Here is a 98,070-nt window from a genome sequence, read left to right on the forward strand (position 1 = left end):
CCTCTGCCAGCAAACCACCCATGACGGCATGAACCACAATTTTGGGCAGGCTGCCGTTCTCAAATCGAATGGTCTGGTCACCGGCAAACTTGAAGCCCGTGGCCATGGCGATGCTGCCTGCCTGGCCGACTAGAGCATTGCCCAGGTTGTCGCTGAAGCTGCCGCCATTGATGGCCGTAGATATTCCGCTCGAAACAAGCGAGTGCGCACCAGCCCGAATGAGCGTATCTGAGGCGTTCGCCCATGTGAGTACGTTGCGCGGGTTGCTGGAAACCGGAATGAGGGTGCCATCGGCAGCCTTCACGAATCCGCCCGCTTGACCGCTTTGTTCTACGCCGAACCAGTGAGTGTCTACGTATTCAAATGAACCTGCCGTCAGTGAGGAGACTGCTGCATTCTTCAGACTGTCTTTGCTTAGTGTTTCCTTGAGCGCTGCTGCGAGATCACCTTGGTTGTTGATCGTACTGACCGCACCGGTTGTTGCCAGGCTTGTTGCTGCGCCTAGCTGAAAGCCCGTGAGACCGAATCCTGCCGGGCCCATTGCGGCGGCCATCAGGATAGCTACAGCCAGTTGTGCTCCAACACCCAAACCGGAATTGTCGTACTTGAAGCTAGAGTGAATTTCCTCCACCTGGCGCCAGTCGATACCACCCCTGGCTTCCACTTCTTTCAACCATGCCAGTTTCGGATCAGCCTTCACCATGGCGTCGATGGACTGACTGACAGTCCTTTGGTCGATCTTTTTTATATCGACCTTGATGCCGTCTACCGCATTGATTATCAGGTTTCCGTTGGCCACCATCTGCGTCTGGCGCAGCGTCTCATCCGTCTGCCCCTTGCCCTTGGCACTGGTCCACGCCAGGTCGCCCTTACTCTTTTCGTGACTCTCCTGATGCATGTCCTTGACGGCTTCGAACGTCACCGCACCGCCGCTTTCTATTGTGAGGTCGCGGCCTGACTCCAGGGCGGCGCCCTGGTACAACTGGTCACCGCCGCTCACCAGGGTCAGGTCACCCCCGCTGGTGACCACGCTGCCCACCGCCTTAACATCGGTGACTTCGTCACGCTGGGTCTTCTTGCTGCCCCAGTTGCCTTTCTTGTTCATGTCGTACAGCGAGTACTCGCTGTCGTTGGCGGCCAGTAGCTGCAGGGTATTGCCGGCGGAGATGTAGGCCTCGCCGCCCGCCGTGGCCTTGCTGGCAACCATCAGCAGGTTGTCGCCGGCCTCGATGCTGAGCGAGCCGCCGGCAGTCAGTTCGGCCGCCTGCTGGCGCACGCTGTCGTGCTGTTTCTCGGTTTTGGTGTTGCCTTTTTTGCCTTTGGAATAGGCATGGTCTTCGTCTGCCGCAGCAGCGATGAACACGTCGCGCCCAGCCTCCAGGGCGATGTCGCGACGTGCCTCGATCTCGCTGGCGATGACCGACAGGTCTTGCCCGGCCGAGGCACTGAAGCTGCCGCCAGCCTGCACTTGGCTGACGTACTGGGTGGTGGTGCTGTCGTAGCCGCTGACGCGGCGACGCTGGTACTCGTGGCTGTCGGTGACTTGCTGGCTGGCGATATAGAGGTCGCGCTCGGCGCTCAGCGCAATGTTGCCGCCGGCGGTGGCCACGCCACCGACAAAGCCGATGTCGCGACCGGCCGAGAGGGTCAGGTCGTTGGCAGCCTCGATGCGCGCCGCATTGTTGACGATGTTCTGCACCACGTGCTCGCCGCCGACACGATCGTCCAGGCGGGTGACGCTGCGCTCGTTGATGACATCGCCGGTCAGGGCCAACAGGCTCACGTCGCGGCCCTTGAGGATGCCGCCGGCGCTGTTGCGGATGGAATCGGTGGCCAGCAGGTCGAGGCGCTGGCCGGCTTCCATCAGGCCGCTGTTGTCGATGTTGCCGGCGGTGACGGAAAGGTTGTTGCTGGCGCGCAGGGTGCCGACGTTGTTCAGCTCGCCGCCGCTGATCAGGCTGACATCGCGCCCCTGGATCAACGCGCCGTTGGGCGCCAGGCGTCCTTCGGACTGGGCCAGGTAGAGCACCGGGGCCAGCACCTGCTCGCCGTTGACCTCGATGGTTTCCATCCACACGATGTCGTGGGTGAGGGCGGCCACCTGCTCGGCACTCAGCGACACGCCTACGCTCAGGCTCAGCGCATCCTTGCTGGCAATGGCGTTGTCCATCAGGTAGCGGAACATCGCCTCGTCGCTGTCCAGCCCGGCGATCAAGCGCTGCCCGGTGCGCTCCACTACCGCTTCGCGGATCAGGCGCTGTTCGTACAGGCCGTCGCCCAGGCGCTTCTTGGTGGCGTCGGGGTCGATGTCGAGGCTGCCCAGCAGGTAGTCGGAACTGAGGAATTTCTTCAGGTCGGTGAGCACCGGGTTGGTTTCCACCAGGTACTTGTGCGGCTGGCTGGCAGTTGCCGGGGTTGGCACGCCCTGTACCAGCTTCACGCCTGCCGGCAGGCCGTCCAGGCCCGTACCGGTTTGCCCGGCAACGCTGGCAGCCTGTGCGTCAGGGCCTGCCCAGTGACCCTGGCCGGCGTTGCCGGTGGCAGTGTTGGCCAGGCTGCCCAGCGTGCCGGCTTGCCCGTGCTGAGTCAGGTCGGCACCTGCGGCCAGTGCACCGCTGGCCTGGGCTGTCTGGCCGGTCTGCCCGCTAAGGCGGAACAGGCCATGCTCGCCCTGCGGCAGGCTGAAGCTTGGCAGCGTGACCGGGTTGACCTGGCGCTGTGCCAGGTCGGGCGGCAACTGCGAGGTAATGGCACGTACCGAGGTTTGCGCGGTGGCCTTGTCGGCATTGGCACCGCGTTGGCCGATGCTGCCGACCCCGCTGGCATTGGCGCGCACCACACTGTTGTCGATGCGCTCGGTGGCGTTGATGGTGACGGCGCCCGCAGCCTGGATGACGGCAGGGGAGACCACGGCGCCAGCGATGGGCGTGCGGTTGTCGCTCAACCTGTATACGCCTTTGCCGGGGTAGCCGCCGGCGGCCAGGAATTGGTCCAGGGTTTCCATGCCGGGTACGCCGGACTGGTTGAACGCGTTCTTCTTTTGCATGAAGCCGGAATAGTGCGACCGGTTACGGCTGTAGAAACTGCCGTTCAAGTTGCGCTGCTCGCCACCGCTCACGCCAATGTTGTTGAGTACGGCAGTGTCGATGCTGATGTTGCGGGCGGCAGAGACGCTGCTGTAGCGGTTGCTGAACTCGTTGCCGCTGAACGTCAGGCTGCCACCTGTGGTGATCGATGCGGCCTGGCTGTCCTGGTCGATGACATCGTGGGAGATCTCGACGGCGGTGAACTGGAACTCGCAGCCCTTGCCCTTGCAATGGTCGTCGGCATAGGTGTTGATGCTCCCCGATACCCGTTCGGTCCGGACCGTGAGCTTGTCCTTGCGATTGATCAGGCTGTCGGCCAGCAGGCTCATGTTGCCGGCGCTTTCCAGGCTGCCGGAAATGTTCTCCACGTGCGTGGCACGGGTACCTCGGTCATCACGGGCGATGCTCAGCCCGCCGAGGCTGTACAGGTCGGCATAGGTGTTGGTGAAGGTGCCTACCCGCAGCGTCATATCGTTGCCGCTGAAGATCAGCCCGCGGTCGTTGCGCAGGGTGTCGGCATTGATGCGCAAGGCCGTGGCGCTGCCCAGGGTGGCGTAGTTGTCGAGCGTGCCGGCCGTGGCGGTCAGATTGCCCGCCGAGGTGATCCGCCCGCGGTTGGTCAAGGTGTTGGTGGCGCTCACCACGCTGGTGGCGCCCCCGGTAAGGGTGCTGGTGCTGGCAAGGTCGATGCTGGCCGCGTTCAGGGTCAGGTTGCCCAGGCTGGTGGTGCGCCCGGTGCCGTTGTAGGTGCCGGTGAGGTCGAGCCGCAAACTGCCGTCGCTGGCCAGCAGGCCGTCGTTGCGCCAATTGACCCCCTTGCCGGTGAAACTCTGCGCCGCCAGCAGCTTGCCGCTCGCGGTCTGGGTGAACTGGCCGATGTCCAGGTTCAGGCGCGCGGCCTGTAATACGCTGCTGTTGGTCCAGTTGGCGGCCTTGATGTCGAGCAGGCCGTTGGTGTACAGCAGGCCGCCCGCACGCATCACCTTGTCGGCGGCCAGGCCGAAGTTGCCGCTACCGGTGTGCAGCAACTGCCCGCTGTTGTTGCTCAGGCCGGCGACTTGCAGGTCCAGGTGCTGGTTGGCGGTTTCCAGCAGGCCAGCGTTGTTGTTGAACGTCTCGCGGGTGCTGATCAGGGTGGTGTCGCTGCGCCCCAGCGCGCGCAGGCTGCCATTGGCGTTGTTCAGCGTCTGGCTGCGCAGGGCCAGGTCAGCCTCGCTCTCGAGCTGGCCCAGTTGGTTGTCGAGCAGGCCCGACAGGTCGAAGTCGATGCGCCCGGCACCCACCTTGCCGGCCTGGTTGAGGAACTGCCCGGCGTTCACACCCAGCCATCCTGCGGCATACAGCCCGCCGCCCTGGTTGTCGAATGTGGCGGTGGCGATGCGGTTGTCGCCGGACAAGGCAGAGATGAAACCCTTGCGGTTTTGCAGGCCGTCGCGGGCCTCGAGGTCCAGCGTCTGGGCCTGGAGGGTGCCAGCATTGTTGTCGAGCAGGCCGCTGACCAGCGTGAGCCGGCCCTGGCTGCTATTGAGCATGCCGCCGGCGCTGTTGTTCAGGTGGGTGCTGTGGATATCGAGGTTGCCGGCCACGCTGTCCACGCGCCCGCCCTGATTGCGCAGGTCGTCGCCCAGGCGCAGCAGGATATTGCCCTGGGCCTTGAGGCTCGCCGCCTGGTTGTCGAGGGCCTGGGCCTGGATGTCGAGGCTGCCGCGTTCGCTGAATACCAGGCCGTCCTGCTGGTTGAGCAGGTCGCCCTTCAGACGTAATACCAGGTTCTGCTGGCTGGCCAGTGTGCCGCCAGCGCTGTTGTTCAGGCTGTCGGCGTCGATGCGCAGCAAGGCCTGGCTGACCAGCCTGCCGCCGCGATTGTCGAGGTTGGCGCTGTTTAGCAGCAGGTCGCCGCCACTGGCCAGGCGTGCGCCCTGGGTGTTGAGCAGCGCGCCGAGCAGGGTGACGCGCAGTGCGCCCTGGCTGGTCACCTGGCCGTTCTGGTTGTTCAGCTGCTTGCCGTCGATTTCCAGGCGCTGGCCATTGAGCTGGCCGCCGCTGTTGTCGATCACGCTGCTGGTACGGTTCAGGCTCAGGGTTTGGGTGGCCGCGATCAGGCCACCCTGGCTGTTGTCGAGCCGGCCGTCGATGCTCAGGGTCACATCGGCTTCGCCGGCGATGATGCCGTGTCGGTTATCCAGGCGCGTGGCAGTGATCTGCTGCCTGCCAAGGCTGACCAGTGCGCCCTGGTCGCGGTTGTCCAGGGTGTCTTCAAGGTGCACGTCGAGGCGGCCATGTTGGCTGGAGAGGGTGCCGGCGCCGCGGTTGTCCAGCGTAGTGCCCCTGACCTCAAGGCCCTGCAGGCCCGAGACAAGCCCCGCGTTGCTGTTGTCGATGCTGGTGGCCTCGACCTGCAATGTGCCCGCGCTGATGAGGCGGCCCTTGTGCTGGTTGTCGAGTTGCGTGGCGAGCAGGCTGAATGCCTGCTCGCTGGATATCTCACCGCCATTGCTGTTGTCGACCAGCCCCAGGCGCTCGAAGGTCAGCGGGCCGCGGGCGTGAATCAGCCCGCCATGGTTGTCCAGCGTGCCGCCTTGCAGGTTCAGGTGCACGGCCTGTTCGCCGATCAGGCGGCCTTGCTGCTGGATCAGTCGCTGTACGCTCAGGCGCAGGTCGCCCTTGGCCGAGAGTTCGCCGTGCGGGCCATTGTCCAGGTGGCGGGCAGTGATCGTGAGGTTGGCGTCACTGCTGATGCGGCCACCGGGCAGGGCGTTGGCGTAGGCGCCGTTGCGCAGGTCGGTGCTGTTCAACAGCAAGGCTTTGGCGCTGGTGATGGCGCCGCTGCGGTTATCCAGCGTAGTGCTGTCGATGCGTGCATCGCCCTGGCTGATCAACTGGCCGCCCTGGCTGTTGTCCAGGGTGCCGGTGTCGATGTGCAAGCCCAGGTTGGCGGATACCAGCCCCTGGTCGCTGTTGTCGAAAACGCCGCTGTTCAGGCGCAGATTGCCGCCTGCCGACAGGGTGCCCTGATGCTGGTTGGCCAGCAGCCCTTCGAGGGTCAGCCCGATGTCGCCACGGCTGGCCAGGGTGCCGCCATGGGTGTTGCTCAGGCTGCCGGCTTCGATATCCAGCCCGGCGCCCGCCGACAGTACGCCGTTGCGGCTGTTGTCCAGGGCGTTGGCGATGCGCAGGATGAGGCTGTCGGCGCTGATCAGGCGCCCGCCCTGGTTGTCCAGGCGATCGGTGTGCAGGCTGTAGCCGAGGTCACTGGATATCTCGCCACCGGCGCTGTTGTCCAGCGCGCCGATCTGGCGCAGCAGTAGTTGGCCGGGGCTGGCGATCACGCCCTTGTCGCGGTTGATCAGTGTGCCGCCCTGCAGGTCCAGGCTGATGCCGGTTGCGCTGAACAGGTAGCCGCCATCGCGCTGGTCCAGCCCGCTGAGGGTGGCCTCGATCTTGCCCCTGGAAGTGATGCGGCCCTGTTCGCCGTTGTACAACTGGGCGCCATGCAGGGTGATGCCGGTGTCGCTGCCGATGCGGCCCTTGTCGCGGTTGTCGAGCCCGCCACTGCGCAGCTCGAGTGCGCCCACCGCGCTGATTGCGCCGCCATGACGGTTGTCCAGGTTCGCGCTGCGGATCGACAACGCGGCGTCGGTCACCAGGGTCCCGCCCTGGTTGTTCAGGGCGCCGTGGCTGACCACATTCAAGGTATCGATGGCCGATACCAGGCCCTTGTTGTGGTTGTCCAACTGAGCTGCACTCAGGCTCAGGCGGCCCTCGCTGACCAGCTCGCCGCCCACGCTGTTGTCCAGCGTGCCGCTGAGTTCGATATCGACCGAAGCCAGGCTGCTGACCCGGCCGGCATCGCTGTTGAGCAACTCGGCGCCGCGCAGTACTACCCCATCGCGTCCAGCCAGCAGGCCCTTGCTCTGGTTGAGCAGACGCTGCACGGTGAGGGTCAGGCCGCTGTCGCCGATGACCTTGCCGCTGGTGTTGTCCAGTTGCCCGGTAGCTGTGATGCCCACCGTGCCGATGCTCGACACCACACCTTGCTGGTTGAGCAGGTCGTGGGTGGTGATAGTCACCGCATCGTTGCCGACGATCTGCCCGGCGCGCTGGTTGTCGATGTGCTTGGCGTCGAGGGTCACGCGGCCCTGGCCGAGCAGCTTGCCGGCGTCATGGTTGCGCAGCGTGCCCACGTCAACGACCAGGTCGGCCTGGGTGCTGGCTTTGCCGCCGCCACTGTTGTCGAGGGTGTCGCCGACCACCGTCAGTCCCTGATCGGCAACCAGTACACCGCCTCGATTGTCCAGCCGCTCACCCGAAAGCGTCAGTGTGGCCTTGCTCGACAGCAGGCCGCTGCCACTGTTGTTCAGTTGGCCGGCCGTGACCTGCAGCGCGCCTTCGCTCACCACGTTGCCCTGGTTGCGGTTGTCCAGCAGGCCGCTGATGCGGGTGTTCAGCGTGCCCTGACTGAGCAGGGCGCCCTTGTTGCTGTTGTTCAGGCCAAGGCCCTGGATGTCCAGGTGCTGACTGGCCGAGATCAGGCCCAGGCGGTTGTCGATGGCAGCGCTGGCGATCAGCAGCACGTCGCCTCCAAGCAGTTTGCCGCCCTGGTTGTTCACGCTGGCGCTGCGCACTTCGTTGCGTGCGCCGGAAACCTCGCCGGCCTGGTTGTTCAGCGCGTGGCTTTGAATCACCACCTGCCGGTTGCTGGCCAGCAATCCTGCGTTGCTGTTGTCCAGCTGCGGTGCGTCAATGGCCAGGCTGTCGAGGCCGATCACTCGACCACCCTGGTTGTTCAGGCCGGAGTTGGCCTGCACCACGGTGCTGCGCTGGCTATGCAGCAGGCCCTTGTCGCGGTTGTCCAGCGTGTCGGCCTTGAGCGTGAGGGTGTGGCTGGCCAGTACCTGGCCCTGGCGGTTGTCCAGCTTGCCGGCGGTCACCGTGGTGGTAGCGCCCTTCAGGCTGCCACCCTGGTTGTCCAGGTTGGCGCGGGCGGTCACTTCGAGTTGGCGGCTGGCAACCACGCTGGCGCTGTTGCGCAGGTCCTGGCTGGCCAGGTGCAGGTCGCCGCGGTTGTTGCGGGTGTTGTTGGCTTCGACACCGGCTTCGATCACGCCGCGGTTGTCGATCTGCCTGGCTGCCACGTCGATGCGTTCGCGAGCAGCCAGGCTTTGCCGGTTGACCAGTTGCTCGGCGCTGCGAATCTCGGCGTTGCGCGCTGCGTAGGTCTTGCCCTCGAGCTCCACCTGGTGGGCGGCGATTTTCAGGTCGCGCCCGGCGGTGACATTGCCCAGGCTCAGCTTGCCGTTCACGTCGATCTGCACGTCACTGGCGGTGGAGGCCATGTTGCCGGCCAGTTTCACCCCCACGCCCTTTTCGGTGCCCACCAGGCGGATGGCGCCGGCGTACATGCCACCCAGTGCGGAACTGTCGATGGCCAGCAAGGGTTTGCCGCTGCCGTCGTCCGCCCGTGGCGTGACCTGCAGGCTGTCGGCCTTGACGTCGTTGCGTCCGGTGACGATGTTCAGTTGCTGGGCGTGCAACGTGGCGTTGAGCTTGGCGCTGCGGGTGATCAGGTCGAACTGTTCGACATTGCTGGCATTGAGCCCGGCGCCTTCGAGCGCGATGTCGCCGCCATCGACCTGAAAGCGGTCCAGGCGTTCGCCGTCCATGATCGGTTTGCCGGTGGTCAGCGTGGCGCGCGGGGTATTGATGAAGCCGCAACCGTTGCAGGTGATGCCGTGGGGGTTGGCCACGATCACCCGCGCAGCGGAGCCGGCCACTTCGGTGTAGCCCGCCAGGGTGCTGCGGTTGCCCCCGGTCACCTGGTTGAGGATGACCTTGGCCGCCTGGCCCTTGAGGTTGGGGTTGCCCACGATGATGCCGCCGAGCTGGGTGCTCTGGGTCTTGTTGGTGGCATTGTTGAGGATCAGCCCCTGCTTGCCGACGTTGTAGTCGCGAAAGGTGTTGCTCGACAGCCCGCTGCCGTTGGGGCGGGCGATGTTGACGATGGGCACCCCGTTGCCGGCTGCGCCCACCGTGGTGCCGGCCTTGGCCGCCGCATCCACGGTAACCTGCGCGGCGGTGGCGACGATCGGGTTGAGGAACATGACCCCGGCAACGATCAGGGCCAGGTACTGGTTCAACGGGCTGCGGGCGTCCATGTCAAAACTCCGGAAAATCGGTGCCCCTCCATCAGGGCACGTTAATCGGCTGGGGGGCCGGTCAGAAGAACGCGTCCATGCGCACGTAGATCGGGTGTTCACGACGTTCGAGGCTGTCGGGCCGCTGCAACGAGCGGGCAAAACTGACGCTGGCGGCGAAGTACTGCCCGCGCAGGTTCAGTTCCACGGCGTTGCCGCTAAGGCGGCCATGGGTGTCGGGGTTGTTGTGGTCGCCCTTTATCACGCCCACGTCGTAGGCCAGTGCCGCGCCGTACTCCTGCACGAAGGGCTGCAAGGGCGCCCAGCTCACCGGGCGACGCCAGCGCAACTGGTTGCGCCAGTAGCCGCCGCTGTTGCCGGTGAGTGTCTGCTGCTTGAACCCGCGTACCGAGTTGAGCCCGCCCACGCTGATGCGCTGCGGGCTGTAGAGCGGGTCTTCGCTGCGCTGGCCGGTGGCCAGGCTGTCGAAGCTGAAGGCTTCGCCCCACAGGGTGAACGGCTGCAGGTAGCTCAGGGTCAGGCTGTATTTGTTGTAGCGGGCAACCGGTTCGGTGCCGTGCGGGTCGCCCGCGCCCTGGGCGTCGAAGGCGCCGATGCCTTGCTGCCAGCCGGCGTCGAGGTTGAGGAAGGCGGTGCCGATGCGCCGCCCATGGTTCACGCCCAGCTGGCTTTCGCTCAGGCGCGTGCTCGACACGTCGATCAGGCTGTCGTCCAGGTAGTTGTTGGTACGCAGGTGGCTGATGCCGAGGTTGACCGCCGTCTTGCTCAGGGCATCGCGGTGTATCACGCGCTCGACGCGCAGTTGGTGCATCTGGCTGTCGCCATCGAGCTTGAAGGGAAAGCCGCTGGAATCGTCGCGGGTACGGTAGTAGCTCTGGTTGTAGCTGTAGGTGAAGGTCCACCAGCCCCATGGCACGCTGTAGTTCAGGTACTGGCTGTCGGAGTGGCGCCAGTGGTCGCTGACCGCGTCCTGATTGGCCCTCAGGCTGAACTGATCGGCCAGGCCCAGTGGGCTGTCCCAGTCCAGGCCCAGGCCCATCTGCTGTTCACCGCTGCTGCGGTCGCCGTCATTGTTGCGCGTGGCCGACACGCGCCAGGGCTTGTCGCGTTGCCCCTGCAACTGCACCCGGCTGCTGCCCACCTCGTCGCCCGGCACCAGTTCCAGTTGCGCCTGGCGCGAGGGCAGGCGGGTCAGCTGGTCGACCAGTTGCTCCAGTTCGCGCAGGTTCAGTACCTCGCCGGTGGTGCCGGGGAAGGCCATGGCCAGCTCGCGCGGGCTGGCCAGGCTGGAGCTGTCCAGGCCGTCCAGGCGCCCTTCGACGACAGTGATCTGCAGGGTGCCGGAGGAAAGGTCCTGCTGGGGCAGGTAGGCGCGGGTAGTGATGTAGCCACGGTTGAGGTAGTGATCGGTGACCACCTTGAGCAGCGCATTGAGCTGGCCGACACCCAGGCACTGGCCTTCGTAGGGTTCGAGCAGACGGCGCTGCTCGCGCTCGCCCAGGTGCTCGGCGCCCTCGAGCACTATGTGACGGATGGTAAAGCAACGGGTGTCTTCAGGTGTGCTGGCTGGCACCTGGGGCGCAGCCCTGCCTGGGAGGCTTTGCAGCTCCTGCAGGCGTTTGCGCTGTTCTTGCAGCAGCCGCTCCTGGCGGTCGCGGATCAGGTCGCGGTCGCCTGGGGTTTGCAGCGGGTCGGCCGAGGCGAAAAACGGCAGCAGCGCCAGGCCGAAAGCCAGGCGACGGAAGAGGTAGAGCATGAGGGTGATCCATCACTCGTTATGCAAAAAGAACGTCTGTTTCCTACAAACGCGGCGCAGGATACTGCAAAAAAGCGTCGAAGTGATGGCTAATTGACGTCATTTTTGTAACGGGTGTAGGAGGTTTCCGGTTGCCGTGCATGGGCTGAACAGCGTCGAATTTGCAGGGCGGAGGCGTGAACTCGGTTCTGACCGGTGCGCGTGATGAACATCCTGTTTGTTTGGGGGGGCCGCCGGCTTCGCACTTTTCGGGTTTACCGTGGCAGCCAGTAGACTACAGTTTGTCCCGAGGGAATTTTTATCGCAGCTCGCGTTCCAAGCCTGGCAGGGAACCGCCGTCGGTCCGCTGCATACACGAATTCTGTAGGAGCTTGTCCATGTTCACCATGCGTCGTCTGATTATCGTCGCTACTGCTGCTGCCCTGATGACTGGCTGCGCCAGTCAGAACCCCTATGACAACCAGGGCCAGGCGCAAGGCTCCACCGGGATGAGCAAGACCGCCAAGTACGGCGGCCTGGGCGCATTGGCCGGTGCCGTTGCCGGTGCCGCCATCGACCACAACAACCGTGGCAAGGGTGCGTTGATCGGCGCCGCCGCGGTGGGCGCCGCCGCCGCCGGCTACGGCTACTACGCCGACCGCCAGGAAGCGGCACTGCGCGAGAGCATGGCCAACACCGGTGTCGAAGTGCAGCGTCAAGGCGACCAGATCAAGCTGATCATGCCGGGCAACATCACCTTCGCCACCGACTCGGCGAGCATTGCACCAAGCTTCTACGCGCCGCTGAACAACCTGGCCAACTCGTTCAAGCAGTTCAACCAGAACACCATCGAAGTGGTCGGTTTCACCGACAGCACCGGCAGTCGCCAGCACAACATGGACCTGTCGCAGCGTCGTGCACAGGCCGTGAGCACCTACCTGACCTCCCAGGGCGTCGACCCTTCGCGCGTGAGTGCGCGTGGCCTGGGCCCGGACCAGCCGATCGCGAGCAACGCCGATGCCAACGGGCGTGCGCAGAACCGTCGGGTGGAGGTGAACCTCAAGCCGATTCCTGGGCAGCAGTACCAGTAATTCTTTTCGCCAGCAATGCTGGCTCCTACAGGGGGCTCACGCCGTTGTAGGAGCCGGCCTTGCCGGCGAAGGGCTCACTGCTGGCGCATCCGCTCCAGCCGTTCATCCTTCTCTTCCCACAACCGGTTGATCCACTGCTGGAACGCCAGCCTGTAGGCTTCATCCTGGTCGTAGCTGCGTCCCAGGAATTCCTTGGGAATCGCCAGCGCCTCGAACGTCACCTCCACCCGCGCCACGCGCCCGCACAGCAGGTCCCAGAAGCCCGGTGTGCCCTGCGGGTAATGGATCGTCACGTTGATGATCGACTCCAGTTGCTCGCCCATCGCATCCAGCACGAAGGCAATGCCGCCCGCCTTGGGTTTGAGCAGGTGCCGGAACGGCGAACCCTGTTCGGCATGCTTGGCGGGGGTGAAACGCGTGCCTTCGGCAAAGTTGAAGATCGCCGTGGGCTTGCCACGGAACCTGGCGCAGGTACGGCGCGTGGTCTGCAGGTCCTTGCCCTGTTTTTCTGGGTGCTTGGCCAGGTAGGCCTTGCTGTAGCGCTTCATGAACGGAAAGCCCAGCGCCCACCAGGCCAGGCCGATCACCGGCACCCAGATCAGCACCTGCTTGAGGAAGAACTTGAGCGGTCGGATGCGTCGGTTGAGCACGTATTGCAGCACCATGATGTCCACCCAGCTCTGGTGGTTGCTGGTCACCAGGTAGCTGTGCTGGTAGTCCAGCCCGGCCAGCCCCTCGATGTCCCAGCGGGTGCGCCCGACCAGGTTCATCCAGCCCTTGTTGTTGCTGATCCAGGCTTCGTGGATGTGCCGCATCAGTTCGTCGGTGACGCGCTGCGCGGCGGCAAAGGGCAGGCACAGCTTGAACAGGCTGACGATGAACAGCGGTGTGCAGCACAGGATGGTGTTGGCGGCCAGCAGCAGCGAGCCGATGACTCCGCGCACGGGCGCGGGCAGAAAAGCGAGCATGGTCAGTTATCCAGCGAGCGGTTGGCCTGAATCGCGGTCAGGGCAATGGTGTAGACGATGTCGTCGACCTGGGCGCCACGCGGCAGGTCGTTGACCGGCTTGCGCAGGCCCTGCAGCATCGGCCCCAGGCTCACGCAATCGGCGCTGCGCTGCACGGCCTTGTGGGTGGTGTTGCCGGTGTTCAGGTCGGGGAACACGAACACCGTTGCGCGTCCGGCCACCTTGCTGTTGGGCGCCAGCTGGCGGGCGATGTCCTGGTTGGCGGCGGCGTCGTACTGCAACGGCCCATCGATCTGCAGGCCACGCTGGGTTTCCTGGGCCAGCAGGGTGGCCTCGCGCACCTTCTCGACCTCTTCGCCGCTGGCCGAATCGCCACTGGAATAGCTGATCATCGCCACCCGCGGGGTAATGCCGAAGGCTTCGGCCGAATCGGCGCTTTGCAGGGCAATTTCGGCCAGCTCGCCGGCAGTGGGGTGCGGGTTCATCACGCAGTCGCCATACACCAGCACCTGCTCGGGGAACAGCATGAAGAACACCGACGACACCAGGCTGCAGCCGGGGGCGGTCTTGATCAGTTGCAGGGCCGGGCGGATGGTGTTGGCGGTGGAGTGCACCAGGCCCGAGACCAGGCCGTCGACCTCGTCCAGGGCCAGCATCATGGTGCCGATCACCACCGGATCTTCTAGCTGCTGCTCGGCCATCGGCGCGTTAAGGCTCTTGCTCTTGCGCAGGCTGACCATAGGCTCGACGTAGCGCTCGCGGATCAGGTCCGGGTCCAGAATCTCCAGCCCCTCGGGCAGGCTGATGCCCTGGGCGCGGGCCACTGCCTGTACGTCCTCGGGCCTGGCCAGCAGCACGCAGCGGGCGATGCCACGGGCCTGGCAGATGGCGGCGGCCTGCACGGTCATCGGCTCGGCGCCTTCGGGCAGCACGATGCGCTTGTTGGCCTGCTGGGCACGCTGGATCAGCTGGTAGCGGAACACCGCAGGCGACAGGCGCATCTCGCGCGGGGTGCCGCAGCGCTGGTTGAGCCAGTCGGCGTCCAGGTGGCTGGCCACGAAGTCGGTGATGATCTCCGCACGCTCGCGGTCGTCCACCGGGATTTCCTTGTTCAACTGGTTCAGCTGGTTGGCGGTGTCGTAGGAGCCGGTACTCACCGACAGCACCGGCAGGCCGGCCAGCAGGGCGCCCTGGCACAGTTCGAGGATGCGCGGGTCGGGCTTGCTGTCGCTGGTCAGCAGCAGGCCGGCCAGTGGCACACCGTTGATCGCCGCCAGGCTGACGGCCAGGATGATGTCGTCGCGATCACCCGGGGTCACCACCAGCGTGCCGGGCTTGAGCAGCGGCACGGTGTTGGCCACGGTGCGGGCGCAGATGATGATCTTGTTCATGCGCCGGGTTTCGTAGTCGCCGGCGTTGAGTACCTGGGCACCGAGCAGCTCGGCCACGTCGCGGGTGCGCGGGTCGTTGAGCCCGGCCTGGAACGGGATGCAGCCCAGCAGGCGGAACTCGCCGCTGCGCAGCAGGGGCGAATGCTCCTGCAGGCGGCTGGCGAAGGTGTCCATCGGTTCGTCGCTGCGCACCTTGTTGAGGATCACGCCCAGCACCTTGGGGTCGCGCGGGCCGCCGAACAGCTGGGCCTGCAGCTCGACACGGCCCGACAGCTCGGCCAGCACGTCGTTTTCCGGCGCCGACACCAGGATCACCTCGGCGTCCAGGCTCTTGGCCAGGTGCAGGTTGACCCGTGCCGCGTAGCTGGCATGGCGGGTCGGCACCATGCCCTCGACCACCAGCACGTCCTTGCCGATGCAGGCCTGCTGGTACAGGGTGATGATCTCTTCGAGCAGTTCGTCCAGCTGGCCATCGCCGAGCATGCGTTCCACATGCGCCAGGCTCAGCGGTTGCGGCGGCTTGAGGCCGTGGGTGCGGGCGACCAGTTCGGTGGAGCGTTCCGGGCCGGTGTCGCCGGGGTGGGGCTGGGCGATCGGCTTGAAGAAGCCGACCTTGAGTCCGGCGCGTTCCAGTGTGCGCACCAGGCCCAGGCTGATGGAGGTCAGGCCGACACCAAAGTCGGTCGGCGCGATGAAAAATGTCTGCATGCGAGCTTCTCGAAGTGAGCTGTTGCAAAAGAATCAATTGCCAAGGGTAGCGCTATCGACCCCCTGAGCGCACCAGCCGCAGGCAAATGGCTGGCCGATTCGTTGCTGGCGCAGGTCTGCGTCCAGCACCCAGCCACGCGACTGCCACGGCGGTTCGTGGCGCAGGTGCTGGGTATGCCCGCACGACAGTTCGACCACCCAGTGGCCATGCTCGTCCTGATGAAAACCCAGCACCCGGCTGGGAAAAGCGGCTTCCCGTTTGTCCGGGTTGCGTTCGCTTTCAGGCGATGCGTTGGTTACACTTGTTCGTTCTACATTCTTATGCAAAAGGTCTCGCCCCATGCCGATCGCCGCCAACAAGGCTGTCTCCATCGACTATACCCTGACCAACGACGCTGGTGAGGTCATCGATAGCTCCAACGGCGGCGCGCCGCTGGTTTACCTGCACGGTGCAGGCAACATCATTCCGGGCCTGGAAAAAGCCCTGGAAGGCAAGGATACCGGCGCCGAGCTGGACGTTGCCATCGAGCCGGAAGACGCCTACGGCGAATACCTGGCCGAACTGGTCAGCACCCTGAACCGCAGCATGTTCGAAGGTGTCGACGAGCTGGAAGTGGGCATGCAGTTCCACGCGTCCGCGCCTGATGGCCAGATGCAGATCGTGACCATCCGTGACCTGGACGGCGACGACGTGACCGTCGACGGCAACCACCCACTGGCTGGCCAGCGCCTGAACTTCAAGGTCAAGGTCGTTGCCGTGCGTGATGCCAGCGAAGAAGAAATCGCCCATGGTCACGTGCATGGCGAAGGTGGCCATCAGCACTGATTTCTGCGCTAAGCTCAGAAGGTCGCTAAGGCGCCCGGGCAAGTCTGTCGTGTTCTCCCAGGAGGCAGACGGCTTGGCCGGGCGCTTTTTTAGTGGGCAGCATTTGTTGCGCCAGCCGGGACCGATGCCGGTAACTGGCCGGGAACTGGAAAGGGGAGTACGTCATGAGTGCATTTCACGACCTGAAATTGCAGGCGCTGGATGGCCAGGAGTTGCCATTGTCGCCGTTCAAGGGGCAGGTGGTGCTGGTGGTCAATGTCGCCTCCAAATGTGGCCTGACCCCGCAATATGCGGCGCTGGAGAATCTCTACCAGCATTACAAGGACAAGGGCTTCAGCGTGCTGGGCCTGCCGTGCAACCAGTTTGCCGGGCAGGAGCCGGGCAGCGAGCAGGAGATCGCCCAGTTCTGCAGCCTGAACTACGGGGTGAGTTTCCCGCTGGGCAGCAAGCTGGAGGTCAACGGCCCGGAGCGGCATCAGCTGTACCGCCTGCTGGCCGGTGAAGGCGCCGAGTTCCCGGGGGATATCACCTGGAACTTCGAGAAGTTTCTGGTAGGCAAGGACGGCCGCGTGCTGGCGCGCTTTGCGCCGCGTACTGCGCCGGATGATGCCACGGTGGTGCAGGCTATCGAGAAAGCCTTGGCCTGACGTGCCCCTTCGCCGGCAAGGCCGGCTCCTGCAATGGATGCACCGTCGTATGCAGGAGCCGGCCTTGCCGGCGAAAAATCCACCCCGATCACCGCTATCAATAGTACTGGGGTCAGCGACAATCCCGCCCTATGCTCAGGCGCCATCCCTTTCCCAGGAGCGCCGAATGCCTGCTCAAGCCCTGTTCACCCCCTTCAAGCTGGGCGCCCTCGAGCTGCCGACCCGTGTGGTCATGGCACCGATGACCCGAACCTTCTGCCCCGGCGGTGTGCCTCATGCGCAGGTGGTCGAGTATTACCGCCGCCGCGCCGCTGCCGATGTCGGCCTGATCATCACCGAAGGCACTACCGTCGACCACCCGGCCGCCAACGGTTACCCCAACGTGCCGCGCTTTCATGGTGAAGATGCCCTGGCGGGCTGGAAGAAGGTCGTCGATGCCGTACACGCCGAAGGCGGCAGGATCGTGCCGCAACTGTGGCACGTGGGCAGCGTGCGCCGCCTGGGTACCGAGCCGGACGCCAGCGTGCCGGGTTACGGCCCCAGCGAAAAACTCAAGGATGGCCAGGTGGTGGTGCACGGCATGAGTCATGCCGACATCCGCGACGTGATCGAGGCGTTCGCCCAGGCTGCCCGCGATGCCAAGGCCATCGGCATGGATGGCGTCGAGATCCACGGCGCACACGGCTACCTGATCGACCAGTTCTTCTGGGCTGCGAGCAACCAGCGCAGCGATGAGTACGGCGGCGACCTGGCCGGCCGCTCGCGCTTTGCCATCGAGCTGGTGCAGGCGGTACGCGCCGCCGTAGGCCCGGACTTTCCGATCATCCTGCGCTTCTCGCAATGGAAGCAGCAGGACTACAGCGCCCGCCTGGTCGACAACGCCGAGGCGCTGGGCGAGTTCCTGCGCCCGCTGGCCGACGCCGGCGTGGATATCTTCCACTGCTCCACGCGCCGCTTCTGGGAGCCTGAGTTCGAAGGCTCGGACCTGAACCTGGCTGGCTGGACCCGCCTGCTCACCGGCAAGCCCACCATCACCGTGGGCAGCGTGGGCCTGGATGGGGAGTTTCTGCAGTTCATGGTCGACACCGACAAGGTGGCGCAACCGGCCAGCCTGGAGAAACTGCTGCAGCGCCTGGGCGACCAGGAGTTCGACCTGGTGGCCGTAGGGCGTGCCTTGCTGGTGGATGCCCAGTGGGCGGCCAAGGTGCGTGAGGGGCGCGAGCAGGACATCCTGCCGTTCAGCCGCGAGGCGCTGACGAGCCTGGCTTGACCAGCAGCGCCGCATCGACGCGGCGCTGAGACGGTGCCGGTGCCTGTTCGCAGGCGCCGCGCAGGTGCGCCTCGAACTGTTCGACGATGGCCGGCCAGCCCTGGCGGCTGGCATGCTGGCGGGCATTGAGGCGCACCCGGCGCAAGGTCTCGCTGTCTTCCAGCAGCCAGCTGGCGGCATCGATGAAGGCCTCTGCATCCCCCGGCATGGCCAGTGCGCCACTGTGCCCATGACGAATGTGCTGGGCTGCTGCGGCCTCGTCGTAGGCCACCACCCCAAGGCCGGAGGCCAGCGCCTCCAGCACCACGTTGCCGAAGGTTTCGGTCAGGCTCGGGAACAGGAAGATATCCCCCGAGGCGTAGTGTTCGGCCAGGCATTCGCCGCGCTGTACCCCGCAGAACACGGCACCTGGCAACTGCTGCTCGAGTGCGCCGCGCTGCGGGCCGTCCCCCACCACGATCAGGCGCAGGTTGCGCAGGGGGTAGGCCTTGCGCAGGGCGTCCAGGCACTGGCCGAGCAGGCCCAGGTTCTTCTCGGTGGCCAGGCGCCCCACATGCAGCAGGGCGATGTCGTCGGGCCCAAGGCCCCACTGGTCGCGCAAGCTCTGGCGGCGCCGGGCCGGGTTGAACAGGTTGCTGTCGACCCCGCGCGACAGCAGGGTCAGGCGTTCGAAGCCGCGCCGCTGCAGCTCCAGGCGCTGGCTGACGCTGGGCACCAGGGTGCTGTGGCAGCGATGGTGGAAGCCGCGCAGGTAACGGGTGACCAGCCGCGTGAGCAGGCCGAAGCCGTACTGGCCGGAGTACTGCTGGAAGTTGGTATGAAAGCCGCTGACCACCGCGATGCCCAGGCGCCGCGCCGCCCGCAGTGCACTCAGGCCCAGTGGCCCCTCGGTGGCGATGTACAGCACGTCCGGGCGGTCGCGGCGCCAGCGGCGCAGCAGCTTGTGCATCGACACCTGCCCCCATTGCAGGCCGGGGTAGCCGGGCAGGGGCCAGCCACGGCACAACAGCAGGTCGGCCTGCGCAGGGCCGGCGGCATCGCCGGCCTGGCGCGGGCGCACCAGCTCCACCCGGTGGCCGCGCAGGCGCAGGCCTTCGTGCAGGCGGCCAAGGGTGTTGGCCACGCCATTGATTTCGGGTGGGAAGGTTTCGCTGACAAGGGTGATGTGCAGGGCGGCGGGACTGGTCATGGGAGGATTTTCCGAGGTGCCGATTGCGCCCGGATGACAGCAAAATGACGGATACATGACGCCCGATCATTGGCGCTTTTGCGCTGTGAAAATAAGCTTGGCCAGCGCCTCAAGAATGCCGCATCGCCAGCCGATGAAGATGCATTCGAATGAGGCTTTCGCTCCAGGAGCGGTGATGTTCAACAGCAAACTGAAACAAGAAAATGCCAGGCTGCGCGAAGAGCTGATGACCATGGAGCAGGTCAAGTGCAGCCTGGACAGCGAGATGCTGGTGCTGCAACTGGACCCCCAGGGCCGTATCGAAGCGGTCAACGGCAACTTCGAGAAAGAGATGCGCTACAGCAGCCAGCAGCTGCTGGGCCGCAACATCGAAGAGATCGTGCCGGCGCATGTGAAGCCGCTGGATTTCTACCAGCGCATGAGGCAGGCGATCAACCGCGGCGAGCACCTCAACGGCGCGTTTCGCCTGCTGCGCGGCAACGGCGAGGAAGCCTGGCTGCGCTCGATCCTGCAGCCGGTCAAGGGCAGTGACGGGCGCCTGCGCTACTTCACCCTGCACTCCAGCGACCTGACCCGCACCATCGAGACGTCACGCGAGCACGAGAGCCTGATCAAGGCCCTGATGCGCTCCACGGCAGTGATCGAGTTCAACCTCAACGGCGAGGTGCTGGCTGCCAACGACCGCTTCCTCAAGACCATGGGCTATTCCCTGGAGCAGGTGCGCGGCAAGCACCACCGCATGTTCTGCGAGCCGGAAGAGTACAACTCGGCGCATTACCAGCAGTTCTGGGAAAAACTGCGCCGTGGCGAGTTCGTGGCCGAGCGCTTCAAGCGCATCGATGCCCATGGCCGCGTGGTCTGGCTGGAGGCGTCGTACAACCCGATCATCGACGCCCATGACGTGCTGTACAAGGTGGTCAAGTTCGCCACCGTGATCACCGACCAGGTCAACCAGGAAGCGGCGGTGGCCCACGCCGCCGACATCGCCTACACCACGTCCCTGGACACCGACTCCAGTGCACGTCGCGCCACCGAGGTGGTGACTCAGACGGTCGAGGTCATGCGTGGCCTGGAGACGTACATGCAGCAGGCCGCCGACGGCATCGAGGCGCTGGACAAGCAGTCCCAGGTGATCGGTTCGATCATCAAGACCATCAGCGACATTGCCGGGCAGACCAACCTGCTGGCGCTCAATGCGGCCATCGAAGCCGCGCGTGCCGGCGAGCAGGGCCGGGGTTTTGCGGTGGTGGCCGACGAGGTGCGGCAACTGGCCTCGCGCACCAGCACCGCCACCGAGGAAATCGCCCGGGTGGTGCAGCAGAACGCCCAGTTGGCCAAGGCGGCGGTCGACATCATCGACAACAGCAAGCGCCAGGCCGAAGAGGGCCTGTCGCTGGCCGGGCAGACCGGTACGGTGATCGTCGAGATTCAGGACGGGGCGCAGAAGGTGGTGGACGCGGTCGGCCAGTTCTCCAACCAGCTGGCGCCCTGACGGCGCGGTGGCGGCGGCCTTGCACCGTCGCCACCGTCGCCCCGGCAACCGTCAGCCGCGTTCGCGTACCCAGAACAGCGTGGCACCGGCGATGGCGGCAGGCATCATCACGATGTTCACGAACGGGATCAGCAGCACCAGGTACACCGAGCCGCCAAAGCCCAGGCTCTGCCAGCGCTTGGCGCGCAGCCAGGCGAGCATGTCCTGCCAGCTCATCTTGTTGTTGTCTGCCGGGTAGTCGATGTACTGGATGGCCATCATCCAGACACCGAACAGCAGCCACAGCGGTGCGGCCACGATGTTGACCACCGGGATCCACGACAGGATGAACAGCGCCAGGGCGCGCGGCACGAAGTAGCCCAGCTTGCGCAGTTCGCGGCTCAGGGTGCGCGGCACCATGGCGGCCAGTTCGCCCCAGCTGAAGGCCGGGAACGGGTCGGTGCCACGTACCACCACCTCGACCTTTTCGGCCAGAAAACCGTTGAACGGTGCCGCGATGATGTTGGCCAGCATGGTGAAGGTGAAGAACACCATCAGCACCACCAGCACCACGAATAGCGGCCACAGCACATAGTTGAGAAAGCTCAGCCAGCCCGGCAGGGTCGGGATCAGCGAGTCCACCCACAGGCTGAACTGGTGACCGGCAAAATAGATCAGGCCCACGAACAGCAGCAGGTTGACCGCCAGCGGCAGCAGTACGAACAGGCGCAGGCCCGGGCTCAGGACCAGTTTCAGGCCCTCGCGCAGGTATTGGGGGCCAGACAGGACAGGGGCTTGCATAAAAGGCTCCGAGCGGTGGTAAACGCGCCGACCTTACCGAGTTTGACGCCTGGGCGAAAGCGCGGCGAAATGCGCGCAACCCCCGGTAACAAAACCCTGTCGATCATTTATAGGCAAAGCGGCCGGTGCTCGGCAGGTGAATAGAGGTCGTCTATAAGGTGGATTGTCTAAGGATATTTCCTTAATCTCTGCCTCCTCGTTACAGTCGCACCAATTTCACGGTTTCCAGAACCTGCGGCCAATAGCCTTCCCCAAGTGCTTCGCGGGTTCTTTTTTATTCCAGCCGGAGCCCCCGGCGTCATGTGGCTGGCTCGCCAGCTCGACAGGAGCGTTTCATGTCTGAAGTTCGTCATTCGCGAGTGATCATTCTCGGTTCCGGCCCTGCCGGTTACAGCGCCGCCGTGTACGCGGCCCGTGCCAACCTCAAGCCGCTGCTGATCACCGGCATGCAGGCTGGCGGCCAGCTGACCACCACCACCGAAGTCGACAACTGGCCGGGCGATGCACATGGCCTGACCGGCCCTGCGCTGATGCAGCGCATGCAGGAGCATGCCGAGCGTTTCGAGACCGAAGTGGTGTTCGACCACATCAACGCCGTGGACCTGGCCAACAAGCCGTTCACCCTCAAGGGCGACAGCGCCACCTACACCTGCGACGCACTGATCATCGCCACCGGCGCCAGCGCGCGCTACCTGGGCCTGCCGTCGGAAGAGGCGTTCATGGGCAAGGGCGTTTCGGCCTGCGCGACCTGTGACGGGTTCTTCTACCGCAACAAGCCGGTGGCCGTGGTCGGTGGTGGCAACACTGCCGTCGAGGAAGCCCTGTACCTGGCCAACATCGCCAGCAAGGTGACCCTGGTGCACCGCCGCGAGACCTTCCGCGCCGAGAAGATCCTGATCGACAAGCTGCACGCCCGCGTGGCCGAAGGCAAGATCGAGCTCAAGCTCAACGCCACCCTGGACGAAGTGCTGGGCGACAACATGGGTGTGACCGGTGCGCGCCTGAAGAACAACGACGGCAGCTTCGATGAAGTGAAGGTCGACGGCGTGTTCATCGCCATCGGTCACACCCCCAACACCTCGCTGTTCGAAGGCCAGCTGGCGCTCAAGGATGGCTACATGGTGGTCAACGGCGGGCGTGACGGCAATGCCACCGCCACCAGCATCGAGGGCGTATTCGCCGCCGGCGACGTGGCCGACCACGTGTATCGCCAGGCAATCACCTCGGCCGGTGCCGGCTGCATGGCGGCACTGGATGTCGAGCGTTACCTGGACGGCCTGCAGAACGCTTCGTTCTGATTGGCCCCTTCGCCGGCAAGGCCGGCTCCTACAGGTTCATGCACAACCCTGTAGGAGCCGGCCTTGCCGGCGATGTTTCTTACAGGCTCAGGCGCATCGACAGGTCCACTGCCTTCACATCCTTGGTCATTGCCCCGATCGAGATGTAGTCCACCCCCGTCTCGGCAATTGCGCGCAACGTGCTTTCGCTGATCCCGCCGCTGGCTTCCAGCTTGGCCTTGCCGGCATTGAGGCGCACCGCCTCGCGCATTTCGTCCAGGTTCAGCTCGTCGAGCATGACGATGTCGGCCCCGGCCTCCAGCGCCTGCTGCAGTTCATCCAGGCTCTCCACCTCGATTTCCACCGGCTTGCCCGGCGCAATGCGGCGCGCCGCAGCGATCGCTTCGGCAATCCCGCCGCTGGCGGCAATGTGGTTTTCCTTGATCAGAAACGCGTCGTACAGGCCGATGCGATGATTGTGGCAGCCGCCGCAGGTCACTGCGTACTTCTGCGCCAGGCGCAGGCCCGGCAGGGTCTTGCGCGTATCCAGCAGCTTGACCTGGGTATCGGTCACCAGGTCGGCCAGGTGCCGCGCATGGGTGGCCACCCCCGACAGCAGCTGCAAAAAGTTCAGCGCGCTGCGCTCGCCGGTCAGCAGCGAGCGGGCCGGCCCTTTCAGGTGGAACAGTGCCTGATTGGCCGTGGCCCGGTCGCCGTCCTTGACCTGCCAGTGCACCGCCACCCGCGGGTCGAGCTGACGAAACACCGCGTCCACCCAGGCCGTGCCGCTGATCACGCAGTCGTCGCGGGTAATGATGGTGGCCTTGGCCAGGCGCTCGGCAGGAATCAGCTGGGCGGTGATGTCGCCGCTGCCGACATCCTCGAGCAACGCACGGCGCACGTTGGCTTCGATTTCGGCGGTCAGGTCGGCGAGGCGTAGATTCGGCATGGTGGGCTCCACAAGCTAGGTGGCCGCGATTATAGGGCAGCCCGGGGCGGGCGTGCAGCAATCCGCCTTTGGTCGCAGCAAATGAGCATTTGCGCCCCATGGCGGTCTATCCACAGGCTGGCCGAAACGTACTGCACAGTTCGCTGGCAGGCCGCGCGTTTTTGCCAGATAATGCGCGCCTTGTAATTGGCGTCATGACTTTGACAGCCATTCAATCCACTTCGTAGCCAACCCAGCAAGGAGACCGGGATGCCCAATGACGGGAAGGTGGTGCCGTTCAAGGCGGCCACCGATCAGGCGTCACGCACGCCGTTCGCTCGTCTGCCGGTCATCCTGCTGCAAGTGCGCGACAAGGCAGCGCAGCACCTGCGCCAGGCGCTGCAGGGGCTGTTCGACAACGCCGACGACACGCTCTTCGAAATGGCCGACACGGCCTCCGACAACCATGACCGCAGCCTGTTCTTCGAAGCGATGCGCGACCTGCGCCTCAAGCGCAAGAGCATCGAGCGTGCCTTCCTCGACCTGTTCTATGACGCCTTCATCGATATTGCCGGCAACGACCCGACAGCGCCGTTGGCGCGCCGTGGCTACGACAGGCAGGCGCTGATGGCCGACGATGCGCGTGAGCGGGCCCAGGCTGTGGAGACGATGGTGGCCCGCGTGGCCACGCGTGACGGCTTCGCCCTCGGCCAGCTGACCCTGCGCATGAACAGCCTGATCAGCCAGCGCCTGGACGATCGCGCCAACCCGCTGGGGCCGGCGCTGCTGTGCGAGTACTTTCTGCAGGCCGGGCGCAGCCTGGGCGTGGGCATCAAGGTCAAGCTGATACTGCTCAAGCTGTTCGAGCGTTACGTGCTGTGCGACGTCGGCCAGTTGTACGGCGAAGCCAACCAGCTGTTGAGCGCCACCGGGATCCTGCCCGACCTCAAGAGCGCGCCGGGCTGGCGCACCCCGGCGGCCGAACCGGCGCACCCGGCCGGCGATCCGGAGGTCAAGCCAGCCCCGCTGATGGCCGATGCCGGGGCGCAGGCCGCCTTCGCCTCGCTGCAGGTGCTGTTGTCCCCGGTGCGCGGTCGGGTGGCCCCGCGCCTGGAGCCCTATGACCGGGTGCAGCCGATCAGCAGGCAGGATCTGCTGCGCCTGCTCTCGCACCTGCAGCAGTTCGTGCCGGCAGCGGGGGAGGTGCAGGACTTCGACCTGCGCCACCAGCTGGAGCAGCTGCTGACCCGGGCCAGCGTGCAAAGCGGCAAGTACCGCAGGGTCGAGGTGATCGATGAGGATGTGATCAACCTGATCGCCATGCTCTTCGACTTCATCCTCGGCGATCGCAACCTGCCGCATTCGCTGCGCCAGTTGATCGCACGCCTGCAGATCCCGATGCTCAAGGTGGCGCTGCTCGACAAGAGCTTCTTCAGCCGCGCCACCCACCCGGCGCGCCGCCTGCTCGACGAGATTGCCGCAGTGGCGATGGGCTGGGGCGCGCGTGATGACGTGCAGCGCGACGAGCTGTACCTGCGGGTCGAGGCCATCGTGCAGCGCCTGCTCACCGATTTTGCCGACGACCCGCAGATCTTCGCCGAGCTGCTGGCCGAGTTCCTTGCCTTCAGTGCCGATGAGCGCCGCCGTACCGAGTTGCTCGAACAGCGCACCCGCGATGCCGAAGAGGGCCGGGCACGCACCGTGCTGGCGCGCCAGCAGGTTGAAAGCGAACTCAACCTGCGCCTGCTCGGCAAGTGCCTGCCGCAAGGCGTGGTACGGGTGATCGAGCAGGCCTGGAGCCAGGTGCTGCTGCTGGCCTGCCTCAAGCATGGGCGGGGTTCGACCCAGTGGCAGGACGCGCTGGCCAACATGGACCTGTTGCTCTGGAGCGTCGAGTCACACACAGGCGACGACCGTGCACGGCTGCTGGAGCAGGTGCCGGGCCTGCTCAAGGCCCTGCGCGAGGGGTTGACCCGGGTTGCCTACGATCCCTTTGCCACCAGCGAGTTCTTCGCCCAGCTCGAAGCGCTGCACCTGCAGGCTGTGGAAGGGGCAGGGCACCCCGGCCAGGCGCGTATTGAGCGGGTGCTGGTGCGTGATCGGATCGTGCTGCTGGGGCCGGAGTCGGTGGCGGCGGGCGGGCTGTGCTCCAGCCTGCCCGACGACGACCCGGCGCTGCACCAGGTGCGCGACCTGCGCCCGGGGGCCTGGATCGAGCTGCGCGATGAGGATGACGAGCCGGTGCGCGGCAAGCTGATCGCGATCATCGACAGCACCCACACCTATGTGTTCGTCGACCGTACCGGGCGCAAGCTGCGCGAATGGTCGCAGCAGGGGCTTGCCGGGGCGTTGAGCCAGGGCCAGGTACGCCTGCTCGATGCCACCCAGCTGTTCGAACGTGCACTGGGTTCGGTGGTCAGCCAACTGCGTCAGCGCCAACCCTGAGCGCCCGCACTTTTTAACGATACAACCGTCGATTCCTCGGGGCATACTGCGCCAGAGCCCTCATGCTTCAGGATCTTCTATGCAACTTGACCACGCTACTGGCTGGGTCGCTGGCGTCACCCATTGCCCTTCCCCCAACTTCAACGCGCGCCCCGAGGGCGAAGCCATCAGCCTGCTGGTGATCCACAACATCAGCCTGCCGCCCGGACAGTTCGGCACCGGCAAGGTGCAGGCGTTCTTCCAGAACCGCCTGCCCATCGCCGAGCATGCGTTTTTCGAGCAGATCAAGGACCTGCGTGTATCGGCGCACTTTCTGATCGAGCGTGACGGCAGGGTCACCCAGTTCGTCTCGTGCCTGGACCGGGCCTGGCATGCCGGGGTATCGCGCTTCGAGGGCCGCGAGGGCTGCAACGACTTTTCCGTGGGCATCGAACTCGAAGGCACCGATCAGACGCCGTTCACAGACGCCCAGTACACTGCCCTGCAACACTTGACCCTGCAACTGCAGGCTGCCTGGCCCATCGCGGGGCGAATCCGCGGCCACAGCGACATTGCGCCGGGGCGCAAGACCGACCCGGGGCCGGCGTTCGACTGGGAACGCTATCGCGCCAGCCTGCACGTCAACGAGGACAGATCATGAGTTTTCTGGTGTTACTGCTGGTGCTGTGGGTCGAGAAGTTCTCGGCGCTGCGCCAGCGCCTGCAACGCGACGGCTTCTTTCTCACCGAACTGGCCCGCCTGGAGCGCAGGCCCAAGGCCGACCCCTGGTGGGTGCTGGGCATTCTGGTGCTGTTGCCGGTGGTGGTACTGGCGCTGCTGCTGCACGTGCTCGACCCGGTCGCCTATGGCCTGCTGGCCCTGCCGGTGCACCTGCTGGTGCTGATCTACAGCCTGGGCCGGGGCGATGTGAAGGCGGCGCTGGGGCCGTTTCGCGATGCCTGGCGACGCGGCGATGAACAGGCGGCCGTGCACGTGGCCGAGCGCGACCTGGGGGTGACGGCCGACGACAGCCAGGGCCTGATCCAGAAGGTGCAGGGGCACCTGCTGTGGCAGGCCTACCAGAGCTTCTTTGCGGTGATCTTCTGGTATGTGCTGCTGGGCCCGGCTGCAGCGCTGGCTTACCGGCTGCTGGCGCTGACGGGCGAGCGGGCCGGCAACCCGGCGGTACAGGAACGCGCCCGGCAGTTGCGCCACGCCTTCGACTGGGCGCCGGTGCGGGTACTGGCCGCCAGTTTTGCACTGGTGGGCAACTTTGTGGCGGTCAGCCGCATGATGCTGCACGAACTGCTCAACTGGCACATCGGTGCGCCGCGCCTGGTGGAGCAGGCGGGCACGGCAGCGGCGGAGATTCCCGCCGACGTCGAGGCCGGCCCGCAAGGCCTGACCGGGCTCGACAGCCTGTGGGAACTGCTGCTGCGTGCCGCCGTGCTCTGGTACGCGGGCTTTGCCCTGTGGACCGTGCTCGGCTGACTCACAACGTGTAAACGGGCTGCCGCAACGGCGGCTCGTTCCTACAGGCCGCCGCTACTGGTGGTTAACCTTAAGTTACAAAACTTCCCTTCGATATGCGCTATACAGAGGCTGCTGACGATCGCCAGTGGCCTAGTGCTATTGCGCAGAAAACAATAAGAAATCGAAAGGAGACGACCCTTGAAGCGCCTCTTGTATCCGGCAATCGCATTGATGAACCGGCTGAGCTTCGGCATGAAGTTCAGCCTGATCAGCGTGCTGTTCTTTCTGCCCATGCTGGTCACCAATTTCTATCTGGTGCGCGACGCCTATGCCAAGTTCCACGCCACCCGTGTGGAGCTGCACAGCCTCGGCCTGCTGAGCGAGAGCCTGGCCGTGCGCGGTGATCTGGAGAGCCTGGGCAACCTGGTGCAGATCAACGCGGTGCTGGGGCAGTCCGGCAAGGCCGACGACCTGGAGGCGCGCATCGATGCGCTGGAACAGCAGGTGGCAAAGCGCGTGGCCGCGCTGGCCCCGATGACCGAGGACCCGGCCCAGGTGCAGGCCTTCACCGCCCGGCGCGACGAGTTGCTGGCAGGGCTCGAGGCGGCGCGGGCCGACTCCTCGCTGCAGACCCGTGCAGCCCTGTACGACGCCCTGCTGGCGCAGGCGCAGCTGCTTGGCAAGCTGGTGGTCAGCCAGTCGGGCCTTGGCCAGGACAGCGATGCCGGCGTGCGCCAGATGGGCGAGCTGCTGACCACGGTCACCGCCCAGGTCACCCAGACCCTGGGTGAAGGCCGCGCAATCGGGGCTTACTCGCTGGGCCAGGGGTTTCTCAACTCATCGGCCAGTACCCGTTTCGAAGAACTGCTCAAAAGCCTCGACAAGCTGTCGGCCGACTACGCCATTCGCCTGCAGGACGCCCTGGGCGACGAGCCGCGGCTGGCCAGCCAGGCCGCCAGCAGCCAGGCGTCGCTCAAGCAGGCCAGCGAGCTGCTCGAAGACCAGGTGGTGATGGCCGATACCCTCGACGCGCCGTGGCCGGCGTTCTACCAGCAGGTCAGCGGCCTGATCGAGCAGACCTACCTGCTCAATGGCGCCACCCTGCAGGTGCTCGAACAGCAGTTGCAGGCGCGCCTGGGCGACTACCGCCAGCACATGGTGCTGCTGGTGCTGGCCCTGGCGGCGGTGTTCATGCTGATCGGCTACCTGTATGGCGGCTTCTATGCCTCCACCCGCAGCACCCTGCGTACCCTGGGCAAGGTGATGGACAAGGTGGCCGGGGGCGACATGACGGTGACCTTCCAGGCCCGCAGTCGCGACGAGCTGGGCGAGCTGGGCGAGGTGTTCAACACCACGGTGCGGCGCATCCATGACCTGATCGAGCGGGTCGGGCAGACGGTGGCCGAGGTGGAACACCAGGCCGAGCAGGTGCATGCGGTATCGGCGCGCAGCAACCAGGCGGTGAGCGGCCAGCGCGGGCAGATCGAGCAGGTGGCCACGGCCATGAACCAGATGTCGGCCACTGCCCAGGAAGTGGCGCGCAGCGCTGCGGCAGCCGTGAACAGCGCCCACGGGGTCAACCGCGAGACGGTCAGCGGGCGCGAGCTGGTGGAGTCGCAGCAGGGCAGCATTGCCGGGCTGGCGGCCGAAATCGACCAGTCGGTGGGGGTGATCAACCAGCTGGTCAGCGACAGCCAGCAGATCAGCCAGGTGCTGGAGGTGATCAAGAGCATCGCCGGGCAGACCAACCTGCTGGCGCTCAACGCCGCCATCGAGGCGGCGCGGGCCGGGGAGCAGGGGCGTGGCTTCGCGGTGGTGGCCGACGAGGTACGCACGCTGGCCAAGCGCACGCAGCAGTCGACCGAGGAAATCGACCAGATGATCTCACGCCTGCAGGGCGGGGTGGAGGCGGCGGTGCGGGCGATGGACAGCAGTCACCAGATGGCGGCGGGCACCGTGGGGCAGTCGCAGCAGGTGCAGCAGGCGCTGGTCAACATTCTGGGGGCGATGGGCAGCATCGTGGAGCAGAACCAGCAGATTGCGGCGGCGGTGGAGCAGCAGACGGCGGTGGCGCATGACATCGACCTGAACATCGTGCAGATCAATCGCGCGGCCGAGCACACCACCGAGGGCGCGCACCAGACCGAAGATGCGAGCCGGCAGCTGTCGGCGCAGGTGATGGAGTTGAAGCAGTTGATCGGGGCGTTCAGGGTCTGAGCGAGGGCTGGGCCCTTCGCCGGCAAGGCGCAGGGGCGGTATTACCAGCCAAACAGCTCGCAGGCATTGCGCGTGCTGGCCTCGGCCAGCACCTGGGGCGCAACTCCCATCACCTCAGCCAGTGCCACGGCAATCTGCGGCAGGTGCACAGGGCTGTTGCGCACCCCGGCGTACATCGCCGGGGCCATGTCCGGCGAGTCGGTCTCCAGCACCACGCCGTCCAGCCCCAGGCGCGGCAGCACCTTGCGCAGGCGCAGCGCCTGGGGCCAGGTGGCCGCCCCGCCCAGCCCCAGCCTGAACCCGAGGCGGCGGTACTCGCGGGCCTCCTCGTAGCTGCCGGCAAACGCATGCACGATGCCGCCACGCGCCAGCTTGAAGCGCTTGAGCCGGGCGATCACGTCGGCATGGCTGCGCCGTACATGCAGCAGCGCCGGCAGGTCGAAGTCCACCGCCAGCTGCAACTGGGCCTCGAACAGCGCCTGCTGGCGCTCGCGGTCCAGCTCGGCCACGTAGTAGTCCAGGCCGAACTCGCCCACCGCGCACAGCTGCCGGTCGCCACGCAGGCGGCTCAGCCAGTCGCCCAGCGCCAGCAGGTGTTCCGGGCGATGCTGTTCCAGGTACACCGGGTGCAGGCCGAACGCCGCATACAGCTGCGGATCGCTCTTGACCAGCTCCCATACCCGCTGCCAGTTGTCCTGGTACACCCCCAGCACCACCATGCGCTCGACCCCGGCGCGGCGCGCCTGCCCCAGCACTTCGCTGCGGTCGGCATCGAAGTCGGGAAAGTCCAGGTGGGTGTGGGTGTCTACCAGGCGCATGGTCAGGCCTTGAAGAGGCGTTGCTTGAAGGTGCGCGCCACCGCGTGCACACCCGGCGTGTAGTGCTGCTTCTCCACCGCCTCCAGCGCCAGGCGCAAGGCGGTTTCGGCCATCAGGCCGTGCTGCTGGGCCATGGCGTTGACCGGCAGGGGCAGGAAGTCCAGCAACTGGTTGTCACCGAAGGTGCCCAGGTGCAGGCTGCGCGATGCTGGCGGGCGGGTCTGCAGCACATCGAACACGCCTTGCAGCAGCACATAGGAGGTGGTCACCAGCGCGTCGGGCAGGCGCCCCAGGTCGGCCAGCAGCTCGCTCATCAGGCGGCGCCCGCACTCGCGGCTGAAGGCTTCGCCCTGGTGCTGGCTGGCCCGTCCGTCGAAGCCTTGCAGGGCCTGGTCGAAGCCACGTGCGCGAGCGCGGCTGACGCTCAGCTCAGGGCGTGCGCCAATCAGTGCGATATGCGCCGGGGCGCTGTCGAGCAGGCTGCGGGTCAGGTGCAGGCTGGCATGCTCGTCGTCGCTGACCACCGAGCAGAACTGCGCCGGGTCCAGGCTGCGGTCGATGCCGATGATCGGCAGGCCGTTGGCCTGCAGCGTGCGGTAACTGTCGTCGTCTTCGGGCAGGCAACTGGCGACGAACAGGGCGTCGCAGCGCCGTGCGCGAAACAGCTGCTGCAACTGGCGCTCGCTGTCGGGCTGGTCGTCGCTGCTGGCGATCAGCAGCTGGTAGCCCTGGGCCCTTGCGCCTTGCTCCAGTTGCTTGGCGATGCGCGCATAGCTGGGGTTTTCCAGGTCTGGCAGGATGAAGCCAAGGGTGCGCGTGTGACGGCTGCGCAGCCCGGCCGCCTGCGGGTTGGGCGTGAAGCCATGGGCCTCGACCACCGCACGCACACGCTCTACCGTGCTGCTGCTGATGCGTTGCTGTTCGGCCTTGCCATTGATGACATAACTGGCAGTGGTAACGGACACACCGGCCAGACGGGCGATATCGCTGAGTTTCACCGAATTTTCCTTGTTATTACCGGGGTTGGCTGCAGAGCCTGACCGGGTATTGTCGCCGATTGCGAAGCATCGGCGCAGACGACCATTGTCGCAATTGTCCGACAAAATGGGGCTTTCATTGTTCGCAGGTTATCGAGTAACGTGCACGCTATTCTAGGTTAAACGATTCAGCAGGCGATTTTTCTGCCGTGGCCTTCGCCTGCGCCCGGCCCTGCGACGTGTCGGGTGCTGCTAAATTCACAACAATACCTCGGCGCCGGCCCGGCGCTGCAAAGGAGAGGTTCATGCTCGAGCTCACCATAGAGCAGATTTCCATGGGCCAGTCGGCCGTGGACAAGACCGCCGCGCTGCAGCTGCTGGCCGAGCGCCTGGTGGCCGACGGGCTGGTGGCCGAGGGCTACCTGGCCGGGCTGCAGGCGCGTGAAGCGCAGGGCTCGACCTTTCTCGGCCAGGGCATCGCCATCCCCCACGGTACCCCGCAGACCCGCGAGCTGGTGCATGCCACCGGCGTGCGCCTGTTGCAGTTCCCCGAGGGCGTGGACTGGGGTGACGGGCAGATCGTGTACCTGGCCATCGGCATCGCCGCGCGCTCCGACGAGCACCTGCGCCTGCTGCAATTGCTCACCCGCGCGCTGGGCGAGACCGACCTGGCCCAGGCGCTGCGCCGGGCCGGCAGCGCCGAGGCGTTGCTCAAGCTGCTGCAGGGTGCGCCGCAGGAGCTGGCACTGGATGCACAGATGATCGGCCTGGGTGTGCCCGCCGAGGATTTCGAAGAGCTGGTATGGCGTGGCGCCCGCCTGCTGCGCCGCGCCGATTGCGCCGGCAATGGCTTTGCCGCCGTGCTGCAGCAGGTCGAGGCGCTGCCCCTGGGCGATGGCCTGTGGTGGCTGCACAGCGAGCAGACCGTGCGCAAGCCGGGCCTGGCGTTCGTCACCCCGCAGCAGCCGCTGCGCTACCTGGGCCAGCCGCTCAACGGCCTGTTCTGCCTGGCCAGCCTGGGCGCGGCGCACCAGGCCCTGCTCGAACGCTTGTGTACCCTGCTGATCGAAGGTCGGGCGCAGGAGCTGTTTCGCGCTACCAGCAGCCGTGCGGTGCTGGAGGTGCTGGGCGGCGAGCTGCCGGCCGACTGGCCCAGCGTTCGCGTCGGCCTGGCCAATGCCCACGGCCTGCATGCGCGCCCGGCCAAGGAGCTGGCGCAACTTGCCAAGGCGTTCGAGGGCGAGGTGCGCGTGCGCGTGGTCGACAGCGGCGAGGCCGCCGTGTCGGTCAAGAGCCTGAGCAAGTTGTTGAGCCTGGGCGCACGCCGTGGCCAGGTACTGGAGTTCATCGCCGAGCCGAGCGTGGCCGACAGCGCGCTGCCGGCGTTGCTGGCGGCGGTGCAGGCCGGCCTGGGCGAAGCGGTCGAGGCGCTGGCACCGGTGAGCGAGGTAGCGGCGCCCCAGGTGCTCGAGCCGACGCTGAGCGCGCCGCTGCCGGGCACGCAGGTCCAGGGCGTGGCTGCATCGCCGGGCATCGCCTGCGGCCCGGCGCATGTGCAGGTGCTGCGCCATTTCGACTACCCGCTGCGGGGCGAGTCGCCGGTGATCGAGCGCGACCGCCTGCAACGTGCCCTGGCCGCGGTGGCCAGTGAGCTCGAAGCGCTGATCCGGCGCAGCCCGGCCAAGGCCATCCGCGAGATCTTCGTCACTCACCAGGAAATGCTCAGCGACCCGGGGCTGGGCGATGAAGTCGAGCTGCGCCTGCTCCAGGGCGAAAGCGCCCCAGCGGCCTGGATGACCGTGATCGAGGCCGCAGCGCGGCAGCAGGAGGCCTTGCACGACGCCTTGCTGGCCGAACGCGCCGCCGACCTGCGCGACGTGGGCCGCCGTGTGCTGGCCACCCTGTGCGGGGCCGCCGAGGTGGCGGAGCCGCAACAGCCCTATGTGCTGGTGATGGACGAAGTAGGCCCGTCCGATGTGGCGCGCCTCGATCCGGCGCGGGTGGCCGGGATTCTCACCGCACGGGGTGGCGCCACCGCGCACAGCGCGATCGTGGCGCGGGCATTGGGCATCCCGGCGGTGGTGGGGGCCGGCGCGGCGGTGCTGCTGATCGCCGCCGGCACCGAGCTGTTGCTGGACGGCCAGCGTGGGCGCCTGACCGTGGCCCCGGCGGCGGACGAGCTGCAGCGCGCCCTGGCCGAGCGCGAGCAGCGCGAACAGCGCCTGCAGGCGGCCCGGGCGCGTCGCCTGGAACCTGCCGTGACCCGCGACGGGCATGCCGTGGAAGTGTTCGCCAACATCGGTGAAAGCGCGGGTATCGAACAGGTGATCGACCTGGGCGCGGAAGGCATCGGCCTGCTGCGCACCGAGCTGATCTTCATGGCCCATCCACAGGTGCCCGACGAGGCCACCCAGGAAGCCGAGTACCGCCGTGTGCTCGACGGCCTGCAGGGCCGGCCGCTGGTGGTGCGCACCCTGGATGTGGGCGGCGACAAGCCGTTGCCCTACTGGCCCATCGCCAAGGAGGAAAACCCGTTTCTGGGGGTACGCGGCATTCGCCTGACCCTGCAACGGCCGCAGGTCATGGAAAGCCAGTTGCGCGCCCTGTTGCGCGCGGCGGGCGAGCGACCGCTGCGCATCATGTTCCCGATGGTCGGGCAGGTGGAGGAGTGGCGCCAGGCCCGAGCAATGGTCGAGCGCCTGCGCCGGGAGATACCGGTCGGCGACCTGCAGGTGGGCATCATGATCGAGGTACCTTCGGCCGCGCTGCTGGCACCGGTGCTGGCGCCGGAGGTGGACTTCTTCAGCGTCGGCACCAACGACCTGACCCAGTACACCCTGGCCATCGACCGCGGCCACCCGAGCCTGTCGGCCCAGGCCGATGGCCTGCACCCGGCGGTGCTGCAGCTGATCGACATCACCGTGCGCGCCGCGCATGCCCACGGCAAGTGGGTGGGCATCTGCGGTGAACTGGCCGCCGACCCCCAGGCGGTGGCGGTGCTGGTGGGGCTGGGCGTGGATGAACTGAGCGTGGCGGCGCGCAGCATTGCCGAGGTCAAGGCGGTGGTGCGCGAACTGAATTTTGAACAGGCCCGGCAACTGGCGCGTGATGCGCTGGTGCAGGGCAGTGCCGCCGATGTGCGCGCACGGGTGGAGATGCATTGATGGCACGGATACTCACACTGACCCTCAACCCGGCGCTGGACCTTACCGTCAGCCTCGCCACCCTGCAGCCCGGCGCGGTCAACCGCAGCCACGCGCAGCACAGCCACGCGGCGGGCAAGGGCCTGAACGTGGCGCAGGTGCTGGCCGACCTGGGGCATTCGGTGACGGTGGGCGGCTTCCTGGGCCAGGACAACCTGCAGCCCTTCGAGGCCCTGATGGCCCGTCGCGGCTTTGCCGATTGCTTCGTGCGGGTGCCCGGCGAAACCCGCAACAACCTCAAGCTGGTGGAGGGCGATGGCCGGGTCACCGATATCAACGGCGTGGGCCCGCAGGTCGACGAACACGCCCAGGGCGAGCTGCTGGCGCGCCTGCAGCACCTGGCCAGCGGGCATGACGCGGTGGTGGTGGCCGGCAGCCTGCCGCCGGGTGTGAGCCCGCAGTGGCTGCAGATGCTGCTGGCGTGGTTCAAGTCGCTGGGCCTGAAGGTGATCCTGGACAGCAGTGGTGCGGCCTTGATCGCCGGGCTCAAGAGCGCGCCGTGGCTGGTCAAGCCCAATACCGACGAACTGGCCGAAGCGCTGGGCCGCCCGCTGCACAGCATTGCCGAGCAGCAGGCCGCTGCCCGCCAGTTGATCGACCAGGGCGTCGAGCATGTGGTGGTGTCCCAGGGCGAGCAGGGGGTGATCTGGTTCCGGCGCGACGGCGCCCTGCAGGCGCTGCCGCCCCAGGTGGTGGTGGCCAGCACGGTGGGCGCGGGCGATTCGTTGCTGGCCGGCATGCTGCACGGCCTGCTCAATGCCGAGCCTGCCGCGCAGACCTTGCGCCGCGCCACCGCGATTGCCGCCCAGGCCGTGACCCAGATCGGCTTCGGCATCGGCGACCGCGTGCAACTGGCGCAGCTCGAAGATGCCGTCCGGGTGCAGATTCCCCACGCTCGACAAGAGGGTGAACAATGAAGATCGCCATCGTCACCGCCTGCCCCAACGGCCAGGTGTCCAGCCTGCTCAGCGCGCGCCTGCTGGATGCGGCCGCGCAGCGCCAGGGCTGGAGCACCAGTGTCGAGGTGCACGACCCCGACCATCCCGAGCGCCAGCTTTCGCCGGCAGTGATCGCCGCCGCCGACTGGGTGCTGGTGATCAGCACCGGCCCGTTCGACCTGCAGCGCTTTGCCGGCAAGCGCCTGTTCCAGAGCACCCCGGCCCAGGCCCTGCAGGATGTGGAGAGCTTTCTGCGCCTGGCCGCCGAACAGGCCCAGGTGCACCAGCCCGAAGCCATGGCGCCTGCGCCGGCCGCAGCGGGGGCGGTGAAGAAGATCGTTGCGGTCACTGCCTGCCCCACCGGGGTGGCGCACACCTTCATGGCCGCCGAAGCCTTGCAGCAGGCGGCGCGGCAACTGGGTTATCAACTGGCCGTCGAAACCCAGGGCTCGGTGGGGGCACGCACCCCGCTGAGCGCCGCGGCCATCGCCGAAGCCGACGTGGTACTGCTGGCCGCCGATATCGAAGTGCCCACCGAGCGCTTCGCCGGCAAGCGCATCTACCGCTGTGGCACCGGCGTGGCCCTCAAGCAGGCCCAGGCCACCTTGAACAAGGCGCTGGCCGAAGGTCGCGAAGAGCGTGCCGCCGGCAGCGCCGGCACCGCACCTGCACGCAGTGAAAGGGCTGGGGTGTACAAGCACCTGCTGACCGGGGTGTCGTTCATGTTGCCGATGGTGGTGGCAGGCGGGTTGCTGATCGCCCTGGCATACATGTTCGGGCTCGATGCCTACAAGGAGCCGGGCACCCTGGCCGCCGCCCTGCGCCAGATCGGCGAAGACGCCGCATTCAAGCTGATGGTGCCGCTGCTGGCCGGCTACATCGCTTATTCGATTGCCGACCGCCCGGGCCTGGCGCCGGGCATGATCGGCGGGCTGCTCGCCAGTTCGCTGGGCGCCGGCTTCATCGGCGGCATCGTCGCAGGCTTCGTGGCCGGCTACGCGGCCAAGGCGATCAGCCACTGGGTCCGCCTGCCCAGCAGCCTGGAGAGTCTCAAGCCGATCCTGATCATCCCGCTGCTGGCCAGCCTGTTCACCGGCCTGGTGATGATCTACGTGGTGGGCAAGCCGGTGGCCGGCATGCTCGATGGCCTGACGCATTTTCTCGACAGCATGGGCACTGCCAACGCGGTGCTGCTGGGCATACTGCTCGGCGCCATGATGTGCGTGGACCTGGGCGGGCCGGTGAACAAGGCCGCCTATGCCTTCTCGGTGGGCCTGCTGGCCAACCAGAGCATGGCGCCGATGGCCGCGACCATGGCCGCCGGCATGGTGCCGCCGATCGGCCTGGGCATCGCCACCTTCCTGGCGCGACGCAAGTTCGCCCAGAGCGAGCGCGAGGCCGGCAAGGCGGCGCTGGTGCTGGGCATGTGCTTCATTTCGGAGGGGGCGATCCCGTTCGCGGCCAAGGACCCGCTGCGGGTGATCCCCGCCAGCGTGGTCGGCGGTGCACTGGCCGGCGCGCTGTCGATGTATTTCGGTTGCAAGCTGATGTCGCCCCACGGCGGGCTGTTCGTGATGCTGATTCCGAACGCGATCAACCACGCCCTGCTGTACCTGCTGGCCATCGCCGCCGGCAGCCTGCTGACCGCTGTGGTGTACGCGGTGCTCAAGCGCAGGGACGTGGCCGAGCTGGCACTGGAGCCGGCCAAGGCCTGATCAGGGGCGTGGGCGCGGGTGCTTCTTGCGCAGCGGTTCGAGCAGGTCGGCCAGGCCGTTGTGGTCGACCTCGTGCATCAGCGCCAGCAGCCCGCCCAGTTCGCCCTTGGGAAAGCCCTGGCGGGCGAACCAGTTGAGGTAGTGGCCGGGCAGGTCGGCGATCAGCCGGCCCTGGTACTTGCCATAGGGCATTTCGCGGGTGACCAGCAGTTCGAGTGTCTCGGGAGTCATGGGCTCGGCGCAGCAGTGCAGGAAAGGCCCGACAATACATGCAATCTGCACGAGACCAAAGGTCCGTTCATGCAAAACGCTGCTTGGGGAAGGTTCAAAATTTTTATAAGTTGTTGATTTTAAAAGATTTAATTTTTACAGAAAAGCTGGCATGAACACTGCTCCTGTACTACGCAACCACCCTCATGCAAAGGAGCACTGTCATGACCAACGTGAACAAAGACGTTATTTCGGTTCTGAACAACCTCATCGAGTACAGCAAGGATGGCGAGAAGGGCTTCAAGACTTCTGCCGAGGATGCCAAGAACCCGGACCTGAAGGCGTTCTTCCTGCAGCGTGAAGGCGAATGCCGTAGCGCCGCCGCAGATCTGCAGCAGCACGTGCGTTCCCTGGGCGGCGACCCGGAAACCACCACCAGCCTCAGCGGTGACATGCACCGCGCCTGGGTCAACCTCAAGTCTTCGCTGACCAGCAACGACGACAAGGCGGTGCTGGAAGAAGTGGAGCGCGGTGAAGACCACGCCCTCAAAGCCTACAAGGATGCCCTGGAAAAACTGGCCAAGCTGAATGTACCGGCAAGTGACCCGGCATATGCCCTGGTCGAGCGCCAGTACCATGGCGTGCAGCGCAACCATGACCAGGTCAAGGTGCTGCGCGACGCGGCCCGCGCACGTTCCTAACCGGCGTACACCTCTACCCGGTTGCGCCCGTTGCGCTTGGCGCAATACAGCGCATCGTCCGCACAGCCCAGCAAGGTCGAAAGATCCTGCTGGGCTTCTGGCGTCTGCAGGCCCACGCCAATGCTGACGGTCACCGGGTGCTGGTCGTCGCCGAACGGCGGCAATGCCTCGACGCTGCTGCGGATACGTTCGGCCAGGGTCAGCACGCCGTTGAGGTCGGTCTCGGGCACGATCACCAGAAATTCCTCCCCGCCATATCGCGCGGCCAGGTCCGCCGGGCGGCGAATGCTGTGCGCGATCGTCGTCGCCACCTGGCGTAGCGCTTCGTCTCCGCCCTGGTGACCGTGGCGTTCATTGAACGCCTTGAAGTGGTCCACATCCACCATCAGTACCGCCAGCGGGCGCTGGCTGCGCTGGGCACGTGCCCATTCGCGGCGCAGTACCTGGTCGAGCTGACGACGGTTGGCCAGCCCCGTGAGGCTGTCGGTGGCTGCCAGTTCGGCCAGGCCCTGCTCGGCGCTGTGGCGCCTGCGCAATTCGCGCCCCAGCAGCAACGACAGCCAGAGGATGCCGATGCACAACAGGCCGGTAGCGATACTGACCACCAGTGCGGTGCGCCGCCACGAGCCATAGACCTCGTCGGTGGACAAGGCCACCACCACCAGCAGCGGCAGGTCGTCCACCCGTGAAAAGGTGTACAGGCGATGCTTGCCGTCCAGGCTCGAACGCGCGGTGAAGCTGCCGTTGCCCTGGGCCATTGCGCGCTTGAAGTTGGGCTGCTCGGACAAGTCGGCGCCGATCAGCGGGTCGCTGGGCAGCGAAGGGTGGCGGGCGAGCATCACGCCGTCGCTGTTGAACAGGTTGACGCTGCTGTCGCGGCCGATGTCCAGGCGCTGGAACAGCTCGCTGAAGTAGGCCAGGCGCAGGGCGCCTGACGCGATACCGGCGAAGGCCCCATCGGTATCGTTGATGCGCCGGCTGAAACTGATGCACCAGTCTAGCTCGCCCAGGCGTGCCTTGAATGGCGGGCTGATGACCAGGCCCAGGCCCGGGTTGTCGCGATGGGCCTGGAACACCTTGCTGTCGGCAAAGTTGGCGCTGCGTGGCACCACGCTGGTGGAGTCGGCCGCCACGTTGCCGTTGCGGTCCAGCCACAGGATGTCGCCGCGTAACGGCACGGTGAAGGCCTGGTTGAACAGCAGTTGCTGGCGCAGCGGCGCGGCCACGCTGGCCAGCTCAGGGCGCTGGATGGCCCAGATCAGTCCGTGCAGCGACAGGTCGTAGAGCTCGACGTTGCGCACGATGTCGGTGTCGATCAACTGCACGATATTGCTGGCCGAGCGTGCGGCCGCCTGGCCCACGTTGGCTTTTTCGCGTACCAGCAGGAAAGTCACGATGGTGATGATGGCCAGAACCGCCAGGCAACTGCCCAGGTTAAGGATCAACTCCGGATGAGTCCTGTACAGGGTCGGGCGCTGGGGCGGAAGGCGCGAAGGCATGATGGAGGTGATTCGTACCGCTGTCGTTGAAAGGGCAGGTGCGAGGCGGCGGTATTCTAGGCGGGTGCAGATTGTCGGACAAGCTGTTGCTGGTGCCGATTGATGTACGGCATCTTGGGGCTATTTGCAGGAAAAGAGCCTGCATCCTGCAAGCTCTTTGGCGCATGGCGGTAGGATCAGAAGACGTTGAGCGGGTACTCGACGATCACGCGGTATTCGTCCACATCGTTGTCGACCTGGGCGTAGCCCTGGCTGCCACGGTGCGAGGCCCAGCGCAGCAGCACGCTGAGGTCCTTGAGCGAACCTTGCTGGAACACGTAGGCCAGGTCCATGTCGCGTTCCCAGTGGCGGGCATTGTCGCCGTCGGCGCTGTACCAGTTGCTGTAGCCGGCGCTGGCCGGGTCGACCTTGCTCAGGTCCAGCTTGCCGCGCGAGTACGACACGGCGGTGGTCAGGCCGGGCATGCCGACGCCGGCGAAGTCATAGGCGTACTTGAGTTTCCACGAACGCTCGCCAGGCCCGTTGAAGTCCGAGTACATCTGCGAGTTGTCCAGGTACACGCTGTCGCCCAGGGTGATGTAGTCGAACGGCGTGTTGCCGTTGACTCGCTGGTACACCGCAGTGACGGTGTGGTTACCCACGCCGAGCGCCAGGTGCAGGCTGTAGGTGTTGTTGTCGATGCTGCCCAGCAGCGCATCGCCGGTGTCCTGGGTGTGGTAGTAGTGCAGGCCGGGGTTGAGGCTGACGCCGTCGGCGAACTGCCAGGTGTAGTCCAGGTCCAGGTAGTACTGGTTCCACACGTCCTTGAGTTCGGCGGCGTACAGGCTGCTGGTAAAACCTTCGACCGGTGCCCAGGCTGCGCCGGCCCAGTTCAGGTGACGGCTTTCGCGGTCATCTGGCAGGTTGCCGTAGGTAGCGCCGATGCGCTTGTGGCCGCTCTGGTTGTAGAGCTTGGTGAAGCTGGCCTGGCCGCCTTCGAGTTGCAGCCCGTCGATGCTGTTGTTGGTCAGGCTGACGCCGCGGAAGGTCTGCGGCAGCATGCGCGTTTCGCCACCGGCGATCACCGGGTTGGTCAGGAACAGGTCGCCGGCACGCAGTACGGTGTCGAAGGCCTTGAGCTTGATGGCAGCGCCGGCATTGGAGAACGAATCCGGGGCCTTGCCCAGTTCGCCATCGTCCTTGTAGTGGTAGGGCAGGATGCTCGAACCCGCCGTACCGCCACCGCCGTCCAGCTTGAGGCCGAGCATGGCATGGGCATCCAGACCAAAGCCCACGGTGCCCTGGGTGAACCCGGACTCGAACTTGCCGATGAAGCCCTGGCCCCATTCACGGTTGTCGTGGTTGCCGCGCTGCAGCTGGTTGCGGTTGAGGTAGTAGTTGCGGCTGAGCACGTCGAGGTGCGCACCTTCGACGAAGCCTTCGGCCTCGTCGGCCTGGGCGTGCAGGGGCATCGTTGCAGCCAGCGCAACGAACAGCGGGGTCAAGCGAAACGCGTGGATCACCGGTGTGGACTCCTTGAGGTGAGGGATGCAGCTTTTTATTGTGCGAAGCGGTGTTTTCTTGTGAGGACACATCTCTGGCCGCAGAACCTTTTGTCCAGGCCAAAAAAAAGCCGCTGATAGCAGCGGCTTTGAAAGACGGCCACGCAGGCGAACACGTCGCCAGCGCAGCAGTCGAGGGAATAGGAGAGAGGCAGAGGCAGCGTATCAGCTGTCTTTGTCGGCACTCGCAGAACCTTTGGACGCGGTCTGCTCCAGGTTTTTGGCGTGGTCCTGCTGCTGGGCGAGGGCTTCGCGGCCTTGCTGCGCGGCAGCGGCGCGGGCGGCGTACTGCGCCACGAAAGCAGGGGACTCCTCGGCCATGGCCAGGGGCGAGAGCAATACGGACGACAGGACGAAAATACTGGCAATACCCATACTGTTGGACATTTGAAGCTACCTTCTTGCATAGCAAGCTATCTATTTGGTGTGGGTACGATAGTCCTCGGTGGGGGGTTGAAACAGAGGGGATTGGGCAATGCACTGTTGCATTTCGGGCAACAGTCGAGCGCAGCGTTTGGCCCATCGCGGGTCAAGCCCGCTCCCACAGGGTGTTCGCTGGCCCTTGTAGGAGCGGGCTTGACCCGCGATGGGGGCTTCAGGCCGGCAACAGAATCCCGAAGGTATTGGCCCCCGCCTGGCTGCGGGCAAACACGCTGCCGCCATGCATCAGCGCAATCGCCTTGACGATCGCCAGCCCCAGCCCATGGTTGCCCACGGCGCTGTTGCTGCGCGCGGCATCCACCCGGTAGAAGCGCTCGAACAGGCGAGGCAGGTGCACGGCCTCGATGGCCGGGCCCGGGTTGCTCACGGCAATGCATACCTGCTCGCCCTGACGCTCGATATGCACCTGGATCACCTGCTGGCGGGCCGTGTGCTGCACCGCATTGTTGAGGAGGTTGATCAGCGCCCGGCGCAACTGCGCCTTCTCGATGCGCGCCCGTGCATCGCCGCTGACCTGCACCCGTACCTGGGCGTCCTCGAGGATGTAGTCCAGGTAGTCCAGGGTGGTCGCCACTTCCTCGGCCAGCGAGCTGCTGGTCAGCGCGGTGGCCTTGTTGCCCTGGTCGGCACTGGCCAGGAACAGCATGTCGTTGACGATGCTGCGCAGCCGCTCCAGTTCCTCCAGGTTCGATTGCAGTACCTCGAAGTAATGTTCGGCGCTGCGACCGCGGGTCAGCGCCACCTGGGTCTGGCCGATCAGGTTGGTCAGGGGCGAGCGCAGCTCATGGGCCACGTCGGCATTGAACCCCTCCAGGCGTGAATAGGCCTGCTCGACCCGCTCCAGGGTGGCATTGAAGGTGCCGGCGAACTGTTGCAGCTCTGGCGGCAGGTCGGCCGCATACAGGCGTGCGCTCAGGTGCGGTGGCGCCAGTTGCTGGGCCTCGGCCGACAGCGCCCGCAGCGGCCGCAGGCCGATGCGGGCAGCCCAGTAGCCCAGGGCCGAGGCCAGCAGCACGCCGATCACCGCCAGGCTGATCAATGCCCCCAGCAGGGTGTGCTGGGTGTGCCAGAAGGTTTCGGTATCGATGCCGAGCAGAAAGCGCAGGGCAGGGCGCCGGTCCAGCGCCGGCAGCTCGCTCACCAGCACCTTGTACGGGTACGGCCGGCCCTCCAGCTGCAGGTCGCGCATGCCCAGCGGGCCGGCGGCAAAGTCGCGTAGCGCGGCGTCGGGCTGGCCGTACTCGTAGTGCGCGTCGCCACTCACCACCCAGAAGCGGATACGCCGGTCTTCCTCGCTCAGCAGGTTGAGCTTGTTGGTGATCTTGGCCCAGTGCTCCCGGGTGCCATAGCGGGTCAGCGCCGATTCCAGCACGCTGTAGCGGGCGTCCAGTTCGGCCTCCGGCAGCAGGTCGAGGCTGCGGTCGACCTGTTTGTACAGGGCACCGCCGATCAGCAGGAACACGCCCAGCGCCACCAGGCTGAACAGCAGGCTCAGGCGCAGGGCGATGGAGTTAGTGCGCACGGCTTTCCAGTACATAGCCCATGCCTCGGATGGTGTGCAGCAGCTTGGTCTCGAACGGGCCGTCGAGCTTGGCGCGCAGGCGCTTGATGGCGACCTCCACCACGTTGGCGTCGCTGTCGAAGTTGATGTCCCACACCAGCTCGGCAATCGCGGTCTTGGACAGGATCTCGCCCTGGCGGCGCGCCAGCACGCTGAGCAGCGAGAACTCCTTGGCGGTCAGTTCCAGGCGCTGGCCGGCGCGGCTGGCCTTGCGGCTGATCAGGTCCACCCACAGGTCCGCGACCTGGATCTGCACCGGCTCGTGCCCGCCGCTGCGGCGGGTCAGCGCCTGCAGGCGCGCCACCAGTTCGAGGAACGAGAACGGCTTGCCCAGGTAGTCGTCGGCGCCTTCGCGCAGGCCGCGGATGCGGTCTTCGACGCGCTCGCGGGCGGTGAGCATGATCACCGGGGTCTGCTTGCGTGCACGCAGGGCGCGCAGTACGCCGTAGCCATCCAGGCCCGGCAGCATCACGTCGAGCACGATCACCGAGTAGTCGCCCTCGAGGGCCAGGTGCAGGCCCTCGATGCCGTCCGGAGCGAGGTCCACGGTAAAGCCTTGTTCGGTGAGGCCGCGATGCAGGTAGTCGGCGGTCTTCTGTTCGTCTTCGATAATCAGCACGCGCATGGTCGGCTCTCAGTTCTCGATCGGCCGGGCCGCCGGCAGGTCGTTGCGGCGGCGGTGGAACAGGCGCTCCAGGGCCAAGTATATGACCGGCGTGGTGAACAGTGTCAGCGCCTGGCTGACCAGCAGCCCGCCCACCACCGCGATTCCCAGCGGCTGGCGCAGCTCGGCCCCGGCCCCGGCGCCGAGCATCAGTGGCACCGCGCCCAGCAGGGCGGCCAGGGTGGTCATGATGATCGGACGAAAGCGCGTCAGGCACGCCTCGTGGATCGCCGCCTCTGGCGCAAGCCCGCGCTGGCGCTGGGCCTCCAGGGCAAAGTCGATGAGCAGGATGCCGTTCTTCTTGACGATGCCGATCAGCAGCACCACGCCGATCAGGCCCATGATGGTGAAGTCCTGGCCCATCAGCCACAGCAGCGCCAGTGCGCCAAGGCCCGCCGAGGGCAGGGTGGAGATGATGGTCAGCGGGTGCACGAAGCTCTCGTAGAGCACCCCCAGAATGATGTACACCGCCACCAGCGCGGCCAGGATCAACCACGGCTGGCTCGACAGCGAACTCTGGAAGGCCTGGGCCGCGCCCTGGAAGGTGCCGATGATCGAGGCCGGCATGCCCAGCTCGCGCTGGGTGCGTTCGAGGATGCTCACCGCATCGCCCAGGGCCACCCCCGGTGCCAGGTTGAACGAAAGGTTGGCGGCCGGGAACAGCCCGTCGTGGCTGATCGACAGCGGCCCGGTGCTGGGCGCCGCGACCTTGGCCAGCGCCGCCAGCGGCACCATCTCGCCACTGAGGGGCGAGCGCAGGTAGAAGTAGGCCAGGCTCTCGGCCTTGCCACGCTGGCGTGCATCGATTTCCAGGATCACCTTGTACTGGTTGGTCTCGGTCTGGAACTCGCTGATCTGACGCTGGCCGAAGGCGTCGTACAGCGCCTGGTCAACGTCGGCGGTGGTCAGGCCGAAACGCGCGGCGGCCTGGCGGTCGATGTCGATGCGGGTCACGCTGGCGCCCAGCTGCAGGTCGTTGGACAGGTCGCGGAACGCCGGGTTGGCGTGCAGGCGTTCGGTCAGGCGCTGGGTCCACAGGTTGAGCGCCGGGCCGTCGTTGCTCTTGAGCACGTACTGGTACTGGCTGCGGCTGGGCCCGGAGCTGAGGTTGATGTCCTGCCCGGCCCGCAGGTACAGCACCAGGCCCGGCACCTGGGCGGCCTTGGGGCGCAGCCGGTCGATGAACTCGCTGGCCGACACGTCGCGCTGGGCAGGGTCCTTGAGGGCGATCCAGAAGCGCCCGTTGGCGATGGTCTGGTTGCTGCCGGTAACCCCCACCGAGTGCGAGAACGCGCGTACCGCAGGGTCGGCCTCGATGATCTTCGCCAGCGCCTGGTGCTTGCGCACCATGTCCGGATACGACACGTCGGCCGCGGCCTCGGTGGTGCCGAGGATGAAGCCGGTGTCCTGCACCGGAAAGAAGCCCTTGGGAATGGCCACGTAGCCGCCGATGGCCAGGGCCAGGGTCACGAAGAACAGCCCGAGCATCAGCCGCTGGTGCGCCAGGGCCCTGACCAGCAGACGATCGTAACCGGCCACCAGGCGCTCGCCGAAGGTCGGTGCGGCGTGCTCGGGGTGTTGCGGGCGGCGCATGAACAGCGCGCACAGGGTCGGCGCCAGGGTCAGCGAGACCACCACCGAAATCAGGATGGTGGAGGTGGCGGTGAGGGCGAACTCCTTGAACAGCCGCCCCACCACGCCCCCCATGAACAGCAGCGGAATGAACGCGGCCACCAGCGAGAAGCTGATCGAGACAACGGTGAAGCCGATCTCGCCGGCGCCCTTGAGGGCAGCCGTGCGGCTGTCGTCGCCGGCCTCCAGGTGCCGGTGGATGTTTTCCACCACCACGATGGCATCGTCCACCACAAACCCCACGGCGATGACGATGGCCACCAGGGTCAGGTTGTTCAGGCTGAAGCCGAACAGGTACATCAGCGCGAAGCTGGCCACCAGCGATACCCCCAGCACGCTGGAGACGATCAGCGTGGCCGACCACTGGCGCAGGAACAGCGCCATGACCGCGATCACCAGCAGCACGGCGATCAGCAGGGTGATCTCCACCTCGTGCAGCGAGGCGCGGATGGTCTGGGTGCGGTCGCTGAGCACCGACACCTGCACCGATGCCGGGAGCATTTCCTCCAGGTGCGGCAGCGCCTGCATGACCCGGTCCACGGTGTCGACGATGTTGGCCCCGGGCTGGCGGAACACCACCAGGTTGAGGCCTTCCTGGTCGCCGGACCAGGCTTTGACATAGGCGTTTTCGGCGCCGTTGATGACCGTGGCCACGTCCTTGAGGTGTACCGGGGCGCCGTCGCGGTAGGCGACGATGAGCTGGGCGTATTCATCGGGGTGGAACAGCTGGTCGTTGGTGGCCAGGGTCGACACGCTGCTGTCGCCGTACAGCGCGCCCTTGGCCAGGTTGAGGCTGGTCTGCTGGATGGCCTGGCGCAGGTCGGCCAGGGTCAGGCCGATGGCGGCGAGTTTTTCCGGCTGGGCCTGCACGCGAATCGCCGGGCGCTGCTGGCCGGTGATGTTGACCAGCCCGACCCCGTCGATCTGGCTCAGCTGGCGTGCCAGCAGGGTTTCGGCGTAGTCGCTCAGTTCGTTGGCCGGCATCTGCGCGGAGCTGACGGTCATGATCAGCACCGGGCTGTCGGCCGGGTTGACCTTGCGCCAGGTGGGCAGGCTCGGCATGTCCTGGGGCAGGCGCGAGGAGGCGGTGTTGATCGCGGCCTGGACTTCCTGGGCGGCTGTGTCGATGTTCTTGTCGAGGGTGAACTGCAGGATCAGGCTGGTGGAGCCCAGTGCGCTGCTGGAGGTCATCTGGGTCATGCCGGGGATGGCGCTGAACTGCACCTCCAGCGGGGTGGCCACCGACGAGGCCATGGTCTCGGGGCTGGCGCCGGGCAGCTGCGCGCTGACCTGAATGGTGGGGAAGTCCGCTTCGGGCAGCGGTGCCACCGGCAACTGCGGGAACGCCACCACGCCCAGCAGCACCAGGGCGAAGGTCAGCAGCAGGGTGGCCACCGGGCGGTCGATGCACCACGCACTGATCGAGCTGCGCCCGCTCATGGCTGCACACCGCTGCCGGCAACATCGTCGCCGACGGGCGCGGCGGGCGGGGCTGTCAGTACCTCGACCCGGGCGCCGGGCCTGAGCCGCGACTGCCCGTCGGCCACCAGCGTGTCGTTGACCGCTACGCCGCTGATCACGTTGAGGTTGCTGTCCTGGTACAGCACCTTGACCGGCACCACCGCGACCTTGTCGCCCTCGACGCGGTACACGAAGTGCTGGTCGATGCCCCGCTGCACCACGCCGGGGGGCACCACCAGCGCATCGCGCTGGATGCTGGTCTGGATCTTCAGGCTCACCAGTTGCCCCGGCCACAGGCGGGCCTGGGCATTGTCGAACGCGGCCTTGGCGCGCAGGGTGCCGGTGTTGGCGGCGATCTGGTTGTCGATCAGGCTCAGGTGCCCTTCACCCAGCAGCAGGCCGCCGCTGTCGCCGTTGCCTTCGAGGTAGGCACGGATCGGCGCCGGGGGTTCGGCGGCCACCAGCCCCTGCAGGGTCGGCAGCCATTGCTGCGGCACGGCGAACTCCACCGCGATAGGGTCGATCTGGGTCACGCTGAACAGGCCCTGGGCGTCGCTGGTGCGCACCAGGTTGCCTTCGTCGATGTTGCGAATGCCCACCCGTCCGGTGACCGGCGAGCGGATCTGGGTATACGACAACTGCACCTTGGCCGCAGCGATCGCTGCCTGGTTGCCGAGGATGCTTGCCTTGAGCTGGTTGACCAGCGCCTGCTGCTGGTCGAGGGTCTGGCGCGAGATGCCGTTGTCTTCGCTGAGCAGGCGGTAGCGCCTGAGGTCGACCTCGGCCACCTGCTGCTGGGCCTGGCTCTGGCCCAGTTGCGCCTGGGCCTGCTCGAGGCTGGCGCGGATGCTGCGGTCATCCAGGGTGGCCAGCAGGTCACCGGCCTGCACCGACTGGCCCTCCTTGACCAGGATCCGGGTCAGCACGCCCTCCACCTGGGGGCGGATCTGCACGCTGTGCAGCGACTGCACCGCGCCGATGGCGCTGAGGTAGTGCGGCACATCCTGCTGCTGCACCTGGATCACACTGACCGGGGTGGCCACGGGCATGGCCGGTTGGCTGGCCGTGTGGCGACCGAAAGTCAGGTACAGCGCCAGGCCCAGCAGCAACGCTATCAGGCCGAAAAAAAACACTCGAGAGCTGGAAATTCGCATGCGTGCACGGCGCCAGGGCAGAAAAAGGAGGGCTGTCAGTAGGTTATAGCTGCTACTGGGGGTCAGCAGTGTGACGCCCACCTGTCAGCGCTGTCAGCTGGCAGATGGCCAAGTGCCAATAGTCTGCGCTGGATCAAGGTTTTACTAAATGTTGCCCCGTAGAGTCTCTCGCCCTGCCGCCCCTCCACCTATAAAAACGCGAGCGCTTTCGATGAAGAGCAATCTGCCTGTGACCGGCCGCAATGTAGATTACCCCGGTGACGCGAATATCCTTTCCACCACCGATCTGACCAGCGCCATTACCTATGCCAACGAGGATTTTCTCAAGGTCAGCGGGTTCGAGCGCGACGAGCTGATTGGCCAGTTGCACCATGTGGTACGCCATCCCGACATGCCTTCCCAGGCCTTTGCGCAGATGTGGCAGACCCTCAAGGCCGGCCGCTCGTGGATGGGGCTGGTGAAGAACCGCTGCAAGAATGGCGACCATTACTGGGTCAGCGCATTCGTGTCGCCGGTCACCAGCCAGGGCCAGACGGTGGAGTACCAGTCGGTGCGCACCAAGCCCACCCCGGCGCAGGTGGAGGCCGCCGAACGTTGCTATGCACGCTTGCGCCAGCAGCGCCCGTTGCCCTGGTGGCAACGCCTGCCGCGCCCTGGCCTGGCGTTGCAGCTGGGGCTGGGCACAGGCCTGGTGCTGGCAGTGGTGCTGGGCACCAGCCGCCTGCTGTTGCCGACGCTGCCGTGGCAGTGGCTGCTGGAGCTGGTGGCCGCCGGTGGGCTCAGTGCGCTGCTGGTGTCGGTGCTGCTGCGCCCACTGGAACAACTACGGGTGCGGGCGCAGTCGATTGCCGACAACCCGTTGAGCCAGCAGTTGTATACCGGCAAGGCGGGCGCCGTGGGGCAGATCGAGTTCGCCCTGCTGATGCTCGAGGCGCAGATCGGGGCGGTGGTGGGGCGCATTGGCGACACCTCGCAGCGCCTGGCCGGCCACACCGCAGAGCTGGCCCAGCACCTTCAGCACAGCCACACCACCACCCTGGGCCAGCAGGGCGAGGCCGATCAGGTGGCGGCGGCAATCAACCAGATGACCACCAGCGTGGCCGAGGTGGCCAGCAATGCCCAGCAGGCTTCGGAGGCCGCCGAGCATGCCGAGGATGCCACCCAGAATGGTCACCAGCTGGTGGATCGCAGCCGCAGCAGCATCCTCGAGCTGGCCAGCGCGCTGAGCGCTGCCACCGAGGTTATCCACACCCTGGAAGGCCACAGCATGGAAATTTCCGGGGTGCTGTCGGTTATCCACAGCATCGCCGAGCAGACCAACCTGCTGGCACTGAACGCGGCCATCGAGGCGGCGCGGGCGGGGGATCAGGGGCGTGGCTTTGCGGTGGTCGCCGATGAGGTGCGCGGCCTGGCCAAGCGCACGGCCGAGTCCACCGGCGAAATCCAGCGCATGATCAGCGCCTTGCAGCGCGGCACCCGCGATGCGGTGCAGGCCATGCACGAGAGCCGCGAGCATGCCGGGCAGAGCGTCGAGCAGGCGCAGCAGGCGGCGGTGGCGCTGGACGGCATCAGCCAGCAGGTCAACCAGATCAGCGAGATGAGCCTGCAGATTGCTGCGGCGGTGGAGCAGCAGAGCCTGGTCAGCGAAGACATCAACCGCAACATCATCAGCATTCGCCAGGCCAGCGAAGAGAGCGTGGTGGCCGGTCAGCACGGGCATGCCAACGCCAGCGACGTGGCCGGCCTGGCCGAAGACCTCCGGCGCCTGGCCGAGGAGTTCTGGCAGCGCCGCTAGGCGCCGCTCAGAAACCGATGAAGCTGTAGTGGCCAGCCGATGTGCTGCACACCCGGGCGCCGGCCTGATGCAGTTGCTCGACCAGTGCCGGGTTTTCCACGTGCAGGGTCCAGGGCGCCAGCGCGGCGTTGCCCGGGGCATGCAGGGCGGCGTGCAGCGCCCCGGTGTCGGGCAGGTAGGCGGTGAAGCCGTTGCCCTTGAGCGCGCTGGTGGTGATGCCCAGTTGCTGGCAGATCTGCACCTTGGCGTGGATATCGTCGCGGTCGGCCTGGCGCGAGCGCTCGATCAGCTCGGCCAGTTGGCGGTCCATCAGCTGGCTGCCGTGGATCAGTACCGGGCCGCGTTGCCAGGCTTCGGTCGGGCAGTCCTTGGCGTCGGGGCGCAACGGGATGTGCGGGTTGATTTCCATCGGGTAGATGCGGCACACCAGCGGCCGGCGCTCATAGATGCGGCACAGGTTGTCGGCATCCAGATTGCGGCAGGCGCCGGGGTTGAACGCGGCGAAGGTGATGGCCACGTGTGCCTGGGTACTGCCGCAGGGCACGGCGCAGGCACGGCGGGTGGCGTGCTCGCGCTGGGCGTCGGGCAGGCCCAGGCCGTTGGCCAGAAAGGCTTCCACCAGCACGATGAGCTGGCCGCCATCTGCCACCCAGTGGCGCGCTTCGTCGAGGGTCAGGGGAACGTGGTGGCCATTGCAGCATTTGCCACAGCCGGTGCAGTCGAACTGGAGTGAGGTTGCAGCGCTGGTCACGGTTTGGCGGGGGTCCATTCGGTGATGAAGGCAGTCTTGCGCTGCTTGTCGAACAGGCACAGCTCGCTGCCTTTCTGGTTCTTCATGTGCTTTTGCGGGTAGTGGCCGCTGATCAGCAGGGCACTGTAGCCGACGCGGTCGTCGAACTCGGCCGGCTTGCTGGCGGGCCGGGCATCCTTGAACTGGCTGGCGGCGAGGCAGGCCCTGGTCAGGGCTTGTTCGTGGTCGGCCCAGGCCTGGTCGCTGGAGGCATGGGCGCCGAGGCTGAACAGGGCCAGCAGGGCGAAGGTGAGGGCTTTCATGATGGGCGGCTCATGAGGGGAGAGGCCGCTGATTATGCCAGAGCATCGGTTTTTGCAGGAGCAGGAGCGTTTCAGCGTTTGTCCTGGCCCCTTCGCCGGCAAGGGATCACGGCCCCTGTAGGAGCCGGCCTTGCCGGCGAAGGGGGTCGGCTCAGCGCTCGGCGAAAGCCACCGCCCGCGCGGCCACGATCAGGCAATCGGTGAGTTCCGGCGAGGAGAACTTGGTCAGCACCGCATTCGCCCCTGCCAGCCGGGCTTTCTCGCTGTTCATCGCGCTGTCCAGCGAGGTGTGCAGCAGTACATAGAGGTGCTGGAAGTCAGGCGTTTCGCGCAGCGTGCGGGTGAAGGCGTAGCCGTCCATCTCGGACATCTCGATGTCCGAGACCACCACGTTGATCTCCCGGTCGGTACCCTGCAGCTCCAGCAGGGTGTCGATGGCATCCTTGGCGCTCTTGGCGGTGTGGCATTCCAGCCCCAGGCCGCGCAGGGTCAGCACCGACTGGTGGAGTGCCACATGGCTGTCATCGACCACCAGTATGTTGGTGGCCTGCAGAACGGCGGCGTCTTCGGGGTTCAGCTCGCTGCTGCTCACTTCACGCGGCGGCGGCGCAATGCCGTGAATGACCTTTTCGATGTCCAGCACCTGCACCAGGGTGCCGTCCACCTGGGTTACCCCGGTGATGAATGCCTTGCTGCTCGACCCGTAGGGCGGCGGCTTGATGTCGGTACTCAGGCAATGCACGATGCGGCTCACCGCCTGCACGTGCAGGCCCTGCTTGGAGCGGCTGATGTCGGTGACGATCAGGCAGCCGCCGTTGGGGTCTTCCAACGGGCGCTCGCCAATGGCGCGCGACAGGTCGATGACCGACAGCGAGTTGCCCCGCAGGGTGGCCACGCCTTTGACGTGCGGGTGCGATTCCGGGAGCTTGGTCAGGGGCGGGCAAGGGATGATCTCGCTGACCTTGAGCAGGTTGATTGCCATCAGCTTGCCGCTGCGCAGGGTGAACAGCAGCAGCGACAGCGAGTCGGCGCGGGCATTTTGCGAGGCCATAGGCACCTTCAGGGCAAAGAGAATAAGGGATCTGCCGGGTTATCGACCCGAGCACGCCAGGCTTTAATCCGCCACTGCACTTCAGCGTAGCCCCAGTCGGCGGGCCAGGCGGCTGAGGTTGGCGCGGTCCAGGCCCAGCTCGCGCGCGGCACTGGCCCAGTTGTGCTGGTGGCGCTCCAGGCAGGCCTCGATCAGCTGGCGCTGGTACAGGTCCAGGGCCTGGCGCAGGTCGGTGCCGGGCGGTGGTGGCAGTGGCGCCGCCACGCTGGGCGCTGCCCCCGGGCCGGCGCCGGGCAGGTCGAAGTCGCGGGCCTCCAGGGTGAGGATCTTCGGCCGCTCGGGGTGCTGGCCCAGCGCCTTGAGCGACGAGCGGCCGATCAGGTGCTCCAGTTCGCGCACATTGCCCGGCCAGTCGTACGCCAGCAGCGCGGCCTGGGCATCGCTGCTCAGGCGCAGGCTGTTCAGGCCCATGCGCGAGCGGTTCTGCTCCAGGAAGTAGCCGCTGAGCAGCAGCACGTCGCGCCCGCGCTCGCGCAGCGCCGGCACCCGCAGCGGGTACACGCTCAGGCGGTGGTAGAAGTCGGCGCGGTAGCGCCCGGCACGCACTTCCTCGGCCAGGTCGCGGTTGGTGGCGGCAATCAGGCGTACATCCACCTGGTGCTCCTGGTCCGAGCCCAGGCGCTGCAGCTGTCCGCTTTGCAGCACGCGCAGCAACTTGGCCTGCACGGCCAGCGACAGTTCGCCCACTTCGTCGAGAAACAGTGTGCCGCCGTTGGCCAGCTCGAACTTGCCGCGTCGCTCGCCCACCGCGCCGGTGAAGGCGCCGCGCACATGGCCGAACAGCTCGCTCTCGACCAGGGTGTCGGGCAAGGCGGCGCAGTTGAGGCTGATCATCGGCTTGTCGGCACGCGCCGACTGCTGGTGGATGGCCTGGGCCACCAGCTCCTTGCCGACTCCGGTTTCACCGGTGACCAGTACGGTCAGGTCGCTGCCGGCGACCAGGCGGATCTCTTCGAGCAGGTGCTTGTGGGCCTTGCTCTGGCCGATCAGTTCCTGGTGCTGCTGGCCGCTGGCCTGGCGGTAGATCTCGGCGCGCTGGTGTTCGTCTTCGGCGCGCAGGGCCAGGCGTTCGATACGTTGCGCCACGTTGACCGTGGCGGCGGCCAGGCTGGCGAAGGCCTGCAGGGCGTCCAGCTCGACCTGCTGGAAGCGCTCCGGGGCCAGCGCATCGAGGGTGATCAGGCCCCAGGGCCGTTCGTCGACGAACAGCGGGCAGCCCATGCAGTCGTGTACCTCCAGGTGCTGGTGCAGGCCCTCGACCAGGCCGTCGTAGGGGTCGGGCAGTTGGCTGTCGCTGGCAAAGCGGGTCGGCTCGCTGCGGCTGAGCAGGGCGGCGAAGCGCGGGTGTTCGCTGACCTTGAAGCGCCGGCCCAGGGTGTCGGGGCTCAGGCCGTCCACCGCCAGGGGGACCAGCCATTCGCCATCCAGGCGCAGCAGCGCGGCGGCGTCGCATGGCAACAGGGCGCGCATGGCTTCGAGCAGGCGACGGTAGCGTTCGCGTTCGGGCAGCTCGCGAGACAGGTCGCTGACCAGGGGCAGCAGTGCGGTAAGCAGGGATTTTGCGGTCATGATGACTCCTTCGAGTCTTTATGACTCTAGCAGGGCTGTGGTCAATTTGACTCAAAAATATTCAAGCTATTGATTTATATGGATTTAATAGTTGGCACGAAAGCTGAAACAACCCGGGCAGATTATCCAGAAGCCATAAGGCCCGGGAGTTACCCATGCTCAATGCCCAAGATCGTGCCATCGTCAAAGCCACCGTTCCGCTGCTTGAAAGCGGCGGCGAGGCGCTGACCACGCATTTCTACAAACTGATGCTCAGCGAATACCCCGAGGTGCGTCCGCTGTTCAACCAGGCCAACCAGGCCAGCGGCGACCAACCGCGGGCGCTGGCCAATGGCGTACTGATGTACGCACGCCATATCGACCAGCTCGAGCAACTGGGCGGCCTGGTGAACCAGATCATCAACAAGCACGTGGCGCTGCAGATCCTGCCCGAGCATTACCCGATCGTCGGCGCCTGCCTGCTGCGTGCCATCGAAGAGGTGCTCGGCAAGGAGGTCGCCACCCCCGAGGTCATCGCGGCCTGGGGCGCGGCCTACCAGCAACTGGCCGATATCCTGATCGGCGCCGAAGAGGGCCTGTACCAGCAGAAGGCCCAGGCGCCGGGTGGCTGGCGCGGTGCGCGGGCGTTCCGGCTGGCGGCGCGGGTGCAGGAGAGCAGCGAGATCGTCTCGTTCCACTTCGCCCCGCTCGATGGCGGCCCGGTCCTCAAAGGCGAGCCCGGCCAGTACCTGGGCCTGAAGGTGCAGATCGATGGCCAGGAGCACCGGCGCAACTATTCATTGTCGGCGCTGGGTGACGGCCGCGAGTACCGCATCAGCGTCAAGCGCGAGGCGGGCGGCAAGGTGTCCAACTACCTGCATGAGCACCTGCAGGTGGGCGATACCCTGGAGCTGTTCCCGCCGGCGGGCGAGTTCACCCTGAGCGCCAGCGACAAGCCGCTGGTGCTGATCAGCGGCGGGGTAGGGATCACCCCGACCCTGGCGATGCTCGACGCGGCCCTGGCCAGCGGTCGCCTGGTGCACTTCATTCATTGCGCGCGCAACGGTGCGGTGCATGCGTTTCGCGACTGGGTGGACGAACGCGCGGCGCGTCATCCGCAGCTCAAGCGCTTCTATTGCTACGCCGAGGATGATGGGGTGAGCCTGCCGGCCGACGCCGTGGGGCTGCTGAGCCAGGATCAACTGGCGCAGTGGCTGCCGGTCGAGCGTGACCTGGACGCGTACTTCCTGGGGCCCAAGGGCTTCATGGCGGCGATCAGGCGTCAGCTCAAGGCCCTGGGGGTGCCGGAGCAGCAGAGTCGCTACGAGTTCTTTGGGCCGGCGGCGGCACTCGAGTAAGGGCCGGGGCCTGTTCGCCGGCAATGCCGGCGCCTGCAGCTAAGCGTATGTGCTGCAGGCGCCGGCTAAGCTGCCGACCTTAATCTTCTTTTAATCGGTTTAACCTTCACTCCCTGTGGTCATGGTCGGCGTGTAGAATTGCGCCCAGGCTTGAGCCACCTATCTAGTGAAGGGAACGGGAATGAACGATCTAACGCAGCGCCTGAATCGGGAACGGCGCTTTCTGGTACTGCTGGGCGCCATCTGCCTGGCGCTGATCGGCGGTGCCCTGTACATGCAGATCGTGCTGGGCGAGGCACCGTGCCCACTGTGCATCCTGCAGCGCTATGCATTGCTGTTCATCGCCCTGTTCGCCTTCATCGGTGCGGCCATGCCCGGGCGGCGCAGCCTCACGCTGTTCGAGGCCCTGGTGGTGCTGAGCGCCATCGGCGGCATTGCTGCAGCCGGCAACCACGCCTACATTCTGGCCAACCCGGCCGTCAGCTGCGGCATCGACACACTGCAGCCGATCGTCGACGGCCTGCCGCTGGCCTCGGTGCTGCCGCTGGTGTTCCAGGTGGATGGTTTCTGCTCGACGCCGTACCCGCCGGTGCTGGGGCTGTCGCTGGCGCAATGGGCGCTGCTGGCCTTCGTGCTGACCGCCGTGCTGGTGCCGCTGGGCATCTACCGCAACCGTCGCCAGCGTTAGACAAAAGTCCCGTGTCGAGGCAAGTGCGCAGGGCTTGAGAATTTTCCGAAGAAGTCGCCTCCAGGTTGACCTGGATCAAGTCCCGACCCTTGCGGTACGGGCATTTCAGGGCTACAGCCAGGGGTGCGACAAACTGTCGCGAAACTGATTTTTGCTGCGCTATTGTTACGTTTTCTGTAAAGGACTGTTGCTCAATAAGTCATAGTCATGGCCATGTTACCTCACTACAATCGCCCCCAATTTCCGTTCGGCACCGCTTGCGAGTTGCAGGATTAAAGGAGCTCCGGCCCCTTTCGTGACTCTGACGAGCATCGCCTGCGGCGATGCCGGGCTGACCCCCCTCCCGTGATTTTCCGCACCAAATGGAATTGGTCTGTAAACAGGCCTGATTGCCTACGAAGTCAAAACAATAAGCACCGTTGCACACCGGTTCTGCCGAGCAGCCGCAGCTGAATTCCGGCGTGACCGTATTCGATCCCATAAATGCTGACGCTTGGCAGGACGAAGTGTTGGCGACCAAAACACAAATTGCATTGAAGCAAGCTGCTCTAGAGGTCGTGAGATGAGTAAAAAGCGTTACCCCAGACTGTTTGGCATTCTGCCCTTTTTAGGCATGCTTTTACTCAGTGGGTGCAACTGGACCCTGCTCGACCCGAAGGGCCAGGTCGGCATTGAGCAAAGGAACCTGATCCTGATCGCTACCGGCCTGATGTTGCTGGTGGTGATTCCTGTCATTTTCATGACGATCGCGTTCGCGTGGAAGTATCGCGCCTCCAACAAGGCTGCCACCTACACCCCTGATTGGTCGCACTCGACCAAGATCGAAGTGGCCGTATGGTCCATCCCGGTGCTGATCATCATCGCCCTGGGTTATGTCACCTACCTCTCCACCCACAAGCTGGACCCGTACCGTCCACTGGATTCCGACGTGAAGCCGGTGCAGATCGACGTGGTCGCGCTGGACTGGAAATGGCTGTTCATCTACCCGGAACAGGGTATTGCCACGGTCAACAAGATCGTCTTCCCGGCCAACACCCCGGTCAATTTCCGCGTGACCTCCGACGCCGTGATGAACTCGTTCTTCATCCCGGGCCTGGGCGGCCAGATCTACGCGATGGCGGGCATGACCACCAAGCTGCACCTGATTGCCAACCAGAACGCCGAGTTCGACGGGATCTCCGCCAACTACAGCGGTGCCGGCTTCACCGGCATGAAGTTCAAGGCGATCGCCACGTCCCAGGAAGATTTCGAGGCGTGGGTCAACGAGGTCAAGCAGTCGCCGCAACAACTGGACAAGGCCACCTACGAGGCTCTGGCCAAACCTAGCGAAAACAACCCGGTTGCGCTCTACAGCGTGGCCCCGGAAAACATGTTCCAGTCCATCGTCGACAAGTACGAGGGCATGAACCGTGGCAAGCCGGTGGTGCACGAGAAGAAAGAGCACAAAGAAGCGGCCGAAGCGATGGACGTGAGTATGCATTCAGCTGCTGGGGCAGAGGAGTAAAAGATGTTCGGTAAACTTAGTCTGGACGCGATCCCGTATCACGAGCCGATAGTCATGGTGACCCTCGCCATGATCGCGCTCGGCGGTCTCGCGTTGGTTGCTGCAATCACCTATTTCCGCAAGTGGACCTACTTGTGGACCGAGTGGCTGACGTCGGTCGACCACAAGAAGATCGGGGTGATGTACATCATCGTCGCGATGGTCATGCTGCTGCGCGGCTTTGCCGACGCCATCATGATGCGTACCCAGCTGGCCATGGCCACTGGCGGCGCCGAGGGCTATCTGCCTCCTGAACACTATGACCAGATCTTCACCGCTCACGGTGTGATCATGATCATCTTCATGGCGATGCCATTCTTCACCGGCCTGATGAACCTGGCCCTGCCTCTGCAGATCGGTGCACGTGACGTTGCCTTCCCGTTCCTCAACTCCCTGAGCTTCTGGCTGCTGGTGTCCGGCGTTGCGCTGGTCAACATCTCCCTGGGCGTGGGCGAGTTCGCCAAGACCGGCTGGGTGGCCTATCCACCGCTGGCGGGTATCCAGTACAGCCCTGGGGTCGGTGTCGACTACTACATCTGGGCGCTACAGATATCCGGATTGGGGACAACGCTGACCGGTGTCAACTTCCTGGCCACCGTGCTGAAAATGCGCGCCCCTGGCATGAAGCTGATGGACATGCCGATCTTCACCTGGACCTGCACCTGGGCCAACATCCTGATCGTGGCTTCGTTCCCGATCCTGACCGCGACCCTGGCACTGCTGACCGTTGACCGTTATCTGGACTTCCACATTTTCACCAACGAGCTTGGTGGGAACCCGATGATGTACGTCAACCTGTTCTGGGCATGGGGTCACCCTGAGGTGTACATCCTGATCCTGCCGGCGTTCGGCGTGTTCTCGGAAGTCATCTCGACCTTTACCGGCAAGCGCCTGTTCGGCCACAAGTCGATGATCTACGCCTCGGGTGCGATCTCGGTTCTGGGCTTCGGCGTATGGCTGCACCACTTCTTCACCATGGGTTCGGGCGCCAGCGTCAACACCTTCTTCGGTCTGGCGACCATGCTCATTTCGATCCCGACCGGGGTCAAGCTGTTCAACTGGCTGTTCACGATCTACCAGGGCCGTCTGCGCTTCACCGCGCCAGTGCTGTGGACCCTGGGCTTCATGGTGACCTTCTCGATCGGCGGCATGACCGGCGTACTGCTGGCCGTACCTGGTGCTGACTTCGTGCTGCACAACAGCCTGTTCGTGATCGCTCACTTCCACAACGTGATCATCGGTGGTGCGGTGTTCGGCTACATTGCCGGCTTCGCCTTCTGGTTCCCGAAAGCCTTCGGTTTCACCCTGAACGAGAAGTGGGGCAAGGCTGCCTTCTGGTTCTGGATCTCCGGTTTCTACGTGGCCTTCATGCCGCTGTACGCACTGGGCTTCATGGGCATGACCCGTCGTCTGAACCACTCGGACAACCCTGCCTGGGAACCGTACCTGTACGTGGCCGTGGTCGGTGCCGTGCTGATCCTGTTCGGTATCGCCTGCCAGCTGATCCAGCTGTACGTGTCGATCCGCGATCGCAAGGACAACATGGACGTCACTGGCGACCCATGGAATGCGCACACCCTGGAATGGTCGACCTCGTCGCCACCGCCGTTCTACAACTTCGCCACCATGCCGGAAAAAGTCGGCCTGGACGCATGGACCGAAGCCAAGCGCGCCGGTATCGCCTACAAGGCTCCGGCCCAGTACGCACCGATCCACATGCCGAACAACACCGCTACCGGTCTGTACATGGGCGCGCTGTTGACCGTCTTCGGTTTCGCCACCATCTGGCACATCTGGTGGTTGGCCGCGGTCGGCCTGATCGGCACCATCGCTGTCTTCGTTGCTCACGCTGCGCGTGACGACCAGGGCTACATGGTTCCTGCCGAGGAAGTGGCACGTATCGAAGGTGAGCGTCTGAAGCACCTCGGTCTGGCTACCGGCTCGCCAGTCGGTGCGCCTGTCGAATCGTTTGAACGGGTTTAATCAATGTCCAGTCATGTAATCAATGCTGATGCTGCTCATGGTCACGACCATGGGCACGAAGAACACCACGACTCGGGCCAGATGACCGTATTCGGTTTCTGGCTGTACCTGATGACCGACTGCATCCTGTTTGCGTCGATCTTCGCAGCCTACGCGGTGCTGTCCGGCAACTTTGCCGGCGGCCCGTCGGGTCACGACATCTTCGAACTGCCGTATGTACTGGCTGAAACCGCGCTGCTGCTGTTCTCCAGTATCACCTTCGGCTTCGCCATGCTGCAGATGTACAAGGGCAACAAGAACGGTGTACTGGCCTGGCTGGCAGTCACCTTCCTGCTCGGCCTTGGCTTCATCGTCATGGAAGTCAACGAGTTCCACCTGCTGATCAGCGAAGGCTTCGGCCCGCAGCGCAGCGGCTTCCTGTCGGGCTTCTTCGCCCTGGTCGGCACCCACGGTCTGCACGTGACCGGTGGTCTGATCTGGATGGCCGTGATGATGTACCAGATCCAGAAAAAGGGCATCACCGGTTCGGCCAAGACCCGCATGGGTTGCCTGAGCCTGTTCTGGCACTTCCTGGACGTGGTCTGGATCTGCGTATTCACCGTTGTCTATCTGCTGGGGGTTCTGTAAATGGCTAACGCACATAACGAGCACGCCGAGGGCAGCCACGGCAGCGTGAAGTCGTACGCAATCGGCTTCGTACTGTCGGTGATCCTGACGCTGATCCCGTTCGGTCTGGTGATGTACCCGACCTTGCCCAAAGACATGACCGTACTGATCGTGGTGGCCTTCGCGGTCATCCAGATCGTCGTGCACCTGTACTACTTCCTGCACCTGGACCGTTCGCCAGAGCAGCGTGAGAACGTCAGCGCCTTCCTGTTCACCGGGTTGGTCATTGCACTGTTGGTCGGCCTGTCGCTGTGGATCATGTTCAGCATCCACACCAGCATGATGGCGAAGTGAGGTAAGACGGCATGTCCTTTAAGCACTTTATCCAAATCACCAAACCGGGGATCATTTTCGGTAACGTGCTTTCTGTGGCAGGCGGTTTCTTCCTTGCCGCGCAAGGGCATGTGGACTTCATGCTGTTCCTGGCCACGGTGATCGGCACTTCGCTGGTGGTGGCGTCCGGTTGCGTGTTCAACAACTGCATCGACCGTGACATCGACATCAAGATGGAGCGCACCAAGAACCGTGTGATGGTTCAAGGGCAGGTCTCGCTGAAGATCGCGCTGGCCTACGCCACCCTGCTCGGGGTGGCCGGGCTTGGCCTGCTGTACGTGCAGGCCAATGCCCTGGCAGCGTTGTTCGGCCTGATCGGGTTCATCATCTACGTGGGTTTCTACAGCCTGTACCTGAAGCGCAAATCGGTGCACGGCACCCTGGTAGGCAGCCTGTCCGGTGCCATGCCTCCGGTGATCGGCTACTGCGCCGTGAGCAACAGCTTCGACCTGGCTGCGTTGACCCTGCTGGTGATGTTCAGCCTGTGGCAGATGCCGCATTCCTATGCGATCGCGATCTTCCGCTTCAACGACTACCTGGCGGCCTCGATTCCGGTACTGCCGGTCAAGCGTGGCATCCTGGTGGCCAAGAAACACATCCTCTGGTACATCGTGGCGTTCCTGGCAGCGACCCTGATGCTGACCATCGGTGGTTATGCCGGCATGAGCTACATGGCCGTGGCCGCGGCGATGGGCATGTACTGGTTGTACATGGCCTGGACCGGCTACAAGGCTGTGGATGATCGCCTGTGGGCGCGCAAGCTGTTCGTGTTTTCCATCTTCACCATCACTGCGTTGAGCGTGATGATGTCGTTGGACACCAAGGTGCCGACCGAGCTGCTGCTGACCTACGCGCATTGATCTGATGTGTTGAAAGAGACCCCGGGCCGAAAGGTGCCGGGGTTTTTTTTGCCCTTCAGAAACGGCTTCGTTCCCGCTCTTGCTCTTGCTCTTGCTCTTGCTCTTGCTCTTGCTCTTGCTCTTGCTTTTGCTTTTGATCTTTCCGTCCTTCAGGAGGCCGAATGGAGCCCGCGTGTAGTGGGGTGTAGGGCCATGGATGGCCCGGAAAGTGCCGACGGGCAGGGATGCCCGTGCGGCGCGGCCCCACGGAGCGTGGGTGGAGTGAGGGGACCCGTAGCGAAGCGTAGGGCCGGATGCTGGACGGAGCGGTTTTGCTTACTTTTTCCAAGAAAAAAGTAAGCCGCTGTAAGAGCGGAAGGGGCCATTCGGATCGCCATCCATGCTGGATAATCACTTGGTTTCTGGGGCGATGGCTCCAGAGGCATGCTGGGTAAACACTTGGTTCCTGGAGCGATGGTTCCAGAGGCACCGAGCTTATCCAGCATGAAGAGAGACGCCGAGGGCCCCTTCCGCTCTTACAGCGGGTCACTTTTGGCAAACGCCCCAAAAGTAACCAAAAAGGCTGGGCCCTGCATACGGCCCTACGCTTCGCTCCGGGTCCCCTCGCTCCGCACCTGCTCCGGGGGCCGCGCCGCACGGGCGTCCCTGCCCGTCGGCACTTTCCGGGCCATCCATGGCCCTACACCCCACTACGCAGGCGCTCCACTCGGCCTCCTGAAGGGCCAGAAGATCAAAAGCAGATCAAAAGCCTGAGCGCCTCTGGATCGGTGTATGCCAACGGCCGGCAATCCCTCCCACCCGGGCACCACTCCCCGCTGAACACGCAACCCCCGGCATTGCTAGCGTGACGGCTCCCCACCCCAAGGAGCACACCGCCATGAGCATTCTGACCGTTTACTTCTGCGGCACCGGATCGCACCGTTTCGATGACCAGAACCCCAATTTCTGGAACGGCGAACTGGTCGCCACCCTTGCTTCCAACGACCAGAGCCGCGAGTTCGCCAACTGGATCGCCATCGACGGCCCGGGCAGCGGCAACCTGCAGGCCGATGACCTGTTCATCGAAAACAAGGAATACGGCCTCACCGGCACCCTGTTCGGCGCCGGCTGGGAGCAGAACGTGGCCCACGCCCTGCAGGTCATCAAGGGCTCCTGCACCTGGCAGCGCGAAAAACTCACCGAGCAGGACTACAACCGCCTGAAGTCAGCCGGCGTGCCGATCGAGGACGTGAAGAAGGAGGGTTCCTGGTTCTGGCGCCAGTACGACTATGGCGACCGCGGCGTGACCCCGCAGCAACTCCAGGAAGGCATCATCCGCATGCACCGCAAGGACGGCCTGATTCCCGATCAGGTCAACATCGTGGGCTGGAGCCGCGGCGGCATCAGTGCCCACATGCTCGCCAACGCCATGGCCGACGACCCGCAACTGGCCCACGTGCCGGTGAACATCTTTGCCATCGACCCCGTGCCCGGGATCAACAACCTGCAGCCACACCGCCTGCACCTGCGCACCAACGTGAAGGAGTACGTGGGTTTCTTTTCTCGCGACGAGCGCTCCAAGGGCTTCGCCTGCGTCATCCCGTCCACCTATCCCGATACCCGTGTCCACATCTTTCCGCTGCCAGGACGCCACGCCACGCTGGTGGGCAATGCCTCGGCCGATGGCGCCAGTGCCGGCAACGAGCTGCCCGACCCGGGCCTGATCGTGCGCCATTTTGCCGAAACCTGCCTGACCCGCTGGGGCGTGACGCTGCAAAAACGCCTTGAGCTGAGCGAAGGGCAGGTGGCCGACTACCTGGATGCCATGGACCGCGACGATGCCCGCTACAGGGCCATGCGCAAGCACTCCTACACGCTGCTGAGCGAGTCCGAAGGGGAGCATCGGCTGGTCCACCAGGGCGATATGCGCAAGGCTTTCAGCTTCGTGCGCGGGGCCCACATGGCGCCGGAGGAGGGCCTGGATGTGGGGAGCTGGCGCTCGCTGTCGTTCGAGCGTCTGTGCTGACACCCCGGCATCGGTCGCGGCCGCGCTGCGCGGCCCGCGATCGAATCCACTTTACAGGCATTGCCTGCAGGCACTATCTTCTGCCTCGGCCACCGCAGTGGCCAACGTCGCTCGGACGGTTCCGGGCGCTTACGTCCTCGAGGTAACCATGGCTGACCAAGGTTCGCCGCGCCGCTTTGCGCGCATAGATCGTCTCCCCCCCTACGTATTCAACATCACCGCCGAACTCAAGATGGCCGCGCGCCGTCGTGGCGAAGACATCATCGACCTGAGCATGGGCAACCCCGACGGGGCCACGCCGCCGCACATCGTCGAGAAGCTGGTACAGGTCGCCCAGCGCGAAGACACCCACGGTTACTCCACCTCGCGCGGTATCCCGCGCCTGCGCCGGGCCATCTCGCACTGGTACAAGGACCGCTACGACGTCGAGATCGACCCCGAGTCCGAAGCCATTGTCACCATCGGCTCCAAGGAGGGCCTGGCCCACCTGATGCTGGCCACCCTGGACCACGGCGATACCGTGCTGGTGCCCAACCCCAGCTACCCGATCCACATCTACGGCGCGGTGATCGCCGGGGCCCAGGTGCGTTCGGTGCCGCTGGTGCCCGGCGTGGACTTCTTCAACGAGCTGGAGCGGGCGATCCGCGAGTCGATCCCCAAGCCCAAGATGATGATCCTGGGGTTCCCCTCCAACCCCACCGCGCAGTGCGTGGAGCTGGACTTCTTCGAGCGGGTGGTGGCACTGGCCAAGCAGTACGACGTGCTGGTGATCCACGACCTGGCCTATGCCGACATCGTCTACGACGGCTGGAAGGCCCCGTCGATCATGCAGGTGCCGGGTGCCAAGGACATCGCCGTGGAGTTCTTCACGCTGTCCAAGAGCTACAACATGGCCGGCTGGCGGATCGGCTTCATGGTCGGCAACCCGGAGCTGGTCAACGCCCTGGCGCGAATCAAGAGCTACCACGACTACGGCACCTTCACCCCGTTGCAGGTGGCGGCGATCGCGGCGCTCGAAGGCGACCAGCAGTGCGTGCGCGACATCGCCGAGCAGTACCGCCAGCGGCGCAACGTGCTGGTCAAGGGGCTGCACGAGACCGGCTGGATGGTCGAGAACCCCAAGGCCTCGATGTACGTGTGGGCCAAGATCCCCGAGCAGTACGCGCACCTGGGTTCGCTGGAGTTCGCCAAGAAGCTGCTGGCCGAAGCCAAGGTATGCGTGTCGCCGGGCATCGGCTTTGGCGACTATGGCGATGACCATGTGCGCTTTGCCCTGATCGAGAACCAGGACCGCATTCGCCAGGCGGTGCGCGGCATCCGCCAGATGTTCCGTGCCGATGGCATCGAGGCGCCGAAGGCGGCCAGAGCTTCACGCACGTCGTGATGCACCTCGCCGGCAAGGCCTGCTCCCGTAGGAGCCGGCCTTGCCGGCGAAGGGCGCGACACCGCCTTCCGTCGGCCGCCCATATTTCTTTCACTGCCCCCCTTTTCAACGCCACGCCGAAGCATAGAATGATCGTCGGGTTTCTCCCTCCAACGATACTTCTCCCCCCCCTCCCAAATCATGTCCGAAAACAATCCTTGTTTGACTTGCGGTGCCTGCTGCGCGTATTTCCGTGTGTCCTTTTTCTGGGGTGAATGCACCTCGGCCGGGGGTGTCGTGCCTGATGAACTGGTGGTGCAGATCAACCCGACCCGGGTGGCGATGATCGGCACCGACGCCAAGCCGTGTCGCTGCATAGGGCTTGAAGGCGAGATCGGCAAGAGCGTCAGCTGTTCGCTCTATGCCCAGCGCTCCAGCCCCTGCCGCGAGTTCGATGCCGCCTGGGTCAATGGCCAGCCCAACGACGACTGCAACGCGGCGCGGGCCGCCCACGGCCTGCCCCCTCTGGAAGCCAACGAGCCGTTCTGGCCCGCCGAAGACCCGGAGGTGGCCTGACCGTTCGTCGGTTGGCTGACGCTGTAAGTTTGACGAGGCCCTGTATTCACGGGGCCCATTGCCAAAGTATTAACACCATTTGACGTAACGCCTTTGCGCAAGGGCTCCGGGAAAGCGGCTACATATTCCAGCACTGGAATCGTAGTCGCCAAGGTCAGGCATTTCGACGTTAGTGTGTGTAGTTTCCACGGCGTACCCGTCGCACGCATTCAAGGAACGAACTGCCTGATCCACGAAGGAGTCGCCCGTGGACAGACGTGCCGTCAAGCTTGCCCCCACCCGTGTTCGCCCCTTGTCGCTGGCCGTGAGCCTGGCCACCGCGGGAATCGCTTTCGGCCTGTTCAGTGCAACGGCCAGTGCCGCCTGTACCCCGCTGATCCCCGGTGCGGGCGCGACGGTCACCTGCACCCCTGGGTTGAACGGCAACGTCAGTTCCTCCGCCAACAACCTGACCCTTAACCTGAGCAATGGCTCGCAGATAAACGCGCCGTTGCTCGGCACGGCAGTCAACCTGACCGGCAACAATGTCACCCTGAACAACTCGGGCACCATCGACCCCGCATTCCTCGGGATCCTGAGCGGGCTCAGCTCCGGGATCAAGGTCGGCAACTCGGCGGCCAGCACGGTCAGCATCACCAACTTCAGCGGTGGCGTGATCAAGGGCACCACCGGTGTGCTCAGTGCCAGCCTGCTCAACCTCAACGGCCTGGCCCTGAGCGTGCAGAACGGCAACGGTGGCGTTACCACGCTGGTCAACGACGGCACCATCGGTTCATCGAACATTGTCGGCGTCAGCGTGCTGGCCCCAGACGCCCCGGTGGTGGCGGTGTATGGCGGCGGCAGCGTGAACATGACCAACACCGGCACCATCATCGGTCGCGTGGCGTTCCAGGCATCGGGCACTGCCACCGGCAATACCTTCACCAACAGTGGCGCGATCAGTGGCGGCGTGTCGATGGGGGCGAACTCCACCAACCGCTTCAACGCAATCACAGGTTCCAGTGTCAGTGGCGGGGGAGGTGTAGGCGTCGACCTGGGCATCGCCGGCATCAACCTGCTGTATGCGCCTAGCGGCAAGGTCGACGGCGGTGCCGGCGGCAGCAACACCCTGGCCCTGCAGAACGCCATCGGCGGGGGCACCGGTACCGGCGGCACGGGCACGCTTTCGGCCAGCAACTACATCAACTTCAACAACCTGCTCGTGCAGAGCGGCACCTGGACACTCTCCGGCGCGTTGCTCGGGGTCACCAGCACCAGCCTCAACGGCGGCTCGCTGGTGTTCGACGACGCCTCGACCTTCGGCACCGGCACCATCGCGGCCAACGGTGGCGCGTTGGGTGCGGGCGCGGCCAACCTGTCGCTGGCCAACGCCGTCACCCTCGGTGCCGGCGGGCTCGGCATCATCGGCGACAACAACCTGACCCTCACCGGCATCGTCAGCGGTAGCGGCCCCTTGACCAAGACAGGCGCCGGCACCCTGGGCCTGAGCGGGGCCAATACCTATACCGGCGGCACCTTCCTCAATGCTGGCGTACTGTCGCTCGCCAACGCCGCGGCCCTGGGCACCGGCAGCCTGAGCGTTACCGGGGCCGGCAGCCTGCAGGGCTCGGTACCGCTGGTGCTGAGCAACGCCGTGCAGCTGTCGGCAGCGCTGAGCCTGCCCGGCAGCAATGCGCTGACCCTGGGCGGTGTGGTCAGCGGCACCGGTTCGCTGAACAAGACCGGCAGCGGCGACCTGACCCTGGCCGCCAGCAACACCTACAGCGGCGGTACCACGCTGGGCGCCGGCAAGCTGATCCTCGGCAATGCCGCCGCGCTGGGGGGCGGTACATTGACTGCGGCCGCCGGCACCAGCCTGGACACCAGCAGTGCGCTGACCCTGGCCAACGCCATCAGCCTGGGCGGTGCGCTGACCCTCACCGGCAGCAACAACCTGACCCTCGGCGGCGTCATCGGCGGCAACGGCAGCCTGGTCAAGAACGGCACCACCAACCTCAACCTCACGGGCACCAACACCTTCACCGGCGGCCTGCTGCTCAACGGCGGCAGCCTGACCGTAGGCAACGGTGCGGCGCTGGGTACCGGCGCGCTGACCCTGGGCGCCAATGCCAGCCTGGACGCCAGCAGCGCAGTCAACCTCAACAACGCCGTGGTGCTCGGCGCCAACACGCTGAGCCTGCTGGGCACCAGCGCGACCACCCTGGGGGGCGTGGTCAGCGGTACGGGCGGGCTGATCAAGAGCGGTGCGGCCGACCTCACCCTGGGCGCGGCCAATACCTTCGGCGGCGGGGTGCAGTTGCAGGCCGGCAAGCTGATCGTCGGCAACAATGCGGCGCTGGGTCCCGGCACGCTGGCCGTGGCCGATGGCACCACGCTGGACAGCACCAGCTCGGTTGCCCTGGCCAATGCCATCAGCCTGGGCGGCAACCTGACCCTGGCCGGCAGCAATGCCCTCACGCTCGGTGGCGTGGTGTCGGGCAGCGGCGGGCTGGTCAAGAACGGCGCCGCGTTGCTCACGCTCAACGGCAACAACAGCTTCCAGGGCGGTGTGACGCTCAATGCCGGCGGCCTGATGGTGGGCGCGGCCAACGCCCTGGGCAGCGGCGCCCTGAACACCACGGGCACCGCCAGCCTGGATGCGAGCGTGGCACTCAGCCTGGCCAACGCGGTCAACCTTGGCGCCGACCTGACCGTCGGCGGCACGGCCAATCTTGGCCTGGGCGGCCCGATCAGTGGCGCGGGCGGCGTGATCAAGAACGGCGCAGCCGACCTGACCCTTGCCGGCAACAACACCTACGTGGGCAACACCCGGCTCAACGCCGGCAAGCTGGTGCTCGGCAGCAGCACGGCGCTGGGGCAGGGCGCACTGATCGCGGCGGACGGTACCCGCCTTGACGCCGCCCCGGGCGTGACCCTGGGCAACGCCCTCACGCTCAACGGCGCGCTGACCCTCGACGGCAGCAACGACCTGGCCTTGCAAGGCCTGATCAGCGGCAATGGCAGCCTGATCAAGAACGGCACCACCAACCTGACCCTCAGCGGCAACAACACCTTCCTCGGCGGTACCACCCTGAACGCCGGTACCCTGACCCTGGCCAGTGCCGCAGCGCTGGGCACCGGCGCCCTGACTGTCGGCGGCGCGGCGAGCCTTGCCAACAGTTCACCGCTGGTACTGGCCAATGCCGTGGTCCTCAATGGCGTGCTGACCCTGCCGGGCACCAGCAACCTGACCCTGAACGGCGTCATCAGCGGCGCCTCGGGCCTGAGCAAGAACGGTGCGGCCAACCTGACGCTGGGCGCTGCCAATACCTTCGGTGGCGGCGTGGCGCTCAATGCCGGCACGCTGATCCTGGGCAACAACACCGCACTGGGCACCGGTACGCTGGCTGCTGCCGGCAACACCTCGCTGGACGCCACCAAAGCCCTGACGGTGGGCAATGCCGTGACCCTGGCCGGCAACCTCAACCTGCTGGGCAGCAACACCCTCAACCTCGGCGGCGTGATCAGCGGCGCAGGCGGCCTGACCAAGGCCGGCGGTGCCGACCTGACCCTGAGCGGTGCCAACACCTTCAGCGGCGCCACCAACCTGAACGCCGGCAAATTGATCGTCGGCAGCAACACCGCGCTGGGCACCGGCGTGCTGAACGCAGCCGGCAACACCCAACTGGAGGCCAGCACGGCGGTCAGCCTGGCCAACCTGGTCAACCTGGCCGGCAACCTGGGCATCGGCGGGGCCGCGAACCTGACGCTCAACGGCGTGGTGGGCGGCACCGGCAGCCTGGCCAAGACGGGCACGGCCACCCTCGGCCTGAACGCGGCCAATACCTATCAAGGCGGTACCAACCTCAATGGCGGCGGCCTCAGCCTTGGCAACAACCAGGCACTGGGCAGCGGCGCACTGAACGTGGGCGGCGCTGCCACGCTCGACAACAGCGTGGCGCTCAACCTGGCCAACCAGGTGAACCTGAACGCCAACCTGAGCGTTGTCGGCAGCAATGACCTGACCCTGGGCGGTGTGATCGCCGGGGCCGGCCAATTGATCAAGAATGGTGCCGCCACCCTGACCCTCAATGGCCTCAACACCTTCACCGGCGGGACCTTGCTCAATGCCGGCGCGCTGGTGCTGGGCAATGCCTCGGCGCTGGGCAACGGCGCACTGAACGTGACCGGTGCGGCCAGCCTCGACAACAGCGCCAGCTTCGCCTTGGCCAACGCGATCAACCTGGGTGCCAACCTGACCCTGGCCGGCAGCAACGACCTGACCCTGGGCGGCGTGATCAGCGGCGCCGCCGGGCTGGTCAAGAACGGGGCGAGCAACCTGACCCTCAATGGCGTCAACACCTTCCAGGGCGGCACCGTGCTCAATGCCGGCGGCCTGACCCTGGGCAATGCCAATGCCCTGGGCACCGGCGCGTTGACCGTGGCCGGCAACGCCAGCCTGGACAACAGCGCCAGCTTCGCACTGGGCAACAACCTGATACTCAATGCCGACCTGAGCCTGGCGGGCAACAACGACCTGAGCCTGGGCGGGGTGATCAGCGGTACCGGTGGCCTGATCAAGAATGGCCTGGCCGACCTGACCCTGAGCGGCAACAACACTTTCAGCGGCGCGGTCAACGTGCTCAACGGCAGCCTCACCACGGTCGGTGCCGGCGCGCTGGGCAATGCCTCGGCGGTGAACGTGGGGCTGGGCGCCAGCCTCAACCTGGGCAACAGCAGCAGCCTTGCCAGCCTCACCGGCAGTGGCAGCGTGAACCTGGGGGCCGGTACCAACCTGAGCGTGGGCGCGGGGGATGCCAGCAGCGTGTTCACCGGCGGCCTGGCCGGGGCCGGTGGCCTGATCAAGGTCGGCGGCGGCAGCCTGGAACTGGCCGGCAACAACGGCCTGCTGAGCGGTACCACCCAGGTCAATGGCGGCACCCTGAACGTCACCGGTTCGCTGGGCAGCAACCTGGTGCAGGTCAATACCGGCGCCACCCTCACCAGTACTGGCACCGGCAGCGTGCTGGGCGCGGTGACCATCGCCGATGGCGGCCACCTGGCGGCCAACAGCGGCAGCAGCCTGACCCTGGGCTCGCTGGTGCTCAACGCCAACTCCAATCTGGACGTGGGCCTTGGTTCGCCGGCTACCGGCGGCAATGCGCTGATCAAGGTCAACGGCAACCTGACCCTGGACGGCACCCTCAATGTCAGCGACATCGGCGGTTTTGGCACCGGTATCTACAGCCTGATCAACTACACCGGCCAGCTCACCGACAACGGCCTGGTGATCGGCAGCATTCCCGGCAGCGTGCAGTTGGGCGACCTGCAGGTACAGACCTCGATCGGCAGCCAGGTCAACCTGCTGGTCGGTGGCGCCAATGGCAGCGTGTTGTTCTGGGACGGCACCGGCCTGGTCGGCAACGGCGTGATCCAGGGCGGCAACGGCACCTGGGATGCCCTGAGTACCAACTGGACCACGGTCAACGGCACCGGCAACCGTGACTGGAGCAGCAACTTCGCGGTATTCCAGGGCGCCGCAGGCGACGTGCTGGTCAATGGCGCGCAGTCGATCACCGGCCTGCAGTTCGTCACCGATGGCTACCGCCTGCTCAATGGCGTGACCGGCCAGCTGAACCTGGTCAATGGCAGCAATGGCGCCACCACGGTGCGTGTCGATCCGGGTGTGACCGCCACGGTTGGTGTCGCCCTGGGCGGCAGCGGCCTGCTGAGCAAGGTCGACAGCGGCACGCTGGTGCTCAACGCCAGCAACAGCTACAGCGGCGGCACCGCCCTCAATGGCGGCACTTTGGTGGTGGGCAACAACCTGGCGCTGGGCAGCGGTGCGCTGACTGCTGCCAACGGCACCACGCTGGACAGCAACGCCAGCATTGCCCTGGGCAACAGCGTCAACCTGCTCGGCGGCCTGACGGTGGCCGGCAGCAACGATCTGGCCCTGAACGGCAGCATCAACGGCGCCGGCAACCTGACCAAGAACGGCGCTGCCACGCTCACCCTAGGCGGCGCCAACAGCTACACCGGCGGCACCACCCTGGCCGCTGGCCGGCTGCTGCTGGGCAATGACCTGGCCCTGGGCATAGGCGCGCTGCACGTGACCGCTGCCAGCAGCCTGGCAGGCACTACCACGACCAACCTGGCCAACGCCATCGACCTGGGCGCCAACCTGACCCTCGACGGCCTCAACGCCATGACCCTCAACGGCATCGTCAGCGGCAGCGGTGCCCTGAACAAGACCGGCACGGGCAACCTGACCCTCAATGGTGCCAACACCTACCAGGGCGGCACCAGCGTCGGCGGCGGCACCCTCACCCTGGGCAATGGTGCGGCACTGGGCAGTGGTGCGCTGAACGTCACCGGCGCGTCCAGCCTGGCGACCAGCACCCCGCTGAGCCTGGCCAACGCGATCAACCTGGGCGCCGACCTGACCCTGCCGGGCACCAGCAACCTGGTGCTCAATGGCGTGATCGGCGGCAGCAGCGGGCTGGTCAAGAACGGTTCGGCCAGCCTGACCCTCAATGGCAATAACACCTATCAGGGCAGCACCAGCCTCGCCGGCGGCACCCTGATCGTCGGCAGCAACACCGCACTGGGTACCAGCACGCTCACTGCACAGGCCGGCACGTCACTGGACGCCAGCAGCGCCGTGACCCTGGGCAATGCCATCGGCCTGCTCGGCGGCCTGACGGTGGTCGGCAGCAACGACCTGACCCTTGCCGGCAACCTCACCGGCAGCGGCGGGCTGAGCAAGAATGGTGGCGCGACGCTCACCCTGTCGGGCAGCAACACCCACCTGGGCAACACCTTGCTCAATGGCGGCCGCCTGGTCCTGGGCAGTGACCAGGCGCTGGGCCTGGGTAACCTGGTGGCAGCAGGCGGCACCACGCTGGACAGCAGCCTGGATGTCACCGTGCTCAACGCCGTATCGCTGGCCGGCAACCTGACCGTTGGCGGCACCCACGACATCACCCTGGGCGGCCAGGTCAACGGTGCCGGCAGCCTCACCAAGAATGGCGCGGGCAACCTGACCCTGACCGGTGCCAACGCCTGGCAGGGCGGCACCACCCTGAACGCCGGCACCCTCACCGTGGGCAATGCGCTGGCGCTGGGCAACGGCGGCCTCAGCGTGGGCGGGGCGTCCACCCTGGCCAGCAGCGCTGCGGTGAACCTGGCCAACGCGGTCAACCTGGGCGCCAACCTGACGGTCGCCGGCAACACCGACCTGGGCCTGACGGGCGTGGTCAGCGGCACTGGCGGGCTGATCAAGACCGGTGGCGGCAACCTCGCCCTCACCGGTGCCAACACCTACAGCGGCGGCACCACCCTGAATGCCGGCACCCTCACCGTAGGCAACGCCACCGCACTGGGCAGCGGCGCGCTGACGGTCGGCGGCGCCTCCACCCTGGCCAGCAACACCGCGCTGAATCTGGGCAACGCCATCGGCCTGAATGCCGACCTGACCGTCGCCAACAGCGCCGGCCTGACCCTGGGCGGCGACATCAGCGGTGCGGGCGGCCTGATCAAGACTGGCACCGGGGTGCTGACCCTCGGCGGCAACAATACCTACCAGGGCGGTACCGCGCTCAATGCCGGCGGCTTGCTGCTGACCTCGGCCACGGCGCTGGGCAGTGGCACCCTGACCGCCGCCGGCGCCACCACGCTGGACACCAGCACCGCGCTGACCCTGGACAATGCCCTGGTACTGACCGGCAACCTGACCCTGCTCGGCGCGCAGAACCTGGCCCTGACGGGCGCGATCAGCGGCGCGGGCGGCCTGGTCAAGACCGGCGCCAGCGACCTGACCCTGAGCGGCGCCAACACCTACAGCGGCGACACCCTGCTGGGCGCCGGCCGCTTGATCGTGGGCAGCGACAGCGCACTGGGCGTCGGTACCCTGCGCACCAGCAACAACACCATCCTCGATGCCAGCACGGCGGTGACGCTGGGCAATGCGCTGAACATCGTCGGCAACCTGAACGTCGGCGGCAGCAACGACCTGGCCCTGAACGGCGTGATCGACGGCCCCGGCGACCTGACCAAGAACGGCGCTGCGACCCTCACCCTCAACGGCAGCAACACCTACAGCGGCGAGACCATCCTCACCGCCGGCACCCTGGTGCTGGGCAACAACAATGCGCTGGGCACCGGGGTGCTGTCGGTCACCGGCAACTCGAGCCTGAGCAGCGGCAACAGCGCCGTGGTGGTGAACAACGGCATCGGCCTCAATGCCAACCTCACCGTCAACGGCAGCAACGACTTCGGCCTGGGGGGCGTGATCAGCGGCAACAGCCAACTGATCAAGACCGGTAGCGGCAACCTGACCCTGAGCGGTACCAACACCTATTCCGGTGGTACCAGCCTGGGCGGCGGCACCCTGACCGTCACCAATGGCGCTGCGCTGGGCAGCGGCGCACTGAGCGCGACGGGCACCAGCACCCTGGGCAATACCCAGGCTGTCACGCTGCTGAATGCCATCGCGGTCAATGGCGATCTGACCCTGGACACGGCCGCCAACCTGACCCTGGGTGGGGTTATCAGTGGCTCGGGCAACCTGATCAAGAGCGGCGCCCAGGAACTGGTGGTGTTCGGCAACAACACCTTCAGCGGCACACTCGATATCACCCAGGGCATGCTGACCACCTTGAATAGCAACGCCCTGGGCAATGTCGCCAGTGTCAACCTGGGCAGCGGCACCGACCTGAACCTGAACGGCAACACCAGCATCGGTGCACTCACCGGCAGCGGCACCACCAATATCGGCCTGGGCAGCACGCTGAGCCTGGGCAATACCAACCTGGACAGCGTCTTCGCCGGTGCCCTGGTCGGCAGCGGCGGCTTGAACAAGGTCGGCACCGGCGTGCTGGAACTTGCCGGCATCAGCAACCTGGGCGGCGCCAGCCAGGTCAGCGGCGGTACCTTGAACGTGTCGGGCGCCCTGAACGGGGGGAACCTGACGGTCAATTCCGGCGCGACCCTGACCGGCAGCGGCAGCGCGGGCGGGCTGACCACCATCGTCAACGGCGGCCACCTGGCCGGCACCAGCGGCACCCAGCTCAGCTTCGGCTCGCTGGCGCTGGCGCCAAACGCCAGCATCGACGTCGCACTCGGCTCGCCCGTCACCGGCGGTACCTCGTTGTTCAGTGTTGCCGGCAACCTGACCCTGGGTGGCACGCTCAACATCACCGATGACGGCGGCTTCGGCAATGGTATCTATCGCCTGTTCGATTACGGCTCGCTGACCAACAACGGGTTGGTGCTGGGCAGCCTGCCGGGCAGCGTCACGCCCGGCGAGCTGCAACTGCAAACCGCGATTACCGGCCAGGTCAACGTGCTGGTCAACTCGCCCAACCTGATCGTGCAGTTCTGGGATGGGGCGGGCACTGTCCCCGATGGCGTGGTGCAGGGCGGCAGCGGCACCTGGAACACCACCACCACCAACTGGACCGACCTCAACGGCAACGTCAACGACGTCTGGCAGGGGCAGTTCGCGGTGTTCCAGGGCGCCGCGGGCGGCGTGGTCACGGTCGAAGGTGGCCAGGCCGTCAATGCCCTGCAGTTCATCACCGACGGCTACCAGCTGGTCGCCGGCAGCGGCGGCGTGCTCAACGCCGTCAACGGCAACAGTGGCAGCTTTGCGGTACGTGTCGACCCGAACGTGACCGCCACCCTGGGCCTGCCGGTCAATGGCAGCGCGACCCTGGCCAAGCTCGACAGCGGCACGCTGGTGCTCAACGGCGCCAACGGCTACACCGGCGGCACGCAGCTCAATGGCGGCACCCTGGTGGTCGGCAATGACGGCGCGCTGGGCAGTGGCACGCTGACTGCGGCCAATGGCACCACCCTGGACAGCAACAAGGCGGTGAGCCTGGCCAACACCATTGGCCTGCTCGGCCAACTGAGCATTGCCGGCAGCAACGCACTGACGCTGGACGGTGACATCAGCGGCACCGGCGGCCTGCTCAAGGCGGGCGGCGCCAGCCTGACGCTCAACGGCGACAACAGCTACACCGGCCCTACCGCCCTGAATGCCGGCACGCTGGTACTGGGCAGTGACACCGCACTGGGCGTCGGCGCCCTCAACGCGGCCGCGGGCACGCAACTGGACAGCAGCAGCGCGCTGGCGCTGGCCAACACCTTCAACCTGAGCGGCAACCTGACGCTACTCGGCAGCAACGACCTGACCCTCAATGGCCTGGTCAACGGCGCCGGCAGCCTCACCAAGCAGGGCAGCGGCAGCCTCACGCTCAACGGTGCCAACGGTTTCACGGGCGGTACCGTACTGCAGAGCGGCACCCTGAATGTCGGCAACGCCGGGGCGCTGGGCAGTGGCGCGCTCACCGTCAGTGGCGCCTCCAGCCTGGTCAATGGCAGTGCGCTGTCGCTGGCCAATGCCATCGTGCTCAACGCCGGCCTGACCCTGCCGGGCAGCAACAACCTCACCCTGGGCGGCGTCATCAGTGGCACGGGCAGCCTGAACCACACCGGCAGCGGCGGCCTGACCCTCACCGGGGTGAACACCTACAGCGGCGGCACCCAGCTGGGTGCCGGCAATCTGACCCTGGGCAACGGCTCGGCGCTGGGCAGCGGTGCCCTGAGTGTCAGCGGCACCTCCACCCTGACCACCACCAGCGCCATGACCCTGGCCAACGCGGTGGATGTGGGCGGCACGCTCAACGTGGCGGGCACCAACAACCTGACCCTGGCCGGCGTGCTCAGCGGTGCGGGTACCCTGAACAAGAACGGTGCGGCCAACCTCACCCTCAGCGGCAACAACAGCTTCAGCGGCATCCTCAACATTCTCTCCGGCAGCCTCAGCACGGTGGGCAGCGGTGCACTCGGCAACCCTGCCGAGCTCAACCTGGGCAACGGCGCCAGCCTCAACCTGGGCGGCACCACCAACCTGGGCGAGCTCAGCGGCAGCGGCACCGTGAACGTGGGCGCCGGTACCGGCCTGCAAGTGGGCGAGGGCACGTTCGGCGGGGTGCTCAGCGGCACCGGTACGCTGGACAAGACCGGCACCGGCACGCTGACCCTGGGCGGTGGCAATACCCTGAGCGGGGCCACCACCGTCAGCGGCGGCAGCCTCATCGTCAATGGCAGCCTGGCCAGCAGCACCGTCACGGTGAACAGCGGCAGCACCCTGGGCGGCACCGGCAGCCTCGGCGGCGCGCTGACCGTCGCCGACGGCGGGCACCTGTCGCTGCGCAGCGGCGATACCCTGAGCGTCGGCTCGCTGGTACTGGGCGCGGACGCCAACCTGGATGCGGCCCTGGGCGCCCCTGTGGTGGGTACCCCGGCGCTGATCAACGTGGGCGGCAACCTGACCCTGGACGGCAAGCTCAATGTCACCGACCTGGGCGGGTTCGGTGCGGGCGTGTATCGCCTGATCGACTACAGCGGCGCGCTGACCAACAACGGCCTGGCCATCGGCAGCGTGCCCAATGGGGTCATCGCGGGCGATCTGGATGTGCAGACCGCCGTCAACAACCAGGTCAACCTGGTGGTGGGCGGCAGCAACAACAACGTGCTGTTCTGGGACGGCAGCCAGACCGTCGGCAATGGATCGGTCGACGGCGGCGCCGGTGTCTGGAGCGTCGGCGGCACCAACTGGACCGATGCCAACGGAGCGCTCAACCAGGCCTGGAACGGCACCTTCGCGGTGTTCCAGGGCACGGGCGGCGCGGTGACCGTCGATGGTGTGCAGACCGTCAACGGCCTGCAGTTCCTCGACAATGGCTACGTGCTGAGCGGTGACGCGCTGAACCTCACCAACGGTGCCCAGGGCACCGGCAACGTGCGTATCGGCAACGGCGTGAGCGCCACACTGAACGTGGACATCAACGGCAGCGGCACTCTGGCCAAGCTCGAAGGCGGCACCCTGGTGCTCAACGGCAACAACGGCTATACCGGCGGCACCCAGCTCAACGGCGGCACGTTGGTGGTGGGCAGCAACACCGCCCTGGGCAGCGGCGCGCTGACGGCTGCCGACGGCACCATGCTGGATGCCAACCAGGCCGTGACCCTGGGCAACGCCGTGACGCTCGGCGGTGCGCTGACCATCGCGGGCAGCAATGACCTTGATCTCACCAACCTCGTCAGCGGCAGCGGCAGCCTGGTGAAGAACGGTACGGCCGACCTGACCCTGGCCGGCGCCAACACCTACCAGGGCGGCACGCGCCTCAATGCCGGCAGCCTGACCCTGGGCGACAACGCTGCACTGGGCAGCGGCGCGCTTACGGTGGGTGGCACTGCGCAGCTGGACGGCACGCTTGACCTGCAACTGGGCAACGCCGTCAGCCTGGCCTCGCAACTGACCCTGGGCGGCAGCCACGACCTGACCCTGAACGGGGTGATCAGCGGCAACGGCAGCCTGGTGAAAAACGGCAATGGCGCACTGCTGCTGAACGGTGCCAACACCTACAGCGGCGGCAGCACCTTCAACGCCGGCAGCGTGCAGGGCAATACCAGCAGCCTGCAGGGCGCGATCCTCAACAACGCCGCGCTGACCTTCGAACAGGCCAGCAACGGCACCTACACCGGCAACCTCACCGGCAGCGGCACGTTGATCAAGAACGGCAGCGGGCAATTGCTGATGACCGGCAACAGCGGCTTCACCGGCGCCACCACGGTCAACGCCGGCAGCCTGCTGGTCAACGGCAGCCTGGCCAGTGCCACGGTGCAGGTCAACAACGGGGCGACCCTGGGCGGCAGCGGCAACTACGCCGGCACGGTCAACCTGGCCAGCGGTGCGACCCTGGCGGCAGGCAGCGGCGCCACGCCACTCAAGGTCGGCGCGCTCAACCTGGATGCCGGCAGCAATGTCGACCTGGCGCTCGGGCAGGCATCGGCCTCGACCACCGTGGTCAAGGTGGCGGGCGACCTGACCCTTGATGGCACGCTCAACATCAGCAATGCCGGTGGCTTCGGCAGCGGCGTTTACCAGCTGTTCAGCTACGGTGGCAACCTGACCGACAACGGCCTGCTGTTCGGCCTGCTGCCAGGCGGCACCTTGCCAGGCCAACTGACCCTGCAGACGGCCATCGCCCAGCAGATCAACCTGGTGGTGCAGGGCGCCGGTGGCGCACTGCAGTTCTGGAACGGCGGCAAGACCAATGCCGACGGCACCATCGGTGGCGGCAGCGGTACCTGGGGCAACGGCACCAACTGGACCGACGTCAACGGCAACCTGAGCGAAACCTGGGATGCGCAGTTCGGCGTGTTCGGTGGCCAGGCGGGGACCGTCACCGTGGCCGGCAACCAGTCCTTCACCGGCCTGCAGTTCCTCAGCGGCGGCTACCAGTTGGTGGCCGGCAGCGGCGGCAGCCTGACACCGGTCAATGCAGCCAATGGCGACCTGGCCGCCGTGCGCGTGAACACCGGCGACAGCACGCAGATCTCGGCGCCGCTGGTGGGCGCGGGCGGTATCGAAAAACTCGACGCAGGCACGCTGATCCTGAGCGGCGCCAACACCTACACCGGCGGCACCAGGGTCAGCGGCGGTACGCTGGTGGGCAACACCACCAGCCTGCAGGGCAACATCGTCGACAACGCCAGCCTGGTGTTCCAGCAGGACACCGACGGCCGCTTCAACGGTGTGCTCAGCGGCACCGGCAACACCGTCAAGCAGGGTAGCGGCAGCCTGCTGCTGACCGGCAACCAGCCGTTCAGCGGCAACCTGGCGGTCAACCAGGGCCTGCTGCTGGTGGGCAATGCGGCCAACCCGGGCACGGTGCTCGGGGCCAAGGTCACGGTGGGGGCCGGTGCCGCACTGAGCGGCAACGGCAGCGTGGGCTCGCTGGTCAACAACGGTGTGGTGCAGCCTGACCCGGCCAGTGGGCTCAAGGTCGGCGGCAACTTCACCAACGCCCCGGGCGGCACCCTGCAGGTGGTGGTCGGCAACCCCGCCAGCAGCGGCCTGACCGTGGGCGGCACGGCCAACCTGGGCGGCAGCCTGGTGGTGCTGAACTCGGCACCGGCCTCGGGCAACGCGCAGTACACCGTGGTGACTGCCGGCGGCGGGGTGAACGGCACCTTCACCACCGTGCAGTTGCCGGATACGCCGTTCTACGACACCACGCTCAACTACGGCAGCAACCAGGTCGGCGTCACCATCAGCCGCAACGGCACCAGCCTCGGCGATGTGGCTGCGACCCCCAACCAGCAGGCCGTGGCCGGCGCACTGGGCAGCAGCGGGGCACCGGCGGCGGTGCTGGGCGCGGTCATGGCGCAGAACCGTGGTGGCGTTCAGGCGGCGCTGGACAGCCTGTCGGGCGAGATCCATGCCAGTACCGCCAGTGCGCTGATCGAAGACTCGCGCTACGTGCGCGAAGCGATCAACGACCGCCTGCGCCAGCCAGGCTGCATGCGCGAGGAGGATCCGCGTCGGGCCCTGGCACCGAACGCCAACCAGCTCACCAGCGACGGTTGCCACGACGAGGCCGTGGGCTGGGCGCAGGCACTGGGCACCTGGGGCAAGATGGACGGCAACAGCAACAGCGCCAGCATCGACCGCAACGTGCAGGGCTTCCTGCTCGGGGTGGACCGCAGCCTGAACAGCGACTGGCGCGTGGGCGTGGCCGCCGGCTATACCCGCAGCGACCTGGATGCCAGCGGCCGCCGTTCCGATGCGAGCATCGACAGCTACCACCTGGCCACCTACCTGGGCTACCAGCTCGATGCCTTCTCGGCCCGCGTGGGTGCGGCGTACAGCTGGCACGACATCGAGAGCAAGCGTGACGTCGCCATCGGCAGCTACGACGACCGCCTCAAGGCCAAGTACAAGGCGCGCACCGCGCAGGTGTTCGGCGAGGTGAGCTACGCCATCGAGGCAGGCGGCGTGGCGCTGGAACCGTTCGCGGGCCTGGCCTACGTCAACTACGACAGCGACACTGCACGCGAGAAGGGCGGCGCGGCGCGGCTCAAGGCCAGTGCCGACCAGGACATCACCTTCTCCACCGTGGGCCTGCGGGCGGGCAAGGCGTTCAAGCTGGCCAACGGCAGCACCCTGACCCCGCGTGGCAGCCTGGGCTGGCGGCATGCCTACGGCGACACCAAGCCCGATGCCGACCTGCGCTTCATCGAGGGCGGCGCCGGCTTCACCACCCAGGGCGTGCCGATCGCCCGCGATGCGGCGGTGGTCGAGGCGGGGCTGGACCTGTCGATCGGGCAGGCCGGCAAACTGGGCCTGGGCTATTCGGGGCAGCTGTCCAGCGACACCCGCGACCATGCGGTAACGGTGAGTTTCAGCATGGGGTTCTAGGCGGCGAACGACGATCACGGCGCGTGAAGGCGGTGGCTTGAGCGCAGGTACCTCAAGTACCATCGCCCTCTGATTTGATGAGAGGGAAGTTGCTGATGATCGTCGGTATCGACCTGGGCACGACCCACAGCCTGGTGGCGGTGTGGCGCGATGGCGCCACTGAACTGGTGGCCAACGCACTCGGCCACACGCTCACCCCCAGCGTGGTGGGGCTCGACGACCAGGGCCGGGTGCTGGTCGGGCAGGCGGCGCGCGAGCGCCTGCACACCCATCCGCACCTGACCACCGCATTGTTCAAGCGCTACATGGGCAGCAACCAGCAGGTCACCCTGGGTGGGCGTGCCTACCGCCCCGAAGAACTCTCGGCACTGGTGCTCAAGAGCCTCAAGGAAGATGTCGAGCGTGCCTATGGCGAGCCGGTCACCGAGGCGGTCATCAGCGTGCCGGCCTACTTCAGCGATGCCCAGCGCAAGGCCACCCGCGTGGCCGGCGAACTGGCCGGGCTGCGCGTCGACAAACTGATCAACGAACCCACCGCCGCCGCACTCGCCTACGGCCTGCACCAGCGCGACAAGGAAACCTCGTTTCTGGTCTTCGACCTGGGTGGCGGCACCTTCGACGTGTCGATTCTGGAGCTGTTCGAAGGGGTGATGGAGGTGCGCGCCAGCGCCGGCGACAACTACCTGGGCGGTGAAGACTTCGACCAGTTGCTGCTGGAGCATTTCGTGCAGGCCCAGCAGGGCAACGACTTCCCCGGCGCGACCACGCTGCTGCAGCCGCTGCGCCGCGAGGCCGAGCGTGTACGCCGGCAGCTGGGTCAGGCCCAGCAGGCCGACTTCGTGGTACGCGTGGAGGGCCGCGAATGGCGCCACGTGTACACCCAGGACGCCCTGGCCGACCTGTTCGCACCGCTGCTGGCACGCCTGCGCACCCCCATCGAACGCGCCCTGCGCGATGCGCGCATCCGCGCCTCGGACCTGGACGAAGTGCTGCTGGTGGGCGGTACCACGCGCATGCCGCTGGTGCGCAAGCTGGCGGCCGGGCTGTTCGGGCGCTTCCCTTCGATCAGCCTCAACCCCGATGAAGTGGTGGCCCACGGCGCCGCCGTGCAGGCCGCGCTCAAGGCCCGGGATGCCGCGCTCGAAGAGGTGGTGCTGACCGACGTGTGCTCCTACACCCTGGGCATGGAAACCGTGCGCCAGGTCGGTGACCGCCACGAGAGCGGGCACTACCTGCCGATCATCGAGCGCAACAGCGTGGTGCCGGTGAGCCGGGTGCAGACGGTGTACACCGTCGGCGACCAGCAGGAGCAGGTGCTGGTCAAGGTGTTCCAGGGCGAGAGCCGCCTGGTGCGCGACAACGTGCTGCTGGGCGTGCTGGAGATTCCGGTGCCACGGCGCAAGGCCGGCGAGGTGGCCCTGGACGTGCGCTTCACCTACGACATCAACGGCATTCTCGAAGCCCAGGTGAGCATCCCGCTGACCGGCGAGCAGCATGCCCTGGTGATCGAGAACAACCCCGGCGTACTCAGCCCCGAAGAGGTACGCGAACGCCTGGCGGCGCTGGCCGAGCTCAAGACCCACCCGCGTGACCAGCAACCCAACACCCTGTTGCTGGCGCGCCTGGAGCGCCTGTATCAGGAAAGCCTGGGCGAGGTACGTGAGCTGATCGGGGCCTGGGCCGCGCAGTTCCAGCGCGTGCTGGAAACCCAGGACGAGCGCCAGATCCGCGAGGTGCGCCACGAGCTCGAACAGCGCGTGAATGAACTGGGCCAGGACAGCTGGCGCTGAAGGAGCGGCAATGAGTGACGTGATCGAAGACTGCTGGAGCGTGCTGGCCCTGGCCCCGGGCGCTGATGAACGCAGTATCAGGCGCCAGTATGCGCGCCTGCTCAAGGTGCACCGCCCCGACGAGGACCCCGAGGCCTTCCAGCGCCTGCGCGAGGCCTATGAACAGGCGCTGGCGCGCAGCCGCTGGGCACACGAGGACGATGCAGCGCCAGCGCTGGAGTCGGCCGATGTGTTAGCCCCGCAGGCCGCTGCGGTGCACGTCGACGTCGAACCCGCACCCGCCAGGGAGCAACAGGCCCGCGCGCTGCTCGAAGGGCTGGACCCTGCGCAGCTCGACAACCTGTGGCGCCAGGCCGGTGAACTGGGGTGCGAGGCGGCCTTCGAGCAGCAGTTGCTGCAGCGCAGCCTGGATGACGAAACCCTGCGCCTGCCCATCCTGCACTGGGCGGTGCCGAGGCGTGGCTGGTTCACCCCCTGGCAGGCGGTGCCGATCGGCGCGTACCAGGGCGACGAACTGCTGGGCAGCCTCTGGCAAGCCTGCCACGCGCAGTTGCAGCACTATTTGCAGGCGGGCGACGAACAGGCGTTTTTCGCCAGCCTGCAGCACTGGGGCGGGCAGGCCTGGCTGGAGCCCTTCGACCGCCGCGAGCAGTTCCAGGCCATGCTGCTGGAGCTGCTGCACGATCACCCCGGCAGCAGCACCGCGCTGTTCGAACGCGTGTGCGGCTACTTCAACTGGAGCGACGATGACGGTGGACCCCGGCCCGCGCACCTGTGGCAGGGCCTGAACGAGCGCTGCCGTCGCGATACCTGGTTCGCCCGCCAGCAGGCCCTGGCCGAGCAGTGGCACTGGCACACCAACCCCGAGGGCAATGCGGCCTACCTGCTGCTGCGCAACCTCGAGTTCAAGCAGCAGGTGGCGCTGGCCCAGGGCTTCAGCGAGGCCGACTGGGAAGCCTGTGAGCATCTGACGCAAACCCTGCTCTACCACTACCCCGAACTGCTTGACCAGGTGCCGCACCGCGACCTGTACTTCTGGCGCAGGCTGGCGCCGCGCCCGCTGCACCCGCGCAGCTACCTGCGGGTGATGAGCTGCATGGTGCTGGTGATCGTGCTGTGGCTGGCGGGGCCGGATTTCTTCGCGCACCCCTCCAATGTACTGATTGCCGCCGTGGTGGGCTCGCTGCTGACGGTGCAACTGTCGGCGGTGTTCATGCGTTTCTGGCTGTGGACCGTGCCGAACCTGCTGGCGCTGGACCTGCGCCTGAGCGAATGGCTGATCCCGCGTCGGTTCAACCCCGATGGCGAGCGTCTGCTGCTGCGCCATGGCGTGCCGCGCCTGCTGCTGGCACTGCCGATCTACCCGATGCTGGCCGGTACCCACCCGTGGACCGGTATCGTCGCGCTGACGGGCTACTTCGCTGTCGGGCTGCTTGGCCTGTTGCCGTATCAGCCACCACAGGAAGGCGGCCCGGCGTGGCGCCAGCCGTGGGTGACGCTGCACCGGCTCTACGAATTCAACCTGGCCCAGGCCGCGGTGCTGCTGGTAACGGTGGGCGTGGTGGCGTGGTGGCAGGTTCACCCACCAGGAGTAATTTCATGAGTTTGCCTGAAGCTTTCGACACCGAGCTGTGCCTGAACGGGCCGCGCCTGCAACTGCGGCCCATGCAGGCCCGCGATGCCGAGCAGTGGCTGGGGATCATGGCCGACCCCGAGGTGATGCGTTACTGGCACCACGGGCCGTGGCAGACCCTGGACGAAGCCGAAGTGGCCTTGCTGGCCGACCGCGCCGCCTACCTGGCCGGGCGCAGCCTGAAGCTGGGTATCTACCCGCAGGGCAGCGACCTGCTGCTGGGCATGTGCCAGTTCTTCAACATCGACGCCGAGTCGCGCCGCGGCGAAATCGGCTACTGCCTGGCCAGCAGCGCCCAGGGCCAGGGCTACATGGGCGAGGCGCTGGAGCTGTTCGTCGAGTACCTTGCCATCGGCCTGAACATGCGCCGCCTCGAGGCCGAGATCGACCCGCGCAACGGTGCCTCGGCGCGCACCCTCGAACGCATGGGCTTCGAGCGTGAAGGGCTGCTGCGCGAGCGCTGGTGCATCGCCGGCGAGGTGTCGGATTCGGCGTTGTACGGGCTGCTGCTCGAATCGGCCTGAATGACTTGGACAGCGGGGCGGGCGATGGGCTATCGTCGCGCCCCGCTTCCCACCCGGCTGAATGGACTTACTGGTGCGCTTCGATTTCCGCTTGCTGAGCCTGCTGCTGTACCTCGCCTGCCTGTACCCGGAGGCCTGCGCCTGGGGGCACGATTCGGTGCTGCGCGGCATGCACGCGCTGTCGATGGGCTGGCTGGCCGGCGGCCTGTGGTTTGCCAACCCGCTGCTGCTGGGCGCCTTCGCAACCCACCGCAAAGACCCCAAAACCGCTTACCGCCTGGGCTGGTGCGCACTGCTGCTGGCGGGCTCGGCCCTGGCGCTGGGCTGGACCGACTGGTCGCCGATCCCGCCGGCGCCCCACGGCGGGCCTGACGTGCGCACCGGCTACTACCTGTGGCTGGCCTCGATGCTGGCATTCGTGATCGGCCAGCACCGCTACCGGCGCCAGCCCAGGCTTACCCAGCCAGCGCTGGGCTGGCTGCACTGGGTGCTGGTGGCGGGTATCGTGCTGACCATTCCACTGTCGTTCGTCAAGGCCACCGTCGCGCCGGCGCGACCGGTCTACATGAACCTCGGCGAGCCACCAGCGGCCTGCGACGACTGCGAACTCGGGGTCAACTAGATGCTGGCACTGTTCAAGCGGCATTACGTGGTACTGAGCCTGGCGCTGTACCTGGGCAGCCTGTTTCTGGATGCCGTGCCGGTCAGCGAGGTGACCATGCGCGGCATGCATGTGCTGACCCTCGGCTGGCTGGGTGGCAGCGCCTGGTGGGCCAACCCGCTGCTGTGCCTGGCACTGATGCTGCGGCGCAACCGGCCGCTGCTGTCGCTGTTGGCGGCGGTCGCGGCACTGGTGCTGGCGGCGCAGTGGCTGCCAGTGATCGGCTGGGGCGACAGCGCGCTGGTGCCGCGCAAGGCCAATGGCCAGGCCAACCTGCTCGGCGCCTACTACCTGTGGTTGCTGGCGTTGGCGGCATACGTAGCCGGCCAGTTTCTCAACCGTCGGCAGGCGCCGGGCGGGCCGGGCCAGGGCTGGCTGGCCTGGGTGCTGGTGGCGGCGATCTATGCCACGGCGGCGTTCTCGTTCAGCATGGGCAGCGGCGCCAATGTCACGCCCCCGGCCCCGGCAATACCCTCCAATTCCATCTGACCTGCGGACACTCCTGTGAAACGTCATTACCTCACGCTCAGCCTGGTGCTGTACGTGGCCTGCCTGTATTTCAATGCCTACTACACCGACAACGGTGCCCACATGAGTTCGGTATGGTTGCTGGTGTACGGGCTGTGGGGCATCCCGTTCCAGATCTATGGCTGGTTTGCCAACCCGGTCTTCGGCCTGGCGCTGCTGGCCCATCGCTGGTGGCCGCGGGTGGGGTTGGGCCTGTCGGTGCTGGCGCTGCTGCTGGGGCTGTCGTTCCTGGTGGTGAGCACGGTGCCGGATAACACGCCGCAGTCCTACGATTTCGTGCAACTCACCGCGCTGGGCGTGGGGTATTACCTGTGGATCGGCGCCTTCGTACTGATGACCCTGGGGCAGGCGCTGCACTGTCGTGACCGGCGCGAGGTGCGCCAGGTGCCGCGTCTGCGCGTTGTCGACTGGCTGCTGTTGCTGGTGGTGCTGGGGGTGATCCTGTTCAATGCGTTCCCCCAGCACGGCTACGTGTTCGAGCGCACCCACCCCTGGTGAGCCCTCAACGGTTGGCGCGGGTGCCCCATTGCACCACCAGCATGCCGACGATGATCAGCGCCACCCCGGTGATGCGCAGGCCGTTGACCGGGCGCGATGGCAGGCCCATCAGCCCCCACTGGTCGATGATCAGCGACGAGAGTACCTGGCCGGCGATCACGCACACGATGAAGCCGGCCGCGCCCAGGCGCGGGGTGAGGATCAGCGCCGCGGTGATGTAGGCCACCCCGGCCACGCCACCCAGCCACGCCCACCACGGCACCTGGCCGAGGTTGGCCAGTTGCGGCAGCGGTGCGCGCATCAGCAGCAGGGCCGGCAGCACCATCAGCACGCTCACCGCCAGCGAGATCAGCGTGGCCCACAGCGGGTGCCCGAGCAGGCGCCCGAGCGCGGCGTTGGCGCCGGCCTGGAACGGCACGGCGGCACCGGCCAGCAGGGCGACAAGCAGCGGTATGGCGACAGCGAGGTTGAGGTTCATGGTGGTTTCCTTCTGGCTATGGAGGGCTTGGTACAGTCTTGGTTATCTGTTTCACTGATGGAAATTCGAATTGTGCACAGGGGCTATTCGCCACATGGATGATCTGCGCCGTATCGACCTCAACCTGCTGCTGACCCTGCATGCGCTGCTGGCCGAGCAGCACGTCTCGCGCGCGGCCTTGCGCCTGCACCGCAGCCAGCCGGCGGTGAGCCATGCGCTGGCGCAGTTGCGCGAGATCTTCCAGGACCCGCTGCTGGTGCGCCGTGCGGGCCGCCTGCAGCCCACGTTGCGTGCGCTGGAACTGGCGGTGCCGTTGCAGGATGCCCTGCAGCAACTGGATGCGCTGCTGGGCAGCCCCGGTTTCGAGCCGGCGCGGGCGCGGCGCAGCTTTCGCCTGGCGATGTCGGACTATGGCGCGCGGGTGGTGCTGCCGGGCCTGATGCGCTGCCTGCGCGAGACCGCACCGGGCATCGACCTGGTGGTCAGCCAGGGCAGCCGCGAGGCGATGCTCGGCCAGTTGCTCGATGGCGAGGTGGACCTGGCGCTGGGCGTATTCCCCACCCTGGCCGAGCCGTTGCAGGCCGCCACGCTGTTCGAGGAGGGGTTCGTGTGTGTGGCCGACCGCGCCACGCTGCCGGCCCGTGGCGGGCTGACATTGCCCGCCTGGCTGGCGCGCCCCCATGTGCTGGTGGCGATGCGGCCCGGGGCCGACAACGAGATCGACCAGGCCCTGGCGGCGCTGGGGCAGCAGCGCCGGGTGGTGCTGGCGTTGCCGCACTGGGCGGCGGCCAGCGACGTGCTGGTGGGTACCGACCTGGTGCTGACCGTGGCGCGGCGCAGCGTGCAGAACCTCAAGGCGCAGCGTGGGTTGCGCTATTTCGAGCCGCCGCTGGCGATTCGCGCGTTCGCCTTTCAGCAGGTGTGGCACGAGCGACGCAAAAAGGAAGCGGCGCACCATTGGTTGCGCGAGCAGGTCATGCGAGCCTGTGCGCCCTAGGCAGTCAGAACAGGAGAGGCAAGCCATGAGTATCAAGCGGATGATGGGGGTTGCGGTGCTGTCGCTGGCGGCAGTTGCGCCGCTGGCGCTGGCGCAGGACAAGACTTCGGCGGCCTACAAGGCCTGCATGGACACCGCGAACACCACGGTGAGCATGAACGAATGCAACAACGCCGAGATCGCCCGCCAGGACAAACGCCTGAACCAGGTCTACAAGAAGGCCATGGCCGCGTTTGGGCCGGTGCAGCAGGGCAAGCTCCGGGATGCGCAGCGGGCGTGGATCAAGTACATCGACAGCAACTGCGATTTCTACTTCACGCAGACCGGCGGCACCATGGATATCCTCAATGGCGGTGGCTGCCGCCTGCGCATGACCTCCGAACGCGCGGATGAGCTGGAGGCATTGCAGGCGCCTTGAACGCCCTACGCCGGCAATGGCACGCGCTCGATGACAGGCGCGCGCCTTGCTGGCGAAGGCCGCGCCGCAACCCTCAGCGCAGAAACGGCAGCAGGTGCCCGACAAACGCCTCGGGCGCCTCTTCGGTCACAAAGTGCCCGCAGCCCTCGATGATCGCGCCCTGCAACGTGGTGGCGCGCCCCTCCAGGGTTACCCGCGGCGCATCATTGGTTGCCAGTTGCGCCCCGATCGCCAGCACCGGCATGCCCAGTGGCACCTGCCCGCGCTGCTGGTTCTGGCGAATCGTTTCGGGTATCGCGCGGTAGTAGGCAAACCCGCCACGCAAGCCCCCCGGCGCCGAGTACGCCTGCACATAGGTATCCACCGCCACCCGATCCAGGCGCACAGCCCATTTCTCGAACATGAACCTCAGGTACTGCGCTTCGCGCCCGGTAATCAACGCCTCGGGCAGGTCCTGCAACTGGTTGAACATGAAGTGCCACAGGAAGATGTTCTGCTCCGGCGGCGCGAAGATCGACGGCGCCGGCGCCAGGCCCGGAATCACCGCTTCGCTCAGGCACAGCCGGTTCACCACCCCCGGAAAATCGCTGGCCAGGGCATACCCCACCCACATGCCCACATCGTGGCCCACCACGGCATAGCGTTCGTGCCCCAGTTGCCCCATCAGCGCGTGCAGGCGGGCGGCGCAGGTGCCGGTGTCGTAGCCGTCCAGCGGCTTGTCGGAAAGCCCCATGCCGGGAAGGTCCACGGCAATCGCCTGGTAACCGTTGTCGGCCAGGGCCGCCATGACGTGCCGCCAGGTGTACCAGGTCTGTGGCCAGCCGGGGATCAGCAGTACCGGTGCCCCTTCGCCCTGGGTGACGTAGTGCAGGCGCAGGCCGTGCACATGGGCGTAATGGTGAGTGTGCGTGCTCATCGTTGCAGCTCCCCGACAGGGTTGCCTTCAAGGCCGAGCATCCTGGCGATGACCGCCGGCGCCACCGGGGTACCGGCGAAGTCGTCGAACACCGTGTCGGTGACCTGGATGATGTGCCGGTTGATGAACGCCACCCCTTCACGTGCCCCATCGTGCTGGTTTTTCAGGCAGCACTCCCACTCCAGCGTGGCCCAGCCGCTGTAGTCGTATTCGGCCAGCTTGCTGAAGATGCCCTTGAAGTCGACCTGCCCGTCCCCCAGCGAACGGAAGCGTGCGGCGCGCTTGAGCCAGGGTTGATAACCGCCGAACAGGCCCTGCTTGCCGGTGGGCAGGAACTCGGCGTCCTTGACGTGGAACATGCGGATGTAGTCCCGGTAGTGGTCGATGAACGCCAGGTAGTCGAGTTGCTGCAGGATCAGGTGGCTGGGATCGAACAGCATCTTGCAGCGCGGGTGGTGACCGACGTGTTCGAGAAACAGCTCGAAGCTTGCGCCGTCGTGCAGGTCTTCGGCGGGGTGAATTTCGAAGCACAGGTTGATGCCCTGTTCGGCGCAGGTATCGAGCACCGGCAGCCAGCGCCTGGCCAACTCGGCGAAGGCTGTTTCAACAAGGCCGTCGGGGCGTTGCGGGAAGGGAAAGACGTACGGCCATGCCAGTGCACCGGAAAAAGTCCCCATGTCGCTCAGGCCCAGGCGCCGCGACGCGATGGCCGCGCAGGTGAGCTGGTGCACCGCCCAGGCACTGCGGGCAGCCGGGTCGCCCTGCAGGTGGGCCGGTGCAAAACTGTCGCACAAGGCGTCGTATGCCGGGTGTACCGCCACCAGCTGGCCAAAGAGATGCGTGGTCAGCTCACTGATCACCAGCCCGTGTTCGGCCAGCATGGCAGTGATGTCGTCGCAGTAGGCCTGGCTGCTTGCGGCTAGCTCGACATCGAACAGACGCTTGTCCCAGGCCGGTATCTGCAACGCCTTGAAGCCCATGTGCGCGGCCCATCGGGCGATGTTGGGCAGTGAGTCGAACGGTGCCTGGTCGGCACTGAATTGCGCCAGATGCAGGCTGGGGCCTTTCAACGTGATCATGTGGAACTCCTATTGTTTGTTGATCGACAAACAATAAGGATGCAGTCTGCGCGCCGTCAAGTATTCTTTGTCTTTCGACAAACAATTACGGATAATGCCGCCTTCATTCCTGGTTGGAGAACTATCGAGATGGCAGGCCGACCACGCCAGTTCGACCGTGAAGCCGCGTTGCGCACCGCCCGGGATGTGTTCTGGGCGCGCGGTTTCGAAGCCACGTCCATGAGCGACCTGGTGGCTGCGCTGGGTATCGCTTCGGCGCGCATCTATGCCGCGTTCGGCTCCAAGGAGCGCTTGTTCAAGGAGGCCATCGAGCTGTATGAGCGCGAAGAGGGCGCATTTTCGACCCAGGCGCTGAGCGAGCAACCCACGGCCTACCAGGCCATCGAGCGGCTGTTGCTCGATGCCGTCGACCTGTACACCCGCCCAGCGGGTCCACTGGGCTGCATGGTGGTGTCGGCAGCCACCAACTGCTCGGCCGACAACGACGCCGTGCGTGAATGGCTGGCCGACCACCGCCGCGAAAAAACCTTGTCGATCATTCAGCGCTTGCAGCAGGCGGCCGAGGCGGGCGAGTTGAAACCCGAGGTCGATGTGCAATCGCTGGGCGATTTTTTTGCCACGCTGCTGCATGGGTTGTCGGTGCAGGCCCGCGACGGGATCGCGCGTGAGCGCCTGCTCAAGGCAGTGGCGCCGGCCATGCAGATGCTGGCCCTGGCTACCGGTGGGCATGGACCATCGGCCGCCGATCAAATACCCTGACACCGTCATTTCCCAACCCCGTACCGACCATGATTGCCCACTTCGCGATTTTTCTCTGCACCCTGGTCGCCATGGAAGGTGTCGGTTATCTGGCGCACAGGTACGTGATGCACGGCTGGGGCTGGTTTCTGCATCGCTCGCACCACGAACCGCACCTGGGCACGCTTGAAACCAACGATATCTACCTGCTGATCCTGGCCCTGGCCGCGATCACCCTGATCGTGCTGGGCAATGCCGGCCACGACCCGTTGCAGTGGGTGGGCGCCGGGGTGGCGGGGTTCGGGCTGATCTACGTGTTGGTGCACGACGGCATCGTGCACCGCCACTGGCCCGCGCGCCCCAGGCCGCGCCACCCCTATCTGCGTCGGCTGTACCACGCACACCTGATGCACCACGCGGTGAAGGGGCGCAGGCACAGCGTGTCGTTCGGCTTCCTCTACGCACCGCCCCTGCATGTGCTCAGGCAGCAGCTGCGCGAGCGCCGTGTCAGGCCGGCTCGCTCAGCGCCGGGGCCTTGCTCGGCGGCTTTATCGAGCCAATGTACACCGCCAGCACCGTCACCAGCGCCCCGGTGATCTGCATGGCCGAACTGGCCTTGTCCAGAAACGCCACGTCGATGAAGTAGGTGATCACCGGCTCCAGCAGCAGGATCAGCCCTGCCAGCCCGAGGCTGATGGCACCAATCGAGCGGTTGACCAGCAACCAGCCGACGAACTGCACCAGCACGCCATAGATCACCAGCATGTAGAAGGTCTGCTGGTCGGCGATGGCCAGGCTCTCGCCCCGCAACAGCGCGTACCCCAGCATCACCCCGGCCGCCCACAGGCTCAGGTGCAGCATCTGCGCGATCTTGTCGCCGCCGCCCTGGGGCAGTTGGGTGGTGACTTTCAGGTAGTACACGCACACGGCATAGGCCAGCCCCGACAGCACGCCATAGACCACGCCCTGGATACCCAGCGCGCTGCCCATCTCCGGCAGCAGCAACAGGTACAGGCCGACGAAGGCCAGGCTGATCGAGGCGACGAAGTACAGCGACGGTTTCTCTTTGAGCAGGCACAGCCCGAGCAATGTCATGAAGAACACCTGGCAGTTGGTCAGGATCGAGCCGATGCCCGGCCCGACGATGTAGATGCTGTGGTGCCACAGGATCAGGTCGATGGCCAGGAACACGCCGGCCAGGGCGGTGTAGCGTCGAGCCCTGGGGTGGGCCAGGCGAGCAGGTTGCCTTCTCACCCGCAGCAGCAGGTAGAACAGCACCGAGGCGATCAGCATCCGGTAGAAACCCGCGCCCCCGGCGCCGATATGGGCGAAGGCCACCGCCAGCGCCGACAGGCTGAGCATCAGCCCGCCCAGTGTCAGCTCGACGATGGCCCGGTTGCTGGAGAGGGTGACCCCGTTGGATGACTGCATGGTTTTCTCTGGTCTGTTGCGAAGAAGTCGGGCAAATTTATCCACCCGCCCTGCGCGCGTATTGCACAAAACTGGACAGGCCATGGAGCAACAGGACTTCTCGCGCTTCTGGCGCGTCCCCGAAGGGGGCTGTGAATTGCTGGCGGCGCGCTACAGCGCACGGGCCTTCGGCCGCCATTCCCATGAGCGCTACGCGGTGGGGGTGATCGGTGCGGGCGTGGAGAAGCTCTTCTACCGTGGCACCCAGCACCTGGGCACCGCCGGCAGCATCGTCACCCTGACCCCGGGCGAGATGCACGACGGCGTGCCGGGCAGCGCCGAGGGTTGGAGCTACCGCATGCTCTACCTCGACCCGCAGTGGCTCAACCGTGCGGTGTTCGAAGGGCGTTTCGGCGACGGGCATATCCACCTGTTCCAGCAGGCGCTGACCCACGACATGGGCTTTGCCCAGGCCTTCCTGCACCAGCATCAGGTGATCGAGCAGTCGTGTTCGAGCCTTGAGCGCGAGAGCGTGCTGCTGCACCTGGTCAGCCAGCTGTTCGAGCGGTGCGGCGGGCCGCAGCCCCGGGCGGTGGCCGACGAACGCGAAGTGGTGCGACGGGTGCGGCAGATGCTCGACGAGCAGTACGCGCAGAACATCGCGCTGAACGACCTGGCGCAGTGGGTGGGGCTCGATCCGCTGTACCTGATACGGGTGTTCAAGAAGAGCGTGGGCGTATCGCCGCACAGCTATCAGATCCAGACGCGGGTGGCGCGGGTGCAGCAGTTGCTGCGCAGTGGCGTGGGCATCGCCGAGGCGTCGCTGCGTTGCGGGTTCTTCGACCAGAGCCACATGACCCGGGCCTTCAAGAAAGTGGTCGGCATCACCCCGGGCTGCTTCCAGCGCGGCTGACTCGTGCAGGAGCCGGCGTGCAGGAGCCGGCCTTGCCGGCGAGGCGCCTGGCCCCGACAATGTGTTCCCGATGGATGCTCCACCAAGGAAGGACTTCACCGTGCACCGTATCGCCACGCTGTTGTGCTTGCTGCTCACCCTGGGCGGCTGTACCGAATACAAATGGGGCCATGACTGGAAGCCCGACCGCCTGGGCGGCTGGCAGGACCACACCGACCCAAAGCTGCGCTACGGCGCGTCGCTGGGCGCCACCTGCAACGCCAGCCCGTTGTGGCTCAAGGTGGTGAATCACGGTCAGTCGACCTACCAGTCGCTGTTGTTCATTCCGTTGTTCCCTGACCGCACAGGCGGCGAGTACCCCCTGTGGATAACCGTCAACCATCCGGCCCTCAAGGCGTGCAGCTCATCGGCACCGAGCCCGCTGCGGGTGAAGATGGGCGATCAGGTGGTACAGGGCCTGCGCTTTCCCGAGCGGGCGCAGGAGGACGGCACCTGCGTGATCGAATTCGATGACGATCGCTACGCGGCCGATGAGATGTCGATCGAGATCGACCCGGCGGTGCTGCCTTGCACGATCGCCCCCGTGACCCTGAAAAAGGACCGCTACTTCTGCATTCGCAACATGCGCTGGGGCGGCTCGCCCAGTTGCCGCGAGTAGGGCACGGCTTGCAAATCCCAGGGCGAGGGATAAGAATGCGAACAATTACCATTAGTGTGCCTCTCGCATGTCCAACCCGCGCCCGTCCGCCCAGCACCCGTTGCACCTGCTGTACGCTGAACACCATCACTGGTTGCGCGGCTGGCTGGCCCGTCGGCTCAATTCCCACGCCGATGCCGCGGACCTCACCCACGACACCTTCCTGCGTACCCTGACTTCGCCGCACCTGGGCCAGTTGGACGAGCCGCGGGCGTTCCTGTGCATGGTCGCCAAGCGGGTGCTGTACACCTTCTGGCGTCGCGGCGAGCTGGAGCGCGCCTACCTTGAAGCGCTGGCCAACCTGCCCGAGCCGGTGGCGCCGTGCGAGGAAACCCTGGCGGTGCTGCGCGAGGCGCTGGAAGCGGTGGATGCCTTGCTGGCCGGGTTGCCGGCCAAGGTGCGCCATGCCTTTCTGCTCAACCGCCTGGAGGGCCTGACCCACCAGCAGATCGCCGACCAGATGCAGGTGTCGTTGAGCAGCGTCGAGCGCTGGGTGCGGCGCGCCGTGACCCATTGCTACCTGGCGCAACTGGGCGCGGGCACGTGAGCGGCCGCAGCCTGGCAGCGCTGACCCCGGCGGTGCGCGAAGCCATCGAATGGAGCGTGCGCCTGGGCTCGGGGGCGGCGACGGCAGCCGACCGCGACGCCTTCGAGCAGTGGCAGGCGCTGGACGCAAGCCATCGCCAGGCCTGGCAGGCGGTTACCCAGGCCACCCACACACCCTTGAACCCCTTGCTGGAAGTGCCCGGCAGCGCCAGTGCGGCCACCCGCGCCCTGCGCAGCAGCGGGTTGTCGCTGCAGCGGCGCCGGTTGCTGCGCGGCGGCAGCGTCTTGCTGCTGATGCTGGGCCTGCCGGCGTTGTTGACGGTACAACGGCGCATGCCGCTGGACGCCGTGTTCAGCGACCACTACAGCGGCACCGGCGAGCGCAGGCGCATTCAACTGGCCGACGGCAGCGTGCTGTTGCTCAATGCGCGCACCACCGTGGAGGTGGCGTTCAGTGCCGAAGCCCGGGTGATCCATCTGCGCCACGGCGAGCTGAACATCCAGGTGGCCCGCGACCCGCACCGCCCCCTCGAGGTGGTCACTGCGCAAGGCCGAGTGCGGGCCCTGGGCACGCGCTTCAGTGTCGCCACGCTGGATCAGCGCAGTGCCGTCAGCGTGCAGCAGCACAGCGTGCAGGTGCGTAACCGCGCCGGGCAGAGCATCGTGGTGGACAGCGGGCAGACCCTGCGCTTTGCCGACGATGCACTCTCACCCTTGGGCAATGAGCAAGGCCGCCTGGACGCCTGGATGGAAGGTCGCCTGGAGGTGGACGACGCGTCGCTGGGCAGCGTGATCGATGCCTTGCGCCCTTACCGCTACGGCGTGCTGCGGGTTTCCCCGGCGGCAGCGCAACTGCGCGTGTTCGGGGTGTTCCCGCTGGACGACAGCGACCGCGCCCTGCAATCGCTGGCGCAGGTGCTGCCGATCAGTGTCGAGGCGTTCGGGCCGATCACCCTGATCGACCTGCGCTGAAAAAACATTCCGCCAGGGTGAAGGCTTTTTTCGGCTCGCTGGACATAGCAGGAAACGCCCATTCACTTCCTGCGAGGAAAGCCCTTCACATGCGTCCCCAACTCCTGAGCCCCGCGCGCCTGGCACTGGCTGTCGCGGTTGCCGTTTCTGCCTGCTCCCTCGACCTGAACCGCGCCTGGGCGGACCCAGCCATGCAGCGCTATGCGTTGCCGGCGCAACCGCTGGACCAGGCCCTGCGCCAGATCGCCCGGCAAAGCGCCAGCACCCTGGTGGTGGACCCGGCGCTGCTGCGCGGGCGCCAGAGCGCGGCGGTGAACGGGCAACTGAGCGCCGAGGCAGCGGTGCGCCAGGCAGTGGCGGGCAGCGGCCTGCAACTGCGCGTGACCGACAACGGCACCCTGACCCTGGAGAAGGCCGACAGCAGTGATGCGCTGCAACTGGGTGCCACCAGCATCACCGGCAGTGCGCTGGGCGAGGTCACGGAAAACACTGGCTCCTACACCACCGCCAGCATGGCCACGGCCACCAAGTTCAAGGCCTCGGCCCGGGAAACTCCGCAGTCGGTGACCGTGGTCACCCGCCAGCGCATGGACGACCAGAACATGCAGACCCTGGACGACATCGCCAGCTACACGCCGGGGCTGACCCTGCGCAAGACCGGCGGCGAGCGCCCGCAGTTCTACTCGCGCGGTGCGGCCATCGACAACATCATGGTCGACGGCCTGCCCATCGCCTACGACAGCGACACCCTGGGCACCGCGACCCTGGCGATGTTCGACCGGGTGGAGGTGGTACGCGGGGCTTCCGGCCTGATGGTCGGCTCGGGCAACCCGTCGGGAACCCTCAACCTGGTGCGCAAGCGCCCCACGCTGGCGCCGCAGATCACCCTCACGGCAGCAGCCGGCAGCTGGGACAACTACCGTACCGAAATCGACGCCAGCAGCAGCCTCAATGATGCCGGTACCGTACGCGGGCGAGTGGTGGGCAGCTACCAGGACAAGAACAGCTTTACCGATGCCTACAGCAACCAGCGCCAGTTGCTGTACGGGATCACCGAATTCGACCTGTCGGACGCCACCACGCTGACCCTGGGCGGCTACTACAACCGCGAGGACAACCCCGGCGCGGACTGGAACGGCAGCCCGACCCATGCCGATGGCAGCTTCCTCGACATTTCCCGCTCGTCGCGCTTCAGCCCCGACTGGACCTACTGGGACAAGACCAACAAGAGCGTGTTCGCCGAGGTGGAACATCGCCTGGACAACGACTGGCGCCTGCGTCTGAGCGCCAGCTGGCTGAAGGCCAACCTGGAGATGCTGGGCAGCAGCTACTACCGGCTCGACCCGACCGCCGACGAGCTGCAACTGAACGTGGGGCGCTACTCCTACGAACATACGCAGAAGAGTGTCGATGGTTATGCCAGCGGGCCGTTCAGCCTGTTCGGGCGTACCCATGAACTGGTGGTGGGGGCGAGCTACCGCCGCGACGATACCGACGACGGCCCTGGCGGCGGCCCGGATGCGAGCTTCAACTATGTCGTGGACCCCAACAACTTCCACTACAAGGACGTGCCCCGGCCGGCCATCGACTACAACTGGTCGCGCAAGGGCAAGGTGGATCAGTCCAGTGCCTACACCGCCGTGCGCTTCAACCTGCGCGATGACCTGAAGCTGATCCTCGGCTCGCGCCTGGACTGGTATGAGTACCAGCAGCACACCGAGGTCGGGGCCTACGCCTTCGGCGCCGACTACAAGGCCACCCGCGAGGTCACCCCGTATGCGGGGCTGATCTATGACCTGAACGACACCTACTCGGTCTACACCAGCTGGACGCGCATCTTCAAGCCGCAGGAATACCAGAACAGCAGCGGTGGCCTGCTGGCGCCGGTAACCGGCACCAACTACGAGGCCGGGCTCAAGGCCGAGTACTTCGGTGGCGCGTTGAACGCCAGTTTCGCGCTGTTCCAGCTCGACCAGGAGAACCTGGCCAAGTCGTTGCCGGCAGGTGATTGCCCGACCATGGATGCCTGCTACGAGGCGGCCGGCGAAATTCGTACCCGCGGCCTGGAACTGGAGCTGGGCGGCGAACTGGCGCCGGGTTGGCAGGCGTCGGCCGGCTATACCTATGCGGCGGCCGAGTATGTGAAGGCGACCGGCTCGGCGCAGAAGGGTGACCGCTTCGACAGTGATTCGCCGTACAACCTGTTCAAGCTGGCGACCAGCTACCAGTTGCCGGGCGACCTCGATCAATGGAGCGTGGGCGGGGCCTTTCGCACCCAGAGCCGCACCTATACCAGCTACAGCGTGAAGCAGGGCGGGTACAGCGTGGTCGACCTGATGACCCAGTACCGCGTGACGCCGGCGGTGACGTTGCAGACCAACCTCAACAACGTGGCGGACAAGCGTTACTACCAGAGCATCAGCAACCCGGCCGGGGCCAACATCTTCGGCGAGCCGCGCAATGTGATGTTCACCGTGAAGTGGTCGTTGTGAAGTCGCTGAAGGCGCGGAACAGGCGGGTGCCCACGTAGCTGCGCAGGTGCGGGTGGCGGCTGCGGTGGTAGCAATCCCAGTAGCTGACCATGCGTGCGCGGGTCAGGCTGAAGTAGGCGGGGTTGTCGTTGAAGAAGCGGCCGTAGGCGCTGGCGTCCAGGGTCGGCAGGTTGGCCTCGCACAGCGCCAGCAGCTCGATCACGTATTCGCCGGTGAGCTGGAACACGAACGGGATGACCCACGTCTCTGGTGCCCGAATGATCTGCTGCAGGTAACGCTCGCGCACGTGGCCGTCGGGGTGGCGGGTGAGCAGGCAGGCGTGGATCAGTGACCGGGCTGTATCGGCAGCCGGCAGGTGAAGGCGGTAGGGCAGGGTCAGGGGTTCGTCGTCGAGGGTGACGGCGATGCCCTGGTCACCGTTGGGCAGGTCGAGGTGCCGGGCCAGGTCCTGGACTTCGCGGGCCAGGTGG

General features: G+C 66.1%; 67 protein-coding genes and 3 pseudogenes. 43 read left to right on the plus strand and 27 right to left on the minus strand.

Features of this window, described 5'->3' with window-relative positions; all coding sequences use genetic code 11:
* Positions 1-9,241, minus strand: a 9,241-nt coding sequence (locus tag JZZ72_RS11345; protein ID WP_210014474.1) for a two-partner secretion domain-containing protein, incomplete at its 3' end; no start/stop codon positions are given.
* A gap of 61 nt (positions 9,242-9,302) precedes the next feature.
* Positions 9,303-10,997 (minus strand): ShlB/FhaC/HecB family hemolysin secretion/activation protein, encoded by a 1,695-nt coding sequence (locus JZZ72_RS11350; protein WP_078479897.1) that lies wholly within the window; start codon positions 10,995-10,997, stop codon positions 9,303-9,305.
* A gap of 377 nt (positions 10,998-11,374) precedes the next feature.
* On the opposite strand from JZZ72_RS11350, the gene JZZ72_RS11355 reads away from it, so the two are divergent.
* Complete coding sequence (locus tag JZZ72_RS11355) at positions 11,375-12,067, plus strand: OmpA family protein (RefSeq protein ID WP_043864368.1); 693 nt, start codon at positions 11,375-11,377, stop codon at positions 12,065-12,067.
* A 74-nt stretch (positions 12,068-12,141) separates the two neighbouring features.
* Here the strand turns inward: JZZ72_RS11355 and JZZ72_RS11360 are convergent, their stop codons facing one another.
* The 3 genes from JZZ72_RS11360 to JZZ72_RS11370 are packed head-to-tail and all read right to left on the minus strand — an operon-like array spanning position 12,142 to position 15,476.
* Entirely contained in the window at positions 12,142-13,035 is an 894-nt protein-coding gene (locus tag JZZ72_RS11360) for an acyltransferase (protein ID WP_054916274.1), read from the minus strand.
* 2 nt (positions 13,036-13,037) lie between these two features.
* Positions 13,038-15,134 carry a phosphate acetyltransferase gene (gene pta / locus JZZ72_RS11365; RefSeq protein ID WP_043864370.1) on the minus strand — a complete coding sequence of 699 codons (2,097 nt, stop codon included), beginning with the start codon at positions 15,132-15,134 and terminating at the stop codon, positions 13,038-13,040.
* A gap of 33 nt (positions 15,135-15,167) precedes the next feature.
* Positions 15,168-15,476 (minus strand): DUF3565 domain-containing protein, encoded by a 309-nt coding sequence (locus JZZ72_RS11370; protein WP_043864371.1) that lies wholly within the window; start codon positions 15,474-15,476, stop codon positions 15,168-15,170.
* On the opposite strand from JZZ72_RS11370, the gene JZZ72_RS11375 reads away from it, so the two are divergent.
* The 3 genes from JZZ72_RS11375 (at position 15,475) to JZZ72_RS11385 (ending at position 17,877) form a co-directional block, all read left to right on the plus strand.
* Positions 15,475-15,960, plus strand: a complete 486-nt coding sequence (locus JZZ72_RS11375; protein ID WP_043864372.1) for an FKBP-type peptidyl-prolyl cis-trans isomerase — start codon at positions 15,475-15,477, stop codon at positions 15,958-15,960. The two genes, JZZ72_RS11370 and JZZ72_RS11375, sit on opposite strands and share 2 nt — an antisense overlap.
* Before the next feature lie 164 nt (positions 15,961-16,124).
* Entirely contained in the window at positions 16,125-16,607 is a 483-nt protein-coding gene (locus JZZ72_RS11380) for a glutathione peroxidase (RefSeq protein WP_210014475.1), read from the plus strand.
* A gap of 166 nt (positions 16,608-16,773) precedes the next feature.
* A complete protein-coding gene (locus tag JZZ72_RS11385) occupies positions 16,774-17,877 on the plus strand; it encodes an NADH:flavin oxidoreductase (protein ID WP_088515278.1) in 1,104 nt (367 codons plus the stop codon).
* Here the strand turns inward: JZZ72_RS11385 and JZZ72_RS11390 are convergent.
* Complete coding sequence (locus tag JZZ72_RS11390; RefSeq protein WP_210014476.1) at positions 17,846-19,066, minus strand: glycosyltransferase family 4 protein; 1,221 nt, start codon at positions 19,064-19,066, stop codon at positions 17,846-17,848. The genes JZZ72_RS11385 and JZZ72_RS11390 overlap by 32 nt on opposite strands.
* A 265-nt stretch (positions 19,067-19,331) precedes the next feature.
* Between JZZ72_RS11390 and JZZ72_RS28250 the strand changes: the two are divergent.
* Positions 19,332-19,967: pseudogene (locus JZZ72_RS28250) on the plus strand (PAS domain-containing protein); the annotation flags it as partial.
* Positions 19,968-20,195: 228 nt separating this feature from the next.
* Positions 20,196-20,558 (plus strand): annotated as a pseudogene (locus JZZ72_RS28255) (methyl-accepting chemotaxis protein); the annotation flags it as partial.
* Positions 20,559-20,609: 51 nt separating this feature from the next.
* On the opposite strand, the gene cysZ reads toward JZZ72_RS28255, so the two are convergent.
* Entirely contained in the window at positions 20,610-21,338 is a 729-nt protein-coding gene (gene cysZ / locus JZZ72_RS11400; protein ID WP_054916276.1) for a sulfate transporter CysZ, read from the minus strand.
* Between the two features lie 335 nt (positions 21,339-21,673).
* Here cysZ and trxB point away from each other — a divergent pair, with 335 nt between their 5' ends.
* A complete protein-coding gene (gene trxB / locus JZZ72_RS11405; RefSeq protein ID WP_043864378.1) occupies positions 21,674-22,636 on the plus strand; it encodes a thioredoxin-disulfide reductase in 963 nt (320 codons plus the stop codon).
* A gap of 79 nt (positions 22,637-22,715) precedes the next feature.
* On the opposite strand, the gene nadC is transcribed toward trxB, so the two are convergent.
* Positions 22,716-23,564: a carboxylating nicotinate-nucleotide diphosphorylase gene (gene nadC, locus JZZ72_RS11410; protein ID WP_210014478.1), complete on the minus strand. Its 849-nt coding sequence runs from the start codon at positions 23,562-23,564 to the stop codon at positions 22,716-22,718.
* Between the two features lie 249 nt (positions 23,565-23,813).
* Between nadC and JZZ72_RS11415 the strand changes: the two genes are divergently transcribed.
* The 4 genes from JZZ72_RS11415 (at position 23,814) to JZZ72_RS11430 (ending at position 29,657) form a co-directional block, all read left to right on the plus strand.
* A complete protein-coding gene (locus JZZ72_RS11415; protein ID WP_116052837.1) occupies positions 23,814-25,988 on the plus strand; it encodes a DUF1631 domain-containing protein in 2,175 nt (724 codons plus the stop codon).
* Positions 25,989-26,067: 79 nt separating this feature from the next.
* Positions 26,068-26,628, plus strand: a complete 561-nt coding sequence (ampD, locus tag JZZ72_RS11420) for a 1,6-anhydro-N-acetylmuramyl-L-alanine amidase AmpD (RefSeq protein WP_043864381.1) — start codon at positions 26,068-26,070, stop codon at positions 26,626-26,628.
* The gene (ampE, locus tag JZZ72_RS11425) at positions 26,625-27,458 is read left to right on the plus strand and encodes a regulatory signaling modulator protein AmpE (protein ID WP_043864382.1); all 834 of its coding nucleotides are present in this window, start codon (positions 26,625-26,627) and stop codon (positions 27,456-27,458) included. The genes ampD and ampE overlap by 4 nt, the downstream gene beginning before the upstream one ends.
* A gap of 180 nt (positions 27,459-27,638) precedes the next feature.
* Positions 27,639-29,657 carry a methyl-accepting chemotaxis protein gene (locus JZZ72_RS11430; RefSeq protein WP_054916280.1) on the plus strand — a complete coding sequence of 673 codons (2,019 nt, stop codon included), beginning with the start codon at positions 27,639-27,641 and terminating at the stop codon, positions 29,655-29,657.
* A gap of 41 nt (positions 29,658-29,698) precedes the next feature.
* Here JZZ72_RS11430 and JZZ72_RS11435 read toward each other — a convergent pair whose 3' ends face one another.
* The gene (locus JZZ72_RS11435) at positions 29,699-30,475 is read right to left on the minus strand and encodes a TatD family hydrolase (RefSeq protein WP_054916281.1); all 777 of its coding nucleotides are present in this window, start codon (positions 30,473-30,475) and stop codon (positions 29,699-29,701) included.
* A gap of 2 nt (positions 30,476-30,477) precedes the next feature.
* Positions 30,478-31,473 (minus strand): catabolite repressor/activator, encoded by a 996-nt coding sequence (gene cra / locus JZZ72_RS11440; protein ID WP_054916282.1) that lies wholly within the window; start codon positions 31,471-31,473, stop codon positions 30,478-30,480.
* 284 nt (positions 31,474-31,757) lie between these two features.
* Here cra and ptsP point away from each other — a divergent pair, with 284 nt between their 5' ends.
* Genes ptsP through JZZ72_RS11455 form a run of 3 tightly spaced genes read left to right on the plus strand, consistent with a single transcriptional unit; the run spans position 31,758 to position 37,308 of the window.
* Positions 31,758-34,616: a phosphoenolpyruvate--protein phosphotransferase gene (gene ptsP / locus JZZ72_RS11445; RefSeq protein ID WP_210014479.1), complete on the plus strand. Its 2,859-nt coding sequence runs from the start codon at positions 31,758-31,760 to the stop codon at positions 34,614-34,616.
* On the plus strand, positions 34,616-35,572 hold the full coding sequence (pfkB, locus tag JZZ72_RS11450) for a 1-phosphofructokinase (protein WP_210014480.1): 957 nt from the start codon (positions 34,616-34,618) through the stop codon (positions 35,570-35,572). Before ptsP ends, pfkB begins: the two co-directional genes overlap by 1 nt.
* Positions 35,569-37,308 (plus strand): PTS fructose-like transporter subunit IIB, encoded by a 1,740-nt coding sequence (locus tag JZZ72_RS11455; RefSeq protein WP_210014481.1) that lies wholly within the window; start codon positions 35,569-35,571, stop codon positions 37,306-37,308. Before pfkB ends, JZZ72_RS11455 begins: the two co-directional genes overlap by 4 nt.
* Here the strand turns inward: JZZ72_RS11455 and JZZ72_RS11460 are convergent, their stop codons facing one another.
* Entirely contained in the window at positions 37,309-37,539 is a 231-nt protein-coding gene (locus tag JZZ72_RS11460) for a DUF3820 family protein (protein ID WP_043864478.1), read from the minus strand. It lies immediately after the preceding gene.
* Positions 37,540-37,742: 203 nt separating this feature from the next.
* Between JZZ72_RS11460 and JZZ72_RS11465 the strand changes: the two genes are divergently transcribed.
* Positions 37,743-38,219, plus strand: a complete 477-nt coding sequence (locus tag JZZ72_RS11465; RefSeq protein ID WP_043864389.1) for a PA2169 family four-helix-bundle protein — start codon at positions 37,743-37,745, stop codon at positions 38,217-38,219.
* Here the strand turns inward: JZZ72_RS11465 and JZZ72_RS11470 are convergent.
* The 7 genes from JZZ72_RS11470 to JZZ72_RS11500 form a co-directional block, all read right to left on the minus strand.
* On the minus strand, positions 38,216-39,718 hold the full coding sequence (locus JZZ72_RS11470; protein WP_210014482.1) for a GGDEF domain-containing protein: 1,503 nt from the start codon (positions 39,716-39,718) through the stop codon (positions 38,216-38,218). The genes JZZ72_RS11465 and JZZ72_RS11470 overlap by 4 nt on opposite strands.
* A gap of 176 nt (positions 39,719-39,894) precedes the next feature.
* Positions 39,895-41,169 carry an OprD family porin gene (locus JZZ72_RS11475; protein WP_236066263.1) on the minus strand — a complete coding sequence of 425 codons (1,275 nt, stop codon included), beginning with the start codon at positions 41,167-41,169 and terminating at the stop codon, positions 39,895-39,897.
* Positions 41,170-41,424: 255 nt separating this feature from the next.
* A complete protein-coding gene (locus JZZ72_RS11480; protein WP_043864392.1) occupies positions 41,425-41,646 on the minus strand; it encodes a hypothetical protein in 222 nt (73 codons plus the stop codon).
* A gap of 208 nt (positions 41,647-41,854) precedes the next feature.
* The gene (locus JZZ72_RS11485) at positions 41,855-43,237 is read right to left on the minus strand and encodes a heavy metal sensor histidine kinase (RefSeq protein ID WP_104572934.1); all 1,383 of its coding nucleotides are present in this window, start codon (positions 43,235-43,237) and stop codon (positions 41,855-41,857) included.
* Positions 43,212-43,886 (minus strand): heavy metal response regulator transcription factor, encoded by a 675-nt coding sequence (locus tag JZZ72_RS11490; protein ID WP_043864394.1) that lies wholly within the window; start codon positions 43,884-43,886, stop codon positions 43,212-43,214. Before JZZ72_RS11490 ends, JZZ72_RS11485 begins: the two co-directional genes overlap by 26 nt.
* 9 nt (positions 43,887-43,895) lie before the next feature.
* Positions 43,896-46,997: a multidrug efflux RND transporter permease subunit gene (locus JZZ72_RS11495; RefSeq protein ID WP_043864395.1), complete on the minus strand. Its 3,102-nt coding sequence runs from the start codon at positions 46,995-46,997 to the stop codon at positions 43,896-43,898.
* Positions 46,994-48,172 (minus strand): efflux RND transporter periplasmic adaptor subunit, encoded by a 1,179-nt coding sequence (locus JZZ72_RS11500; RefSeq protein WP_058541382.1) that lies wholly within the window; start codon positions 48,170-48,172, stop codon positions 46,994-46,996. Before JZZ72_RS11500 ends, JZZ72_RS11495 begins: the two co-directional genes overlap by 4 nt.
* Before the next feature lie 211 nt (positions 48,173-48,383).
* Here JZZ72_RS11500 and JZZ72_RS28260 point away from each other — a divergent pair.
* Both JZZ72_RS28260 and JZZ72_RS11505 read left to right on the plus strand, forming a co-directional pair.
* A pseudogene (locus tag JZZ72_RS28260) lies at positions 48,384-48,713 on the plus strand (PAS domain-containing protein); the annotation flags it as partial.
* Between the two features lie 162 nt (positions 48,714-48,875).
* Positions 48,876-49,967 carry a methyl-accepting chemotaxis protein gene (locus JZZ72_RS11505; RefSeq protein WP_387517202.1) on the plus strand — a complete coding sequence of 364 codons (1,092 nt, stop codon included), beginning with the start codon at positions 48,876-48,878 and terminating at the stop codon, positions 49,965-49,967.
* Between the two features lie 7 nt (positions 49,968-49,974).
* On the opposite strand, the gene JZZ72_RS11510 is transcribed toward JZZ72_RS11505, so the two are convergent.
* The 4 genes from JZZ72_RS11510 to norR all read right to left on the minus strand — a co-directional run bounded on the left by JZZ72_RS11510 (position 49,975) and on the right by norR (position 53,700).
* Positions 49,975-50,736: a YkgJ family cysteine cluster protein gene (locus tag JZZ72_RS11510; protein ID WP_078479911.1), complete on the minus strand. Its 762-nt coding sequence runs from the start codon at positions 50,734-50,736 to the stop codon at positions 49,975-49,977.
* Complete coding sequence (locus JZZ72_RS11515; protein WP_043864399.1) at positions 50,715-51,020, minus strand: hypothetical protein; 306 nt, start codon at positions 51,018-51,020, stop codon at positions 50,715-50,717. The genes JZZ72_RS11510 and JZZ72_RS11515 overlap by 22 nt, the downstream gene beginning before the upstream one ends.
* Before the next feature lie 151 nt (positions 51,021-51,171).
* A complete protein-coding gene (locus JZZ72_RS11520; protein WP_043864400.1) occupies positions 51,172-52,071 on the minus strand; it encodes a chemotaxis protein in 900 nt (299 codons plus the stop codon).
* An 81-nt stretch (positions 52,072-52,152) separates the two neighbouring features.
* A complete protein-coding gene (norR, locus tag JZZ72_RS11525) occupies positions 52,153-53,700 on the minus strand; it encodes a nitric oxide reductase transcriptional regulator NorR (protein ID WP_043864401.1) in 1,548 nt (515 codons plus the stop codon).
* Between the two features lie 155 nt (positions 53,701-53,855).
* On the opposite strand from norR, the gene hmpA reads away from it, so the two are divergent.
* The 17 genes from hmpA to JZZ72_RS11610 all read left to right on the plus strand — a co-directional run bounded on the left by hmpA (position 53,856) and on the right by JZZ72_RS11610 (position 85,944).
* Positions 53,856-55,037, plus strand: coding sequence for an NO-inducible flavohemoprotein (hmpA, locus tag JZZ72_RS11530; RefSeq protein ID WP_104572932.1), 1,182 nt, complete (start codon positions 53,856-53,858; stop codon positions 55,035-55,037).
* 181 nt (positions 55,038-55,218) lie between these two features.
* Entirely contained in the window at positions 55,219-55,725 is a 507-nt protein-coding gene (locus JZZ72_RS11535; protein WP_043864403.1) for a disulfide bond formation protein B, read from the plus strand.
* Positions 55,726-56,287: 562 nt separating this feature from the next.
* Entirely contained in the window at positions 56,288-57,229 is a 942-nt protein-coding gene (gene cyoA / locus JZZ72_RS11540; protein WP_043864404.1) for a ubiquinol oxidase subunit II, read from the plus strand.
* Positions 57,230-57,232: 3 nt separating this feature from the next.
* Positions 57,233-59,251: a cytochrome o ubiquinol oxidase subunit I gene (cyoB, locus tag JZZ72_RS11545; protein ID WP_043864405.1), complete on the plus strand. Its 2,019-nt coding sequence runs from the start codon at positions 57,233-57,235 to the stop codon at positions 59,249-59,251.
* A 3-nt stretch (positions 59,252-59,254) separates the two neighbouring features.
* The gene (gene cyoC, locus JZZ72_RS11550; protein WP_043864406.1) at positions 59,255-59,878 is read left to right on the plus strand and encodes a cytochrome o ubiquinol oxidase subunit III; all 624 of its coding nucleotides are present in this window, start codon (positions 59,255-59,257) and stop codon (positions 59,876-59,878) included.
* Positions 59,879-60,211, plus strand: a complete 333-nt coding sequence (cyoD, locus tag JZZ72_RS11555) for a cytochrome o ubiquinol oxidase subunit IV (protein WP_043864407.1) — start codon at positions 59,879-59,881, stop codon at positions 60,209-60,211.
* An 11-nt stretch (positions 60,212-60,222) separates the two neighbouring features.
* Positions 60,223-61,110: a heme o synthase gene (gene cyoE, locus JZZ72_RS11560; protein WP_043864408.1), complete on the plus strand. Its 888-nt coding sequence runs from the start codon at positions 60,223-60,225 to the stop codon at positions 61,108-61,110.
* A gap of 877 nt (positions 61,111-61,987) precedes the next feature.
* Positions 61,988-63,115, plus strand: coding sequence for a hypothetical protein (locus tag JZZ72_RS11565; RefSeq protein WP_058541385.1), 1,128 nt, complete (start codon positions 61,988-61,990; stop codon positions 63,113-63,115).
* A 148-nt stretch (positions 63,116-63,263) separates the two neighbouring features.
* A complete protein-coding gene (gene alaC / locus JZZ72_RS11570; protein WP_043864411.1) occupies positions 63,264-64,499 on the plus strand; it encodes an alanine transaminase in 1,236 nt (411 codons plus the stop codon).
* 180 nt (positions 64,500-64,679) lie between these two features.
* Entirely contained in the window at positions 64,680-65,054 is a 375-nt protein-coding gene (locus tag JZZ72_RS11575) for a YkgJ family cysteine cluster protein (protein ID WP_043864412.1), read from the plus strand.
* Between the two features lie 247 nt (positions 65,055-65,301).
* Positions 65,302-80,310: an autotransporter-associated beta strand repeat-containing protein gene (locus tag JZZ72_RS11580; protein ID WP_328825142.1), complete on the plus strand. Its 15,009-nt coding sequence runs from the start codon at positions 65,302-65,304 to the stop codon at positions 80,308-80,310.
* A 95-nt stretch (positions 80,311-80,405) separates the two neighbouring features.
* On the plus strand, positions 80,406-82,100 hold the full coding sequence (locus JZZ72_RS11585; RefSeq protein WP_043864413.1) for a molecular chaperone HscC: 1,695 nt from the start codon (positions 80,406-80,408) through the stop codon (positions 82,098-82,100).
* 10 nt (positions 82,101-82,110) lie between these two features.
* Positions 82,111-83,703, plus strand: a complete 1,593-nt coding sequence (locus tag JZZ72_RS11590; protein WP_210014484.1) for a J domain-containing protein — start codon at positions 82,111-82,113, stop codon at positions 83,701-83,703.
* Complete coding sequence (locus tag JZZ72_RS11595; protein WP_100633006.1) at positions 83,700-84,257, plus strand: GNAT family N-acetyltransferase; 558 nt, start codon at positions 83,700-83,702, stop codon at positions 84,255-84,257. Before JZZ72_RS11590 ends, JZZ72_RS11595 begins: the two co-directional genes overlap by 4 nt.
* A gap of 73 nt (positions 84,258-84,330) precedes the next feature.
* Positions 84,331-84,879: a hypothetical protein gene (locus JZZ72_RS11600; RefSeq protein ID WP_054916297.1), complete on the plus strand. Its 549-nt coding sequence runs from the start codon at positions 84,331-84,333 to the stop codon at positions 84,877-84,879.
* Positions 84,880-85,407, plus strand: coding sequence for a hypothetical protein (locus JZZ72_RS11605; RefSeq protein WP_210014485.1), 528 nt, complete (start codon positions 84,880-84,882; stop codon positions 85,405-85,407).
* A gap of 15 nt (positions 85,408-85,422) precedes the next feature.
* Positions 85,423-85,944: a hypothetical protein gene (locus tag JZZ72_RS11610; protein WP_043864417.1), complete on the plus strand. Its 522-nt coding sequence runs from the start codon at positions 85,423-85,425 to the stop codon at positions 85,942-85,944.
* A gap of 4 nt (positions 85,945-85,948) precedes the next feature.
* Here JZZ72_RS11610 and JZZ72_RS11615 read toward each other — a convergent pair whose 3' ends face one another.
* Positions 85,949-86,422, minus strand: coding sequence for a DMT family transporter (locus tag JZZ72_RS11615; RefSeq protein WP_210014486.1), 474 nt, complete (start codon positions 86,420-86,422; stop codon positions 85,949-85,951).
* Positions 86,423-86,516: 94 nt separating this feature from the next.
* On the opposite strand from JZZ72_RS11615, the gene JZZ72_RS11620 reads away from it, so the two are divergent.
* Together JZZ72_RS11620 and JZZ72_RS11625 are read left to right on the plus strand one after the other, a co-directional pair.
* Positions 86,517-87,419, plus strand: coding sequence for a LysR family transcriptional regulator (locus JZZ72_RS11620; RefSeq protein WP_210014487.1), 903 nt, complete (start codon positions 86,517-86,519; stop codon positions 87,417-87,419).
* A 25-nt stretch (positions 87,420-87,444) separates the two neighbouring features.
* A complete protein-coding gene (locus tag JZZ72_RS11625) occupies positions 87,445-87,837 on the plus strand; it encodes a lysozyme inhibitor LprI family protein (RefSeq protein WP_043864420.1) in 393 nt (130 codons plus the stop codon).
* Between the two features lie 73 nt (positions 87,838-87,910).
* On the opposite strand, the gene JZZ72_RS11630 is transcribed toward JZZ72_RS11625, so the two are convergent.
* Together JZZ72_RS11630 and JZZ72_RS11635 are read right to left on the minus strand one after the other, a co-directional pair.
* Positions 87,911-88,753, minus strand: a complete 843-nt coding sequence (locus JZZ72_RS11630) for an alpha/beta fold hydrolase (RefSeq protein WP_058541389.1) — start codon at positions 88,751-88,753, stop codon at positions 87,911-87,913.
* Positions 88,750-89,832 (minus strand): sugar phosphate isomerase/epimerase family protein, encoded by a 1,083-nt coding sequence (locus JZZ72_RS11635; protein WP_210014488.1) that lies wholly within the window; start codon positions 89,830-89,832, stop codon positions 88,750-88,752. The genes JZZ72_RS11630 and JZZ72_RS11635 overlap by 4 nt, the downstream gene beginning before the upstream one ends.
* A gap of 129 nt (positions 89,833-89,961) precedes the next feature.
* Here JZZ72_RS11635 and JZZ72_RS11640 point away from each other — a divergent pair, with 129 nt between their 5' ends.
* Complete coding sequence (locus tag JZZ72_RS11640; protein WP_043864423.1) at positions 89,962-90,591, plus strand: TetR/AcrR family transcriptional regulator; 630 nt, start codon at positions 89,962-89,964, stop codon at positions 90,589-90,591.
* A 29-nt stretch (positions 90,592-90,620) separates the two neighbouring features.
* Positions 90,621-91,166 (plus strand): sterol desaturase family protein, encoded by a 546-nt coding sequence (locus tag JZZ72_RS11645; protein ID WP_054916305.1) that lies wholly within the window; start codon positions 90,621-90,623, stop codon positions 91,164-91,166.
* On the opposite strand, the gene JZZ72_RS11650 is transcribed toward JZZ72_RS11645, so the two are convergent.
* Positions 91,078-92,001, minus strand: coding sequence for a DMT family transporter (locus JZZ72_RS11650; RefSeq protein WP_054916306.1), 924 nt, complete (start codon positions 91,999-92,001; stop codon positions 91,078-91,080). The genes JZZ72_RS11645 and JZZ72_RS11650 overlap by 89 nt on opposite strands.
* A gap of 82 nt (positions 92,002-92,083) precedes the next feature.
* On the opposite strand from JZZ72_RS11650, the gene JZZ72_RS11655 reads away from it, so the two are divergent.
* The 5 genes from JZZ72_RS11655 (at position 92,084) to JZZ72_RS11675 (ending at position 97,600) form a co-directional block, all read left to right on the plus strand.
* Complete coding sequence (locus JZZ72_RS11655; RefSeq protein ID WP_058541391.1) at positions 92,084-92,893, plus strand: AraC family transcriptional regulator; 810 nt, start codon at positions 92,084-92,086, stop codon at positions 92,891-92,893.
* Between the two features lie 70 nt (positions 92,894-92,963).
* Complete coding sequence (locus JZZ72_RS11660) at positions 92,964-93,551, plus strand: hypothetical protein (protein WP_043864427.1); 588 nt, start codon at positions 92,964-92,966, stop codon at positions 93,549-93,551.
* Positions 93,552-93,618: 67 nt separating this feature from the next.
* Positions 93,619-94,137, plus strand: coding sequence for a sigma-70 family RNA polymerase sigma factor (locus JZZ72_RS11665; protein WP_043864428.1), 519 nt, complete (start codon positions 93,619-93,621; stop codon positions 94,135-94,137).
* Positions 94,134-95,108 (plus strand): FecR domain-containing protein, encoded by a 975-nt coding sequence (locus JZZ72_RS11670; RefSeq protein WP_158255602.1) that lies wholly within the window; start codon positions 94,134-94,136, stop codon positions 95,106-95,108. Before JZZ72_RS11665 ends, JZZ72_RS11670 begins: the two co-directional genes overlap by 4 nt.
* Positions 95,109-95,197: 89 nt before the next feature.
* Positions 95,198-97,600, plus strand: a complete 2,403-nt coding sequence (locus tag JZZ72_RS11675; protein WP_210014489.1) for a TonB-dependent siderophore receptor — start codon at positions 95,198-95,200, stop codon at positions 97,598-97,600.
* On the opposite strand, the gene JZZ72_RS11680 is transcribed toward JZZ72_RS11675, so the two are convergent.
* Positions 97,578-98,070 (minus strand): hypothetical protein (locus tag JZZ72_RS11680; RefSeq protein WP_236066261.1); only part of this gene is annotated, 493 nt, incomplete at its 5' end. The two genes, JZZ72_RS11675 and JZZ72_RS11680, sit on opposite strands and share 23 nt — an antisense overlap.

It is taken from the genome of Pseudomonas palmensis (genome assembly GCF_017848315.1).
GTDB lineage: Bacteria > Pseudomonadota > Gammaproteobacteria > Pseudomonadales > Pseudomonadaceae > Aquipseudomonas > Aquipseudomonas palmensis.

Coding starts and splice junctions, on each gene's coding strand:
- JZZ72_RS11350 (WP_078479897.1), bottom strand. CDS start 10,997: ATGCTCTACCTCTTCCGTCGCCTGGCTTTCGGCCTGGCGCTGCTGCCG.
- JZZ72_RS11355 (WP_043864368.1), top strand. CDS start 11,375: ATGTTCACCATGCGTCGTCTGATTATCGTCGCTACTGCTGCTGCCCTG.
- JZZ72_RS11360 (WP_054916274.1), bottom strand. CDS start 13,035: ATGCTCGCTTTTCTGCCCGCGCCCGTGCGCGGAGTCATCGGCTCGCTG.
- pta (WP_043864370.1), bottom strand. CDS start 15,134: ATGCAGACATTTTTCATCGCGCCGACCGACTTTGGTGTCGGCCTGACC.
- JZZ72_RS11375 (WP_043864372.1), top strand. CDS start 15,475: ATGCCGATCGCCGCCAACAAGGCTGTCTCCATCGACTATACCCTGACC.
- JZZ72_RS11370 (WP_043864371.1), bottom strand. CDS start 15,476: ATGGGGCGAGACCTTTTGCATAAGAATGTAGAACGAACAAGTGTAACC.
- JZZ72_RS11380 (WP_210014475.1), top strand. CDS start 16,125: ATGAGTGCATTTCACGACCTGAAATTGCAGGCGCTGGATGGCCAGGAG.
- JZZ72_RS11385 (WP_088515278.1), top strand. CDS start 16,774: ATGCCTGCTCAAGCCCTGTTCACCCCCTTCAAGCTGGGCGCCCTCGAG.
- JZZ72_RS11390 (WP_210014476.1), bottom strand. CDS start 19,066: ATGACCAGTCCCGCCGCCCTGCACATCACCCTTGTCAGCGAAACCTTC.
- cysZ (WP_054916276.1), bottom strand. CDS start 21,338: ATGCAAGCCCCTGTCCTGTCTGGCCCCCAATACCTGCGCGAGGGCCTG.
- trxB (WP_043864378.1), top strand. CDS start 21,674: ATGTCTGAAGTTCGTCATTCGCGAGTGATCATTCTCGGTTCCGGCCCT.
- nadC (WP_210014478.1), bottom strand. CDS start 23,564: ATGCCGAATCTACGCCTCGCCGACCTGACCGCCGAAATCGAAGCCAAC.
- JZZ72_RS11415 (WP_116052837.1), top strand. CDS start 23,814: ATGCCCAATGACGGGAAGGTGGTGCCGTTCAAGGCGGCCACCGATCAG.
- ampD (WP_043864381.1), top strand. CDS start 26,068: ATGCAACTTGACCACGCTACTGGCTGGGTCGCTGGCGTCACCCATTGC.
- ampE (WP_043864382.1), top strand. CDS start 26,625: ATGAGTTTTCTGGTGTTACTGCTGGTGCTGTGGGTCGAGAAGTTCTCG.
- JZZ72_RS11435 (WP_054916281.1), bottom strand. CDS start 30,475: ATGCGCCTGGTAGACACCCACACCCACCTGGACTTTCCCGACTTCGAT.
- ptsP (WP_210014479.1), top strand. CDS start 31,758: ATGCTCGAGCTCACCATAGAGCAGATTTCCATGGGCCAGTCGGCCGTG.
- pfkB (WP_210014480.1), top strand. CDS start 34,616: ATGGCACGGATACTCACACTGACCCTCAACCCGGCGCTGGACCTTACC.
- JZZ72_RS11455 (WP_210014481.1), top strand. CDS start 35,569: ATGAAGATCGCCATCGTCACCGCCTGCCCCAACGGCCAGGTGTCCAGC.
- JZZ72_RS11460 (WP_043864478.1), bottom strand. CDS start 37,539: ATGACTCCCGAGACACTCGAACTGCTGGTCACCCGCGAAATGCCCTAT.
- JZZ72_RS11465 (WP_043864389.1), top strand. CDS start 37,743: ATGACCAACGTGAACAAAGACGTTATTTCGGTTCTGAACAACCTCATC.
- JZZ72_RS11470 (WP_210014482.1), bottom strand. CDS start 39,718: ATGCCTTCGCGCCTTCCGCCCCAGCGCCCGACCCTGTACAGGACTCAT.
- JZZ72_RS11475 (WP_236066263.1), bottom strand. CDS start 41,169: ATGCCCCTGCACGCCCAGGCCGACGAGGCCGAAGGCTTCGTCGAAGGT.
- JZZ72_RS11480 (WP_043864392.1), bottom strand. CDS start 41,646: ATGTCCAACAGTATGGGTATTGCCAGTATTTTCGTCCTGTCGTCCGTA.
- JZZ72_RS11485 (WP_104572934.1), bottom strand. CDS start 43,237: ATGTACTGGAAAGCCGTGCGCACTAACTCCATCGCCCTGCGCCTGAGC.
- JZZ72_RS11490 (WP_043864394.1), bottom strand. CDS start 43,886: ATGCGCGTGCTGATTATCGAAGACGAACAGAAGACCGCCGACTACCTG.
- JZZ72_RS11495 (WP_043864395.1), bottom strand. CDS start 46,997: ATGAGCGGGCGCAGCTCGATCAGTGCGTGGTGCATCGACCGCCCGGTG.
- JZZ72_RS11500 (WP_058541382.1), bottom strand. CDS start 48,172: ATGCGAATTTCCAGCTCTCGAGTGTTTTTTTTCGGCCTGATAGCGTTG.
- JZZ72_RS11510 (WP_078479911.1), bottom strand. CDS start 50,736: ATGGACCCCCGCCAAACCGTGACCAGCGCTGCAACCTCACTCCAGTTC.
- JZZ72_RS11515 (WP_043864399.1), bottom strand. CDS start 51,020: ATGAAAGCCCTCACCTTCGCCCTGCTGGCCCTGTTCAGCCTCGGCGCC.
- JZZ72_RS11520 (WP_043864400.1), bottom strand. CDS start 52,071: ATGGCCTCGCAAAATGCCCGCGCCGACTCGCTGTCGCTGCTGCTGTTC.
- norR (WP_043864401.1), bottom strand. CDS start 53,700: ATGACCGCAAAATCCCTGCTTACCGCACTGCTGCCCCTGGTCAGCGAC.
- hmpA (WP_104572932.1), top strand. CDS start 53,856: ATGCTCAATGCCCAAGATCGTGCCATCGTCAAAGCCACCGTTCCGCTG.
- JZZ72_RS11535 (WP_043864403.1), top strand. CDS start 55,219: ATGAACGATCTAACGCAGCGCCTGAATCGGGAACGGCGCTTTCTGGTA.
- cyoA (WP_043864404.1), top strand. CDS start 56,288: ATGAGTAAAAAGCGTTACCCCAGACTGTTTGGCATTCTGCCCTTTTTA.
- cyoB (WP_043864405.1), top strand. CDS start 57,233: ATGTTCGGTAAACTTAGTCTGGACGCGATCCCGTATCACGAGCCGATA.
- cyoC (WP_043864406.1), top strand. CDS start 59,255: ATGTCCAGTCATGTAATCAATGCTGATGCTGCTCATGGTCACGACCAT.
- cyoD (WP_043864407.1), top strand. CDS start 59,879: ATGGCTAACGCACATAACGAGCACGCCGAGGGCAGCCACGGCAGCGTG.
- cyoE (WP_043864408.1), top strand. CDS start 60,223: ATGTCCTTTAAGCACTTTATCCAAATCACCAAACCGGGGATCATTTTC.
- JZZ72_RS11565 (WP_058541385.1), top strand. CDS start 61,988: ATGAGCATTCTGACCGTTTACTTCTGCGGCACCGGATCGCACCGTTTC.
- alaC (WP_043864411.1), top strand. CDS start 63,264: ATGGCTGACCAAGGTTCGCCGCGCCGCTTTGCGCGCATAGATCGTCTC.
- JZZ72_RS11575 (WP_043864412.1), top strand. CDS start 64,680: ATGTCCGAAAACAATCCTTGTTTGACTTGCGGTGCCTGCTGCGCGTAT.
- JZZ72_RS11585 (WP_043864413.1), top strand. CDS start 80,406: ATGATCGTCGGTATCGACCTGGGCACGACCCACAGCCTGGTGGCGGTG.
- JZZ72_RS11590 (WP_210014484.1), top strand. CDS start 82,111: ATGAGTGACGTGATCGAAGACTGCTGGAGCGTGCTGGCCCTGGCCCCG.
- JZZ72_RS11595 (WP_100633006.1), top strand. CDS start 83,700: ATGAGTTTGCCTGAAGCTTTCGACACCGAGCTGTGCCTGAACGGGCCG.
- JZZ72_RS11605 (WP_210014485.1), top strand. CDS start 84,880: ATGCTGGCACTGTTCAAGCGGCATTACGTGGTACTGAGCCTGGCGCTG.
- JZZ72_RS11615 (WP_210014486.1), bottom strand. CDS start 86,422: ATGAACCTCAACCTCGCTGTCGCCATACCGCTGCTTGTCGCCCTGCTG.
- JZZ72_RS11620 (WP_210014487.1), top strand. CDS start 86,517: ATGGATGATCTGCGCCGTATCGACCTCAACCTGCTGCTGACCCTGCAT.
- JZZ72_RS11625 (WP_043864420.1), top strand. CDS start 87,445: ATGAGTATCAAGCGGATGATGGGGGTTGCGGTGCTGTCGCTGGCGGCA.
- JZZ72_RS11630 (WP_058541389.1), bottom strand. CDS start 88,753: ATGAGCACGCACACTCACCATTACGCCCATGTGCACGGCCTGCGCCTG.
- JZZ72_RS11635 (WP_210014488.1), bottom strand. CDS start 89,832: ATGATCACGTTGAAAGGCCCCAGCCTGCATCTGGCGCAATTCAGTGCC.
- JZZ72_RS11640 (WP_043864423.1), top strand. CDS start 89,962: ATGGCAGGCCGACCACGCCAGTTCGACCGTGAAGCCGCGTTGCGCACC.
- JZZ72_RS11645 (WP_054916305.1), top strand. CDS start 90,621: ATGATTGCCCACTTCGCGATTTTTCTCTGCACCCTGGTCGCCATGGAA.
- JZZ72_RS11650 (WP_054916306.1), bottom strand. CDS start 92,001: ATGCAGTCATCCAACGGGGTCACCCTCTCCAGCAACCGGGCCATCGTC.
- JZZ72_RS11655 (WP_058541391.1), top strand. CDS start 92,084: ATGGAGCAACAGGACTTCTCGCGCTTCTGGCGCGTCCCCGAAGGGGGC.
- JZZ72_RS11660 (WP_043864427.1), top strand. CDS start 92,964: ATGGATGCTCCACCAAGGAAGGACTTCACCGTGCACCGTATCGCCACG.
- JZZ72_RS11665 (WP_043864428.1), top strand. CDS start 93,619: ATGTCCAACCCGCGCCCGTCCGCCCAGCACCCGTTGCACCTGCTGTAC.
- JZZ72_RS11675 (WP_210014489.1), top strand. CDS start 95,198: ATGCGTCCCCAACTCCTGAGCCCCGCGCGCCTGGCACTGGCTGTCGCG.